Raw genomic sequence first — 115,343 nt, 5'->3', positions numbered from 1 at the left:
GGAAATGTCGCAGAACGCCATGCACCTCAGCTGGAGTGCAGCCGAAGTGGATGAAAAACTCCACGCCATCATGCACGGAATTCATGCTCAATGCGTAAAATATGGGACAGAACCTGATGGCTACATCAACTACGTGAAGGGAGCGAATATCGCCGGCTTCATGAAGGTGGCTCATGCCATGATGGGTCAGGGAATTATCTAAGAGAGAAACTTTGTTTAGTTGTATTTGTATTTGTGGTTTGTGCTGCCCTACGCCTGTGAAGGTATGGGGCAGTACTTTTTTATTCTCAATTAAAAAAGTTGTATCTTTGTATCCGAGAAACCATAAATGACAAAGAGATGTTACTACCTGAATTGAAACTGAGACGTGATAAAATACGCTCTCTCATGGCTCAACAAGAGATTGATGCCGCTCTTATCGCTTGCAATGTAAATTTAATCTATACGTACGGACGTGTCGTCAGCGGTTACTTGTATCTGCCGTTGAATGCTCCCGCTCGTTTATTCATCAAACGTCCCAACAATATTGAAGGGGAACATATTCATCCTATCCGTAAACCGGAACAACTGCCTGACTTACTAAAGGAATGTGGTTTGCCCATACCTGCGAGGTTGATGCTGGAGGGGGATGAGTTGTCTTTTACGGAATATAACCGTTTGGCTGCGTGTTTCCCTGAAACGGAGGTGCTTCCTTGTGGTACGGCACTTATCCGGAAGGCCCGAAGTGTCAAGACTGAAATAGAGATTGAGATGTTCCGCCGTTCCGGCATTGCACATGCTAAAGCTTACGAACAAATACCCTCGGTTTATAGACCAGGAATGACAGACCGCCAGTTATCCATCGAAATAGAGCGCCTGATGCGTTTGGAAGGTTGTCTGGGTATTTTCCGTACCTTCGGACAAAGTATGGAGATTTTTATGGGAAGTCTGCTGGCAGGAGATAATGCTACTGCGCCTGCCCCCTATGATTTTGCTCTGGGAGGCGAGGGACTTGATCCGTCACTGCCTATCAGTGTGAACGGTGCACTGTTGCAGCCCGGCCAGAGCTTTATGGTCGATATGGGGGGTAACTTCTATGGCTATATGGGAGACATGAGCCGTGTATTCTCTATCGGAAAGTTGCCGGAAAAGGCATATGTTGCCCATCAGGTTTGCCTGGACATACAAGAGGCTGTTGTAGAAAAAGCGAAACCGGGTGCTGTTTGTGAGGACCTTTACAATCTCGCTATCGATATTGTCACCAAAGCGGGCTTTGCCGACAACTTTATGGGAGCCACTCAAAAAGCCAAGTTTATCGGTCATGGCATCGGACTGGAAATCAATGAAATGCCGGTGCTGGCTCCACGCATGAAGCAGGAGCTGGAACCGGGCATGGTCTTTGCTTTGGAACCGAAGATTGTTTTGCCAGGCATTGGTCCCGTCGGTATCGAAAACTCTTGGGTTGTAACAGCGGAAGGAGTGGAGAAACTGACGTTGTGTAAGGAAGAGATTGTGGAACTTTGAAAATTGATAATGGATAATGGAAAATTGCCATGCGGTTTCAATAAATACGCTGCACTGTTTATTTTTCCATTATCCATTTTCAATTATTTTACCCTTCTGTTAAGCTGATTATTCGCTTTCGAAGGTTTGGATTTACCAATCCGTTTTCCGGTTGGCTTGGCCTTGTTGCTCCGTTTGGGCTTTATGCCGGAATGGTTACTCGCCTTCATAATATTCACATAAGTAGTAGCGGGCTATAAAGTCCCAATATTGATGCAGTGTTTCTTTTCCTTTCAAGAAGGGAAGTTCCACATCGGGTAGAATTCCTTTGGTCATTCCGTATTTCAGCAGGTCGAACGGACACTCTCCGGGTTGGCAGAACATCTTGTAACCCTCTGCAGCAGCGCGTTTGGCATCGTACATCGGGTTATGTTCTTCACAGAAATAGGCGGCCACGTTGTGGGCTACGAGCATACCTTTGGCGTTGGCATAAATCACGAACTCTTTTTGGTATTCCAGGTCGGGCAATAATGCGGACCGTTTGTTTTCCCATCCCAAGACATCGACAAAGAAAGTGCAAAGCTCCTTGTAATCGGTGAAGTATAGCAGCGGTTTCCCCTGGCTGTATTCCAGACAGCGGGCGGCATCTTTGCTCAGTTTGGTTTCCGGAGTGACTTCCGGCAGCGGAGTAATGGGCATATCCAGTAAATCAAGTCCCATTACCCAAAGGAAGGAAGATTCTCCCTCGCTGATGGGAGCTTCTTCGAAACGTGCATCCATCAGTTCATAGGCGCTTTGGCTTAATGCAAGCAGGTCTTTGTCATAAGGACTGAACAAGGTGTATTCCTTGTCAAAAATACTAAATTGTGATTTCAATGTCCACAGTACGAATGCAATGTCTTCCTGATTTATTTCATCGGGCGTATAATCGTCACCCAGTGGATAGAACGGCAGGTAAGTTCCGTATACTCCTTGAAAGGCTTCGGAGAAAAGTTTCCAGCCTCCGCTTTGGGCAATGGCATCTTGAAAGTACATGCCGAGGGAGATGGCTGCGTCAATTTGGGTACGCAGGTCTTCCTTGTTGAACAAGGGAGAGGTCTTGACGAGGGGCAGGATGCTTGTGGCAAAGTCGAGGTACCATTTGTCCGTTGGCAGTACGTGGGTGCGTTCATTGGCCCCCAACCAATATTGCATGTTGATTGTTGTCATGATTTGTTTGTTTTAGATAAATATTATAGTCTTTTTAATGCCAATTTGATGACTTGTTCCACCGGTGCGCTTGGTTCTTCCTTCAAAATGGCAAGCACTACTTTTTGTGAGGGGGCTTGTGCAAAGCCCAGCATGGTAAGGGCGGCTACGGCTTCTTCTTGTACTTGTGCGTTGGCTGCCGATACCAGTGTACCTATGGTCCCTGCGTTGCCGGCTACAACGCTGCCGGTCTTGATTTTGTCTTTTAAATCCACAATTATCCGTTGGGCTGTTTTCAGCCCGATACCCTTGACTGTTTTCAGTAGAGTGGCGTTTTCCGTGCTGATGACATTTATCAGTTCGGATGGCGAGAGTGCCGAGAGAATCATGCGAGCTGTATTTCCGCCGATGCCTGAAACGGAGATGAGCAACAGGAATAGTTCGCGTTCCTGCTTGTCAGCGAACCCGTAGAGGACATAGGCGTCTTCACGGATAGCTTCATATATATATAGTTTGCATTCTTTCTTGCCCTGGATGGCGGCATACGTATTCAATGAAATATTGACGCCGTATCCCAGTCCGTTGCAGTCTATTATTGCGGTTGCCGGACTTAGTTCGGCAATTCCGCCTCTGATGTATTCTATCATAATTCTTTTGCTTGTTGGCCCCAAATGTGCCTTGCGTACATATCATCTGCGAATGTATGAATTATTATTGGACTTTCACTCACTAAAAAAAGAAAAACTGTGTGAAACAGCAGGGAGTTCTGCCGATATAATAAATTAAAATGCTTACTTTTGCGCCGATAAAGTAGAAAACTGATAAATAAATTCATAAAAAGAATGAAAAAAGTAAGAGCGGCCATCGTTGGCTATGGTAATATCGGGCATTATGTGCTCGAAGCCCTGCAAGCAGCTCCCGATTTCGAAATTGCCGGTGTAGTACGCCGTGCCGGAGCTGAAAACTGTCCTGCGGAACTGAGTGCATATCCCGTTGTGAAGAATATCAAGGAACTGAAAGGCGTGGATGTTGCTATCCTTTGTACGCCTACCCGCAAAGTGGAAGAGTATGCAAAGGAGATCCTTGCTTTAGGCATTCATACTGTGGACAGTTTCGATATCCATACGGGTATCACTGCCTTGCGCCGCACACTGGATGCAGAGGCTAAAAAGCATAATACGGTATCCATCATTTCTGCCGGCTGGGATCCGGGTAGTGACTCCATTGTCCGCACTATGCTGGAAGCCATTGCTCCGAAAGGCATTACCTATACTAATTTTGGTCCGGGTATGAGCATGGGACACACCGTGGCTGTAAAGGCCATCGAAGGTGTGAAAGCCGCTCTTTCCATGACTATTCCTACAGGAACCGGCATTCACCGTCGTATGGTGTACATTGAGTTGAAGGATGGTTACGAATTTGATAAGGTGGCTGCAGCCATCAAAGCCGACCCGTACTTCGTGAATGACGAAACACATGTAAAATTGGTTCCGAGTGTGGATGCACTGCTCGATATGGGGCATGGGGTAAACTTGACCCGTAAGGGTGTGTCCGGCAAGACGCAGAACCAGCTATTTGAGTTCAACATGCGTATCAACAATCCTGCCCTCACGGCACAAGTGCTGGTATGTGTGGCGCGTGCCGCTATGCGTCAGCAGCCGGGTTGCTATACAATGGTTGAAGTTCCGGTAATAGACCTGCTTCCGGGCGATAGAGAAGAGTGGATCGGCCATTTGGTATAAGACACAGAAAAAACAGATGATGTGTTTGGCTCAAACGCATCGTCTGCTTGCCCCGAACACATCATCTGTTTGATGTAAATGCATCATCCGTTCTACTGCGAATGGATGATGCGTTTTTTTATGTCTTGTTCTTTAAAAGAAATACCTCAGTATATCATTGAAGTTTGCCCAAATCAGCAAACCGAACAAGAGGAACATGCCCACCATCTGCGCACGTTCCATAAACTTGTCGCTGGGCTTGCGGCGTGCAATGATTTCGTAAATGAGGAATAACACGTGTCCGCCGTCCAGTGCAGGGATGGGCAGAATATTCATAAAGGCAAGGATGATGGAGAGGAATGCCGTCATGTACCAGAACTGGTGCCAGTCCCACGTGGCGGGGAAAATACTGCCGATGGTTCCGAAACCTCCGAGTTGCTTGGCTCCTTCCTTGGAGAAGAGATATTTCATCTGGCCTACGTAGCCTTTCAGAGTCTTTACCCCCAAAGATACGCCGGCAGGGAAAGAGGAAAGGAAACTGTATTCCTTGCGGACAACGGGCAGCAGTTTGTCGGTTGCCGTACGTGCTGCTACGCCTATTTCATAGTCGGCATTGGTCATCATGCTCAAGGTGTCTGTCACACCGTTACGGACGTATGTCAAGGTTACCTCATGGGATGCGTTGGCTTTCTTGCGCTTCAGCATCTCTTCTTTGAAGTCGTAGTAGGCTATTGACTTTCCATCCAAGTGGGTGATGCTGTCACCTACTTGCAGACCGGCGGAAGCGGCAGGGTATCCTACAATCAGGCTGTCGACTACATAAGGGAAACGGAAACTGGCGAAACGCACGCTGTCTGCCAGCAAGCGGTTCATCATGTCTTCGGGGATGTAGACTGAAGCAGCTTCCCCATCACGCAATACGCTTACCTGGCGAGCATCGACAATACTGGTCAGCAGGTCGCCATCATAGCGTTCGAACGGTACCCCGTCGGCAGATATTAGGATATCGCCGTCGCGGAAGCCTATGGCTTTGGCTGTTTCGTTAAAATCCATACCCAATGGGGCTTTTTGTACTGGTATATATTCGTCGCCCCAAGTAAAAAGTATCATGGAATAGATGAACAATGCGAGCAGGAAGTTGAACAATACACCGCCTACCATAATTAGCAGGCGCTGCCATGCCGGCTTGGCACGGAACTCCCATGGCTGCATGGGTTGCTTCATCTGTTCGGTATCCATAGATTCGTCTATCATACCTGCTATTTTTACATAACCACCTAAGGGTAGCCACCCGATACCGTATTCCGTGTCACTGTGTTTGGGCTTGAACTTGAATAATGTGAACCAAGGGTCAAAGAATAAGCAGAACTTTTCTACCCGCGTCTTGAACAGACGCGCAAAAAGGAAGTGCCCCCCCTCATGAACAATAACGAGCAACGAGAGGCTCATAATGAGTTGCAGGGCACGAATCAAGAATGTTTCCATCTAATTATTTGCTGTTTTACGATTTTTATAATTTTCGCAAAGGTACGTTTTCTTATTTAACGTATCAAATGAGTAGATGTTTTTTATAATTCTTTTCATTCCGCTGTATCTATCAAATCAGCTCTTCTGCTATCCGTCGGGCTTCGGCATCCGTAGCCACATAGTCTTCATAGGTGGGCTTCTGTAAGTAGGATACGCGCGACATGGTCTTTTCTATTACTTCACTCATGCCAAGGAACGAAATTTTGTCCTGCAGGAAGGCAGCTACCACCACTTCATTGGCGGCATTGACAATGCAAGGCATATTGCCTGCACGATGTAGCGCTTCGTAGGCCAGGGCGAGGTTACGGAAACGGGTGGTGTCCGGTTGCTCGAACGTCAGTTCCGTGCACAGCTTGAAGTCCAGGCGCGGGAAAGAGGCTTTCAACCGGTCGGGATAGGAGAAGGCATATTGGATGGGCAGGCGCATGTCCGGCATTCCCAGTTGTGCTTTCACGGCACCGTCCTCAAACTGTACCATGGAGTGGATGACGGATTGCGGGTGTACCACGACTTCTATCTGGTCGGGACGTACACCGAACAGCCATTTGGCTTCGATTACCTCGAACCCTTTGTTCATCATGGAAGCAGAGTCTATCGTGATTTTGGCGCCCATGTCCCAGTTGGGGTGTTTCAGTGCTTGCGCTTTGGTGACGGTTGTTAGTTGCTCCATAGTGCAGGTGCGGAACGGACCTCCGGAGGCAGTCAGTATCACTTTTTCTATTTGGTTGCCTATCTCACCGGCCAGGCACTGGAAAACGGCGGAGTGCTCGGAGTCGACGGGTAGGATGGGGACACCGCTGAAGCGTGCCAGGTTATTGATGAGCTCTCCCGCCACCACCAGCGTCTCTTTGTTGGCAAGGGCTATCGGCTTACGGGCTCGGATGGCATTCATGGTGGGCTTCAGCCCTGCATATCCCACCATGGCGGTCAATACCATATCAATGGGATTTTCGGTCACAATCTGGCAGAGGGCATCTGCGCCGGCATATACCTTGATAGGTAGGTCGGCAAGCGCTTCTTTCAGTTGCGTGTATTTCGATTCGTTGGCTATTACCACTGCCTCAGGCTTGAATCTGCGTGCCTGGGCTATGAGTTCCTCTACGCGGTTATTGGCGGTCAATACGTATGCTTCGTACTGGTCGGGATGTTCTTCGATGACCTGCAACGCTTGTGTACCGATGGAACCGGTAGAACCGAGTATGGCAATCTGTTTCATTTACTATTATGCTATTTACAATTTACTATTTGGAGACTAAAATACGATGTAAAGCTCGGGATTTACGGCCCTGCCCTTATGCCACAGCTCGAAGTGAAGGTGGGGACCGGTGGACAGCTCGCCGGTGTTTCCTACCAGTGCGATGGCTTCACCCCCTTTCACCGCATCTCCTTCCCGTTTCAGCAGAGAGCCGCAATGCTTGTAGACTGACACGAAGTCCTGGTTGTGCTGTATTTCTATCAGATAACCCGTCTCGGCAGTGTAGGTACTCAGTATGACGGTACCGTCTAAGGTGGCCAATACGCTTTCGCCCGGATTGGCGGCAATGTCCGTGCCGAAGTGTTTTGTTTCGGCATTGAAGGGAGATGAAATCATGCCGCGTGTGGGGCGGTAGAAAATCAGTCCGTCTATTTCGGGGCGAGCGGTGATGCTCGTCAGGTTGTACTTTTCTGTCTCCTCGTACTGTTTGCGGAATTCGGCTTCCCGTTGTGTACGTTCCATGAGCGAATCTTCGCGCAGGTGGGTCAACGAGTCGATGGAATGTATGGTATCTGCCTTTATCTTGCCCTGGAAGATGTCCTGGATATTCATGATATAGAGGTTCTGTCTGTTCACCAGTTGCTGGAGGGAATCTACGCGCAAGGCATTCTCCACTACCTGGGCACGGATTTCACTGTTCATATATCCCGGCAGGTAGTTGCGCAGCGGGGTGAAGGCTACGATCAGGGAGGCGATGAGAAACAATACGAACAGCACGGAGAGCAATACGGACAGTCCGTTCAGCTTGGATACGCGCAACGTGATGATATCCTCAAGGGTATTCTCGTTCGTAATCGTCAGTCTGTACTTGAACTTGATGTTACTCCAAAATGCTTTTCTTCGTTTCTTTTTCATACCTCTTCTGTTTCGTCCAAAGCTATCAAACCTTCCGGCAGGTCTACGGTGATGACCTTGTGCTTCTGGTCAATGTCTATGATAAACTCTTCTTGTGCCGGCACTAGCAGTTCTTCTCCCTGATAATCTACCACAAACAGTGTGTTGATGGTCGATGTGTCCACGTCCGTCACTTCTCCCAGCGTGCCGTGATGTACTTCCTCCATACGAAAACCGACGAAGAAGTCCCAACTCAGTTCACCTGGTCCTGCCTCTTCTGCATGCTTTACGGGGAAGTAGACCTCAATATTAGTGAACATGCGGGCGCGTTCTGTCGTGTCCACGCCTTCCAGTTTGACAAGGGCGGTGGTGTCGGAGCGGAAACGGTATTCTTCCAAGAAGAAAGGCACCAGTATACCATCCAGCAGGCAGATTAGGTATTCGGCTTCCACCCGGTCGAAGATGTCATCCGTAAAAGTGAACGATAGTTCTCCGTGAATGCCGTGGGGCTTGTTGAATATACCTATCTTATATACTTCTTCTCTCTTTATCATCTTATTCTATTCTTGTTATTCTTGCTCCGAGCGCATTCAGTCGCCCTTCGATGTTCTGATACCCACGGTCTATCTGCTCTATGTTGTGGATGCGGCTGATGCCGTCCGCACTCATGGCAGCTATCAGCAGGGCGATGCCCGCACGGATATCGGGCGAGGTCATGTTGCCGCCACGTAGTTTAAAGCCGTGGTCGTGACCGATGACAACGGCGCGGTGCGGGTCGCAGAGGATAATTTGCGCTCCCATATCTATCAGCTTGTCCACAAAGAACAAACGGCTTTCGAACATTTTCTGATGAATGAGTACACTGCCTTTTGCCTGGGTGGCAACCACCAGCAGCACACTGAGCAAGTCTGGTGTCAGTCCGGGCCAGGGTGCGTCGGCAATGGTCATGATGGAGCCGTCGATAAAGTACTCTATCTGGTACGTCTCTTGTGCGGGCACGTAAATGTCGTCTCCCCACTGCTCCATCTTGATGCCGAGTCGACGGAAACTGTCGGGGATAATTCCCAAGTTCTCGTAGGAGACATTCTTGATGGTCAGTTCGCTACGGGTCATGGCTGCCATGCCAATGAAACTGCCCACTTCAATCATGTCGGGGAGGATGGTATGCTCGGTTCCGTGCAGCTCGTCTACTCCTTCGATAGTCAGGAGGTTGGAGGCGATGCCTTCTATCTTAGCTCCCATCCGGTTCAGCATTCTGCAAAGTTGCTGCACGTAGGGTTCGCAGGCGGCGTTGTAGATGGTGGTCTTGCCTTTGGCAAGGACGGCTGCCATTACGATATTGGCTGTTCCCGTTACAGATGCCTCGTCGAGTAGCATATAACTGCCATGCAGTTGTTTGGCTGAGATTTCGTAGATGCCACGCTCCTCATTATAGACAAAGTCGGCTCCTAAATTCTGGATACCGATAAAGTGTGTATCCAGACGGCGGCGTCCTATCTTGTCTCCGCCCGGCTTGGAAATCATGGCCTTGCCGAAACGTGCCACCATCGGCCCCACCAGCATGACGGAACCGCGCAGGCTGGAACATTTTTTCAGGAACGCGTCACTTTCCAGATAGGCGAAATCAATGTTGGCAGCTTGAAAGCTGTAAGTGTCAATGCCTTTTTTAGATACGCTGACTCCCATATCCCGCATCAATTGGATAAGGTTGTTGACGTCCAGTATGTCCGGGATATTGTGCACAGTCACCTCTTCGGCAGTGAGCAATGTGGCGCAGATAATTTGCAACACCTCGTTTTTTGCTCCTTGGGGGTAAATGTCACCGGAAAGTCTGTGTCCTCCTTCGATTACAAATGATGCCATGAAATTAGTGATTAGGGGTTGGTGATTAGTGATTAGTGATTAGTGGTCTGCATGGTGATGCCGCATGGCATTAATCACTAACCACTAATCATTCAATTTTAGTATTTCCGTTTATTGTTCCGGTTGTTGTTCCGGTTATTCTGGTTGTTCACTTTCGGACGGTAGTTCTGGTCAATACGTTCGGCCATGAGACGGACGATACTGTCTGTCATTTGCAGTTTTCCGTCAGAGAGTTCGGTGAGATCATCTGAAATCTTACGGTCATCGACGGTATCTTTGTTCCATGCCATGTAGTCTTTCTTCATGTGGTTACAAATGAGCGCTATCAAGTTCTGCTTCTCTTCTCCTTCCGGAAATTCGATGGCTTTCTTTATCAGTACTTCCAGTGTACGGCCATAGTGGCGGTAGCGGATTTTGGTACTGGGGTAGGGGATGCTCTCCGGCTTGGTATTCAGATTGTCCTTGCGGATAATTTCGTACGGATAATCTATATCCAATTGGAAGTTGGCCATGATGGCAAGGTGGTCCCATAGCTTATGTTTGAAGTCGGGCACATCGCGCAGATGGGGAAACATGTTTCCCATGATGTTGATGATTGTGTTTGCGCAACGCTGGCGTTCTGCACGGTCTTCGATTGTCAGCGCGTGGTCTACCATATTCTGGATGCTGCGACCATATTCGGGTAGGGGCATCCGTTTTTGTTGAGTGTTATATTGCATCTTTAATTAGTGATTAATGTTCAACGATTAGTGATTAGGGTTTAGCGATTAGTGGTTAGTGATTAATGGGCTACGTAGTGATACCGCATGGTATTCATCCCTAATCCCTAATCGCTAAACCCTAAATAAGTTTCTTTGGCGTGCCGGCTACGAATTCCTTCAAATAGAAGGGTTCGAAATAGGCCACATCCTTGAAATCTTGTTCGGCTATTGCCTTTTCTGCCAACGGGAACATCATGCCGGCAAGCGGGCGGATGCCGTCGATGAAGTGTGCATTGGGATGCGTGATTTTCTCTTTGCATTTGGCTGCACCGTCACCGAAGAAATAGACGGGATGTTGCTCTAAAAATTCTAGGTAGGAGTTTTCGTCCACAATATCGGCTGCAATGTCGCGCACCGATTTCAAGGCACGGTCGTAGATGGCAGCATAGACTTCCATGCGGCGGGCGTCAATCATCGGGCAGAGTAATGCGTCGTCGGGCAACTCATCGTGGTAGAGCAATACCGGTACACACTGAACTTTCAGGGTTTCCAGCCCGATAAGTGGCAGGTTACGTCCATAGCAGACACCTTTTGCCATCGACACGCCGATACGCAACCCGGTATACGAACCAGGGCCGCAGCTCACGGCGACTGCATCCAACGGCATGGCATGGCTATCGGCAAAGGATAGCGCCTCGTCCACAAAGATTCCCAATGAAACGGCGTGTGAAGGGCCATTCAGGTCCTCTTTCTTGAAAACGTTCTGTCCATCCTCGCTCACGGCTACGGAGCAGGCAGAAGTGGACGTTTCAATATGCAAGATACATGACATAACTTTTATTCTTGATTTTATTGTGGCAAATTTACGTGATTATTTTCACTAATTAAAATAATCGTGTAATTTTGCGCAAAACTATAACATTATGATACAATCTATGACAGGCTACGGCAAAGCAACCGTCGAACTGCCTGATAAGAAAATCAACGTTGAAATAAAGTCGCTCAATAGTAAGGCAATGGACCTATCTGCCCGCATTGCTCCGCTTTATCGTGAGAAGGAGATGGAAATCCGTAATGAAATATCACGGAAACTGGAGCGCGGAAAGGTGGATTTCAGCCTTTGGATAGAAAAGAAAGAGAGTGCGGAAAGCGCCACTCCCATCAACCAGACATTGGTTGAGGGATATTACAAGCAGATTTGTGCTATATCAGAAAATCTAGGAATACCTGTGCCGGATGCGATGGACTGGTTTGCCACGTTACTCCGTATGCCGGATGTGATGACGAAGAATGATACGCAGGAACTGAGTGAGGAGGAATGGGCTGTGGTCTATTCGGCTGTGGAAAAGGCTGTCGGTGCGCTGGTGGACTTCCGTAAGCAGGAAGGAGCTGCCCTTGAAAAGAAGTTCCGTGAGAAGATCGCCAATATCTCCCATTTGTTGGAGACTATCGCTCCCTACGAGAAAGAGCGTGTGGCCAAAGTGAAGGAGCGTATTACCGATGCACTGGAAAAGACCTTGAGCGTGGATTATGACAAGAACCGTCTGGAGCAGGAACTCATCTACTACATCGAAAAACTGGATGTGAACGAAGAGAAACAGCGTCTTGGCAATCATCTGAAATATTTTATCAATACGCTGGAAACCGGAACCGGACAAGGCAAGAAGTTAGGGTTCATCGCCCAGGAGATGGGACGCGAAATCAATACCTTGGGCAGTAAGTCCAATCATGCGGAGATGCAGAAGATTGTCGTTCAGATGAAAGATGAATTGGAGCAAATCAAGGAACAAGTATTGAACGTCATGTAGTATCAAATAGTAAATCGTCAAATCGTAAATAATTCGATGGCAAAACTTATCATATTTTCAGCCCCTTCGGGCTCTGGCAAGTCAACGATTATCAACTATCTGCTGACTCAAAATCTGAACTTGGCATTCTCCATCTCAGCGACCAGCCGCCCGCCCCGCGGAACGGAGAAAGATGGAGTGGAGTATTTCTTTCTGACTCCTGACGAGTTCCGTCGTCGCATAGCCAATGATGAATTCCTGGAGTATGAAGAGGTATATCAGGACCGTTTTTACGGAACACTGAAGGAGCAGGTGGAAAAGCAATTGGCTGCCGGACAGAATGTAGTGTTCGATGTGGATGTAGTGGGTGGTTGCAATATCAAGAAATTCTATGGTGAGCGTGCTTTGTCTGTTTTCATTCAGCCACCTTCAGTGGAGGAATTGCGCAAACGCTTGGTGGGGCGCGGAACAGATGCTCCCGAAGTGATAGAGAGCCGCGTGGCGAAAGCCGAATACGAACTGGGCTTTGCACCGAAGTTCGATACCGTGATTGTGAACGATGACCTGGAGACAGCCAAAGCGGAAGCATTGAAAGTAATCTCTCAATTCTTGAACGAATGAAACAACGTGGAGGAGTGTACAACCAGTTGGCACCGAGGAGGAAGAATAGCCCGAAGCTGAACAAGGCATTGCTAATTATTAATAGCGTTCTGTTCGTCTGCTCCCTTGTTGTGGGTGTATTGTATATACATCATGGCGAGCCTCGTTCCAGTATTTCAATGTTTCTTATCTCTGTAGTGACGATTTTCAATGCTTGGGCTGCCTGGCGTGCGTTGCAAAGACGTCCTTTGTAAGGTTGTATATGAATAAGAATAAATGAATATAGGAATCTTCAGCGGCTCGTTCAACCCGATACACATCGGACATTTGGCCCTCGCCAACTATCTTTGCGAATACGGGGACCTGGACGAAGTGTGGTTTATGGTCACCCCCCACAATCCGCTGAAGGAAGAAAACGATCTGATGGATGACAAGTTACGTTTGAAGCTGGTGCAGCTAGCCACTGAGGGTTATCCCAAGTTTCGCGCTTCCGATTTTGAATTCCATCTGCCTCGGCCTTCTTATACTGTTCATACGTTGGATGCGCTGAAACGGACTTATCCCCAACACACTTTCCATCTTGTCATTGGTTCGGACAACTGGAGGCTGTTCCACCGTTGGTACGAGTCGGAACGCATTATTGCCGAAAATCATCTTCTGGTTTATCCCCGTCCCGGCTATCCGGTAGAGGCCACCTTTTTACCGCAGAATGTGCGGACAGTTTCTTCTCCGGTATTCGAAATCAGCTCCACTTTTATCCGTCGGGCCATAGAGGAGGGAAAAGACGTACGCTACTTCCTGCATCCGGCTGTGTGCGATGAACTCAAACGGATGCAGAATAAATGAATCTTTAAACTGAAATAAATGTCTGTATTTGTACGTGTTTTCATATTTATTTCTTATTTTTGAACGTATCAACCTTGAATGCATGGAAGAGTTTTCTTAATACATAGATATTCCTTAATTTAATAATCCGCTTATGAGAAAAGAACTACTGTTACTGGGAGCATTCGGTATGCTGACGACAGCGACGCTTTGTGCGCAAGAGTTTCATTTGCAACCTACTCCCCAAGAATATATTACGCAAAAAGATTCTGTTGATATTCCCCGACAATACCAGATCCTTTCCGGCAATTCCGTGCAGGACGGACCTGCGTTGCCTTTACTCCGTTCATTGATGCCGGAAGAGGTGCTTGGCGCTTCTTTCCGTGTATATATAGGAGTGAAAGGAGATAAGATTATCAAGAAATACCAACATCGGATTCCACGCAAATCCGAAGGTTATTTCCTGAAAATAGAAAAAGACTGCATCGTCATAGCCGGTGCTGACGAACGGGGAGCGTACTATGGTGTACAGACTCTTGCGCAGTTGCTTGCTTTAGACAAGCTGCCTTTGGCTGAAGTGACGGACTATCCTGATGTTCCCTATCGGGGTGTGGTAGAAGGTTTTTACGGTGCTCCCTGGAGTCAGGAGGCGCGTATACGCCAGCTTGATTTTTATGGTCGGAACAAAATGAATGTCTATATCTATGGACCGAAAGACGATCCTTATCACCGGACTCCCAACTGGCGCAAGCCTTATCCTGCTCGAGAAGGAGAAGAGTTGAAAGTATTGGTGAATAGGGCGAAGGAGAACAATGTTATTTTCTATTGGGCCATTCATCCGGGTCAGGATATTCGCTGGAATGAAGAAGACCGCTCGTTATTGTTGCAGAAGTTCGAAAGCATGTACCAGTTGGGTGTGCGTGGTTTTGCCGTTTTCTTTGATGATATTTCGGGTGAGGGGACAAAGGCAGACAAGCAGGCTGAACTGTTGAACTATATTGACGACCATTTTGTAAAAGTCAAGCGGGATGTTGCACCATTGATATTGTGTCCCACAGAGTACAACAAGTCATGGACCGATGTGGAGGGAGGCTATCTCACTACGCTTGGTGATAAGTTGAACGAGGGTATCAAGGTGATGTGGACCGGTGATATGGTAGTTGCTACTATAGATAAGTCTACGCTGGACTTCGTCAATCCGCTGCTGAAACGTAAGGCGTACATTTGGTGGAATTTCCCCGTTTCGGATTATGTACAAGACCATTTGCTGCTAGGGCCGGTTTATGGAAACGGGCTTGATGTAAAAGATGATATGTCTGCTTTTGTTTCCAATCCGATGGAACATGCCGAGGCTTCCAAAATCTCTCTGTACAGTGTAGCTGATTATACTTGGAATATGGAGAATTATGATAGTGAAACTTCTTGGAAACATGCAGTCAGAGACCTTATGCCACTTCATGCCGAATATTTGGAAATCTTCGCTGCTCATAATTCCGACCCGGGACAGAATGGACATCGCTTCCGTCGTGAAGAGTCCGTTGCCATTCAGCCTGCTCTCTCTGCCTTGTTGAAAGCCTATCAAGAGAAAAACGAGATAGATGAAGATGCCTATCGGCAGGTAGCTGAGGAATGCCGGAAGATAATCGTTGCCGCTGATGGATTGCTTGCGTCGGGAAATGAGAATCGTCCGTTGATAACTGAAATAAGGCCTTGGCTCATTCAGTTCAAACAAGTGGGAGAGTATGGTGCGGAGGTGCTGAACATGATACGCCTGCGCCAGCAGAAGGATGCATTTATAGGTAGCTACGAACACGCCCGCGCCCTGCTGGTGCTGATGGGTGAGACGGATGCCCAATATAAAGCGGGCATAAAGAGCGGCAGCCTGCATCTGATGCCTACTTTCAATGCTTTGTTCGAAGCGGCGACAACGGGCTATAATGCAGCGTTCCATGCCGGGCTTGATACAAAGGCTGTTTATTCTCCCTACACGTTGAAGAGCGACGTGAATCAGTTGGCTTCGCTTCCTATTCAGCAGAAGGGAAAGGTGAATACAATTATTCCGTCCAATGAAGTCATCAACTGGCAGGCAGGCGGTGTGCTGACCATTTCGATGGATTATGCCCGCCAGTTGAGTTCGGTGCTTATTGATTTGGGAGATGCGGAGGTGGCTAATTCTAAGTTTAAACTGGAAGTAACTTCGGATGGTACAAACTGGCAGGCGGTGGATTTGAAACCGGGATACAGAACGCAGGTGAAGGCATCTCTCAAGGATTTGAGCGTTGCGAAGATGAGGCTGGTGAATGTATCCGACACAGAGCAGAAGGTGTATTTCAAAATGTTCCGTTTTACGGAGAATTGATATGGTTCTTGATTCTTAAAATAGAGTTACGCGTCTGGGACGATGCTCCCCGTTGTTCTTAAGATCGGAATGACGGGGAGCACTTTTTTAGGAAGTTATTCAAGGCATTTGTCCAAGTCGCGGATGATTTGCTCTTTATCCATATTTTGTCCGATGAATACTATCTTCAGCATGCGGTCGCCGTATTGCTCGTCCCAGTCTCTTAGCAATCCCGGTTCTTGGCGCATCAGTTCTATCATGTCTTCTTCGGGGGCGGTGGCATACCATTGTCCGGCTTCAGTTATTTTCTTCTGTATACCTGCTTGTTCAAAGAGGAAGGACATGTCGCGGTTGTGGCTGAAGTAGCAGACACCCTTGGCGCGGATAACGCTGCGGGGCCATTTGGTAGCGACATAGTGGTCGAACTTATGAATGTCGAATGCAGGACGGCGGTAGTAGACAAATGTGCCAATACCGTATTCTTCTACTTCACCTCCTTCGTGATGGTGGTGATGATGACCCTCTTCATGATGGTAATGCGCCTCTTTTTCCTCCTCTTCGCTTACTTGTTGCTCTATGCCACGAATCCATCCGGCGGAAGTTGCGGCACGTTCAAAGTTAAAGAGGTGGGTATGGATAATCTTATCCAGGTCTACATCTGCATAATTGCACTCTATAATTTGGGCACCGGGTTGCAAGGTGTGGATAATCTGCCTGATACGTTTTAATTCCTCGGGCTGTACTTCTGCTGCTTTGTTCAGCAGGATAATATTACAGAACTCAATTTGCTGAATGATGAGGTTTTCTATATCTTCCTCATCAATGCCTTTGCGTGTCAAATCATCTCCGCAAGAAAATTCACTTTGCAGACGTAAGGCGTCCACCACGGTGGTAATGCAGTCTAAGCGGCAAATACCGTATTTAGTATACGCTCCTCCCATATGAGGAATGGAGCAGAGTGTTTGGGCAATAGGCTCCGGTTCACAGATGCCACTCGCTTCAATCACGATGTAGTCGAAGCGTTGCATCTTCATGATTTCGAACATCTGCTCTATCAAGTCTGTCTTCAGCGTACAGCAGATACAGCCATTCTGTAGAGCTACCAGGCTGTCGTCTTTCTTTCCCACCACGCCACCTTTCTGTATAAGGTCTGCATCAATGTTCACTTCGCCTATGTCATTGACGATAACGGCAAACTTAATGCCACGTTTATTAGAAAGAATGTGATTTACCAACGTCGTTTTGCCACTGCCTAGATAACCGGTCAACAGCAGTACGGGGATTTCTATTGTATTCATAATCGTTTGGTTTGCTTCAATGATAATGGTCTTCTTTTATTAACTTCCGCAAAGTTATCTGATTTATGTGATAATGGATTGAAAAAAACAAAATTTTGTTTCTTCTATATTATTAAACAGAAAAAAGGTGAAAAGCTTTGAGCCCCTCACCTTTCTTCTGTTGTAGTTGTACTATGGCTTTAGTTCTTACAGAATCCCTTGCGCCATCATCGCCTTTGCCACCTTCATAAATCCGGCCACATTGGCACCCTTCACGTAATTTACATAACCGTCGGCTTCCGTACCATATTGCACGCAAGCTTCGTGAATGTTCTTCATGATGCTCTTCAATTTCTCGTCCACTTCCTCTGCACTCCAGCTCAACTTGATGGAGTTCTGAGTCATTTCGAGACCGGATACTGATACACCGCCGGCATTGGCTGCCTTACCCGGAGCATACAGAATCTTTGCATCTTGGAATACGCGGATTGCTTCAGGGGTAGAAGGCATGTTTGCACCTTCGGACACAGCCATGACACCATTAGCAATTAGTTTTTTGGCATCATCTCCATTTATTTCATTCTGAGTTGCAGAAGGCAGGGCGATGTCTGCCTTTTCACCCCAAGGACGTGCACCTTCTACGTACTTGACACCCGGATATTGTTCAGCATATTCGCGGATACGTCCACGATAGAGGTTTTTCAGCTCCATGATGTAATCCAACTTTTCGCGGTCAATGCCGTCCGGATCGTATACATAACCGTCAGAATCAGACATGGTCAATACCTTACCACCCAATTCCAATACTTTCTCGGCCGTATATTGAGCTACGTTACCGGAACCGGAAATCAGACAAGTTTTGCCTTTCAAGTCAGTACCCTTAGTCTTTAACATTTCCATCAGGAAGTAGATGTTACCGTAGCCGGTAGCTTCCGGACGAATCAGCGAACCGCCGAACTCACGGCCCTTACCGGTGAAAGTACCCGTAAATTCATGAGCCAGCTTCTTATACATACCGAACATGAAACCTACTTCGCGACCACCTACACCGATATCACCAGCAGGTACGTCTGTTTCAGGGCCGATATGACGCCATAACTCCAGCATGAAAGCCTGAACAAAACGCATGACCTCAGCATTTGACTTGCCGCGCGGAGAGAAGTCCGAACCGCCTTTACCGCCACCCATAGGCAGAGTTGTCAATGAGTTTTTAAATGTCTGCTCGAAAGCAAGGAATTTCAGGATGCTCAGGTTTACAGAAGCGTGGAAACGAACACCGCCTTTATAAGGGCCGATAGCGTTGTTGTGCTGCACACGATAGCCCATGTTGGTTTGTACGTTACCTTTATCGTCTACCCAAGTAACACGGAATTGGTAAACGCGATCGGGGATGCAAAGACGTTCAATCAGATTGGCTTTGTCAAACTCCGGATGCTTGTTATACTCTTCTTCAATCGTAGAAAGAACTTCTTCTACTGCTTGATGATACTCCGGTTCGTTGGGGAACCGTCTTTTCAGGTCTTCTAATACCTTAGCTGCATTCATAATCTATTTCTTTTATTGGTTGCTACTATATATTACCTAAAACAATTCGATTTTCGGTTTGTTTCCTTTTCCTCTCATTGCGGTTGCAAAAGTACACATAAAAATGAAACGAACAAACATTTTATAAAGAAAATGCGGTATAAAACAACAATTTTATTGTTTTATACCGCAAAATGGAATAAAAAGATATTATTTATCCTCTTTTTAGAGACTTTATGACGGGAATAAATACTAAAGCCGCCGAAATGGCAAGCGTTAGGATGATTGGACCGTCAATTCGTTCGACAGATATCAAAACAATGTAGCAAAGTGCTGCCCAAAGCAGCATAATGCAAACTATTTGGAATTTTGATAACGGTCGTTTCATTTGGCTGCTTTCTTTTTGTCTACGATAGCATCGATAACTGCCACTGCGGTGATATTCACGATATCTCGCACGGAGCTTTCAAAATCGGTGAAGTGGATAGGCTTGTTCAGCCCCATTTGGATAGGACCAATCAGTTCGGAGTCCGTATCCATCGCCTGCAGCAGCTTGTAAGCAGAGTTTGCAGAACTCAAGTTCGGGAAAATCAGTGTGTTTACGTCTTTTCCTTTCAAGCGCGTAAACGGATACTTGGCATCACGCATTTCGCGGTTCATGGCGAAATTCACCTGCATTTCTCCGTCAATGGCAAGGTCAGGATAGTTTTGTTGCATATAATCCACTGCTTCGTGTACACTTACCGGACTTCCTTCCTTATCCGCACCGAAGTTGGAGTAACTCAACATGGCCATTACCGGTGTATGATTGAAGAAGCGGACGGTATATTCCGACAGCTTGGCAATGTCAATCAGCGTTTCGGCATTGGGATGACGGTTAATCAGCGTATCTGCCAGGAAGTATGTGCCTTTCTTGGAGTTCAGAATATGCATGGTGCCGAAATGCTTGTATTCCGGACGGATGCCGATGACTTCCTTGGCAACCTTGATGGTATTGCTGTATTTGGTGTAAAGACCTGTGATGAAAGCGTCTGCTTCACCCGTCTCCACCATCATCATACCGAAGTAGTTACGTTCGAACATTTTGTCGTTGGCTTCTTCGTAAGTGGCTCCTTCGCGGGCACGTTTTTCAGATAGGATGCGGGCATAGCGTTCACGGCGCGGCGCTTCATCCGGATGACGCAGATTTACTATCTCGATACCTTCAAGGCTAAGGTCGAGTTCTTTTGCCAGCTTCTCGATGGCTTCGTCGTTGCCCAATATAATAGGATGGCAGATACCTTCAGCCTTGGCTTCCACAGCAGCTTTCAGCATATTGGGGTGGATGCCTTCGGCAAATACCACACGTTGTGGGTTGCGGCGGGCGGTGTCGTAGAGTTGGCGGGTCAGTTTGCTTTCGTAACCCATCAGCTCGCGCAGTTGCAGGCGGTAGGCATCCCAGTCTTCGATGTCTTTGCGAGCTACACCGCTTTCCATGGCAGCTTTGGCCACAGCGCAGGACACTTCGGTGATGAGGCGCGGGTCAACCGGTTTCGGGATGAAGTATTCGGGACCGAAGGTGAAGTTGTTTACATGGTATGCTTCATTCACAACATCGGGCACGGGCTGCTTGGCAAGGTTGGCAATGGCGTGCACGGCAGCAATTTTCATGGCTTCGTTGATGGCTTTTGCCTGCGTGTCGAGGGCGCCGCGGAAGATGTAGGGGAAACCGATTACATTATTAATCTGGTTAGGATAGTCGGAACGACCGGTGGACATCAGTACGTCCGGACGTGCTGCCATGGCGTCTTCGTAAGAGATTTCCGGAGTAGGGTTGGCAAGGGCAAACACGATGGGATGGTCTGCCATGCTGCGAACCATGTCCTGGGTCAACACATTACCTTTTGACAGTCCAAGGAATACATCGGCACCTTTGATGGCTTCTGCCAGTGTATGTACGTCGCGACGGTCGGTGGCAAAGTAACGTTTCTGCTCGGTCAGATTCTCGCGGTCGCTGGTGATGACTCCCTTACTGTCCAGCATCAGGATATTCTCACGGCGTGCACCGAGCGCTTCATACAGTTTGGTACATGAGGTGGCGGAAGCCCCGGCACCGTTTACGACGATTTTCACTTCCTCTATCTTCTTGCCTGCCACTTCCAGGGCGTTCAGCAATCCTGCGCTGGAGATGATGGCGGTGCCGTGCTGGTCGTCGTGCATCACGGGGATGTCCAATTCCTCTTTCAGGCGGCGTTCTATTTCGAAACATTCGGGTGCTTTGATGTCTTCCAAGTTGATACCTCCGAATGTTGGGGCAATAGCCTTGACAGCTTCGATGAACTTGTCGGGGTCTTTTTCATTTACTTCGATGTCGAATACGTCGATACCTGCATAAATTTTGAACAACAGACCTTTACCCTCCATGACGGGTTTGCCGCTGAGGGCGCCAATATCGCCCAGGCCGAGCACGGCGGTTCCGTTGGAGATGACAGCTACCAGATTGCCTTTTGCTGTATATTTATATGCATCTTGCGGGTTTTTCTCAATTTCGAGGCACGGTTCTGCAACGCCCGGAGAGTAGGCGAGAGAAAGATCGGTTTGTGTACTGTAAGGCTTGGTGGGTACTACTTCAATCTTACCCGGTTTGCCTTGCGAATGGTAGAGCAAGGCTGCTTCTTTGGTTATTTTAGCCATGGTAGAATAGTTAAATTGGTTATAATTTGGCTGCAAATGTAGGTATAAAAGTTCTAAATTGTAGCTCGCTGTCAATAAAATCTATTACTTTTATCAGTTAATTAGCTTAAAATGCTTATTTTTGGCATCAGATTTTAGAAATTACCCCCATTTATTAACTTAACACATGAGTTGCATGAGAATTTTGAAACTTCCTCTGGCAGGATTATTATTTTGTGTAATGGCACTATTTGCTGGATGTAAAACGAGTAATGAACCTAAGGCACCGGTTGCTCTGACCTGGGAAATGGGTGCAAGTGACATCGAACCCGGATATTATGAGAATACCTTTATTCTCAAGAATATCTCTCAAAAACCTCTAAAAAAGAACTGGACGATTTACTATTCACAGCTTCCCCGAGGGGTGAAGCAGGAAGGAGCCTCTGAAGTGAAGGTAGAGGTAGTGAACGGTAATTTTTTCAAAATGTATCCGACAGACGAATTTGCTCCGCTGGCTCCCGGTGATTCCATGCGGATCACTTTCCTTTGTACTTACAAGCTGGACCGGAACTCCCATGTACCGGAAGGAACTTATTGGGTGGAGACTGTGGATGGTAAAGAGGGCAGTCCGTTGCCCGTGGCTTTGAAGGCGCTGCCGCTTCCTTCTCCCGAGTCAATGAGCGGCTATCCGGATGCGACTAAGATTTATGAATCCAATCTTCGCTTGGCTGGTGCTCCTGCTTTGGTGCAGTCAGACATTCTTCCGTCTGTAAAGAAAGTGGTAGCCATTGAAGGCGATAATGTCGTATTGGAAGGTAAGGTAGCTTTGGCATTTCCGGAGAACTTTGCCGGTGAAGCCAAGTTGCTGAAAGAGAAACTGACTGGTTTGTATGGTTTGGAAGTTGTCGGAAATGCTTCCGTGAAGATTGTGCTGGAAGAACTGCTTGATAGGAAGGAGGCCGTAAATGATGAATATTATACTATCAATATAGGTGACAACCTGATAAAAATCAGTGCTGCCACTCCTCATGGCATTTTTAATGGTACACAGACACTTTTGTCAATGTTGAAGGGCAAGCAGACACCTTATTTGCTGGAGGCAGTCTCCATTCGGGATTATCCGGACTTGGCATATCGTGGACAAATGATAGATATTGCCCGTAATTTCACCGCTCCGGAGAACTTGAAGAAACTGGTGGATATTTTTGCATCTTATAAATTGAATGTCCTGCATTTCCATTTTTGTGATGATGAAGCCTGGCGTTTGGAGATTCCCGGTTTGGAGGAACTGACTGCTGTGGGTAGCCGTCGCGGGCATACCACTGACGAAAGCCAGTGCCTCTACCCATGTTATGACGGTGGCTATGACCCTGATGCAAAGACTGTAGGCAATGGATATTATAGCCGCGAGGAATTTATTGATTTGCTGAAGTATGCTGCCGAAAGACATGTCCGCATTGTTCCGGAAATAGAATCTCCGGGGCATGCCCGCGCTGCCATTGTCTCCATGAAGGCACGCTATAACAAATATTTTGAAACTGATCCGGGGAAAGCTACAGAATATATATTGAGTGAACCGGAAGATACTTCACGTTATGTTTCTGTACAATATTATACGGACAATGTGATGAATGTCGCCTTGCCTTCTACCTACCGTTTTATGGAGAAGGTGATTCAGGAACTTAATGCGATGTATCAGGAAGCTGGTCTTTCACTGTACACAGTGCATTTGGGTGGTGACGAAGTGCCTCGCGGTGTGTGGATGGGCTCCCCGAAATGCCAGGAACTGATGAAGGAAAAAGGCATGACGAAAGCTCATGATTTGTCGGAGTATTTCATTACGCAAATGGCGGATGTGATGCAGAAGAACGGACTGAAATTCAGTGGTTGGCAGGAAGTTGCTTTGGGGCATACTGAAGAGGCTCATCAACAGTTGAGGGGCCAGGCTGCCGGTGTGTATTGCTGGAATACTGTACCGGGCTCTGATGAAGTGGTTTATCAGACAGCCAATAACGGTTACCCGGTCATCCTTTGCAACGTGGGCAATTTCTATATGGATATGGCTTACAATGGTCATCCGGACGAGCGTGGACTCGATTGGGGAGGTTATGTGGATGAGTCTGTCTCTTTCTCTATGCTTCCTTTCAGCATTTATCGTTCGCTGCGTGTGGATATGGCAGGCAATCCCATTGATTTGAATAATGCGGAAAAGGGGAAGACTGCTTTGACAGAGATAGGCAAGAAGCATATTATGGGTGTACAAGGGCAATTGTTTGCCGAAACTATCCGTAGTTTTGATGGCGTGGAATATCTTCTTTTCCCAAAAATATTAGGGCTGGCAGAACGTGGCTGGAATGCCCATCCGGCATGGGAAAATTTATCCGGTATACGGGAGGAGCAGGCTTTCAATCAGGCTTTGGCACTTTATTATGAGAAAATCAGCAAGAGTGAAATGCCTTATTGGGCAAAGCATGGGATTAACTTCCGCTTGCCTCAGCCGGGTTTATGGATAGAAGAGGGAAATCTGTTTGCTAATGTGGCCATTGATGGGGCTGAGATACGTTATACGACTGATGGGTCGGAACCTACTGCCCAGTCTGCTTTGTGGCAGGAGCCGGTGAAATGCGATGCTTCGGTATTGAAGGTAAAGACATTCTATCAAGGAAAGGAAAGTTTGCCGATAACGTGGCAGGTAAAATAATTGTTGTAATATTTAGGCGCGAATTACGTGGATGTAATGGACTAAATCCGTGAAATCCGCGTAATTCGCACCTAAAAAAATATCAAGAAAGTTTTAAAATTTCTATCCTTATCAAGCGTTCAGCGCTTGTTCTATATCCGCAATAATATCCTCTGCATTCTCTATACCTACCGAGAAGCGAATCAGGTCGGGGCGTACACCTGCCTCCATCAGTTGCTCGTCTGTCAACTGGCGGTGTGTATGGCTGGCTGGGTGCAGCACGCAAGTACGTGCATCGGCCACATGAGTCACGATGGCTGCCAGTTTCAGTGAATCCATAAACTTGATAGACTCTTCCCGTCCGCCCTTCAAGCCGAAGGTGACAACGCCGCAAGAGCCGTTCGGCATGTACTTCTGTGCCTGCTCGTAGTATTTGTCGCCCGGCAGACCACAATAATTCACCCAAGCCACTTTGTCGTTCTGGGCAAGATACTCGGCTACCGCTTGTGCATTCTTGCAATGTTGGGGCATACGCAGGTGCAGTGTTTCCAGACCCAGGTTCAGTAGGAATGCGTTTTGTGGAGACTGGATGCTGCCCAGGTCGCGCATCAGTTGGGCTGTAGCCTTGGTGATGTAAGCCATTTTGCCGAAGGCTTTCGTATAAGTCAGTCCGTGGTAAGACTCGTCCGGTGTGCACAGTCCGGGGAATTTGTCGGCGTGTGCATCCCAATCGAAGTTACCGCTGTCTACAATGGCTCCACCTACGCTGGTGGCATGTCCGTCCATGTATTTGGTGGTAGAGTGTACTACGATGTCGGCACCCCACTCAAACGGGCGGCAGTTGATAGGGGTAGGGAAGGTGTTGTCCACAATCAAGGGCACGCCGTGGCTGTGGGCAATGCGGGCAAACTTCTCTATATCGAGCACTTCGAGCGTAGGGTTGGAGATGGTTTCGCCGAATAGGGCCTTGGTATTGGGGCGGAAAGCAGCGGAAATTTCTTCCTCGCTGGCATCCGGGTTGACGAAAGTGACGTCGATGCCCAATTTCTTCAAAGTTACTCCGAAGAGGTTGAATGTTCCGCCATAGATGGTAGAGGAGCAAACAAAATGGTCTCCTGCCTGGCAGATATTGAAAATGGCATAGAAGTTGGCTGCTTGTCCGCTGGATGTCAGCATAGCGGCCACACCACCTTCGAGGGCGGCAATCTTGGCGGCTACAGCATCGTTCGTAGGGTTCTGCAGGCGGGTATAGAAATAGCCGCTGTCTTCAAGGTCGAACAAGCGTGCCATCTGTTCGCTGGTATCATATTTGAAAGTTGTACTTTGATAGATGGGGAGTACACGGGGCTCGCCCTTTTTAGGAGTCCATCCGGCTTGTACGCACAGCGTCTCCGGCTTGAATTGCTTTGCCATAATGTTATCTGTTTTAAAAGTTTCTTATCTATTATCGCGTAAGTTGTCGCAAAAGTAGGGAAAAAATTATAATTTTGTGCTTAAGTATGGTAAAATGCTATAAATTAGCGGCTGGAAATTTGTAGCGAACCGAATAAATGATGAATAATTGGAATATGAAACGCATATTTTGTTTACTGACCATCCTCTTTTGTACTTTGTTTGCTTTTAATGCTTCGGCTCAGGAAGAGCGGGATAGTCCGAGACGTGGAGAAGGAATCTCTGTTTTCCTGGAACGTAACAAGCGCCCGGGGAGAGCCTATTATAAGGAGTTTTTGGAGCTGAACAAGAAACTTCTTAAAGGGAAGGAGGAATTGCGGCTGGGAGTGAAGTATGTACTGCCCCCATTATCAAAGCCGGTTGGCAATGGGAAGAAGACAATCAATGAACCTTTGTTCGGGAAAGCGCTTGCCAGTGTAAAAGTGACATCCAACCGTTTGCAGGGCGCTTGTTTTTATGTAGTGAGCGGGCATGGAGGCCCCGACCCCGGAGCTATCGGCAGAATCGGCAAAATAGAACTGCATGAAGATGAGTATGCGTATGATGTGGCTTTGCGCCTTGCCCGTAACTTGATGCAAGAGGGGGCGGAAGTCCGTATCATTATCCAGGATGCTAAAGACGGAATCCGTGATGACAAGTACCTTTCCAACAGCAAACGTGAGACGTGCATGGGAGCTCCCATACCCTTGAACCAAGTGGCACGTCTCCGGCAACGTTGCGCCAAAATCAATGAGTTTTACAAGAAGGACCGCAAGAACTATAAATATTGCCGTGCCATTTTTCTTCATGTGGACAGTCGCAGTAAGAGCCATCAGACCGATGTGTTCTTTTACCACTCTAAAAGCAAGCCCGACAGCAAGCGTCTGGCTAAGACCATGAAGAAAACTTTCGAATCGAAATATGACAAGCACCAGCCCAACCGTGGGTTTACCGGAACTGTCAGCGCACGCAATCTTTATGTGTTAGCCAATACTTCTCCCGCTTCCGTATTCGTGGAATTGGGAAATATCCAGAACACTTTTGACCAGCGCCGTTTTGTAATCAGTTCGAACCGCCAGGCCTTGGCCAAGTGGATGATGGAGGGTTTCATCACGGATTATAAAAAGGCGAAATAAGGACAATCAACTCTCACTCTCCTTTTTCTTTTCGTGTACCACCACGACTGTAACGGCCGTTATTATCAGCGCCATGCCGATGGCGCTGGCCGGTGTGAAGCTTTCATTGAATATCAGGCAACCGATAACTACGGCTGTCAGAGGTTCCAAGGCCCCGAAAATGGAAGTCAGTGTAGGCCCTATGTATTTAATGGCTTTTACCAGGGTGATGTTGGATATAGCTGTTGCCGGCAGCGCCAGTCCGAGAATATTCAGCCATGTGTGGGTATCATTGGCCAGCCGGATGCCTCCGGTCAGATATCCTCCTATAATAAAGAACAAGGCTCCCAGCCCCATTACGTAGCATGTCAATGCAGTGGAGGGAATCTGCACGGCACGGCTCTTCCTTACTCCTACGATATATCCTCCATAAAAGAATACGGACAGACCGGCAGCAATCAGCCCGATGGTCGTGTTTCCTCCTTCAAAGTCTATTTTGCCGGATGACAAAAGTCCAGCTCCGCTTAGTGACACCAACACGGCAAACAGAATGGCGAATGACCTCTTTTCTCCGAAAAAGCCCATCATGGCCAGTGCCACGGCCAGCGGATACATGAAATGAATGGTGGATGCCACTCCGCTGGCTATGTTCTGATAGGCGATGACCAGACTGAAGGAGGTAGCTGCCCGGAGCAGGCTGAGGATGAACACCGTTCCCCAGTCTTTCCTGCTGATGCGGAATGTCTCGCCCAGCATAATGCCGAAAACGACCAAGGCAAGTGAAGCTATTCCCCATCGGTAGGCCAATACTTCGAAAGAGGAGAAGCCCGCAAGGAGTAATGAAATGGTGAAAAAAGGAGCCAGCCCGAAGGTGGCAGAGGAGAGAGCCGCATATATAAACCCTTTTATGGAAACATTTTGCATCTTTTATCTTGATTTTAATGGAGATTTTAAAATTATTTGTTTGCGTCAATTGCTTGATTCGCATTGCGTCGTGCAAAATTAATGAATAAAAACAAGCATACAGACAAGGGAGTGTCCCTTTTTTACAATACAGTATAGATATGGGTATCTAATATAGTATCGACCGGCTTGCCTAATATTTATTCGTTCCATCATGAGGTAAAAATCATTCCACCGCGGAGTAAAAATCGTTCCACCATGGTGGAACGATTTTTACTCCATGGAGGAACGAATACTTGTTCGCTGCCCGGTTCCTAAACTCTTCCGGGGAGAAATCCTGATGGCTCCGGCAGAACAGTTTGCCTACTCTACCGGAATATAAATCTCTGTCAACAGTTCCTCCGGCGCCGTATCTGCGGGGTTGTTCAAGTAACGTTCCGCACTGGACTCATCCCGTAAGCTACATTCCATTTCGGGGATATACTTCCCGTAGATGGTATCGTATACGGCCTGCAGATGTTCGTATGGACCTTTGTATAGGAATATGGCATAGCGGCCTGCCGCGAGCTGTTTAAATCCTATGTCTCCTTTGGCCGTTGCAGATGAGGGTAGGACTATACATACATCGGTACGCAGCTTTTCAGCGGGCGTCACTTTGGGGTCATCGTGATAGATACAGTAGGGCATCACTTCTCCCATAGGCAGTTTTTCTTCCTGGATGAACTGGCAAAGGCGCATCCATGCGCTGCAATAGTCGTTCAGTTTATAGTCGCCAAAGAGGCGGATGTAAATCACATTTCTGGCAGGAACTTCTTTGATTTCGTGTTTCAGTTCCAGTTCCGGACGAATAATGGCTGGTTTCATAATTACAAAGTTTTTATTGTTACGGTATTCTAATGGTGAAATGCCGTAGAACTGCTTGAATACTTTCGACAGTGACGAAGGCGAAGAGTAGCCTATACGGTAGGCTATGTCCGCTATCGGCATGTCCGAGTAACGAAGCAACCGGGCAGCGGCTTCGGTACGCGTCCGGACAATGAACGTACCGACGGGTTCACCCAGGAAAGCTTTCATGATGCGGTGGAAGTAGAAGGGAGAGAAATGGGAAATCCTGGCCAAAGATTTCAGGTCAATTTCTTCTCCGAGGTGCAGATTTATATAATCCACTACTGCGTTCACACACTTTTGGTATTCCTCCTGGGTTGTCTTTTTCTGCTGCATGGCTCTATTGGGCTTTTTCATGTTGCAAAAATAGGAGGAAAAGAAATAGGTTACTTGTCCGATGTTGCTATAAATGCAATATCTTTAAATAAGATAAGCTATATCCCGGCACAACTTTTTCGTGCAAGCATGAAAGTTTTGCATTCGATTTGCAATATCTTTGCATTTCAGATGAAAAAACAAATGCTTGCAGATGACCGAGGAGATTAAAAGACAACTTTGGGAGTGGGCGGCGGCCTATCATTGCGCCGGCTTCATTCAGAACGACCCCGTACAGTTTCCACATCGCTATGAACGGAAGCAGGATATTGAAATCAGTGGGCTGCTGACTGCCATCATGAGTTTCGGCAACCGTAAACAGATATTGAAAAAGGCTGAAGAGTTGCATAGGTTGATGGGGGTATCACCTCATCAATACGTGTTGTCCTGCCGATGGAAGAATGACTTCCCTGCTACGGACAGAAGCTGTTTTTACCGAATGCTTTCTTATGCTGACTTTCATTCCTATTTCAGGCGTTTGCATGCTGCCTATTCTGCTTTTGACAGTCTGGAGGATGCCTTATGTACGTATGCCGGTAATCCGATGGAAAGGTTATGTGCATTTTTGGAAGTCTCGGCAAAGAGCCCCCAGAAGAAACTGAACATGTTTCTGCGCTGGATGATAAGGAAAGGTCCGGAAGTGGATTTTGGTATTTGGGAGAGATTTGATTGCAGGGACCTGATTGTGCCTTTGGACACGCATGTCTGCCGTGTGGCCTATGCTTTGGGACTCACCGAGACAGAAACATTTTCTTTGAAGAATGCCCGCCGGATTACTGAAGCTCTGGCAGAGGCCTTTCCGGACGACCCGTGCCTGGGGGACTTTGCTTTGTTTGGAAGCGGAGTTAGCGGAGTATTGTAGCGTGTTACCAGTCTATTTCTTGTATCCCTCTGCTCCGTAAGAAATCGTTGGCTTTACTGAAGTGCCTGCAACCGAAGAATCCGTATTCGGCAGAACGTGGGGACGGATGGACGGTAGTCAGAATCAAGTGTCTGCTGCTATTGATTAAAGCGGCTTTTTCTTTGGCGTACGCTCCCCAAAGCATGAATACAAGATTCTCCCGTTCTTCACTCAGTTTCTTGATAACAGCGTCTGTGAAGATTTCCCATCCCATGTTCCGGTGCGAGCCGGTTTCGTGGGCACGTACTGTGAGGACGGAATTCATAGGAAACACGCCTTGCGCTACCCAACGGTCCAGATTTCCGGAAGTCGGAATGGGCTTTCCCAAGTCCTGATGTATTTCCTTGAATATGTTTGCCAGAGAACCGGGAATGGCTATTCCTTTCGGTACGGAAAAGCAGACTCCATAATACTGACCGGGATTAGGATAAGGGTCTTGTCCGAGTATGACGACTTTCACTTTCTCGAACGGGCAAGAGTTGAAGACGTGGAAAATTTGATGGCCGGGAGGTAGCACGTTGGCATGTCCATACTCACTTTTTACAAATGCTACCAGCTTCTCAAAATAAGGTTTGTCAAACTCCTCTTGCAGGCGTTTTCTCCAGCTTTCTTCTATTTTTACGTTCATAAGAGTCTTGCAGTTACATATGAATAGGAAACGATGTTGCAAAAATACAAATAATCCGGATGAGGCAGATGCATTTACGAGTATAAAGAATGTTTTAATTATCGTATGAAACGATAGTTATTTTGAGTAAGTTTATTACTTTTGTGGTGCAATGCCGGACACTAAGCATAAAGCCGTCATTGTTGAGGTTGAACTGATTGGTAAAATAAAGGAATGGAAAATTTTCATCGTATGGATGCTTGTCCGGTACGGGATGTACTGAGCAGGTTGGGAGACAAATGGACAATGCTTGTGCTGGTCACACTGAAAGCGAATGGAACGATGCGCTTTTGCGATATACAGAAAACCATAGGGGATATTTCCCAGCGGATGCTGACGGTTACATTGCGCTCATTGGAGACGGACGGGCTGATTGTCAGGAAAGTCTATGCGGAAGTTCCTCCTCGTGTGGAGTATAACCTTACAGAAACCGGATGTAGCCTGATGCCGCATATCGAATCTTTGGTAGGATGGGCATTGGAGCATATGAATGATATTTTGAATCGGCGCAGTCTGCAGAACTGATGGGTCGATATGCAAAGAGGGTGTGTCGAAACTGGTATTCACCACAGATTACACAGATTTGCACAGATAAGCATCTTTGATTATCAGTAGATTAAGCTCATTCTGTGTTAATCCGTGTAATCTGTGGTGAATTTTGACACACCCCTTCAGAAGTTTCCAAGTGCTTGTTTTATTTCTTAGCATCGGCAAAATTGTGAACCTTGTTTTTCAGATTGTCAGCTTTCTCTGCGGCCTCATGGGCCTCATGGGCCATCTTGTCTGCTACTTTGGTGCCAACGTGCAATGCTTCTTCTTCAGCAGTGTTAATGAACTCCTTGGCTTCGCCATTTGCTTTGTGGATGGCACGGCATATGGCATCTTCCAGCTTTTTAGCTTTCTCCGTACGGGAGAAGTGGTAGGCCAATGCACCGGCAACCGAACCTATTCCCAGTCCGATCCAGAAATTAGAATCTTTACATTTCATAATCAAGTCAGTTTTTAATAGTTAAAGTTAGAATCAATTCTGATGAGACAACATACTTGCCAAAGATTGGTTCATCCGGCGGGAAAGGAATTAATAACAATTTACTTTTGTTGGTGGAGATATTTATTCTGCTTAAATTTGCGATGCACTTAAAATTTATACAAGTATGATTAGATTAAATGTTTTTATTCAGGTAAGTGCGGAGAACCGTGCCGCAGTATTGGAATCTGCCAAAGAACTGGTCGCATATTCCTTGAAGGACAATGGATGCATTGCTTATGATGTGTTTGAGAGCGCCACTCGCAGCGATGTTCTTATGATTTGTGAAACATGGAAAGATGCAGAGTCATTGTCTGCCCATGAAAAAGCAGACCATTTTGTGGCCCTGGTGCCCAAAATCCAGGGGCTGGCTGCCATGAAGTTGGAAAAATTCGAGTTCTGAATCAGTAATTTGAGGTAGTAAGGGGTTGTGTGATCATGCGTAAATAAGTATATTTGTGCATTCTTAATATACATATTTATGCTGATTACCCTTATTATCCTTGTTCTCTCCGCTGCCTTTTTTGTAGCAGGCAAAGTCCGTTCGGACATTGTGGCGCTTTGTGCGCTGATTGGTTTATTGATATTTCAGATTCTTACTCCTGAAGAGGCCCTTTCCGGCTTCTCCAACTCGGTGGTGATTATGATGGTGGGCTTGTTCGTTGTGGGCGGCGCCATTTTTCAGACCGGGCTGGCTAAAATGATAAGTTCGCGCATTTTAAAGCTGGCAGGCAAAAGCGAGCTGAAACTCTTCTTGCTGGTTATGCTGGTTACCTCTGCCATTGGTGCTTTTGTGAGCAATACGGGAACGGTGGCTTTGATGCTGCCTATCGTGGTGAGCTTGGCACTGAGTGCCGGAATGAATCCTAGCCGTCTATTGATGCCTTTGGCTTTTGCCAGCAGCATGGGCGGTATGATGACACTTATCGGTACGCCTCCTAACTTGGTCATTCAGAATACATTGACGGGAGCGGGCTTTGAACCGCTGTCTTTCTTCTCCTTCTTGCCGGTGGGCATTGTGTGCGTGATAGTGGGAACTTTGGTTTTAATGCCTCTGACCAAATGGTTTCTCTCCAAGAAAGGCAAAAAGAATGACGGAACATTGTCGGGTAAATCATTGGACCAACTGGTACAGGAGTACGGACTTTCCAGCAACCTGTTCCGTTTGAGGGCTGTCAATGACTCCCGTCTGATAGGAAAAACCATCATAGACCTGGATGTACGCCGCAAGTATGGTCTGAATATCATTGAAGTACGGCGTGTAGACTCTTCCCAACATAGATTCCTGAAAACTATTACCCAGAAATTGGCATCACCCGATACGACTATTTGGGTGGGCGACGTGCTTTACATTACGGGAGAGGTGTCGAACGTAAATCGTTTTGCTGAAGACTTTTTAATGGAAATGCTCGACGGGCATACCACTGAAGAAGCCTCTAAAGCCGACAAGTCCCTTGACTTTTATGACATCGGAATTGCCGAAATCGTGTTGATGCCTTCTTCCAATATCGTGAACCGGACGGTGAAGGAAGCGGGGTTCCGTGATAAATTTAATGTAAATGTATTGGGCATCCGTCGTAAGAAGGAATATATATTACGTGAATTGGGACGTGAGCGTATGCATAGTGGCGATGTTTTGCTGGTGCAGGGTGCGTGGCAGGACATCGCACGGATAAGCAGGGAAGATTCCGATTGGGTGGTATTGGGGCAGCCTTTGGCAGAAGCTGCCAAAGTGACGCTGGATTATAAAGCGCCCATAGCTGCCGCTATCATGGTGCTGATGGTTGCCATGATGGTCTTCGACTTTATTCCCGTGGCCCCGGTGACAGCGGTGATGATTGCCGGCTTGCTGATGGTGCTGACGGGATGTTTCAGGAATGTGGAAGCCGCCTATAAAACGATAAACTGGGAAACAATTGTACTCTTTGCAGCCATGCTCCCCATGTCTCTTGCACTCGAAAAAACCGGTGCCTCGGAATATATATCCAACAGTCTTGTAAGTGGATTGGGCAGTTATGGTCCTATTGTGTTGATGGCAGGTATCTATTTCACCACTTCATTGATGACCATGTTCATCAGCAATACGGTGACGGCAGTGCTGATGGCCCCTATTGCTCTTCAAAGTGCGGTTCAGATTGGAGTAAGTCCCGTTCCGTTCTTGTTTGCCGTGACGGTTGCGGCAAGCATGTGTTTCGCTTCTCCGTTCTCTACACCGCCCAATGCACTGGTGATGCCGGCAGGACAATATACATTCATGGATTATATAAAAGTGGGGCTCCCGTTGCAGATTATTATGGGAGTGGTGATGGTATTTGTGTTGCCGTTGCTGTTTCCTTTTTAGCAAAGTATATGACCACTTCATTATGCTGTAATATTGGGCGCGGATTACGCGGAATAACGCGGACTATGCAAATTGAATTCTTGAAATTTGCGTAATCCGCGCCTAAAAAATAGTAAGGTAGTTTTGACACGTTCCTCCTTTTTACTGTTACAGCTTTATACTCTTTTTCTTTCCTGCATAGCTTATTGTTTTTCCACCTTTCATCGGCCGGTCTCCCGTACCGGAGTCCTGACCGACCAGGACAACCTTGAACTTGCGGCTTTTCAGCATACCCGGAAAACTACCTTCTCGCTCTTCTATTGTCAGACGACGGGCCTTGTCGTCCCAATGGAAGCGGATGATGGAATAAGCTCCCTTTTCGTAGTTGTAGTTGTCATTTTCGTCCTCGTAGAGGGTGAATGTGCCGTCGGCACCCGGATAGATGCGTATCTCCAGATTGTCCCAATTCTTTTCGGTGGAATACTGTACTTTGGGACCGAACGGCAGGATACTGCCGGCTTTTACATAGACGGGCAGAATCTCTTTCGATACACTGCGGTTCAAGGTCTGTCCGCCCTGCTGTTTTTCGTTACTCCAGAAGTCCCACCAGTCTGCGCCTTGAGGGAGGTAAACCGGCCATTCCGTCACTTCCGGTCGGGTGACCGGTGCTACCAGTAGGGAGCGTCCGAAAAGAAATTCGCCGCCAACTTCATGTGTTTTAGAGTCCGCTGCAAAATCCATCACTAAAGGACGCATGAATGTACCGTCATTGTGGGACACATCCCAGGAAGTGCTGTAAATGTAGGGCAGAAGGTGATAGCGCAGATTAATCATCTTCTCCTGGGCATCGAAACACCACTCGCCACGCTTGCCGAAGTTCCAGATTTCACGGGGCAACTCCGTACCATGTGAACGCATCATCGGGCAGAAAGTGCCGAACTGCATCCAGCGTACATACAGTTCCTGGTATTTGGGGTTCTTGGCTCCTCCCTCCTTGTTCCAGCGTCCGGCAAAGAAGCCGCCTATGTCACTGTTCCAGTTCGGAATGCCCATTAAGGTGTAGTTCAGTGCGGCAGGAATCTGTTTCTCCAGCATGTCCCAAGTGGAGGTCACGTCACCACTCCAGGTGTTGCAGCCGTAACGTTGTTGTCCGATAAATCCGGAACGGGTCAGGATGACAACGCGTTTGTCTTTGCTCAAAGCCTTTTGATGCGAGGCTATTCCGTTGTTGTGCATCAGTGAGTAGGCATTTTTTACACTCCGGTAAGATCCCAAGTGAGTGGGGAGGTCATAGTCCGATTCTTGTCGGTTGATATGGTCGGGCTCTGTAGAATCGAGCCACCAGCCGTCGTTGCCGATGTAACTGAAAATGCCTTTATTCAGATATTTCCAATAAATGTCCCTTGCTTCGGGATTGTAGACGTCGTAGGGGCGTGCGCCACTTTGTGGAGGCCAGGTATTAAAATTGATAATCATGCCTTTGGCATTCAGCTCCTTGCGCTGCTCTGTGTGGGTACCAAAGCCGGGCCATGCCACAATCATCAGCTTGGTATTCAGTTTGTGTATTTCGTCGGCCCACTTCTTGGGATTGGGAAAGCGCTCAGGGTCAAAGCTGTGTGAGTTCCACGCACTGTCCGTCTTCTGATATTCGGGCCAGTAGCGCCAGTCTTGAATCATACAGTCAATGGGAATTTGCAGCTCGCGATACTTCTTCAAGACATTCAGGCTTTCTTCCTGCGTATGATAGCGCTCCTTGCTTTGGAAGAAACCATAGGCCCACAACGGAAGCATGGGGGAGTGTCCCGTCAAGTCGCGCACCTGGGCGATGATGCCGTCGGCGTTTCCGCCATACATGAAATAATAGTCCGCACAGTGTCCCAGGCTCTGGAAAGCGAGTTCCTGCGGAGTATCCATGAATTCTGAAATGGAGTAGTTGTCCCAATATACGGCATAGCCTTTCACAGGCGACATGAAATAAGGAGAATAGGTGAACATGTTCTCGTTCTGCATGTGGTGCATGGAGTTGCGGCGGTTGAATTTGCCGTCCATCACTTGTCCTACTCCGTAGATGGGTTCGTTTTTATCCAATAGGAAAGAGCCCCTTACTTGATAGGAGGGAGTGCCGGCATCATTCTTATCGGCAAAAGAGGTGCCGTAGTCCTTGTCTTTCAGCAGCTCATTGCCGGCGATGGTATGGAAACTGATGCCTCCGGTTGCCGGATTGATAAGAATTTTCAATGTGGAAGATTTCAGCACGGTTTGTCCTGCTTCCTCCGAAAAGTCCACTTTGACCGTTTCGGGTGATTTGACCACTACCAGACTTTCTTTGTTGTAGGGTTTGCCTTCGGGAGTTTTGTAAACCCGCACAATGGAAGGCGAATAGAATTCCACACGGATGTCCATTCCTTGTGTGGTGCATTTCATTCCTTGAGGTGTGCGCTCTGTGTTCTGGGCGGCACACAAGTTTGCAAGCATGGTTGCACAAGTCAGCACGAAGCCGGCTCTTTTCATAAAATTCATTTTCATGGTTCTTTTAAAATTATGCTGCAAAAGTAACCTTGAATCCCCTTTAGGTGGCAACAATCTTGTTGAAACGGAACAATACTCAGGTTGATTTCTGCATTTTCTCCGCATATTCCGAGGGACGGCAGCCGTATATTTCCTGGAAACATTTGCTGAGATAGCTGGAACTGCTGAAGCCGGTACGCTCTGCGATTTCCGTAATGCTGAGGCTGCCTTCCAGGATGAGTTGTGCCGCACGTTGCAAGCGGATGTTGCGGATGAAGAGGCTGGGGGACTGGTCGAGCATGGCTACCAGTTTCCGGTAAAGTCCGGTGCGTTCCATACACAAGTCGCGGCTTAGCTGCTCTACGGAGTAGCCGGGTACATGCAGGTTTTTTTCCACCAGTTCGATAGCTTTTGTCAGGAAAACAGATTCGGATGCGTCTTGCTTGTTTTCTGTTTGGGGAGGTTCGGTATGGCTATGTACACAAGTTATGTTTTGTCCTTCCGGTGATTTCTTTTGTTCCGCTTCATAACGGTTGCACTGCTCTATCAAGTTGCGGATGCGGAGCAAAAGGATTTCTTCTTTGTGTTTCCGTTCCATCTCCTTCCGGGTGCGGTGTATGTAGAGGCGGATGCTTGCCGCAATGATGGCGATTGACAAGACTATATGTTTGCTACGGCTGTATTTCTTTCAAGTGATAGGGGGAAATCCTTCTTGTCTATGTGGATGTGCTTATATAAGGCCGGATGGTAGTACAGCAATCCTCTGTTGAATGTTCCGAACCATAAAGCTCCTTGCCGGTCCTGGAAAATCGTACTGATTTCTGTAGCAAGGACGTTGCCCTTTCGGGTCCTCAAGGTGGGCATGTAGTGGCGTGTCCTCTTTTCGGGGTCAATAATCCAAAAGCCACGGATGCAGCTGATGTATGCTTTCTCATCTGCGGAGATCATCAGTGTATTGAGGGTATACTCTGTTTCCATCAGCTTCTCCCATGCTCGCTTATGGAGGTCGAAATGGAAAAATCCTCCTTTAGAGCCGTTGCGCAGTTGATAGAATCCGTTTTTTCCTCTGAGTATGAGGGAGGTGTTTTGGAATTTTTCTTGTTCTGTTTGGGGATATGCGGCAATGTCATACTGTTGTTTTCCGTTTTTTACATCATAGCACACGATTTCTCCCGTGTCATGGAACAGATACAGAGATTCTTCGTCTGCAGTCAGGTCTTGTATTGTTCCTCGGTCTTCAGACAGTTTCAATCGGAAGGAAAGTTCCGGCTGTAACAGCTCGCCATGGCTGATTACCCAGACGAGCCCCCGTTCGTCCGCAAACAAATCCTCTATGGGATGCTGCATACCTTTCTGTTGAAAGACGGAGTCCAGGTTGGCAATGTATCGCTCGTTATGGAGATTGATGCACATCAGCCGTTGGTAATCCTTTATCCACAAGAGGGAATCACCGCTCAGATAGACATGGTAGAAGCCCTTGTATTGTTTCAGCGGATATATATATTCGGGGGTAGGCTGCAGAGAGGTGAAGTTGGCTCCATCATACAGATTGACGTTCTGGGTGGTGGTAAATACCATTCTTCCGTCCGGAAGTTGGAGGATATAGCGTATCTGGTTATCACTCAGACCGTGCGAGGTGTCAATGGAAGTGAATAGAAAGTCATTGGCAGAGATGGGAAATGCCATGCTGAGACATAATACCAACACTACCATGAACTTTATATCTGTTGGATGGATTTTTCCCATCTTTATTTTCCCCCTTTCCAGATACTGATAATTTTTTTGCCTATTGCCAAAATATTCAGCAGTGATACAGCAAAAAATAATAGGCAACCGGTCAATATGCATGGAAGCAGTGAACCGCTCTCCAGTTGCGGGAAGAGGTTTTGGACTACTTCTATATAGTAACTGCGTACCCATGCCACGCAGCCGATGGCGAGGAGCAGTACCAGTACATTCAGCCCTACTGTCAGTATATAATAAGGCGTGGCTACCCGCGTCGGGCTATATCCTATCAGCAGCAGGTTTTCCAGTTTTACCGTATTCTTTTGGAGAAGCAGGAAGATGCTCAGCATCAGGATGTAGAATGACAGAATGCTGATGAACAGTCCTACTCCCATGACAATAGCTGTAATGAGGCGCAGGAAATAAGTTGTCTTTCCGGCATCCAGATTGTTGCCTTCGGTTTCGTAATTCTTTTGCTGGAAATAGTCGGTGATGGCTGTGTCGGTAGGATTCTTCACTTCCACAATAAGTCGGGACGGTTCAGCTTCTTTTTCCGGTGCAAAATTCTTGTTGGCCCAGTCCATGAAGGATTGGGGGACGAGAATGGTATTCAGCCGGTTGGAGAATCCTACAATGTTGCCTTTATATTGTTCCACACGTCCGTTGCCCCGCATCATGATATCCATCTGTACCAGACTCATCAAACCTTCGGAGAGTTTCGGCAGACTCCGGCTTTGTGCAAAGCCAAAGTTATAGAGGTTCAGATAATTGCGCGGAACGATGATGGGAATTATCCGGGTATCTTCATCAAAATGCCATTTGTCCAGACTGACATCCACATATTCGTCGGGTACAGACTCGAAAAACATCTCTGTCGACAAGCGGATACCGGCTTCCTGCATACCGAGTCCGGCAGAGACTTTGAACAAGGAAGGAGTGAACGCGCCTACCCCTTTGGTGAAAGGTTGGGCTTTCAGGTCTTTTATTTCATCTTTGGAGAAGGTATTGCTTTTCCCGGCAAAGCTGCCCAAAGTACTGATTTTCTTGGTAGCAATGATATAATCCTTCTTCATGAAACTGTCCCCTTCCGTAAAAACGGGAAGGACATCACGATAGAATTGTACGCTCAGCAATACAATCATCATGCCGAAGAGATTGGCGAGGAAAAAGCCTGCCAACTGTCCGACACTGATGTGCTGGCGGAGAAGTTTCCAAACAAGTCGGTTCATATTAGCCACATTTATAATTGATAAATTTCATCATAATCCAATTCCAGATGTTTGCCGATGGAAGTCACTATGATTCCCGCTCCTTGGCGGCTGGCTTCTTCTGTCAGCAGCCTGCCCATGATTGTTCCGTTCTCGTCATCCAGATGGCTGACGGGTTCGTCCAGAAAGATGAAGTCGAAAGGCTGGCAGAGGCTGCGGATAAAGGCGACTCTTTGTTGCTGGCCGAAAGATAGCTTCCCGGCTTTTTCGTTTACCTTGTCGGCAATGCCGATTGCCTCGAATAGGGTAAGGACTTCTTTCCTTTTTTTGAAGTTGGTAAGCCGGTTCTTCAGTTGTATGTTTTCGATGGCGGTAAGTTCGGGAAAGATACGCAACTCCTGAAAAAGAATGCTGAGGGAGTGTTTGCGTATATCTGTCCAGTCATTGACGGAGAGTGAACGGATATTGCGCTCATCAAAGTTGATGATTCCCTGATAATCGTTGCGGTAGCCGTAAACATAGCTGCAAAGCGATGATTTTCCGGTGCCCGAAGCGGCTTCTATGAGATAACGTTTCCCTTTGTGGAACGTAATGTCCCGATGCCATACGTCTGAGGTAATGGCATCACGGTCGGCAAACACTTGAGGTAGTGTTTGCCGTAGGTGAATCCTATTCATGAGTGGTATTAATCCTTAATCTCTAATCCTTAATCCTTAAATTACATTCCTGCAAACTGCTTGATAAAGTCCACAATCTGTTTCAGTGCATTAACATTCTTGTTCTTCAGCTGCAGGGTGACGGTTGCCTTGTCCTCGTTGCCGACAGCTTCCAGATACGAGATATTGCCGAGCAGCGAGTAATAGGTGCTATACTCTTGTCCGCCAAATCCAGCTAGCATTTTTACAACGGGCAGGTCAAGTACGGCTTCCGCATTGATGACAAAGGCTGTGCGCTTGCCTTTCAGACTGGAAGCGAAGTCCGTCTCTTTGGCAGACGGGTCAGCGGTCTTGCATGCATTCTTATACAGCAGTTCGTCATTGGTGGCGTACATCTGTTTGTCTCGTATGCCGAAGAATATGTTGATAGCGCGTGATTTATAGACATATTCATTCTCATTCAATTTCACGATGTCTTCGCCGCGTTTCAGTCCCAGTTCGGACTTTTTCTCATAAAGAGCTTTCAAGGGAGCGTCGTTCTTTACGCTGGCATAGGCCAGGAAAGAAGGATTGCTGTTCATGGTTACATTGATAAGGCCTATGGTCAGGTCGTTGTGGAAAGCACTGAACAAGTCTTTTACTTCAGCGGCTTTGGTAATGGAGAAATCGTTGCGGAACTGCTCATTCTCTTGCAGCACATTGTAGAACTCTTCTCCATTGATACCTATGCTGAATAGCGCCAGGGTAGATTTTGGGAAATACTTCAAGAACGTGTTTTCGATGGGACAAGTACTTTTGATTTGCTTTTCGAAAAGTGCTTTCAATTCTGTGTTCTCGGTATAGCTCTCTACTTTCAGTTCTATTTTCCCTTTTTCGAAGGAGAGACTTCCCAGCATCTTCAAGTCTTTCAGGTCGATATTGTGGGATATTCCGTAATTCAGCGGATTGGCGTATGCACTCAGCAGGCTGGAAGGAGAGATGAGCATATTGATGTCTCCATCCTGCTTTTGCATTTTCTTGAAAGCGGTGTTACTGTTGATGCTGTTTTCTCCGGTCTGTTTCAGCAAGGCGGGAATTCCTTCTTTGACTTTTTCCAGTTGCGATGTGCCGGTGTAGTTCACCATCATAAGCGTGGTAGGAGTGAAAGCGAGCAATGCCCGCTTGTTGATTTGTGCAAAACTGTAACCGTCCGCTTCTGCCACATGGCTGATTATCTGTTCTTTCTCCGTAACTTCCAGAAGCTTCAGCAAATCATCCTCACTTTGAACCTTGGCTACCATGGTGGTGTAGGGGAACGAGGGAGCGTTGAAGACATAAATCGGCGCATTGACGTCCACTCCCGATTTGGCAGGGTCTTTCAGTACAGCCTCCAATTGTTGGAAAGTAGCTGCATTCATATCGCTTTTCAAGGCATCTGTCAGCTTTTGCAGTGCTTCTTTAGTCTCTTTATCTTTGGTACCGGCCTTGTCTGCCAATGATTTTAAATTGACAGCGATGACTTGCGAGGCATCGGAAGGAATAACGTTGGTGTATTCTGGCTTTTTGGACGAACAAGCGCTTATCAGCACGATGAGCATTGCCAGTACTGAGAAGTGGAAGAATAGGTTCTTTTTCATATAGTTTTTGTTTTAGTGAGTATCATTGATTCTGTAAATTGAGGATGTGGCAGGCAACCAGTGCCGCCGTCTCTGTACGCAACCTTGATTTTCCCAAGCTGATGGGGATAAAATCGTTTTCCGTCGCCTTCCGGACTTCCTCTTCGCTGAAGTCTCCTTCAGGACCGATTAGTACGAGAGCGTCCTCTCCGGGATGTACCATATCCTTCAAAAGCGGTTTTTCGCCTTCATAACAGTGGGCGATGAATTTCTGACCCGGAAAAGGCTGTGTGATGAACTTGTTGAAGTCTGTCATTTCATTCAGTTGGGGCAGGCGTGCCTTGAGCGACTGCTTGATGGCAGAAACCAGAATTTTGGAGATGCGCTCCGTCTTGATGACTTTCCGTTCCGAGAAACGGCAGTTCAGGAATGTCAGTTCATCAAACCCTATTTCCGTCGCTTTCTCGGCAAACCACTCTGTACGGTCCATGTTCTTGGTAGGTGCCATGGCAATGTGCAGATGACCTTTCCACAAGGGGGCTTGCGGAAGGGTTTCCAGAATATTCACCAGGCAGCGTTTGTTGGTAGCCGTACTGATTTCGGCGCGATAGAAGCAGCCCTTTCCGTCTGTCAGCATAACCTCGTCGCCTGCTTGCAGGCGTAAGACCCGTACGGCATGTGCTGCTTCCTCTTCGGGCAGTTCTGCGTGGGTCTGTATGTCGGGAGTATAGAATACGTGCATGTTACAAATTGTTTTTGAGTTGGTTGATTTGGTCTCTTATCTGTGCGGCTCGTTCGTAATCCTCTTCTTCGATTGCTTTCTGCAGGGCTGTTTTCAATATGCCTATTGTGTCTTCCTGCAACAGTTCGTCTTTGTCCGGCTCGCTGCCTCCCATAGGGTCGGTGGTGCTTTCGCCGGTTTTCAGACATTCTGTTTCGAGAATCTCTTCGTAGACAAAGATAGGAGCATTCATGCGCAATGCCAGGGCGACGGCATCGCTGGTACGGGCATCAATCCGGAGAATAGTCTCTTCGGCTTTCATGTAAAGGTAGGAGTAGAATACTCCGTTGTCTACTTTATAGATAAGAATACGCATCAGTTTTACACCCAGCACCTCAAGAACGGAAGCAAATAGGTTATGGGTCAGCGGACGGGGCGGTACAATACCTTTCATCTCGATGACCATAGCTTGTGCTTCGGTGGCACCTATAATAATCGGAAGCTGGCGTTTGCCACCCACTTCACCCAGTACCAGGGCATAGGCACCCGCTTGCGCCTGGCTGTTGGAAATGTTTAGTACTTGTAGTTCTATCTTTTTCTTATTCATACCTATTAAATCAACCTGACTCTCAATCAGTTTTTCTCTATTTTTTCCGGATTATGTTTATAGCGGAACACCATTCCAAATAGCAGACCAATGACTAAAGCATATCCTGCAAAGATAAGCCATACCGGTGTCCAGTCGCGGCTTACCAGTCCTCCGCCTTCGGCATATACCGAGAAGGCATCCACCACGGCTCCGCTGGCATAACCTCCGATGATGGCTCCCACACCGTTCGTCATCATGAAGAACAAGCCTTGTGCGCTGGCACGGATACTGGGATGTGCCTCCATTTCTGTAAACAGCGAGCCCGATACATTGAAAAAGTCAAATGCCATGCCGTAGACAATCATCGAGAGAATGAGCATCCAGAGTCCGCTTCCCGGGTCTCCGAGGGCAAAGAGCCCGAAACGGAATACCCATGCAAACATACTTATTAACATAACACGCTTGATTCCGAAATGTTTCAGGAAGAAGGGGATGGCAAGGATAAACAGCGTCTCACTCATTTGCGAGATGGAGAGCAGGATGACGGAGTGTTTTACACCGAACGAATCTGCATATTCGGGTATGGAAGCAAACGAACCCAGGAAAAGGTCGCCGTATGTGTTTGTTATTTGAAGGGCGGCTCCCAGCAGCATGGAGAACAAGAAGAAGATAGCCATCTTCTTGCGCTTGAACAGCACCAGTGCGTCCAGTCCGAAAGCGGAGAGCATCGTTTTTCCTTCGCTGCGCATGGGGGGGCAGGCTGGCAAAGTGAAAGCATAAAGTCCCAGCATGGCTGCCGATATGGCTGCCACATAGAGCTGTGCCGAACTTGCCTTGAACCCGGTGAGGTCCACAGCCCACATGGCACAGATAAAGCCTACCGTTCCCCATACACGGATGGGGGGGAAGTCTTTCACCAAATCCATTTTATATCTTTCCAGCGCATTGTAGGACACGGTGTTGGCCAGGGATAGCGTGGGCATGTAAACAAGCATGTTGAGCAGCATGGCCCAGTACATGTGGGTGTACGTAGTGGCAGTGGAAGCATAAATCAGAGCACCGGCACCGATGAGGTGAAGTATGCCGTAAAGGCGTTCGGCGTTTATCCATTTGTCAGCGATGATACCGGTCAGTCCGGGCATTATCAGTGAGGCTATACCCATGGTTGCAAAGATTGCTCCGATTTGTCCGCCTTCAAAATGTAACGTACCGCCCATGTAACCACCTAATGAAATCAGCCATGCTCCCCAAACGAAGAATTGCAGGAATTGCATGGCAGTGAGTCGGAATTTGATGCTCATAATATTAGCTTTTTATGTTTTGAATTATGTAATAGATGCAAATGTACAATGAGACTAGGAGAAAAACAAGTTCTGTACGGCTTTTTCTTCAACGAAAGAGATTAATGAGGGATGGGTTTTGGGAAGGAATGTATTATAAAAAAAGAAGGGTATCTATCCCAGACACCCAATCTTTATTAACCTTAAATCTAATACCATGAAAAACACAGTGCAAATATACACGGTTTATGTTATATAACATGCTGTTTTGGCGTATTTCTGCTTTTTATTAACTCTATTTAAGAAAAGCAGGCTAACAAAGCCTGCTTTTTCCTTTATTCTACATATAGAACCAGTCCTTTCAGGTATTCCCCTTCCGGATGATAGATGCTGACCGGGTGGTCGGCAGGTTGCGTCAGTTGGTGCAGGATGCGTACGCTGCGGCCGGACATGGCAGCGGCTGTGAACACGGCGGTGCGGAAGTTTTCTTTGCTGACGGCTTGCGAGCACGAGAAAGTGAAAAGAATACCTCCGGGCTTGATTTTTTCGAAAGCCTTGACATTGAGTTTGCGGTAGCCTTGCAGGGCATTGCGCAGAGCATCGCGGTGCTTGGCAAAAGCAGGAGGGTCAAGAACTATCAGGTCGTATTGGTCGCCCATGCGGTCAAGGTATTTGAAGGCATCTTCTGCATAGGCGGCATGGCGGGTGTCACCCGGGAAGTTCAGTTCGATGTTCTTGTTGGTCAAGTCGATGGCTTTGGCGGAGCTGTCCACGGAATGCACCAGTTTGGCGTCTCCACGCATAGCATATACGGAGAAGCCGCCGGTATAGCAGAACATATTCAGTACGCTGCGGCCTTTGGCATAACGTTCCAGTAGCGAACGGTTCTCGCGTTGGTCTACGAAGAAACCGGTCTTTTGGCCTTTCAGCCAGTCGATGTGGAACTTCAGGCCGTACTCCATGGCTACATTGTCCGTGCTACCGCCTTTCAAGAAACCATTCTCCGGATAGAGGTCGGCCTTGAAGGGAAGGGTCGTCTCCGATTTGTAATAGATATTGTCAATCTGGTTGCCCATCACTTCGGTAAGGGCATCGGCAATGGCCATGCGGTCGAGGTGCATGCCGGCAGAATGTGCCTGCATCACTGCGGTGCGGGCATAAATGTCGATAACAAGCCCCGGCAGGTTGTCTCCCTCCCCGTGCACCAGGCGATAGGTGTTGTTTGTCGGGTTTCCGGCTATGCCGATACTGCGGCGCATGTCGTATGCTATGCTGAGTTTGCGTTTCCAGAAGTCCGCATTGATTTCTTCGTCTTGGCGGAAGGTCAGTACGCGTACGGCGATACTGCCAATCTGAAAATGCCCTTTGGCTATGAATTCCTTTTTGGATGTATAGATTTCAACTACTTCCCCTTCTTCGGGCTCTCCGTCGAAATGTGCGATGGCGCCGGAAAACACCCACGGGTGAAAACGCTTTAATGACTCCTCTTTATTGGGTTTAAGGTATACTTTGTACATATATATAATGTGATTAATGTGGTAATGTGATAATGTGCATTACATTACCACATTATTATTGGCTTCTATCTCAAAATCTCCTGTCCGTTTCAGTTCTTGCAGCTTGTTGTAGATGTTGAGGCATGCCCAGGCATCGGTGGCGGCATACAGTTTCTGCGGTTCGGTCAAGGTTTCGGCTTCCCAGTTGGAAAGGCGCTGGCTTTTCGAAATCTTTTCCCCGAAGAGGATGGCATATATCTTTTGCAGGCTTTTATCCTGGATGCCGAAAGCGCGGACGTATTCCTGCAATTCAATGCACGCATGTTGTTCGAAAGGAGCACGCTTGTGCAGCATCATGAAGTCATCCCGCAAGGAAAGGCCTACTTTCGTTACACTTGGGTTTTCCAGCAATGTGATAACCGGCAGAGTCAGTCCCGTCAGGTTGAGGCGGAACAGAAAGCAATGTTCCTCTGAGGAAATCTGCAGCAGGGCCACCTTGTGTATCTGTCCTTTTGTGAACGATGGACGGGTTTCGCTGTCTATGCCCAGCAACGGGCAGGACTTCAGATAGGCGACTGCCTTCTCCACTTCCCACGGTGTCTGTACGACATGTATCTGTCCCGGAAAGGCGGCTTTGGGCAGGTCTTTCACTGTTTCTTTATCTATTGTTCTTTTGATAACCATAATTTAATATTCAAAGTCTGCGGTTTCCTCCTCTTCATCCTCGCCTTGCGCATACTTCACCTCGTGCAGGGCACGCAGGGTGTTGACAAGCTTTTGTCCCCAATGGAGGCGGAAGTTTTCCTGGCAGATGGCAAGCGAATCGTTCATCGTCTCGTTGAAACCCAGCTGGAATACGAAGATAAAGTCCTTGATGTCCTGGTATATGTCGGCCAAGTCTTCGGAAATGTTCCTGGTGATGGGCTGGTCACTATACTTCATGTCGGATACGAATACGTCCAGGTAGTCGTCTTTCTCGGCCAGGATATTGGCGAGGTTCATGCGGAGTACCTCATAGGTCTCTTCGGTGACGAATGTTTCCGGCGCCTCGTCTCCTATGGTTTCGCACTCGGGCAGCATGGAGGCCTTCAGGTAGAGCAGCGGAAGTATTTTTAAGGAGGTATCGACGAACGCGGAACGTTTCACCCCTTCCGCTTGTTCCAGAAACTTGCAAAACTCGGCGGCTACGGTCACAAACTCTACGGCATTCCGGTCGAATATCACTTGACTTTCTTTTTTCATATCTTCTTGATTTGAAACGCAAAGATAGCGCAAACCGAAAGTAGAAGCAAATTAATTGGCAGGATTATTCTTTTTTCACTACATGATATTCTGTTCCTCTTGTCTTCCGGCGGCTGCTGATGCCCAGTTTGTGGAGTGCACGTCCGAACAGAGCCACTTTATTGATGGACAGCCGGTCTTTGGTCTTGGTTTGCAAGAAGGAGAGAATCTCCATAGGGGTCATCCAGTCTCCTTCCTCTTCATTTTCGGCGGGATGGAAGTGGCAGAGGAAGAGCTGTTCCAACGGTGTGGGCTGTTCAAACTCCCGGTTGGTCTGTTTCAAGATGGCTTCGTCGGAATCGTCCAGCCAGTAGCGTTCACCTTTGGCTATGGCATCCATGGCTTGTGCGTAGAGTTGCCGGTAGTTGATGGTGACATTGGTATGGATGGGGCCGGTGACTTCGATGCAGATGAAACGGCGGCTGCCGCTGGGGTCTGTCAGCAGGTCTTTCTGGTTGCTGGTGGCTATAAAGGAGGCGTAGCGTCTTATTTCCTGGATGGCGGTGCCGTAAGGCTTGCGCAGGTTTGCCACGGGTTTCTGCAGCAGATGCTTTAGAAAACCTTGCTGATTGACGCTGATTTGGTCGAATTCGTCGATGTTTATCAGGAAAAAGCGGCCGAGGCTCCGCTCTGCGTCCTGCTTGCTTTTGAAGTCGATACTGTCGGTATATCCGAAGCGCAGTTCGGGTGGCAGCAGGATGCGGCAGAAGGTACTTTTACGATAGCCTTGGGCTCCGACCAGTAGGGGAGACGTGTTGTTTCCATGCTGACGGTCGATGTTTTGCCAGTGCGCCGTCATGCTGAGAAACCAGCGGTAGAAGAGTTCCCGCCAGTACGGATTGTTGCAGGGGACGAGGTCGGCCAATGCGCGGATACGGTCCTTGCCGTCCCAATGTCCGGTGCTGTTCAGATATTCTTCGATGGGGTTGTACAAGGGAATGGCGTCCGAGTTGAGGTAGCGTGCCACATCTCTGTCCCATACGCTGATTCCTTCTTTCAGGGCATTCTGTCCGATACTGCTTCTTACCCGCTGGTCGGCAGGGCGGAAATGGAAGTGTATGGAGTCCCGTTGGCGGAATTCCAATTCTCCCAGCACGGTGTTCCAGCGGAACTCATAGCGTCTGTTCATGAATTCTTCCAGGCGGAAGGCGGTGATTTGGTCGCGGGTCATGCTGCTACGGGTGCCGAAGCCTTTGCATTCGCGGTAGAGGTTGTGCAGGGTCATGCGCACCAGTTGTTCATCCGCTTCGCGGTAGTAGTGCATCATGACTTGACGTACTGCCTCTTCTTCGGGAATGCCGGCTTTGTAGCAATGCCTGGCAAGCAGGTAGAGCAGGGGGCGAAGGTCATCGCCCCGTTTCCAGTTTTCCAGCTCTTCGAAGGTACGGTTCAGGGCGGCTTCGAAGAGGATGGAGAAGGTTTGGGAGGCCGGATAGCCGGGGGCAATGCGCATCAGCGGGTTTGCTTCGGTCTGTTTCCGTTGGCCGAAGGTGGGCTCGTCGGGCACGGACAAAGGCTGTTCCAGACAGAAAGGGACGGCAGACGGATTGTAATAGGGACGGTCATCGAGCGTCATGCGGCAGCTTTGCTCCACGGCAGGTTCTTTCAGTGTGACGGGGTAGGGGAGCAGGGGCTGATAACAGTTTACGGCGAGCCGGTAGGCAGCGGTATGAAACAGCCTGATTTTTTCTTCCTGCCTGGGGCGCGAACCGTCGGGGGTGGCAAACAGTACCCATATTTTTACGCTTCGTCCGCTGCTTCCGCAAAAGGCGGCAAAAGTTTGTGGCAGCAGGGCCGCCTGGCGCTTTACTTGCTCCACTTCCACGGCATTGGCCAGGTGGTTGACTTCAATCTGTACCAGTCCGTTGTAGGTTTTCAGGTATCTTTCCCCCTCTTTGCTGCGGGCATATTCTGCGGCAGGGCAGATGCGTGGCAGTTTGTCTATGCAGGGGTAGTGTCCGTTGCTTCCGGTGATGTGGGGAATGAGGCTGCGCAAGGCGGATATGTGTCCGGCTTTGTTCTCGGTTTTCATCTTCTCCATCAAGGTGTCGCTGGGCCATGTGCTGAATGTCTCTTTGCCGGTTTCACGAGCGGTGCGTATAAGGGTAAGTTTCATGGGGTGCTTGCTGTATTAAAGTCCGCAAAGCTACTGAAAAATGACGGGACAGCCGAGGAAAAGTGGAATTATGATGAAACTTCTCATATTTATTCCGGCTGTACGTCGTAATCCGACTGGTTTTTCACGCCGACAATGTCTTGCTTCCTCACCTCGGTTGTTAATATGTGCTGCAACTGCTGTGAGGTCAGCGTCTCGGTGGGAGAGAACTCAGCCGACTTCATATAGCTTAAAATGGCATTGCGCAGCTGACCTCCTTCCGGAGTGTGGCGAATTGCTTCGAGGTTGCTCATACAAACCAATACCTTACCGTTGTCTACGGCAAATTCGAACAGCAAGCCTAACTTGTGGTTCCGTTCCACATTGTCTACTACTTGGATAAGCGGCTTGTATTCGTGGCGTGTAGCGTTCAGAATAAAGGGGCGGGCATGGCGTACGATGCTCCACCATTGCCAGTTGCTATGGCACTCGGTGGGGAACTGCCGGAACAAGGGATGTTTCTCGTCCATCAGCAAGGAGAGGGTGCCCGGCGAAACTTCGCGGCCGGCGTTTTCCGAAATGCTTTTGAACATGGCATAGTTCCAGTAGTCAGGAGTAAAAAGTCCACCTACACTCTGTTCTTCAATGGCTTTGTGGTCGGGTATAAGCAGTATCTTCCCTCCTTGGCTCAGTCTCTTTCGCGCCTCGTCATCCAAGGACTGACAGATGAAGATGTCCGCTTCGCTTTCCGGTGTCCGGTCGGGGTATACCCATAAGTTATAATAGTTATGATAATTCCCGGTGGTCAGTGTCAGTCGCAATTGGGCAGGCTTGTCTATTTCGGTAAGGGTGCTTTTCAACTCGCCCACCTGCATTACTTTTCCTTGCTCTACATGGGCGGGGACTTTGCCTTCGCGAACAAAAGTTACGCTGTCACTCAGGCTTTCCAGACGCCAGCATAATGCATCAGACCATGGTTGCTCTTCGTAATTTGTCAGGGCGAGTCCTATGTTCAGCTCTTCTTTGTTGCTGTAACAGTAGGTGTCCATAAGCGCCAGCGGTACCACCGGAGCACAAAAGCCGCGGAATGTTTCGGGAGTGACAATGCCTTTGCTGTCCATGAAAGCATCCAGAATGCCTACCAGTGCCGAGCCTTGTCCGGGAAAGTCTTGAAGGTCGAGCATCTGGAATCCACCTAAACCGGCAGTGCGCAGGCCGTATTCAATATCAGCCTTGTAGCATTCGACGGCAAACCGGCCGGTGGCCTGATGGAATGCGTCAATCTGGTTCTGCAGTCCATTTTCATTGAGCCGGTCACGGAATATCTCCAAGTTATATGGATGCAATACGCCGGTGTATTTCTCCAACTCCTTGTAGTCGGGATAAATTTGGAACTGTCCGGTTTCGTGACTGATGACCGGTCGGGGAGATTTCGCTATGGCAGCAGTATAATCCGCACGGGTATTGGGACGGGTGTTGTTCAAGATACCTCCCTTTTCGGCATCGACAAAGGCAAACGAACTGCGTACGTGCGTTGTATAGCCTTCGCCTCCTCCTACCCGGCAGGTTGTCAGATAATCTTCACCGTCTATGGCACCTCCCCAACCCAGGAAGTTGTTGGAACCGAGCGAATAGAGATGGCGGTTGTCATGTTTTCTGAATCCGTCCAGCCAATTGCGCATCAGGTCAACGTCGCCACCCAACTCGTTGCCCAGTCCCAACATGGTGAATGAGGGGTGATTGCCCATGTAGTCGAGGGTCATATAGGCTTCGTTCAGCAAGAAGTCATTCAGGCGATGGTTGTCCGGTGAAATGCTTCCCCATAAAGGCAACTCGGCCTGGAAATAGATACCCTCGATGTCGGCAGCGGCAAAAGCGGCGCGGGGCGGGGTGTAGGAATGGCAACGGTAGTAGTTGATGCCATAACTCTTGGCTGTCTGAAAAACTTTTCGCCAGGACTTTACATCCATCGGCGCATATCCGGTAAGTGGGAATACGCAAGCGTCGTGTTTGCCGCGCAAGAAGGTCTTGAAGCCGTTTATGGTGAACTGAGTACCTTCGGTGGCAAAGTCGCGCATACCGAAATCTGTTATTATATTGTCTTTACCCTCGTTTGTGGCAAGGGTCACGTTCAGTGCATAAAGTGTGGGGTGGAATTCGCTCCATGTCTGCATCCGGTTGCCCATGTCGAGCGTCAGTTCTATCTTATTTTCACCTTTGCTTAAGCCGACTTGTTTTTCCATGTCCAGTAACAGGTGTTCTTGTTGGGTGTTCCACGTCTTGGCAGAAAGGGTCACTACGCCCGATTGCTCCGAATCGCTGTATATGTTTACATGGATGCGGGCCTTTTTCTCCTTTACAGACGGGTAGACTTGTACCTGCTCGAGATAGGTGTGTGGGGTCGCTTCGATGTAGAAATCGCCCAGAATGCCGTTCCAGTTGGTTTGTGTGCCGTCGGTCCAGGCATGCGAGCTTTGGATTTCGGCTGGTACGGAGCTGGGGGAATTGTCAATGCGTATCTTTATATGGTGGCTGCCGGGTGCCAAGGCCGGCAGGCTATAGCAGTGAGGTGCATAGATATGTCCCAACGTGCCGACGCTGTCCCCGTCTATCCAGAGAGTACTGGGCTTTGTACGTTCCATGAAGAGTATCAGGCGTTTCCCTTCCATCTGTACGGGAATTTCAACATCTTTTTCATATTCTACGATGCCGGAGTAGGGATAAGTCCGTGTCAACTGGGAGGTTACATTGGTGGGATGCCTGCCGTCTCCCAACTTGTTTTCATCCGTCGTACCGGGCAATGTGCAGTTCCCTAATGAACTGTTCCAATTTCCTGATAAATCGATTCGTTCTCTTATTGTCTGGAATTCTTTTTTGTCTGTACATGATGCCAGACATGCCAATAAGCATAATACAATGAAATTTCTCATAAACTACCTGTTTTTCATGGCCGGTGATTGATTGACCGGTTGCAAATATAGGGCATTGCTCCCGTCTCTCTGTATACAAAATGTTTCCAATTATGTGACGGGATGTTTTTTTATTGCTATCTTCATGCTTGATATTAGTGTTGTTGAGTGTTCGTCATTATAGATGAGGATTTTTATATCATGTAATTTGTTTCTGTCTTTATGAATAAAGAATTGAAAATCAGTGATAAATCACCTTTTGAGAAAATAAGGAAGTTTGATGGGCAAGGACGGTCATACTGGACTTCGAGGGAATTGTGCGCTGCTTTGGGGTATAGTACGTACCAGAAATTTTCCGTTCCATTGGCAAAAGCCATGAGGTCTGCCGAAGCGGATGGTATAAATGTGGATGAGCATTTTAACCTGATGGTTGAAATGGTTGGGGTAGGCTCTGGTGCGCGTAGGAGCGTGGAAAACTATCACCTTACGCGGGAGGCTTGCATCTTTATAGCGAGGCAGGTCTATGCTAAAAAGAAAGAAGTGCAGGCAGCCCTTGAATACTTTTCCAGTGTTAGCATTGATTTTGATGGGGCCGAATGTGATGTGAACTGTCAGGAGGTTGTCTCTGAGATGGAGAAAGATAAAATCAGAGAGAGGAACCGGGAGCATTGGAAAAGGTTAAATGACGAAGCTTCAGAGTTTTATAAAAAGAAGATGAGGCTGCTGGATGAAGTGGAGGATTTTAAAGCGGATGCTTCTTTTCATGGGAACAAGGCTCCACATCACATGATGTACAAGCTGGGGACATTGTACAGTAAGGATGGATGCAGAGGGTATGAATTTCTGATAGAATATGATGTGTATGAACCGGTTGTCGGCATTTATTATGGATGTAAGGGACTGATTCTTGATGAGAATGATAAAGATGGGATGGCCATGTTCAATGAAGAATGGGAAGATATTCGTTATTATGTTACTGCTGTTCTTGAAAATACATTTCCGGGGAAATTTTTCACTCACCGCTTTAAGCCTACAAATAATGCGAACAACCATACTTATTGGCCCTTTTGGATTACTCTTCATGAAGATGAGGATATTGTGGAGGTGGGTGCAAGGGCGGTTCGTCTTATAAGAAGTGTATATGAGGGGTATCTTGAAAATGAAGATGTTGAGGCTCTGAGAAAACGTTCTGACTCCCGGAAAGAGTCTCAAAAAGAGGATAAGATACGTTTCTCTGCTGATGTTAACTTTACAAAAGAGGCATATCAGGAACTGCTTGAAAAGATAGGCCGAATGTCGAAAAAGGGAAAGGGGAAGACAAATAAAAAATTGTTTGAGAAGCTGCTGGAAAAGGCCACTGAAAGTGGATACTTAACAAAAGAAAAACACTATGAGGCAGCGTGGCGGATAGTAGGAAACGGAGATGTGAAAGAGCGAGATTTCCAGAAGAAAACTAATAAACAATTTGTCTATGTGATTATACTTCTTCTGGGGTATATGCAATTTTATTTGAAAACATTAGATACTTCTAAGTGTGGTAAAGAAAATAATAGAATAGTGGCTGTTTCACCTCCTTACACGCATATCAACAAGATTCTGATGACAATGAACGGCAGATCTTTCGGGGCAACACTAAGAAAGGTGTGTACAAAGGGCGATGCTACATCTATAATAATAAATGCATGGAAAATATTGCAAACTCTATTAGACCTGCCAAAGGACGCGTGGAGAATCGTAAATGATACATTGAACTTTCCTGACTGGCAATGGGAAGAATTTAAAAAGAACATGAGGAATGGATAAAGAGGTTGATTGCCTTTTTCGTAGACGTCTATTTCGTGCTTGATTCTTCCCCCATATTTTTGCAATCGTTAATGCTAACGGTTGCTTTTTGTTTTTATAGGCAGAGGGCGCCATAATATAAACTTTAAAAAAAAAGATTATGGAAAATCAAGAATTTCCAAAAGGAGTCGGTTTCGCTCCGTTTTTGCGTTCATTCATGAGTAATTCTTCTATTTCTATTGATGAACTTGCAGTGGCTATGACAATGTCGAAGTACGCAATTACACGTTTGGCCGAGGGCAAGAGCTATCCTACTGACGTGTGCTATGCAGAATTCTGTATCATGTTCACCGTTGTATTAGGCAAAGATTTTGATGCTTACAAAAAGATGACTAGAAAAGACAAAGATGATTTGGTTGCCAAAATAATGGCAAGTGGAGGATCTGCTTGTACGGTGGCAGGAATGATAAGCTTGATTTCGGCTTCAGGTGTTGTTGCTGGGTTGTCGGCAGCAGGAATAACCTCCGGATTGGCTGCAATTGGCGGTATAATAGGAGGTGGTATGCTGGCAGGGATTGCAGTTGTTGCGGCTGCCCCATTGGTAGTAGGGGCCATATTGTATTCTCTTTGTAAACCCAAAGATAAAAAGGCCGATTTTTTGCTTGCGTACAGATATGATTTAGACCCCAAATATGAAATAAATCCTCAAGACAATGAAGATGAAGATATGGATTGAAGAAGCAATGAAGGAAATGGTAGAAGAGGTAGAAAAAAATGAACCGATGCCAAAACATTGGAAACGCAATGTGCTGCTGTTCTGCTTGTTGTCGGCCGTTTGTTTTCAGACGGGACTTTGGGTGTTGGCAAAAAACGGCATTGCTTCCGCTGATAGAAGTCCTCTTTTCATTGCAATTGGCATTGTCTGTTCTATGCTGGTGGGAGTTGTGCTGATTAAATGCTGCTTATATGCAAAAAGAATAATGAATAAAAGTAATAATTAAAAATAAGATAGTTATGGAATGTATTTTTTGTTTGAATGAGAATGCCTATTTCGATGGCGTGAATTATGTTTGTCCGGATTGTGGAAGAGAATGGCCATGTGATGAAATTGCGGATGACGATGATGATAACAACAAGTTGCGTTGCCCTGAGTGTGGCTCGCATTTGGTCTATCCTGATTCAAGTGGTATTAATGATTATGCTTGTGATGCTTGTGGGTGTAGATGGGATGGTGACGATGATGACTACGATGAAGATTATGACGATGATGATGAAGATTAATTATTGCAATTATGGAACTGGGCAAATAGCGCTATTATTACCGCATTATTACATGCTTCAATCTGAAAAAGATTAGCATTCCTTTGCCAAGCCCCCTGCTTTTCATTATCTTTGCCTCTGTAGTTTGTAGTTGCGCACAGTCGTGGAATGTCTTTCTCATAGTTGTGAAGAAGGTGTATCACAAATATGAAGAAGGTAAACCACAGCTGTGCGCATCTTTTTTTGATAAGCTTTCAGCAGAAGGAAGAACGCTTCTTTGCGTAAGGAAGACCCATGCTCTGCCTAATGAAAGCCGGTACTTTGCATGAGCGAAACCTGCAGACAGCAACAGAAATGAATCTAAAAATGGAGGAAAGAATATGGCAATTTTATTTGATTGGTACGAAAACCCGAAAACGAAGGATAAACAAGGGGAAGAACTGACCCTGCATCCCCGGATTAAACTGAACGGCTCCACGACGACCGATGAGCTGCGCAGGCATATACAAGAATACTGCTCGCTGACCGAGACGGATGTACTGGCGGTACTCGATGCTTTGTCGCATTTTGTGGGACGCGAGCTGGGGGAGGGCAGGCAGGTACATTTGGACGGCATCGGTTACTTTGTTCCCACGCTGACCTGCACGGAACCGGTGACACTGGAGACAAAGCGGAAAAGTACTAAGGTGAAGTTGAAAAACATCACTTTCAGACCGGACAAGGCGCTGCGCAGTGAGATAGGAGTATTGAAGGTAAAGCCGCTGAAATTGCGGAATCTCACGAAAAAGAGGCTGACGGATGATGAGGTGAAGCAAAAAGTGGTGAACTATCTACGTAAGAATGAGTTCATCACCCGCAGTGTTGTACAGTCGATTTGCGGCATGACCCGCACGACTGCGACGCGGCAGATTCGTCGTCTTTGTGAGGAGAATGTGTTGGTGAACAAAGGGTTGCAGAAACAGCCGATTTATTTTTTGAAGGAAAAAGAGTAGGTTGATGCGTATAGGGCTTGCATGGATTGCGTCATGTAGGCAAAATCTGCCTGCATGCTTGCATGAGGTCTGCTTGCATGGCGCAATCTGTTGTAAATTAGTGCGCTATGTCATTTCATGCAAGCATGTAAGTAAAACATGCGATAAAACTACAGTGGTAGATTAGGAATACCTATAATCGGCAGACGAGAAATTAAAGAATGAAAACAACGCGGCAGAAGGATAGTTTTTATTATTTTTGCAATCAATTCTCAATAGTTATTTAAAAAATATGGCAAAGAAAAATTCAACAGCTAAAGATACGGAGCTGTCACTCTCGTTTTTTGGGAAAGTGGCAGCGTTATTTAGAAGTGAAACTGTTCATTTCGTTATCGGCTTGGTACTGGTAATCTTTTCGGTTTATTTGTTGCTCGCCTTTTCGTCGTTCTTTTTCACGGGAGCGGCAGACCAGAGCATCATTGACGGAGGCAGTGCGCAGGAGCTGATTTCCACCAATAATGGGGTGAAGAACTACGCCGGTAGCCGCGGTGCGCAGTTGGCCAGCTATCTGATAAATGATTGTTTCGGCGTATCGTCTTTCCTGATTCTCGTGTTCCTGGCTGTGGCGGGATTGAAGCTGATGCGGGTGCGTGTGGTGCGCTTGTGGAAGTGGTTCATCGGCTGTTCGTTGATGCTGGTGTGGTTCTCGGTATTTTTCGGTTTTGTGTTTGTAGACCAGTACAAGGACTCTTTCCTCTATCTGGGCGGTATGCACGGATACAATGTCAGCAACTGGCTTGTGTCTCAAGTCGGTGTGCCGGGAGTATGGCTGCTATTGTTGGTAACTGCCATCTGCTTCCTCATCTATCTGAGTGCACGGACTGTCATCTGGTTGCGCAGATTGTTTAGTCTCAGCTTCTTGAAGCGTAAGGAGAAGGCGGAAAGCATGCAGGGTGAAACGCCGGAAGAGTTCAAGACCTCTTGGGGTGCAAAGGAAAAGACTACTGCTCCGACACCGGAAGCTGCGGAGCCGGAAAAGGTTCTTGAAAAGGAGGAGGAGATTGCCACAGAGGAAGAAGAGGACGAACCGCTGAATGAAATCACCCTTGACTTGGGTGGAAGTGATGGAAAGGTAAAGCCAGCCAAGTCTGCGGATGAGGATGTTACCATGACTTTTGAGACTCCTGCACCGGAGCCGGTGCCCCCTTTTCGGGAACAGCCGGTAGAGAAGGAACCGGCATTCCAGGTTGAGAAGGCTGAAGAGGAGGAGTATGTGGGAACGGAGAAGGAGCCGTATAATCCCCGTCTGGATTTGGAAAACTATCATTACCCCACAATAGACTTGATGAAGCATTACGATGACAATGGTCCGACCATTGACATGGTAGAGCAGAACGCGAACAAGGATAAGATTATCAATACTCTGCGTAGTTTCGGTATAGAAATCAGTACCATTAAGGCGACGGTAGGTCCTACGGTGACGCTGTATGAAATTACTCCCGAGCAGGGCGTCCGCATTTCGAAGATACGCGGTCTGGAAGATGATATTGCCCTCAGCCTTTCGGCGCTCGGCATCCGTATCATCGCTCCCATTCCGGGAAAGGGTACGATTGGTATCGAAGTGCCCAACTCCAATCCGAAGATTGTATCCGGTCAGAGCATTATCGGCAGCAAGAAGTTCCAGGAGTCTACTTACGACTTGCCCATCGCACTGGGTAAAACGATTACGAATGAAGTGTTTATGGTGGATTTGTGCAAGATGCCGCACGTGCTCGTTGCCGGTGCTACCGGTCAGGGTAAGTCCGTGGGGTTGAATGCCATCATCACCTCCTTATTATATAAGAAGCATCCGGCAGAGCTGAAGTTTGTGCTGGTAGACCCCAAAAAAGTAGAATTCAGCATCTACTCCGTAATTGAGCATCACTTCCTCGCGAAATTACCCGACGGGGAAGATGCCATCATTACGGACGTCACGAAGGTGGTGCAGACTTTGAACTCCATCTGTGTGGAGATGGATACTCGCTATGACTTGCTGAAAGCTGCCCATGTGCGCAATATCAAGGAGTATAACGAGAAGTTCATCAACCGTCGTCTGAATCCGGAAAAGGGGCATAAGTTCATGCCTTACATCGTAGTCGTTATCGACGAGTTCGGTGACTTGATTATGACAGCCGGTAAGGATGTGGAACTGCCCATCGCACGTATCGCCCAGTTGGCGCGTGCCGTGGGTATACATATGATTATCGCTACACAGCGACCGACAACAAACATCATTACGGGTACGATTAAGGCCAACTTCCCGGCGCGTATCGCCTTCCGTGTATCGGCCATGGTCGATTCGCGTACCATCCTCGACCGTCCGGGAGCCAACCAGCTGATAGGCCGCGGTGATATGTTATTCCTGCAGGGAGCTGACCCGGTGCGTGTGCAGTGTGCCTTTATCGATACGCCCGAAGTGGCGGAGATTACGAAGTTTATCGCCCGCCAGCAGAGTTACCCCACTGCTTTCTATCTGCCCGAATATGTGGATGAAAATGCAGGAGGTGATTTGGGGGATGTGGATATGGGACGTCTCGATCCTTTGTTCGAGGATGCAGCCCGTCTCGTTGTTATTCACCAGCAGGGTTCCACATCGCTCATTCAGCGTAAGTTTGCCATCGGTTATAATCGTGCCGGCCGCATCATGGACCAGTTGGAGAAAGCGGGGATTGTGGGACCGGCGCAAGGTAGTAAGGCGCGTGAGGTGTTCTGTATAGATGAGAGCGACCTGGAAATGCGGTTAAACAATTTGCAATAAGGAATGGTTATTTATAGAATGATGAAACTTGATAAGCTTTTACTTGGTGTGCTATTGCTGTTGTTTGCTGTGCCGATGTCGGCACAACAACCGGATGCCAAGAATATATTGGAGCGTACAGCCGAAGCCTTTCGGAAAGCGGGAGGGGTGAAGCTGGCGTTTACCGTGAACGAACAACAAGGCTCTTATGCGGGAGTTCTCTATCTGGAAGGTGAGAAATTTGTGGTTGAGACCGAGGGAATGAAGACTTGGTTTGACGGACATACGCAGTGGAGCTATGTGGCTTCGGCAGATGAGGTGAATGTATCGGAACCTACGCAGGAGGAATTGCAGACTCTTAATCCGTATGCTTGGTTGTCCCTCTACAAGCAGGGATACAGATTGAAGTTGAGCAGTGTCGGTGGTAAGCAAGACAAGTCTGTTTATTACATCACCATGACTGCTGCCGACAAGAGAAAAGACCCTGAAAGTGTCTATCTGTTTGTGACAAAGGATACGTATCGTCTGCATCAAGTGGACTTGGCACCACGGGGGAGTAAGTATATGACTACTATCCTTATTGATAGCTACCAGACAGGACAATCCTATCCGGATAGTTTCTTTGTCTTTGACAAAAAAGCCTATCCTACAGCTGAAGTCATCGACATGCGCTAAATAGTAAATTGTAAATAGTCAAATAGTAAATAATATAATGATGGAAACAGAAAAAGTAAAATGTCTGATTATCGGTTCGGGTCCTGCCGGCTATACTGCCGCTATTTATGCAGGCCGTGCCAATCTTTCACCGGTACTTTATGCAGGATTGCAGCCCGGTGGCCAGTTGACAACCACTACTGATGTGGAGAATTTCCCCGGTTATCCCCAAGGTATCGGAGGTCCGGAATTAATGGAAGACCTGCGGAAGCAAGCCGAACGTTTTGGCGCAGATTTGCGTTATGGAGTTGCTACCGCAGCCAATCTTGCTGAAGCACCTTACAAGATTACGATTGATGACGAAAAGATGATTGAGGCTGAAACGCTGATTATTGCTACAGGTGCCGCTGCGAAGTATCTGGGGCTGGAGGATGAAAAGAAATATGCGGGAATGGGTGTCAGCGCTTGTGCCACTTGTGACGGTTTCTTCTACCGCAAGAAAACGGTAGCTGTTGTAGGGGGTGGAGATACTGCCTGCGAGGAAGCTGTTTACCTTGCCGGACTGGCTGCCAAGGTTTATCTGATTGTCCGCAAACCTTATCTTCGCGCTTCCAAGATTATGCAGGAGCGTGTGATGAAGCATGACAAGATTGAAGTACTGTTCGAACATAATGCCGTAGGCTTGTTTGGAGAGAACGGTGTGGAAGGTGTACATTTGGTACAGCGTATGGGTGAACCGGATGAGAAGCGCTATGATGTAGCTATTGACGGTTTCTTCCTTGCCATCGGCCATAAACCCAACTCGGATATTTTCAAACCTTATGTAGATACGGACGAAGTAGGTTATATCGTCACCGAGCCGGGAACACCGCGTACGAAAGTGCCGGGCGTATTCGCCGCCGGAGACGTTGCTGATCCTCACTATCGTCAAGCCATCACCGCTGCCGGAACTGGTTGCCAGGCAGCCATTGAAGCGGAACGGTATCTTTCTGCAAAAGGAGTGATTTAATAAGGGATTAAGGATTAGGGATTAGTTTGTGACAGTATTATACATATAACAAGAGGTATAAGCTCATCCCTAATCCTTAATCCCTTATCCTCATCCTATCTTGCTGATTTTCTTCAGCTTTTCTTCGTCTATGATTTTGATTTTACGTCCGTCGATGGTGATTAACCGTTCTGTGGCAAACTGTGACAACGTACGTATGGCGTTGGAAGTGGTCATGTTTGACAAATTGGCCAGATCTTCACGCGAGAGATAGATACTCAAGGTGGAGCCGTCTTCCTCCAAACCATAACTTTCTTTGAGGAACAGCAGGGATTCTGCGAGTCTTCCGCGGATATGTTTCTGCGTCAGGTTTACAGTGCGTTCATCGGCAATGCCCAAGTCAACGGACAATTGCTTGATGAAGAACATGGCAAGGTCGTTGTTTTGTGTGAGCAGAGTCATCAAGGCAGTCATGGGGATTTGGCAAACAAGAGACGGCTCGAATGCAGATGCTGCCGTGACATAGTCTGTTTTTGCAAAGTAAGGGCGGTAACCAAAATATTCGACAGGTTTAATCATACGGATAATCTGGCTTCTACCACCGACTCCGTCTTTATAGATTTTGACCTTTCCACTCAGCAGACACATCAAATGCGTAGGTGTCTCGCCTTCGCAATGGATGACTTCGTTTTTTTTGTAGTTCTGGAGTGTGAAGTGGTTGGCGAGGAATTCCCGTTGTTCGTCATTCAAGGGAGACCATATATCTGCAATCAACTCCGGAACATTAATATCAGACAAGTTTACTTTTACCATAACTGCTGCAAAACTGTGTTATACAGCACAAATGTAAAAAGAAAAAATTAAATATTGCACAAATATGACAAAAAGATGTCGTAGGGGGGGAGATAAAGGAAAATCTATATATTTACGATTAGACGATTTACGATTGAAGTTTGTATTGTTAAACAACTGCTCATTAGCAGGTGGGTTTATGATTGTATGAGTAACTCCAACCGTAAACCGTCAAATCGTAAATCGTAGTAACTTAATTGTTTATCGTAGTATCTCTATCCCCCTCCCTACGGGGGAGGGGCTAGGGAGAGGCCTACTTTGTAAACAGCAGCTCCCTATATTTCGGAAGCGGCCAGATTTCATCATCAATTTCCATCTCAAGGTGGTCGATGTGGTCACGGATACTTTCCAGATAAGGGCGTACGGTTTCTTCGTAAGCGAAAGCCTTGTCTTTGTAGTTATCCATGTGGTTGGCTACTTTGCGGGCTTCGGTCATTTCGCGTACTTGTACCTTGATGGCGGTTACGCGCTTGGAAATTTCGCGTACAAGCTCTTTCCGGTCGGCACTGAGGACTTCGTATTCTTCGGGAGAGAAGGTCTCGCGCAGGCCACGGAGATTTTTCAGCAGACGGTTTTGGTAGATAACGGCAGTCGGTACGATGTGGTTGATGGCAAGGTCGCCCAGCACACGGCTTTCTATCTGTACCTTCATGGTGTATTTCTCCAGTTCTACTTCCAGGCGGCAGGCAAGCTCCGTTTCGTTGAAGATACGTTCGCCGATGAGTACGGAACGGGACTGGTTATCCATGTAGTGCATCAAGGCTTCGGGAACGTGGCAGATGTTGGTCAGCCCACGGCGGGCGGCTTCCTGCTTCCATTGTTCGGAGTAGCCGTCACCCTCAAAGCGGATAGGTTCGGAGGCGATGATGGTCTCTTTCATAATGCGGAAGATGGCTTCATCCTTGCCGACCCCTTCTTCCATCAGTTTGTCGATGGATACTTTGAACTCGTTCAGCTGATTGGCCATAGCCGCATTGATGGCAATCATGGCGGCGGCGCAGTTGGCAGATGAACCTGCGGCACGGAACTCAAAGCGGTTGCCGGTGAAGGCGAATGGAGAAGTACGGTTACGGTCGGTGGTATCCAGTAATATTTCGGGAATACGTCCGATGCCTAATTTCAGTGTTGTCTTTTCTTCCGATGTCATCTTGCTGCTGCTTATCTGGCGGGCTATCTCGTCGAGGATGGAAGACAGCTGTTTGCCCAGGAAGATGGACAGAATGGCGGGAGGCGCTTCATTGGCTCCCAGACGGTGGCTGTTTCCGGCACTCATGATGGAGGCGCGCAGCAAGTTCTGGTTTTTGTATACCATCATCAGTACGTTTACCAGGAAGGTAAGGAACAGCATGTTCCCTTTCGGATTCTTGCCCGGTGCAAACAAATTGATACCCGTATCGGTGCAAAGCGACCAGTTGTTGTGCTTGCCGGAGCCGTTCACGCCGTTGTAGGGTTTTTCGTGAAGCAGTACGGCGAAGTGATGCTTGCGTGCGATGCGTTTCATCAGATCCATCACAAGCTGGTTGTGGTCGTTGGCAAGGTTGGCATTCTCAAAGATAGGCGCCAGCTCAAACTGGTTGGGAGCTACTTCGTTATGGCGGGTCTTGACCGGGATACCCAGTTTGTGACATTCGATTTCCAGTTCTTTCATAAAAGCTGTGACACGTGGGGGGATGGAGCCGAAATAGTGGTCCTCCAGCTGCTGGTCTTTGGCCGAGGAGTGTCCCATCAGGGTACGTCCGGTCAGACAAAGGTCCGGGCGGGCATTGTACAGTGCCGAGTCGACGAGGAAATATTCTTGTTCCCAGCCTAAATTGGTATAAACGCGTGTGATATTCTTGTCGAACAACTGGCATACGTCTGTCGCTGCTTTGTCTACGGCTGCCAAGGCTTTGAGCAATGGAGTCTTGTAGTCGAGCGCTTCGCCGGTATAAGAGATGAAGATAGTGGGGATGCAAAGTGTGGTATCTACCACAAAGGCAGGTGAGGAAACATCCCAAGCAGTATATCCTCGTGCTTCGAATGTGTTTCTGATACCCCCGTTGGGGAAAGAGGATGCATCCGGTTCCTGCTGGATGAGCAGTTTGCCGGAAAAACGTTCAATCACTTCCGTTCCTTCTCCGAATTCGATGAAGCCGTCATGTTTCTCGGCTGTTCCGTCCGTCAGAGGCTGGAACCAGTGCGTGTAGTGGGTGACGTTGAGGGACTTTGCCCAACTTTTCATGCCGTTGGCAATCAGGTCTGCCATTTCGCGGTTGATGGGAGTGCCTTTTTCGATGGCGTCGGTCACGGCTTTGTAGGCTTCACGAGGCAGGTATTCCTGCATTTTCTTACGGTCGAAGACATGGCTGCCGTAGTAGTCGGACAGTTTGTTTGAAGGGGTGGTCACTTCAAGAGGTTGCCGATTGGCAAGTTCTTGCAAAGCAAAAAATCGCATTTTTGACATATAAGTCTCTCCTTTTATTGGTTGTTGGGCGCAAAAATACATGTTTTTTCTGAACTACCCCCTCTTTTTTAGGGGGTATTCTCGAAAATATTAGTGTTTTTTGAGAATAGACCCCCTGAAAAAGCCTGCTTGTTATGGAAAAACGACCCAAAGCTTGCGTTTGTTACATGCCATGATTAGTAATCTTTCCGCATCACGATTAGTAATCTTAGTGCGTCGTGATTAGTAATTTTCATGTGTCACAATTACGAATCATTCTGTACATGACACTTGTGGCATCCTTTTTATAACAATTAATATAGGTTCGTATTTATCTCGCACAAACTATGTGTGCTTGTGTATTATTGTCTCTCGCGCGTAACATATGTTTTATAATAAAGGGTGTCACAAGTGTCATTCCCGCTTCTTTATGGAACATGTTTTTGCATTACACAAATTCTTCCGTATATTTGTCCCGATTCTATAAGGAGAAATTGCGGTTGAAACGTTTGTTGTTTATATGGATTTGGATTTGCTTCTTGTTTTCTTTTGTACAGAAGGCAGGGGCGGAGCGTGTATCTTATCCGGTTGACAAACATGTGAGTTCGGCAGACTCCATCATGGAGAAAGTCATCTTCTTTGCCCCCCTTTATGAACGTATTATTGAAAGTTACAAGGCTGAGCTTTACATAAAGGGCTGGGTGAATATCCGTAAGAAGAATCATATTCTCCGCTACATCCCTTCCATGTTCCGGCCCAAGAAAGGGGTGCGGGAATATATGATGGAAACTTATAGCGATTTGCATTTTACTGCTCCCGACATCTATGACCAGAAGGTAAAGGCAAGTGTCGGTACTGCTTCCGAGTTTTGGGAAATGGACGGACGGCTGCCGGAATATTTTCACATCAACATCTATTCTTCTACCTTATTATATGACAAACTACTCTCTCCTTTAGCACCCAATGCCAAAAAATATTATACCTATCGGATTGATACGGTGATGGGGGAACGGCATGCCCTTCAGTATAAAATCCGTTTTATGCCAAAAAGCAAAAGCTTTCAGCTGGTGGGCGGTTATCTGATTGTGAGTGATAACGTGTGGAGTGTACGCGAGATGCGTTTTTCCGGACGTAATGAGATGGTGCGGTTCAATAATCTGGTGAAGATGGGTAATGTGGGCGATTCGGACGAATTTCTTCCGTTGCAGTATGATGTGGATGCAACGTTTCGTTTTTTGGGAAATGTGGTAGATGGCACTTATGAAGCTGTACTCGATTATAAGAACATCATTCAGAAAACTTCTGGCAGTGATATACGGAGGTCGGTGAAGAAAAGTAAATATGACTTGTCCGATTCATACACGTTGCGTACTGATACGAATGCTTATCTACGTGATACTGCTTACTTTAAAACTTTGCGTCCCATTCCTTTGACTCCGCATGAGGAGACACTGTATCAGGATTTCTTCTTGCGTCGGGATACGCTCGCCCGGAAAAAGAAACCGGTGAATAAGAACTTGGAGTTTTGGGGGCAGATTGGAGATGCATTGATCAGTCGCTATACGGTAGACCTTGATAAATTGGGGAGTGTGCGCTGTTCACCGCTAATCAATCCTTTTCTTTTGAGCTATAGCGGCAAGCATGGAATTTCGTATCGGCAGGAGTTCAAGTACAACCGTATTTTTACCGGTGATCGCCTGCTGCGCATTGTTCCCCGGATAGGTTATAATTTTAAGGAAAAAGAGTTTTACTGGAGGGTGAGGTCCGATTTTGATTATTGGCCCCGTAAGCGTGCAGCATTGCATCTGGAGTTTGGTAACGGTAACCGGATTTACAGCAGTGATGTGCTGGACGACCTGAAAGCCATCCCCGACAGTATTTTTGACTTCAACCAGATACACTTGGATTATTTCAAGGATTTGTATCTGAATCTGCGTCATAGCTGGGAAATAGTAAACGGTCTGTCGCTGGAAGTGGGTGTATCCATGCACAGACGTACGGAAGTGAACCGCTCCCGGTTTGAACTGAACTACCCGAGCATGCCGCCTACCAAGTCGGCCACCCGTGCCGGTTCCGGAGGTTCATCCTTCTTTCCGAATTTTGACCCGAATATCCTGAACAAGTTCCGCCATACCTATAATAGTTTTGCTCCCCGCGTCCGCCTCACCTGGACTCCGGGACAATACTATTATATGAATGGCGACCGTAAAGTAAATCTTCATTCCAAGTATCCTTCCATCTCAGTAGATTGGGAGCGGGGACTCAGTGGAGTGTTGCAGAGCAGTGGTTCGTACGAGCGTGTAGAGATTGATTTGCAGCATCAGGTTTCTTTGGGCTTGATGCGTGATATTTATTGGCGTTTTGGTTGGGGAGAGTTTACCAATCAGAAGGAACTGTACTTTGTGGACTTTGCCAATTTGCGGCGTTCCAATCTTCCTATGGGTTGGAGTGATGATATTGGCGGGGTGTTCCAGTTGCTGGACGGCCGCTGGTATAACTCTTCCCGTAAATATATCCGCGGACACCTTACCTATGAAGCGCCTTTCCTCCTGCTCCGCCATCTGATGAAATATACCCAATATGTATTGAATGAACGTCTGTATCTGAATGCATTGGTGGTTCCTCACTTGAAACCTTATCTGGAAGTAGGGTATGGCATTGGTACACATATATTTGACTTTGGCTTGTTTGCCAGCTTTGCAAACTGGAAGTATCAGGAAATAGGTTGCAAATTTACCTTCGAACTGTTTAACAGATAGCAATGTGGTAATGTGATTAATGTGCCAATGTGTCAATGACCAGGGCGTGATGGCGTAGCATAAACATAGCGCAGCCAATTAGCATATTGGCACATTATCACATTAATCAATTGTCAATTATTGATTCTTTTGTAACTTTGCTGCAAATTGCTTGGAGCTATGGGTATAGTAATAGGAATAGATGTGGGTGGAAGTACCACGAAAATCGTTGGAATCAATGGAGAACAGATACAGTCTCCAATGTTTATTACGGCTACCGACCCGGTGACTTCCTTATTCGGAGCATTCGGTAAGTATATTTATGACAATGGTATACAGCTGGCCGATGTGGAGCAGGTGATGCTGACGGGAGTGGGAAGCGCATTTGTCAACAGCCCTCTATATGGACTGCCTACTCGCAAAACGGATGAGTTTATTGCCAATGGTTTGGGAGCCAGACATGCAACGGATATAGACCAACTGATTGTAGTCAGCATGGGTACCGGCACTTCTTTTGTGAAAATAGACGGAGACAAGGTGCAGCATATTGGCGGCTTGGGGATTGGTGGAGGTACCTTGCAGGGATTATCGAGGTTGCTGTTGAAAACTCATGATATTCATCAGGTGTCCGAGTTGGCTGAGAAAGGGGATGTAACTCGTGTCAACTTGCAGATAGGTGATATTTGCAACACTGCTTTGCCTGACTTGCCAGTGAGTGCTACCGCCTCTCTTTTCGGAAAAGCGGATAGCAATGCTTCTCAAGAAGATATTGCCTGCGGTATAATTTATACGGTACTTCAAACCATTGGAGGAGCTGCTGTACTGTCAGCTTTGAACAGTCCTATCAAGGATTTCGTTCTGATAGGAAATCTCACCCAACTGCCCCAGTGCCGGGAGGTGTTTTCTAAAATGGAAGCCATCTATCATGTACATTTTCATATACCGCCCTATGCTGAATATAGAACAGCAATAGGAGCGGCATTGGCATATATAAAAGAAAGGCAAGGGTAGTGGTTACTTCTTGCCTGCCTTCTTCATGTAGCTGTTTATCAAGGTGCAGGCGGGAGCAGCCACCGTTCCGTGGTCAAATCCCTCCATCTGGTAGAGGACGGTATTTTGTCCCAATGCTTTGAGGAGGGCATATAGGTGGGCGTTTTCCTCGTAGCGTGCCAGCATCTCCAGCTCTTTGTCACCGGTAATAAGTATCATGGGCGAAGCGTCTTTTCTTACGTTATTGGAAGGGGCATATTTGTCTATAATCGGAGTGTCGGAAGGCAATCCCCGTTCCTTGCGGATGGTGTAGTGGGTGGTGGTCTGTCCGCTGATGGGGAAAGCGCCTGCCAGATTGTTGGCATCGATGTTCCACTTTGCCAGATAGCTTTTATCCAAGTTGAGCATCAGGCTGAGATAACCTCCTGCCGAATGACCGGCTATGTATATTTTGTCTTTATCTCCTCCGAATTCTTCTATATTCTCGAAAGTCCAAGCAACGGCCTCTGCGGCATCTTCCGTGTAGGCAGGATTTTGGGCACGCGGGCTGAGTCGGTAGTTTACGGCTATCACGGCGTAGCCTTGCTCCAGGAACTCCTTCGGAAAATGTTTTTCTCCGGCTTCCAGTCCTCCGCCGTGGAACCAGATAAGGGTGGCAAATCCTTTTTTATCAGTAGGATAATGGAGGTCGAGCTTACAACGCTCCAGCTTATAACTGTCCTTTTCGCCGGGATGAAGATAGGAAATGTTCTTTTGCGTACGGTAGTTGTTGTCCGTTGTCTGATTTTGGCTATAACATAATAATGTATAGCAAATGATGGAAATGCATGCGATTATCTTTTTCATGATAAATTATTGAGATTATGTATAAATGAAACGATGCAAAGGTAACATTTTTTTTATTCTTTAATTGATTATTCCACTGCTGTTTTGAATGCTTTTTGTTTTGTAGTTCAAGAAAATACTTCTATCTTTGCGCCCGATTTACAATGAGTCAACATAAAGTCTCACTTAATTAACGAGTTAAACAATTTATTTATTAATGGAAAATTTAAAGAATGTAGCTCCTATTGAAGACTTCAACTGGGATGCTTATGAGAACGGCGAATCAGTAGCCAGTGCAAGCCACGAAGAACTGGAAAAGGCGTATGACAATACGTTGAACAAGGTTAACGACCGCGAGGTAGTTGATGGAACCGTAATCGCAATGAACAAGCGTGAAGTAGTTGTGAACATCGGTTACAAATCAGACGGTATCATTCCGATGAGTGAATTCCGTTACAATCCTGAGCTGAAGGTTGGTGATACTGTTGAGGTATACATCGAAAATCAGGAAGACAAGAAAGGACAGCTCGTTCTGTCTCACCGTAAAGCTCGTGCTACCCGTTCTTGGGATCGCGTAAACGCAGCTTTGGAAAACGAAGAAATTATCAAGGGTTACATCAAGTGCCGCACAAAGGGTGGTATGATTGTAGACGTATTCGGCATCGAAGCTTTCTTGCCGGGTTCTCAAATCGACGTGAAGCCTATCCGCGACTACGATGTATTCGTTGGCAAAACTATGGAATTCAAGGTTGTTAAGATTAACCAGGAATTCAAGAATGTGGTTGTTTCCCACAAGGCTCTTATCGAAGCCGAACTGGAACAACAGAAGAAGGAAATCATCGGTAAACTCGAAAAAGGACAAGTCCTCGAAGGTACCGTTAAGAATATCACTTCCTATGGTGTATTTATCGACTTGGGTGGCGTAGATGGTTTGATTCACATTACAGACCTTTCTTGGGGCCGTGTTAGCGATCCGAAAGAAGTGGTTGAACTCGACCAGAAACTCAACGTCGTTATCCTTGACTTCGATGATGAGAAGAAGCGTATCGCTCTCGGCTTGAAGCAACTCACTCCGCATCCTTGGGATGCACTGGATGCTAACCTGAAGGTTGGCGACCACGTGAAGGGTAAAGTTGTTGTTATGGCTGATTACGGCGCATTCATCGAAATCGCTCCGGGTGTTGAAGGTTTGATTCATGTATCTGAAATGTCTTGGTCACAACACTTGCGTTCTGCACAAGACTTCATGAAGGTAGGTGACGAAGTAGAGGCAGTAGTCCTGACTTTGGACCGCGAAGAACGTAAGATGTCTTTGGGTATCAAGCAGCTGAAGTCTGACCCGTGGGAAACTATCGAAGAGAAGTATCCTATCGGCAGCAAGCACACTGCAAAGGTTCGTAACTTCACTAACTTCGGTGTATTCGTTGAAATCGAAGAAGGTGTTGACGGCTTGATTCACATCTCTGACCTGTCTTGGACGAAGAAGGTTAAACATCCGTCTGAATTCACTCAGATTGGTGCAGACATCGACGTACAAGTTCTGGAAATCGACAAGGAAAACCGTCGCTTGAGCCTTGGCCACAAGCAACTCGAAGAAAATCCCTGGGATGTATTCGAAACTGTATTTACAGTAGGTTCTGTACACGAAGGTACTATCATCGAAATGCTGGATAAGGGTGCTGTAGTTGCTCTGCCTTATGGTGTAGAAGGCTTCGCTACTCCGAAGCACCTCGTTAAGGAAGACGGATCACAAGCTCAGTTGGACGAGAAGCTTGAATTCAAGGTAATTGAGTTCAACAAGGACGCTAAGCGTATCATCCTTTCTCACAGCCGTATCTTCGAAGATGCTGCAAAGGCAGAAGAAAGAGCTGAAAAGAAGGCTGCTACTAAGAAGTCAACCGGTAAGAGAGAAGACGTTGCTCCTGCTATCCAAAACCAGGCTGCATCTACTACTCTGGGTGACATTGATGCTTTGGCTGCCTTGAAGGAACAGATGGAAGCTGGAAAGAAATAATTACTCCGTTCTATAAATGAAGGAAGGGTACTTGCGCAAACAAGTGCCCTTCTTTTTTATGATTTGTCAATAGAATTTTATGGAATTAAGGATGGTTTTTCCATAAATGTTTATCTTTGCAGGGTGGTTACTTTTGCAATCATAGAAATATTCAATAATTTAATTTTCATTTATTATGAAAAACATGTTCAAAAATGCAGGGAAGATGGTGTTGTTCACTTGCCTGTCGCTGATGTTACTAACCGCATGCGGCCAGAAGTCTAAACTCAAGCTGGCTATCGCAGCAGCCAACAAACAATGTCCCATGGATATGGGAGCTTCCGGCGAAATATCCAGTATTACTTTTGATGGGTCGGATGTGGTATATGTACTGCTTATGAATGAAAGTTTCCTCAATATAGACGCTTTGAAAGAGAATCCTGATGCAATGAAGTCTGCTGTGACTGTTATGTTCGGTAATCCACAAGGGTCTATTAAAGAGATGCTGGATTTGGTTGTCGGTACTGATTCCGGTATAAAGTTCATATATAAAGGAAAGACATCCGGTAACGAAGTGGAATGTTATCTGACTACTCAGGACTTGAAAGATATATTGAATGGTGGTGGTGCATCTGCCGACAGCAGTGACGAGAAGAAACTGGAAGAGCAAGTGAAGATGACCAACGTATCGTGCCCGATGCAGGTGGATGAAGCCACTATGCTCAATAAACTGACAATCGAGTCGGATAAGGTGCTTTATCATTATACGATTGACGAATCTGTAGTACAGATGTCTGCTTTGAAGGAAAATGCCGAACAGATGAAGGCAAATGTGAAGAACTCTTTGAACTCCTCCGATCCAGCCTTGCGCATGTTCTTGGAAGTATGTGTGAAGTGTGATAAAGGGGTGGGCTATCTGTATAAAGGGAATAAATCCGGAGAAACTTTTGAAATATCTTTTGGAGTTTCAGAGATAAAGGCTCTTCTATAAATCAAGGAGTAGAAATCAGTTCGGAAGGTTTGGAATGGAAAAATTTGAGTTACATATTCTTGGTTGTGGTTCCGCTTTACCCACAACGCGTCATTTCCCTACGTCTCAAATTGTGAACGTGCGCGACAAGTTGTTTATGATTGATTGTGGGGAAGGGGCGCAGTTGCAGTTCCGTAAATCACATCTGAAGTTTTCACGTTTGAATCATATTTTTATCTCTCACTTGCATGGAGACCATTGTTTTGGCTTATTAGGACTGATTTCTACACTTAACCTTTTAGGACGTACAGCAGAGTTGCATATCCATTCTCCCAAAGGGCTGGAAACATTACTGACACCTATGCTGGATTTTTTTAATAGGCAGATGACGTACAAGGTCCTTTTCCATGAGTTTGATACGAAAGAACCGATGCTGATTTATGAAGACCGTTCGTTGACGGTTACTACCATTCCTTTGCGTCATCGTATGCCGTGTTGTGGTTTTTTGTTTGCAGAAAAGCGGTGTCCTAACCATATTATCCGTGAAATGGTCGATTTCTACCAAGTGCCGGTATACGAATTGAATCGTATAAAGAATGGGGCCGATTACGTGACATCGGAGGGAAAAACTGTTTCCAACAACTTGTTGACCCGCCCTTCTGCTCCGTCCCGCAGTTATGCCTATTGCTCGGATACCATCTATCTTCCTTCTATCGTGGAGCAGATAAAAGGGGTTGATTTACTTTTTCATGAGGCGACATTTGCGAATGAGGATGCGCCACGTGCCAAAGAAACATTTCATACAACTGCTGCACAAGCGGCCGAAATAGCCAGGAGGGCTGAGGTGAAGAAGTTGTTGATAGGACATTTTTCGGCACGATACGAAGATGAAAATGTCTTGCTTCAAGAAGCATCCGCTATTTTTCCGGATACTCAGCTTGCCAAAGAAACACTTTGTGTATCGGTATGAATTAAACTTTTCGTATCTTTGGCAGTCTAAAACAACAAATGCGAATAGAAATTTATGACTCCTTCCTATAATGAACGCGAAGTGTTGGCTCTTCTACAAGAAGAAAGCACACAAAAGCGGGGATTTGAGATGATTGTTACCCAATATAGCGAGCAGTTGTATTGGCAGATTCGTCGTATGGTCCTCTCTCATGAAGATGCCAATGATTTACTTCAGAATACTTTCATTAAAGCATGGATTAATATAGATTATTTCAGGGCAGAGGCTAAACTCTCTACCTGGCTCTATCGCATAGCCTTGAATGAATGCCTCACTTTTCTGAACAAACAACGGGCTGCTTCCACAGTCTCTTTGGATGACCCCGAGGCAGAGGCACTTCAAAAGCTTGAAAGTGATCCTTACTTCTCCGGTGATAAAGCAGAGATGGCTTTGCAAAAAGCCTTGCTTGCCTTGCCGGAAAAACAACGTATGGTGTTTAATCTGAAGTATTACCAGGAAATGAAATACGAAGAGATGTCCGATATATTTGGTACTTCCGTAGGTGCCTTGAAGGCTTCCTATCACCATGCCGTGAAGAAAATAGAAAAGTTTTTGGGTGAGGAGTATTAAACCTTTGCCACAAAACAATGTCTAATTAAACAGAAAGGAGAAAGCTTATGAAAGAAGAAGATAAAATACAGAAAAAGATAGGGACGGAAAATCCTTTCCGCGTTCCTGAAGGCTACTTTGAGAATCTTACTTCAGAGGTAATGAACCGGCTTCCCGAAAAAGAGAAACTCATTGCTGTGCAGACAGAGCCTACAATGTGGCAGAAGGTAAGGCCTTGGTTGTATATGACCGCCATGTTTATAGGTGCGGCATTGATTATCCGTGTAGCTTCTTCGGAGCATACTCCATCTGTAGAGCGTATGGCTGCTGATGATACGGAAACAGAAATGGAATATATTAATATGGCTGTAGAGAATTCCATGCTGGATGATTATTCATTGTATGTTTATTTGGCAGACTCTGATGCAGAATAAGGTAACAACACTCAACTATTTAAAAATGAAGAAACTAATTGTTTTATTGGTTATGATATGTGGCATTATGCCTCTGCTTTGGGCTAGCGATGGATGTGACCAGCATCTGTCACCTGAAGAGTTTCGTGCCAAACAAAAAGCGTTTATAACGGAGAAAGCCGGACTGACGAGTGAGGAGGCAGCCAAGTTCTTCCCATTGTATTTTGAATTGCAGGACCGGAAAAAGCAGCTAAATGACGAGGCTTGGAAGTTGCTTCGACAAGGGAAAGATGAAAAAACAACCGAAGCCCAGTATGAGGAAATTATGGAAGGTGTATATGATGCCCGTATCGCTTCTGACCGGTTGGACAAGACCTACTTTGATAAGTTCAAGAAAATATTGCCTTGTAAAAAGATTTATCTGGTGCAAAGGGCTGAAATGCGTTTCCACCGTGAATTACTGAAAGGCATGCATAAAAAGGGGGATGCTTCTCCACGAAAAACACAAGGAAAAAGATGAATAGTGAATGAATACAAATAAGGAAGGTTGCCACAATGATGTGAGCAACCTTCTTTTGTTAATGATAGATACCTCGCTTTAGCCTGGCTAAACCTCTACTTTAGTTCCCTAAACCTTTGCTTTAGCCAGCTAAACCTGACCTTTAGAGGAATCATCTTGTTTGCTTTCTTTTTCCAATGCTTTCGCTTCGTTCCATAGCTTATCCATCTCCTCCAGCGTCATGTCATGGAGGTTTTTGCCCTCCTTGATGCTGTGCGCTTCTACATAGTTGAAGCGGTTGATGAACTTCTGGTTGGTCTGTTCCAGCGCATTGTCCGGATTGATTTTGTAGAGGCGGGCAGCGTTGATGAGGCTGAACATGACATCGCCGAATTCAGCTTCAGCCTTTTCTTTATCCATGTGGGCGACTTCAGCCTGGAATTCTTGGATTTCTTCTTTTACCTTATCCCACACTTGCTCGCGTTCCTCCCAGTCGAATCCTACATTGCGTGCCTTGTCCTGGATGCGGTAGGCCTTGATGAGCGAGGGTAGGGCAGCGGGTACACCGCTCAGCACTGTTTTGTTCCCATCTTTTTCCTTCAATTTTAGCTGTTCCCAGTTTTCAGAAACCTGGCCTGCGGTTTCGGCCTTTACATCGCCGAAGACATGGGGATGGCGGAAAATAAGTTTCTCACAAAGACGGTCGCATACGTCTTTCATATCGAAATCACCGGTTTCGGAGCCTATCTTTGCATAAAAAGCCACATGCAGCAGCACATCGCCCAGCTCTTTGCAGATGTCATTCTTGTCATCGCGTATCAGGGCGTCACAAAGTTCATAAGTCTCTTCGATGGTATTGGGGCGCAGGCTTTCGTTGGTCTGCTTGCGGTCCCAGGGACATTTCTCGCGCAGCTCGTCGAGTATGTCGAGGAAGCGGCCGAAGGCTTCCATCTGTTCTTTTCTTGTATGCATGATTTTGAAATTTAGTTTTTCCATTCTTCGTATGAGATAAGCAAGCCTATTACTTCCGAATAGTTCTTGCGTCCGCTTTGAATCTTGTTTCCTTTAAGGTACAAGTCGTAGATAAAGTTCTGGATGTCTCCGATGAGCGGACTGTATTTCTCCATCCAGTATTGCTGGTTCTTTTGGGCCAGTTCTATGATTTCAGGACGTATCCGGTTGAAAAGTTCTGCGTATTCTTCTTCGCTCATCAGTCGGCGGGCATTGCCCAGCACATGTGGGAGTACGGAGAAATACCCACTGAAACGAATCTCTTTCACCTGCGAACGGGTGCAGACCTGGTAAGCGTAGAAGTTGGCTTCTGCCTCGCTGGTGATGCCTAAAAAGTGTGCCAGCTCGTGGGCATAAGTAGCAGGATATTGTGGTGGAAGCAAATCGCCGTTCAGCGTGAATTCGCAGAAGAAAGGTCCCATGCTTCCCGTAACACCGACCATGGAAATGAACGGAGTGAAAAGCATGGTCTTCACGCGCGGAGAGGAGTGGGGAGGGCGATGTATCCCCAGCGTATCGCTGATTTGGTTGTATCCGTGTACGCTTTCCCGGCAGACCAATGGTTCGTCAATGGAGGTGACATCTGTATAGGAAGCATTCAGCTTGTCTATATAGTTGTCTACAAATGACTGAAAGATTTCGGGAGTATAGGCAGTATAAGGAATGTTTGTCCTGCCATAGAAATCTTTCTGTGAGTAGTTCAGTCCCCATGCCAGATAGAACCATGCATATATCCACAGCAAGTATTCCATTTCGTTCAGCAGAATCTGTTTCCACTTCTTCTTCTGGATATAGCGTGCCCTGATGGGATTGAAGAGGAGCCCGATGATGCTGAGGAAAATGAACAAGTCGCCTACGGCAAAAGGTATGAGTTTTGAAAAGGAGGACAGGATATGGGAAATTACCGGATATACGGACTGTGCATACACTTCTCCCAAGCTTGGAATGAGCTGCGTTGCCCATACGACAGACAGTAATACAATTAATATGATATATCGGATTTTTAGCTTCCCCCTCATTTTATATACTGTTTTGTAGGGACAAAAATATATATTTAAATTTTAATTCATTAATTTTGCGCCCGTTATTCGCAATAAATTAATTATAGAGATTTAAAAACATGGAATTAGCAAGTAAGTACAATCCCGCTGACGTGGAGGGAAAGTGGTACCAGTATTGGTTGGACCACAAATTATTCAGTTCGAAACCCGATGGTCGTGAGCCTTACACCGTCGTCATTCCGCCTCCAAACGTCACCGGTGTGTTGCACATGGGACACATGCTTAATAATACCATACAAGATATTCTGGTACGCCGTGCCCGCATGGAAGGCAAGAATGCCTGCTGGGTGCCGGGAACCGACCATGCTTCCATTGCTACCGAGGCCAAGGTGGTGAACAAGCTTGCCGCACAAGGCATCAAGAAGACAGACCTTACCCGCGACGAGTTTTTGAAGCACGCCTGGGAATGGACCGATGAACACGGTGGCATCATCTTGAAGCAGCTCCGCAAGCTGGGCGCTTCCTGCGATTGGGACCGTACGGCTTTCACTATGGACGAGAAACGCAGTGAAAGCGTGCTCAAGGTCTTTGTCGACTTGTATAACAAAGGTCTGATTTACCGCGGTGTCCGTATGGTGAACTGGGACTCGAAAGCACTGACCGCCCTTAGTGATGAGGAAGTAATCTATAAGGAAGAGCACAGCAAGCTGTACTATCTGAAGTATATGGTAGAAGGTGACCCCGAAGGACGTTATGCAGTGGTTGCTACCACCCGCCCTGAAACCATCATGGGAGATACAGCCATGTGCATCAATCCGAATGACCCCAAGAATACCTGGTTGAAGGGTAAGAAGGTGATTGTTCCGTTGGTAGGACGTGTTATTCCGGTTATCGAGGACGATTACGTAGATATAGAGTTCGGTACCGGTTGTCTGAAGGTAACTCCTGCCCACGATGTGAACGACTACATGCTGGGTGAGAAGTACAATCTGCCGAGCATCGACATCTTCAATGATAACGGAACGCTTAGTGAAGCTGCCGGCTTGTATATCGGTATGGACCGTTTCGATGTGCGCGAGCAGATTGAGAAGGACCTGGCTGCTGCCGGTCTGTTGGAGAAAGTGGAAGCCTATACCAACAAGGTAGGTTTCTCCGAACGTACCAACGTGTCCATCGAACCGAAGCTTTCCATGCAATGGTTCCTGAAGATGCAGCACTTTGCCGACATGGCTTTGCCGCCGGTGATGAATGATGAGTTGAAGTTCTATCCTGCCAAATATAAGAATACGTACAAGAACTGGTTGGAAAATATCAAGGACTGGTGTATCAGCCGCCAGTTGTGGTGGGGGCATCGCATTCCTGCTTATTTTTTGCCGGAAGGTGGTTATGTAGTGGCTGCCACTCCCGAAGAAGCCTTGGCATTGGCAAAAGAGAAAACGGGTAATGCAGACCTTAAACTGGAAGACCTTCGTCAGGATGAGGACTGCCTGGATACTTGGTTCTCCTCCTGGTTGTGGCCCATCTCTTTGTTTGACGGTATCAACAATCCGGGTAACGAGGAGATAAACTACTATTATCCTACCAGCGACTTGGTGACCGGTCCGGACATTATCTTCTTCTGGGTAGCCCGTATGATTATGGCAGGCTATGAATATGAAGGTAAGATGCCGTTCCAGAATGTTTATTTTACGGGTATTGTCCGTGACAAGCTGGGACGTAAGATGTCCAAGTCGTTGGGTAATTCTCCCGACCCGCTGGATTTGATTGAGAAATACGGTGCCGATGGTGTACGTATGGGCATGATGCTTTCAGCTCCTGCTGGCAATGACATCCTCTTTGACGATGCACTGTGTGAGCAAGGACGTAACTTCAATAATAAGATATGGAACGCTTTCCGTCTGATTAAAGGTTGGGAAGTCAGTGCGGAAGTTCCGGTACCGGAAGCTTCAGAACTGGCAATACGCTGGTTTGAGGCCAAGCAGAATGAAGTGGCTGCCGAAGTGGCTGATTTGTTCAGCAAGTACCGTTTGAGTGAAGCGCTGATGGCTGTTTACAAACTGTTCTGGGACGAATTCTCTTCCTGGTATCTGGAAATGATTAAACCGGCATACGGCCAGCCCATCAACCGGAAAGTGTATGAAGCAACTATCGGTTTCTTTGATAACTTGTTGCATCTGCTCCATCCGTTCATGCCATTTATTACAGAGGAGTTGTGGCAGCATCTTTGCGACCGTACAGACGGTGAGAGCTTGATGGTAAGCCCGTTGTCAATGTCGGCATTGGTAGATGAGGATATCATCCGGGAGTTTGAAGTGGTGAAAGAGGTTATCAGCAATATCCGTTCCATCCGTTTGCAGAAGAACATCGCCCAAAAAGAGGCACTTGAGTTGCAGGTTATCGGTGAGAATCCGGTTGTGGCATTCAACGCGGTTATCATGAAAATGTGTAACCTTTCCTCCATCAATATAGTGGAGAACAAGGCCGACGGTGCTGCTTCCTTCATGGTAGGTACTACGGAATATGCCGTACCTTTGGGTAATATGATTGACGTGGAAGCCGAGATAGCCCGTATGGAGGCCGAACTGAAGCATAAGGAAGGATTCTTGCAGGGTGTGCTGAAGAAGCTGGGTAACGAGAAGTTTGTGAATAATGCTCCTGCCGCCGTTCTTGAGATGGAACGCAAGAAGCAGGCAGATGCTGAAAGTATCATCAAATCTCTCAAGGAAAGTATTGCAGCATTGAAAAAGGCATAACTGTCCGTCACATAAAAACAGAGAAAAAGCTCCGGAACCTTCAACTCCGGAGCTTTTTTTAGCGGTATAATGAACTGTTTATTTGAACAGTTCTACTACACACCACATTAGGCGTGCGGTGGTGTGTGTCCAGATTTCCTTGTAAGTGCAGTTATTTTGCATCGGGAAGTAGGGTTCGTCCTCATTTTCGAATGTTTCGATTCCTACGGGTACAGCTCCCACCACATCTCCGGCATAGGCTCCGTAAAGTGGCGGGTAGTCATATCCGTCTCCATAAACGGTACTCATGGCAAACGGGTTGTAGCCCAATATATACTCTACCTGGCGGGTTGCAATATCCCTTAACGCTTTGTCGTTGAATAGGCGTGCAAGAATAAAGGCAGCTTTGGCTTTGCCCATGACAACAGCGTGGAATCCCCTGAACTGATAGGCGACGGGGAAACGGCGCAGATAGAAATCCTTCGAGAGAGGGATGCCGTTGCGCACTTGTGCATTGTATTCTTCCAGGCTGGGAAGCCCTACCTGCTCTCCTTCGTGGTACAGATTCTTATAATCGGTATTATCCACCTCGTATACGGCGCTTGGCAGTATGCCGTACGGCTCAATCAGTTGTGAAATCCCGCGTAGATAGTCTGCATAGGCTTCACAGGATGCCTTCCACAACGGGACGTCCGGATGGGTAGGGGCATCTGTCAGTAGCATCGAGAGTCCTTCGGCCATCAAGTGCTCTTGGCTTTGGTGATAATAGGCCAGAATACGTTTTTTCCGGGAAGATTCATAGAAGAAACCTCGTAGGGGGATTTTCCAGTCGGTACGCTTTTCCAACTGTTGGCCCGCCATGACGGTACGTGCCAGCCGGGTTGCCCAGTCCAGATAGTAAACATCTTGTGTAAGGCGGTACAAACGCATGGCTGTGACGGTGGCAAGGGCATAAAGTTCGGTTTCGTTCTGTTCCGTCCTTTGCGTATCCAGCAGGTCGATGGCGAATTGGAAGTCCTCAATGGCACTGTTCCGGCACCACCGTGCAAACACTGGGTCTTTCTTTTCAAAATGAGGGGCGGCGAGTGCGCAACTGGAAGCGGCTTTCAGATTGTCCGTAGGCGTATTTCGTGCTTCTGTCTGCATGTCGTCTTTGTCACCACGGATATTCTTTGTCCAAATGCCGATAATCAGTCCACCCAGTCGGTAGCCGTCACCGAAGCGGGTACGCAGAATCCAGTTCACTCCCCAGCGTGCCTCTTCCAGCAGGCGTTCGTAGAAGATACTGTCTTTGCCTTGTACGGCACCGGCCATTTCGAGGAGGGCGATGCACGATTCGGCTGTATTTCCCGTTCCTTGAGTCAGGTCGGCTGCATCGTGCCATCCTCCGGCAATGCTCATGCTCCGTCCGTCGGGATGATAGGCGAATACATCCTGATGGCATTCCTGATGAATGCCGGGCTGGTCGAAACCGCAACGTTCGGAAAAGAAGAAGTTCAGCGTGTGCCAGGCGGTAGACAGGTAGGCATCATTTCCGATGGGGAAAGGCTTTGATTGTACATCACCGATGGAGAGGAAGTATTGTCCGGGCGTATTGAAACTGCTGAAGTCCAGTACAAGAAATCCTTTGTCCAGCTTCTTGTCCTGATTCAGAGGACTGGCCGTACCTTGATAAACGGTTTGTCCCGTGGCGGCATCGTGCAGGCTGAAAGCCCTTTCCGGCATGTGCTGCACCAAAGCCTGCTTGCGTGCTCCCGGCTTGTATCCGCTGTGGCAGTAGGCCATTGCATCTTTTCGCAGGTCGAATCCCCGGCTGTTTTCCGCTTCTACCTTTTCGATGCGCATGTCGTCTATGTATAGGCTCATGTGTTCGCTGGCTCCTGCAGGAGCACCTGCCAGCATGATGTTTACCGAAAAGCCTGTGACACAATCACGGTATAGGTCCGGTATTTCCCATATGATGTGCTGCCATTTGTTGGGATAGACAGTCTCGAAGTGTTGTCCTTCAAAGCGTCCGGGAGTCGGCATGATTTTCTCCCCTTCATTGTATAGGGTGAATCCGGCAAAGGTCAGATAAACGCCCGGTGCATCCACATATACCCAAACGGAAAAGCGGTTGTATTCCCGCAAGTCTTCCCGGTCGAGGGGACGGATAATCTCCGGGGTGGCGTAATTCCGGTTTGTTGGATTCTTCTTGCCCAAGGAGGCAGGAGTGTCCAGACGGACACTTCCTTTGCCTGAGACAGTGACTTTACGGTCTACATGTATGGTTCCGGGTCCGGTGTGGCGCAGAGCGCCGAAATCTTCGGCCAGGGGGAGTCCCCTGCTTTTCAATACCTCTTTCTTTTCCCACCGCGTCAGTCCGGCGTGTGCGGGATTAGCTTTCATTATGCGGTGCACATGATTGCTTTGCTGTAATTGTTTCTCCAGTTCCGTATCGGGTTTCCACGGAGCTTGTGCTTGTGCCTGCATGCAGCAGCATGCCAGCAGCAGTGTTCGGATGATGTATTTCATGGTATTCAGTGTTTGGTTTCAGGGTAAGCATGAAAAGGAGCCTTGAACTCCGGACGTAATGTATAAGTATCCTTCAGTGGGAAATCTGCGGGAACTTCTTGGGTGACGGCGCCGGTGGCAGCCCATTCGCATCCCCGGAGTAAAGTCACCTGGAAACCGGTGCAGCGCATGGAGTAAGTCATGTTCGGGTCGTTGCCGCAGTGCCCCAGGAGGTCGACGAATATGCGCCCTTTTCCGTAGCTTACTGTCCACATCAACGGTTCATGCCGTCCGCGTTCGTAGGCGGTTGCCAATATTTCCATGTTTCTTACCGGACCGCGTAGGCGGGTATATATCTCGTCCTTGAAGTGTTTCCATTGAGGAGGCAATCCTTGCAGGATAGGATGATGGGGGGCGCGGTGTTCTATGACGGTTTCGTGCTGCAAGCCGTGGTAGCCGGCATACCCCGGAGAGTAGTCGTAGACGTATTGTCCGTCTTTCCAGTACAGATACGGACCGTCCTTTTCGTTTCGTCCGTCCCATGCCCCCATGCCTATTATCTCGTTGTATTCTTTCCAGTCGGCCATCGGGACGACGGAAGAATGTATCACTACCACACCGCCTCCATCGGCAACGTATTTCTCGAAATTCTTGCGTACGGGCTCTGTCCATGTAGCTCCGCCGTAGTTGATGACGATTAAATCATATTGGTGGAAATCGGGTTTGAAGGTGGCGATGTCTCCACCAAAGTCGGGTGTAAAGGCAAAATCCACTTTGAACATTCCGCTGTTTTCCAATATCTGCTTCATGGCTTCGCAGGCGCCTTGCCAATAATGGCTGCCGTCCTGCCCGGCTATCATCATGGTTTTGATTACTTTCTTTTGCTGTGCGTGTGTGTGCGAGGCAGCTCCTATATAAATAAGGAGTACCAGGATAAGTGTCAGTCTTGTTTTCATTTTCCGGAAGATTTAAAGTTTTTGCCAGTAGGGTTCCATTCTATACGGTCGTAGCAGCGTGTGGTGCGCAGATTGTAACCTTGTTCGTCTACGCTGAACTTTCCGTCTTTGAAGTAGGATATGTAGAGCTCGGAGATGCCGTCCTTGTTGCGGTCTTCTACAAGGAGATTGTACTTGTCGGTGACATAAATCTCGTCGGAAATGTATTGTATTTCTTTGGTATAGTTGTCTACGATTGCATAGTAGGCCTTGAAAAGGTCGAAAGTGGGGTAGTGCCCGTTGTCACGTCCGAAAAGCATTACTTCTTCAAGGGTATCGTCCCCGTCCATATTGGCAAGTACGGATTGCTGAAAGGAAAATCCCGGTTTTTGTACTTGTGGAGGGATATTGTCCCATCCTTCCTGATGGGCTGTCACTGAAAATTGCGCTTGTGCATGGATGACGTACACCAGCGCCGACAATAGGATAATCAGTTTTCTCATTGCGTGCATTTTGAGGTTATGATAATAATAGGGTTACTTCTTGCTTATATGACCGGTGGCCCGGAGTTTTCCCTAACTTTTTTTAGAATAATTAATGAATACGGGATGTATAGGGACTTAGTGCCTCTCCCATCAGGACTGAACCGGTCTGACCCGTATACTGAGAGGTCATAACATCCGCATCCTTTCCATTAAAACACCCGGATGTTTTTGGGTAATACACCCGGATGTTTTTGGGTAATACATCCGGGTGTTTTGGGTGAAAACATCCACATGTATTGGGGTAAAACATTCGGATGTTTTGACCTCTCAGTCCTATACTCTTTAGGGCTAAGTCCCGGTGTGTAGCCGGCACGGTATAGGGGACGTTCTGCTTGTGTATGGTCTTAATGCGAGGTGAGCAGGTGCATCAATATCAGTGGCAGATAATCTTTCAGCTTGACCCTTAATATCTTCAAAGCCTGCTGAATGCGGTAGTCTACCGTTTTGGGGGAAACGTTGAGTAGTTCGGCAGCTTCCTTGTAACTCAGATTCTGGAAACGATGCATGATGAAAGCTTCCCTATAAGTAGGCGGCAGTTCGTTGATGGCCCTTTGTATATGCTTGCTTAATTCGTTGATTTGATAGATATCCACCTCCTGCAGCATGGCGAACATTCGTTCATAGTAAGCGGTGTCTGCCCGTTGCTTCACTTCATTTTGGGCAATCCGGGTCATGCAACGATGGTAGACAGCCTTGAACAGATATTGCTTGAGCGAATATTCGATAACGGGTCTTTCGCGGTTTTCCCAAAGCCATAGCATGACGTCCTGAACAATCTCTTCTGCATCTTCCAACCGGACAAAACGATAGCAGTAGGTGCAGAGCACTGAATAGTACTTTTGAAATAACACATCAAAAGCACTTCTATCTCCTTTTTGTATGGCGGATAATAAAGATGTATCTTCTAATGGTATGTTTCTCATAGGGTGGGGGTTCATTATTGTTGGGCAAAAATAGCTTTTTTTCCTATTATAATCTAAGTATATAAAATATTTTTAGTTTTTTGTTTAGGAGTTCTTTTCACCCGTTTGTCTTTAGATTAAAGCTAGCAATAAAAATTATGGTAAAAAGAGAGGGAATGGAGAACCTGCTTCTCAGCTATTATGAAGGAGAGACAACGGAGGATGAAACTGCTCTGGTAGAGGAGTGGCTGGAAGCATCGGAAGAGAACCGTAGGACAGCCCGCCAGGTTCAGACACTCGGTCTGGCGGCGGACATGGCGCAGATTTCATCCAGGCTGGATGTAAAGAAGGCCTTGGAGGATGTACATCGTAAGATGAAACAGAAAAAGGTCAATAGGTATCAGGTATTATTTAGAGGGATGCAACGGGCGGCCGCCATTTTATTCATCCCTTTGATGGTATCGTGGTCTATCCTTTATTGGGACAAGGATAAAGAAGAGATACATATGATGGAAGTCAGGACAAATCCGGGAATGACTACTTCTGTCGAATTGCCGGATGGAACGGAAGTCGTTCTGAACTCGTCGTCGTCGTTGCGCTATCCTTCCCGATTTGCCGATGATAAAAGGGAAGTGAAGTTGGTGGGTGAAGCATTCTTTTCTGTCGCAAAAGATGAAAAGAAGTTCATTGTCGGCACGCTGAACAATTCCAAGATAGTGGTACATGGAACGGAGTTCAACGTAGAGGCTTACAAAGGGAGCAGGACGGTACAGACCACTTTGGTTTCGGGTAAAGTCAGTTTCTCCTATGTGAATAACGGCAGGAGAAATAATGTAATGATGATACCGGGGCAAAAGGTTATTTATGATATAGTGCGGGAAAAGGTCGTTGTGAAAGAAGTCAATGTAGACGTGGAAACATGTTGGAAGGACGGACGTTTGATTTTCAGGAACACTCCGTTTGAAGATATATTGAAGAGTTTGAGCAAAAGATATAATGTGGAATTCATTCTGAAAAAGGCTTCATTGAAGCAGAATTCCTTTACGGCTACATTTACCAAACAACGTTTGGAGCGAATATTGGAGCACTTCCGAATATCCTCGAATATTCATTTCAAGTTTGTTGAAGATGGTGATGTGGATGCCGAGAGACAGGTAATAGAAGTTTATTAACCCTTTAAAAAGTAGTATGATGAAACACAAGTCCGTTTAGAAAAACATGCAGGAAAATGTTGGCGCATTTTCCTGCATGAAACACAGTAACTTTTAAATATCTGTTTGGCGACAGATAAAGTAACTTTATTTTTTCACTAGAAATCAATACAAAATTATGAAAAAACACTATTGTATCCAATCATTTAGGGCAAAAAGTGTCCTGATGAGATGCATGAAAAAAATTCCTCTTGCTATGAGATGCACATTATTTATGTTGTTTTGTTTGGTTGGTATGACTTTTGCCAATGAAGGTTATGCTCAAAAGACAATGGTAAACATTGCTCTTGAGAACAAGACTGTTGATGAAGTACTGACGGAGCTGGAACAAGGTACCGAATTTGTTTTCTTCTACAACAACAAGCAGATTGACGTTAAGCGCCGTGTATCGGTCCGGGCAAATAACAAAACCATATTCAAGGTTCTGAATGATGTATTCAAAGGAACCAATATAGGCTATAAGATATTGGACCGTAATATAATCCTTTATGATAAAGCTGTAGGAGCTGATGGGGTACAGATGGCTTTGCAGGCTGCGACGGTGAAAGGTTCTGTGGTCGATGCAACCGGTGAACCGGTGATTGGTGCCAGTATCTTGGTGCAGGGAACTACCAACGGTGTCATAACGGACATTGACGGTAATTTCATTCTGACCAATGTGGGCTCTGATGCTACTCTTATAATAAGCTATGTAGGTTATAAGACACAAAACATAAAGGTTGCAGGCCGAAATTCGTTCAAGATAGTTTTGGTAGAAGATGCTGAGATATTGGATGAAGTGGTTGTTGTAGGATATGGTGTACAGAAGAAAGAATCACTGACCGGTGCCATTGCAGCCATTGGTGCTGATGAAATAGCTACGACCAAGACCGAGAATCTGATTAGCAATATTCAAGGTAAGATGCCGGGACTATTGATTCGCCAGAAAACCGGAGAGCCGGGAACTTTCGACAATATGGTGAGCATTCGCGGTTATGGTGACCCGTTGGTGGTAATTGATGGTATCACGCGTGAAGGTACTGAAGAACTTGCACAGCTGAATTCTGAGGATATAGAAAGTATCTCTATTTTGAAAGATGCTTCTGCCGCTATTTATGGTATGAATGCGGCTAATGGCGTAATCATTGTTACTACCAAAAAAGGTGTGGCCGAAAAGACCAGAGTATCTTACTCGGCATTGTTCGGTATGAAGAATGCCACGGGTATGGAAGAAACGGTAGATGCTTATACTTATCGCATGTTGGCCAATGAAAGGGCACGTAATGACCAGGCTGCCCCTGAATACACTGACGATATTCTGGAACTGTATAGAACCGGGGCTAAGGGTTATACAGACAATAACTGGATTGACATGTTTATGAATAAACTGGCGTTCCAGCAATCGCATACTGTTTCTGTGAGAGGTGGAACGGATAAGGTGAAATATTATGTGAGCTTCGGCTATAATGGCGATAATGGTTTGCTGAAGAGTGGTATCCAATACTATCATAGATATAATCTGAGAAGTAACCTGACTGCAGAGCTTACGAAAGGGCTGAAACTGAATGTGAATCTGTCCGGGCGTTGGGATGAAACCCAAAGGCCGAGAGAGGATTTTATGTGGACTTTTAAGACTTTGATGGTTAATGACCGTGGTATCGGTACTCATACGATTAATAATCCCAATCATTTGTCTGCAATCGGTCCTGAAAACAAGAATCCTTTTGCGTTGGTTGATCCGGATATAGACGGTTATCGCAAGAACAGAGGCCTGACGTATTCTGCCGATGTGGAATTGAATTGGCAAGTTCCTTTTGTAAAAGGGTTGGCATTGAGTCTTTTGGGGTCATTTGACGGTAACAATCGTAACAACTCTTCTTTAAATCGTTCTTATCCGTTGTATGATTATTATACAGATGCGCCTGCCGGTACGGGAGGTAGTACTGATGCTTATTCCAATACGATGAGAATATATCAGAAGATTTATGGCAGGTTGCAGGCTAATTATATGCGTTCTTTCAATCAGCACAATTTGAATGTGACAGCTGTGGCAGAGTTGAACAGTACACGACGCGATGAATTATCCGGTTCCCGGCAATATTCAGAGTTGTTTACTAATGATATTTTGAATCAGGCAAGTCCGGGTACAGCTACCAATTCAGGGTATCGTAGTTTCGGCCGTTTGGCAGCCTATCTGATGCGTGCGAACTATGATTATGCCGGTAAATACTTGTTGGAAGTAGTAGGGCGTTATGATGGTTCTTATCGTTATGCTCCTTCTAAGCGTTGGACGTTCTTCCCGTCGGTAAGTGCCGGATGGCGACTTTCGGAAGAAAGTTTCATCAAGGACAATTTGCCGTTTATTACTAATTTGAAAATCAGGGGTTCTTTTGGACAAAGTGGATATGATGCCGGTGATCCTTTCCAATATGTATCTGCTTATAATTCGGCTTCTAATGGTTATGTTTTTGATGGTGCCAGCCAGATTATGGGTATGGTAGCTCCTGGTGTAGTGACTGACCGGCTTTCTTGGGTTACATCTTCTATTTCCAATGTAGGTCTGGATTTTGACTTATGGAACGGTAAGTTGAGTGGTACTATCGAGTGGTTCAATCGTAAGAATGAAGGCATTTTGGCCGACCGTGCACAATCTGCTCCTGATACATTTGGTGCAAGTTTCCCGAAGGAAAATCTGAATTCTAACCGGAACCGGGGTTTTGAGATTGAATTGGGACACAGAGGACAAATCGGTAAGGACTTCTCATATTCAGTAAGTGCTAATTTTACGTATGCCCGTGAAAGAAGTCTGCATGTGGAACATGCAGAATATACCAGTTCTATGGATAGATGGCTGAATGGAAAGGAAAACCGTAACAGTAATGTGATGTGGTTGTATAAATACGATGGCCAATATACTTCTTTGGAACAGTATGAAACGGCTCCTTTGATTGGTGGAAACTTGGGTAACTCTAAGATGCTTCCGGGTAGTTACAGATTGCTTGACTTGAATGGTGATGGCAGGATTAACAGCAGTGACCGTGTTCCGGAGTTTTGGGCAACCGGTGCAAATCCTCCTATCCAGTATGGGTTGACTTTGGCGGCTTCTTATAAGAATTTTGATCTCAATATGCTGTTTCAAGGAGCTTCCGGTTACTCCATCGGATATGCTAATGATGATGTTTGGGGATATGGTGGCAAGACAAATAAATCTTATTTAATTGCGAAGTATGTAGATCGTTGGCATCCTGCAAATATAACAGATGATCCGTATAATCCTGCCACACAATGGGTAGCCGGTTATTATCCGGCATTACGCCACAATTTCTCCAATACTTCGGATAATGGTAGTAGATGGAATTATGGTATTTCCGTTTGGCTTCCGCAAGCTACTTATCTCCGTTTGAAGAGTATGGAGATCGGTTACAATCTGCCAAAATCATTTATGAAAAGAATCGGGTTGAACAGTGCCCGTATCTTTGTCAATGGTTCAAATCTGCTTACGTTCTGTAACAAGGCTTTGAAGGATGCTGATCCCGAACGTGAGGAAAGGGATTGGGGAGCCAACTTGGCATATCCGTTGATGAGAACTTATAACTTTGGGTTAAACATAAACTTTTAATTCTGAAATACCATGAAAAAAAATATTTTATCGATATTCTCATTATGTGCATTGATGGGATTGTCCGGTTGTAATGCCTTCTTGGAACTTGAACCGCTGGATAAAGTGTCTCCCGATCAGTTATTGGAGACAGAAGGTGGTGTAAAGGCACTATTGGCAAACATATATACCATGATTCCTATGGAAGATTTTAATTATCGTCCGAATGCTGGTTTTAATCAACGCGGTTATGATGGTGTGAATGAAACTACTAATTTAGCATTTCTTACCGACGAAGCTACCCGTAGTGACGGAGGAGTGGATATAGGTTATGAAGGATTCAATTATTGGCCCTATGGAGATATTCGTCAGGTGAATATTTTTATGCAGAATGTAGAAAAAGCCAAAGAAGCAGGAACAATTTCTGTTGCAGATGCGGATCGTATGACTGGTGAAGCCCATTTTGCACGTGCTTATATGTATTATGGGCTTGTAAAAAGATATGGCGGCGTTCCTCTGATTGACAAAGTGCAGGACGATGATTATGCCGATGGTGGACCGGGTGCTGTGGCAGTTCCCCGCAGTACAGAGTTGGATACTTGGAAATTTGTATTGAATGAGTGTACCCTTGCTGCTGCTACCTTGCCCGATGCGACTTCTGGTTCGGATTTGTATCGCGTAACCAAGTGGGCAGCTTATGCGTTGAAGTCAAGAGTTGCACTTCATGCAGCTTCTGTAGCCAAGTATTGGAATCTGGCACCTTTGGCTGGTGAGGCTGTCACTCAGAAACTGGTGGGTGGAATGACTTCTGCCGATGCCGATGCATTCTATAAAGAATGTATTGAAGCATCTAAGTTCCTTATAGAGAATTCCGGTAAATCTCTTTATAAGCCTGCTCCGGCTACTGTTAAGGAGGCTGCATCAAACTTCCAGGCCTTGTTCCTGAATGACCAGAATGAAGAGATCATTTTCAGTAAAGCGTATCTTAATGGAACAACCAATACTAATCAGGGACATAGCTATGCTCAGTTTAATATCCTTCCTCAAGTCAATCCGGGCGCTCTGAAATATGGACGTTTCAATCCGATGTTGGAAATCGTTGATTTGTTTGAAGATTATACGGATGACGGCACGGGAAAAAGTGCAAAGATTGTAACTCGTACGGATGGGAATGAAGATGCTTATATCGCTAATTTCCATAATATGAATAATGCTTCTGTAGTGAACACCTTGATGTCGGTACCTTTTGTTAAATATAACGATTTGTATGAACCGTTTGCCAACAAGGATGCACGTCTGTTGGCAAGTGTGGTTGTGCCGGGTTCATCTTATGCCGGCACTGAGATTATTATCCAGGGCGGATTTATTAAGGACAATAATAGCTATGTGGCTTATTCAAACGAGTCTACTCAGAAAAATGGAACAACATATTATGCTTTAGGAGCCGAAGGTGAAACCATGTTCTCTGGATTTAATAATGTGAACAGTGGTGAGGATGCTAATTGGACTGCTACAGGTTTTGGAGTTCGTAAGTATATGCCCGAGGGCGAGAGCATGTCTCCCGACCGTCTTTCGTCCACTACCTCTTATATTGATATGCGTTTGGCAGAAGTCTACCTGAATTATGCTGAGGCTGTTGTGGAAAATGGTAGTGGATTTGGCGATAAGGAATTGGCTGAGAACTATTTGAATGCTTTGCGACGTAGAGCCGGACATACCGACCGGATATCTTTGACATTAGAGAGTGTTTTGAAGGAACGTCGTGTGGAGATGGCGTTTGAAGGAAAGCGTTTTTGGGATATGAATCGTCGTAGGGAATTCCATACTGAGTTCAGCAATAATAGAATTCGTAAAGCTTTGGTGCCGATGCTTGACTTGCGTGGTGCAGAGCCTAAATATGTCTTTGCAAGGGTGAACTACTTTGGTGACGAAACAAGAGGAGGGCGTACTTTCCAGAACATCAACTACTATAGGGGCATACCTAATATTGCCACGAATGGTTTAGTTCAGAATCCAGGTCATTAATTTGAATAATATTAAGTAGAAAGTTATGAAAAAGATATTGTTATTTGTGTCATGCTTCTTATTTGCATTGACATCTTGTGAAATTGATAATTATGAGGGACCGGATGCTTCCATACATGGTTCTATCCTTGACGAACAGACAGGTGAACTTGTAGGTTCTGATATGGAAAACGGTAATGCAATTAAAGTGAGGGAGCATGGATTTACTAATGCTACGGATCAAACCTGGTATATCACAAATACCGGAGAATATCGTAACAATATGGTTTTTGCTGCCACTTATGATGTTCGTTTTGAAAATGGGAATTTTTATCCATTTGAAGTGAAGGATTTTGTTGTTAAGTCAGGGGATAATGTGTATGATTTCAAGGTTATTCCTTATATTCGCGTCAAAAGTCCAAAAGTAGAAAAGAATGGCAATGTAATTACTGCTACATTCTCGTTGGAAGCTGGTAAACAAGAAGTGAAATTGAAAGAGATTCAGTTGTTTGCTTTTTCAGATATGTGGGTAGGTAACAATGTGAAATTGACGTTGAATGGAGGGACTGATAAGCAAGTGTTTAGTCCGAGTACTGCTATAAATAGCGCTGATATTTATACATTGTCCATCGATCTGGGACAAAATGCTGATGTCTTGAAATACAGCAAGAATTATTATTTCCGTATTGGCGCTCTGGCTGATGTTTCGGGTGTGGGCACTGTACGGCATAATTATGCGCCGGTAGTAGTTATAAAATTGTAATTTATAGCAGAGGGAGACGTTCTGCTTGACGGCAGAACGTCTTTTTTTATCCATACATTAAAAATAAGACCATGAAGAAATTGAACACGATTATTTTAATTTTGCTGGGGATGATATGTACTCAGTTGTATGCTGTACAATTGAATTCGATTTATCCTCTAAAACCCAATGACTCCGAAGCTTTTTATTTCACTCCCGAGAACTATCCTATAAAGGCGGATGGAAAGATGGATGTATCGGATGCTTTGCAGGCAGCGATTAATCAAGTGAAGAAAGAAAAGAATTTCGGAATCCTTTTTATCCCTGAAGGTAAATATAAAATCAGCAAGACCATTTATATTCCTACGGCTATTCGTTTGATTGGCTATGGAAAGAATCGCCCGGAATTTATTCTGGCTAAGAATTCTCCGGGTTTTCAGGAGGAAGTAGCTGATGATAAAGGAAAAGCTAAATACATGTTCTGGTTTACGGGAGCCGTTGTCAAGGAAGGTGAGAAACCCCGTGATGCCGGTGCCAGTACGTTCTACAGTGCCATGTCGAATATCAACTTGCGCATAGAAGATGGTAATCCGCATGCAGTGGCGCTACGCACACACTTTGCCCAACACAGTTTTATCAGTTATGTGGCCGTATACATAGGTAAAGGCAAGGCTGGTCTGTTCGATGTGGGCAATGAGTTGGAAAACGTTGCTTTTTACGGGGGAGATTATGGCATTTATACGACAAAAGCCTCTCCCGGATGGCCGGTAATGATGGTCGACTCTTATTTTGAGGGACAACGTGTAGCTGCTCTTCGTTGTCAGGAGTCCGGTTTGGCAATGGTGAATCTGTATGCCAAGAATGTTCCGGCTGTATTTGATATTGACCCTAATTATTGCGACAAGTTATTTTTGGAAAACAGCTATTTTGAAAATGTAAGTGGTCCGGCAGTGGTGATTACCAACGAGAACAACAGCAACAATCAGATAACCTTTCGCAATGTATATTGTAAGAATGTACCGACCTTGGCGAAATATACCCGTAGCAATACGGCCACCCATGTTGCTCATAAAATCTATAAGGTAAAGTCATACGACCACGGCTTGCAGATGGATAACATGGTGGATATGCCGGAATATGAAACGTTGGTTGATATTGAACCGATACAGAAGATGCCGGTTGCCCAACTGATGGACATCCCTGCACTGCCTGCAATGGCAACATGGGTGAATCTGCGCGAATTCGGTGCAAAGGGAGATGGGGAAACGGATGATACGAAGGCCATCCAGGAGGCTATTGACAAGTACGATAATATCTATGTGCCCCAGGGCTGGTATCGCATTACCGAAACTTTGAAGATGAAGCCCGATACCAAGTTGATAGGCCTGCATCCTTTTGGCACTCAGTTCCGGCTGGACGAAAGTACTGCTGCATTCAGTGGTTTTGGCGGTCCGAAAGCGATGGTAGAATCTTCGGAAGGCGGTGCAAATATGCTGGTGGGCATTGGTATCAATACCGGCGGTTATAACTATCGTGCTGTAGGTGTGAAGTGGATGGCAAATGCAGATTCTTATATGAATGACGTGAAGTTTGTAGGCGGGCATGGCGGTTTATGGAAACCTAAACCGGGTGTTGAGGAACCACGTGGCCGGTGGAACAGACCGGCTCGTATCAGTTCTCCCGATAATCCGGTAGCGGCTTCGGGCATGGATCTTGCTTGGGACAACCAGTATTGGAGTCTGTGGGTGACCAACAACGGTGGTGGCACCTTTAAAGATATCTGGACAGCAAGCACATATGCCACCAATGGTTTCTATGCCAACAATACTTCTACTCCGGGGCGTATCTATGCCATGTCCATCGAGCATCATGTAAGAAATGAAGTACGTTTCAGCAAGGTGTCCAACTGGAAGGTGTATTGCATGCAAACCGAGGAAGAGAGCCGCGAAAGTACCGATTGCCAACCGATAGAGATGGACGACTGCAAAGATGTGACCTTTGCAAACTTGTATATGTTCCGCGTTATCCGTGTCAATGAACCGTATCACAGTTCTGTACGTATCCGCAATTGCGAGAACATCGCATTTCTGAACCTGCATAACTATTCTCAGATTAAATATACGAATAACATTGCAGTGTTCGATGTCAACAAAGACATTGACATCCGCCCGTGGGAACTTTCTCGCTTGATTGTAACCGGAAAAGAACCTCATCAGCAATCGTTAGGCAATGAAATAGGTAAGGTGAACCAATTGGCTTCCGATTTGGAATTTGCCGAAGGCATTGCGCGCGACAGTAAAGGTAACATTTACTTCTGCGACCATCGGATGCGTCGTATCTTTAAGTGGTCGGTAGAGACAAACAGCTTGTCGCTGCTGGCAGATTTCCCGTGGAAACCCTCCAACCTGGCTTTTGATTCAGAAGATAATCTATTGGTATTGTTCAGATATGATGCGCAGCCGGGATATCTGATTAATGGTAAGCCGGAGGAAATGCCGGTAATGCCTGATACAAAAGGTACTTCTTTCAGCGGATATGGTAATTCCGCATATACAATGAGAGTCTACTCCATTGACCCGGAAAATCCGGAAGAGACCATCAAACTGTTGCCGCGTGTTCCGATGGGTCAAGTGAAGAACGTGTATAAGGCTCTTTATCCTTCTAACCGTTGGAGAGACTTCCACGATTTCAATGCGGTGTCGGTCTATGTTCCTGAAATGTGCTTCCTGGCACCGGATGGAAAAACCATCATTCCTCATTATTTCGACTTGTCACGTAGTTCTTCCCTGCTGGAAGCCTATCCGGGAAAGCCTTTCTATACCTCTGATGAATATGACCGCAGAATGGTGAAGATGGATGTGGCCAATGACGGCACGCTCTCCAACTTGAGCTATTTTGTGGAGCAGGGCGAATTTGGTTCAGCGGTAGATAAGGAAGGAAACCTCTATATAGCGGATGGGGAAATTTATATTTTTGATAAGGATGGCAAGAAGAAAGGGATGATTCGTGTTCCCGAACGTCCGTCCACATTACAGTTTGGCGGTAAGGATGGCAATACATTGTTTGTCACAGGCCGTTCCAAGTTCTTTGGTGTACGTATTAAATAAGGAAAATCCATATTAAAACAAACTGTGTAATGAGAAATTATCAAATAATGAGATACCTGCTGATAGTCTGTTGGATTATCGGTAATATGCCGTCCGGGTGGGCGGCAGAGGGTGGTTCCACCTATACGCAAAGACCGGACGATCCGGAAGCATTCTACTTTACCCCGGAGAATTACGGCTTCAAGGCTGATGGAAAGTCCGACGTGACCGATGCACTTCAAGAGGCAATCAATCAGGTGAAGCGCGAAAAGAACTTTGGGATACTGTTTCTGCCGGAAGGAAATTATCGCATTAGCAAGACGATTCAAATTCCCTCATCCATTCGGCTGATTGGTTATGGGAAGAAACGGCCGGTGATTTATTTGGGAGCCGATACACCCGGTTTCCAGACTACTCAAAATTATATGATATGGTTTACGGGAGGGCTGGCACAAGAGGGCAGGAAGCCTTCGGATGCCGGTGCAGGTACTTTCTATAGTGCGGTGTCCAATGTAGATTTCCGTATAGACAAAGGTAATCCTCAAGCCGTCGCCATTCGTGCGCATTTTGCCCAGCATGGATTTATCAATCATTGCGACATTCGGATTGGTTCGGGGAAAGCCGGCATGTATGATGTTGGCAATGAACTGGAAGACGTCAGGTTCTATGGCGGTGAATATGGGATAATTTCCTCCAGGACTTCTCCGGGATGGCCTATGATGATGGTCGATACTTACTTTGAGGGGCAGAGAAAGGCGGCTGTCTATTCAAAAGAGGTGGGGTTTGCCATCGTCAATATGCATGTGAAGAATACGCCCGTTGCCTTTGAAATGGCAGAGAATCTGGCAGACCGCCTTCATGTGGAGAATTCGTTGTGGGAGAATATTTCGGAAGCCGGTGTCAGGGTAAGCGTAGAGGGAAATACTTTTTCGCAATTGAATCTGGTGAATGTGGATTGCAGGAATGTTCCCGTACTGGTGGGCTATGCTCAAAGTGGAAAGAAAGTTGCCGGAAAAGCAAAAATGTACAGAGTCAAGGAGTTTACTTACGGTCTGGTGTATCAGGATTTGAATGATGCTTCTTCTTTCAGGGAAATATGTGAAATAGAGCCGGTGGCAAAACTGCCGGTTACACTTGGCAAGGACCTTCCGGTTCTTCCGGCAATGGAGACATGGGTCAATATCCGAGACTTAGGGGCAAAAGGTGATGGCGAGACTGATGATACGGAAGTTTTTGAGAAAGCTGTCTCTTTGCATAAAAACATCTATGTGCCCCAGGGTTGGTATCGCCTGACGAGAACGTTGAAGCTGTCTCCCGGTACTAAGCTGATTGGGCTGCATCCTTTTGGGACTCAATTTCTGTTGAAGGAAAGCGAGCCTGCATTCAGTGGTTTCGGCGTGCCTGTGCCTTTGGTTGAATCTTCCGAAGGCGGCGACGACATGCTGAATGGTATAGGTATTAATACCGGTGCGTATAATTACCGTGCTGTCGGCTGTAAATGGATGGCGGGTGAGCGTTCGTACTTGAATGATGTGAAGTTTGTAGGCGGGCACGGCACCTTGCGCAAACCGGCTCCGAATGTTTCCGGACAGTCGTCTTACCGCAGGGGCGAGCGTCGAATTAGTTCCCCGTCTTCTCCGGTCATGGAGACCGGTAAGGATATGGCTTGGGACAACCAGTATTGGAGTTTGTGGATTACAAACAATGGCGGTGGGACAATTAAGGATGTTTGGACAGCCAGTACGTATGCTGCCAGTGGGCTTTATATTAGCGAAACGAAGACTCCGGGACGTATTTATGCCATGTCTTTGGAGCATCATGTCCGTACTGAAGCCCGTTTCCATAATGTGGCCAACTGGAAAATTTATGCTTTCCAGTTTGAGGAAGAAGGTCGTGAAGGGCCTGATTGTTATATGGCAGAAATGTCCAATTGTCAAAATATCGAAATGGTAAATGTGTGGATGTATCGCGTTATCCGTGCCTTTATGCCGAAGAGGATAGGTTTCCGCATATGGGATTGCAAGAATATCACTTTCCGTAATATGCACAATTATACGCAGATATTGCCAGTCATAGAGTTTCCTATATATGATATGAATAAGAAGTTGCCCGTTTATTCGTGGGACTTTGCCCGTCTCACTGTTTCGGGTAGCGAGAAGAGCCTTCGCCCTTCCTGCACGGTCATGGACAAGCCAGTGAAGCTGGCTACCGGTTTTGAACTAGCCTCCGGAGCTACTACCGACAGTAAAGGAAATATCTACTTCTGTGAAAACCGTCTGAAGAAAATCTATAAATGGTCGGCAGACACGGAGCAGATTACTTTGATAGCCGATTATCCCTGGAAGCCTTTTACATTGGCTACTGATACGCAAGACAATCTACTGGTTATTTTCCGCTATGACCCTCAGCCGGGTTATCTGGTGAACGGCAAGCAGGAAACGGTAGTGCGCTTGCCGGATGATAATCCGATGTACAGTGGTTGGGGTAACAGTGGCTGGAGTGCTTGGGGGTATTCTTTTAATCCGGATAACGTGGATGCTACGATGAAGCCTATGCCACGTGTCGTTACAGCCAGTATGAAGAATATACAGAAAGTCATTCACCCTTCCAGTCGTTGGAGAGGTGACTTTGACAAGGTGGTTGCCAGTATGCCTGAGTATAGTTTTGTCGCTCCGGATGGCGTGACAATTATTCCGGATACCTATGATTTGGGGCGTTCTTGTGCTTTGACTGTTACAGTGCCCGGTCAGTCAGAACCGGTTTATATTGTAAATGAGATGAATAAAACGACAGTACAACTTTCTGTTGGTGTGGATGGCCGTTTGACAGAACAAGGAATAATATGTCCTTATGGCCAATACAGTAATGTGACTGATGCTGACGGGAATGTTTATGTTGCTGATGGTGAAATATTTGTCTATGACAAATCTGGTAAAGAGCAGAGACGTATTCAGATAGAAGAACGCCCGATTTCCTTGGCAATTGGTGGAAGGCAGAAGGATATGCTTTTTGTTACCACCTCAAGTTCTTTCTATGGAATTAAGATACGTTAGGTATTGTATAGGTAAAAAAGAATTAGCCCCTGCGGTCGTTTTATATCGCAGGGGCTAATTTATTATAAGAAGGTCTCTTTTCCTTATAGGCTGATTGTTTGGAATATTATTTTTCCAGCAGCTCTTTCAGAAAAGAATCCAGTTCCTCATCCAATCCTTTCAGTAGCTCTTCATTGACCAATAGAGTATCATCATCCATCAGCAACAGTTCTGCTATTGTTTCTCTATCATCATCCACCAGTACAAAAGAGAATGGTTTCAGAATAGTCAGCTTGTCGAACTTTCCTTCATTTTTCATGTTGCAGAGCAGTGAGGACAAGATACGCTCTACATTTTCGTAGAAATCATCCCCCTCGTATGTCATCCATTCTTCAATGGAAGTATTGGCAAGCTCTTCATCTTCATCATCAAAGATAGACAGTTCGCCCGAATTCTGATTCGGTTGCAGATGAATGTCTGTAACGATAGTCTGTTCGCAACCGCAGGTGTATTTGCCGATTGCTTTTTTAAGAGTGTCCTCCAAGAGTGCTAATGACGATTGACTGAGCTTCATAATAACTTTCTTTTCTTAATGGTTGTTCAAAGGTATAAAAAAAACGGTTATCTCTGCATCATTTGACTAAAAATCATCATCAAATCTGTTCATTTGCATGTTCAGGCGTGCCATTCCCTCTTTTCGTTTCTCCAATTCGTCTACATACATGCTGATAAAGATATAATAGGAGATGGTTCCATCATGTATTTCGCCTGTCTCTTTTTTGTCTGTCTTGCTTTTCTCACGGGCAAGGGTTTGCGCTTTTAATGCCCATTCCAAGGCAGTATCTATGCTGTCTTGCATTTCGTAGCCCAAAGCGGTGTTATAGGCTGCATACATTTTCTGTTTTCCTTTTTTTGTTTCGTAGGTCTGCTTCCAGAGCTCTACTGCTTTACTCCAATTTTCTTCTTTGGCATATACGGCTGCGTCACGCATATTTACAGAACCACCACTGAAGAGATAGCGGTTACTGGTTTTCCAATAGGGGAGTAGATGTCTTACCGGAACCGTTCCTGCAAATTCAGATGCTTGCTTCACCATGTCTTCTTCGCTGATGAGGCGGGAACGTACTGACGCTTCACCATTTCCTGCCTCTTCCCAGAAAATACTGTCATTGCTGTTGACGGTCACCATAGGACCTTTGCGGTTAGGTAAATATATTCTGACGGTAGTATATACCTTTACATCCACTGTGCCGAGGAACACACCCCAGTCGGGCATATAACTTATCTTGCGATTGGAACGCATTTGTATGTTTTCCAGGGCTATCAGGAAATCTACGTCCAAATTCTGTGTAAGTTCCAGTACTTCATCTCTCGATAATGTGCTTTCGCGGGGATTGATGTCTTTACTCCGGAGGGCAGAGTCGCATATCACAACCTCTTCAAAGTAGTTTTCGTTGGCAAGGGCCTCTGCAAGGGATTCGGTTGTTATTGCGGCGTCTCCATTGTAGTAGTTGGTGAGGCGTGCCACCTCATTCTCGCTTTTTTTCTGTTCTTCCTCAGTGATGATGAGTTTGTTGTCCGGTACGTTTGGCATGTTGTTGACAACAGCCACACGTTTCAGTGTTGCCGGGAAACTGACTTCTGCCGGAAGCATATAATCAATGGACAGTTGTTCTACACTCTGGCAGCTGCCTAACAGCAGAGACCCCATCAATAACAGACAATAGTGATATTTGGTCATAGTCTTTGGTTTTGTTCTTTGGAGCAAAAGTACTCTTTTAGCTGAATATTCAAAAGCTGGAACGAATAAAAAATGTGATAATGTGGTAGGAGAAAAAGTGATAGGGTGATAAAAGATACCTGACGGTATCATCTTATCACCCTATCGCCTTATCATTTTATAGCTTTGCTTTATGCATTCCGTCCGTGGCAGTTTTTGTATTTCTTACCGCTTCCGCAAGGACAAGGATCATTGCGTCCTACGGTCTTCTCGGCACGGATAGGTTCGCGTCTTGGTTGTTCACGTGTATCTTGTGCCGCAGCGGCCTGCTGGTTCGGGTCATTCAAATCAACCTTCTGTTCGCGATACTTGCTCATATCCTGGCGTTGTTCCGGAGCAGCCTGGCGCACCTCTACTTGGCGGGGAGCCTGGGGAGCCTCAGGGGCTTCAGCCGGAGCCTCTTGTACCGGGATTTGTCCACGCATTAAGATAGAGATAGTCTGATTATTAATCTTATTCACCATGGCATCAAACAAGTTCACAGATTCCAGCTTGTAAATCAGCAGCGGGTCTTTCTGCTCGTAACTTGCATTCTGCACGGAGTGTTTCAGCTCGTCCAGCTCGCGCAGGTTTTCTTTCCATGCTTCGTCGATGACGTGCAGCAAGATGGATTTCTCGAATGACTTCACCACCTCCTTACATTCTGTCTCATAAGCTCTCTTCAGGTTGCAGGAGATGTTATACATACGTTTTCCGTCTGTGATGGGGATAAGTATGTTTTCGTACATGTGTCCCTGCGTTTCGTATACTTGTTTGATGACCGGATAGGCTATCTGTGCCATACGTTCTGTCTTGCGTTTGAAGAGTTCCATGGCAGCGTCAAAAGTTCTGTCTGCCAGTTTTTCTTTCTTCTCATTACGGAATTCCTCTTCGGTGAAAGGTACTTCCATGGCAAGTGTCTGGAGCACATCCATCTTGCAGTTTTCGTAGTCGGGCGCTTCAATGGCATTGGCACAACGGTCCCAAATCATGTTCACGATATCCATGCCGATACGTTCGCCCATCAAAGCGTGGCGGCGTTTGGTGTAGACTACTGTACGTTGCTTGTTCATCACGTCGTCATATTCCAACAGACGCTTACGGATGCCGAAGTTGTTTTCCTCAACTTTCTTTTGTGCACGTTCAATGGACTTGGAAATCATGCCGTGTTCAATCATTTCACCTTCTTTGAAACCCAGTTTGTCCATTACACTGGCAATGCGGTCACTGGAGAACAAACGCATCAGGTCATCTTCCAAAGATACGAAGAATACAGAAGAACCCGGGTCGCCTTGACGTCCTGCACGACCACGTAACTGACGGTCCACACGGCGTGATTCGTGGCGTTCTGTACCGATGATGGCAAGACCGCCTGCAGCTTTCACTTCCGGACTCAGCTTGATGTCGGTACCACGGCCGGCCATATTGGTAGCGATGGTTACAGCACATTTCAAACCGGCAGTAGCCACAATATCCGCTTCCTTCTGATGCAGTTTGGCATTCAATACACTATGTTCAATCTTACGCATGGTAAGCATTTTGCTCAACATTTCAGAGATTTCAACAGAAGTGGTACCCACCAGTACGGGGCGTCCTGCTGCCACCATTTTTTCTATCTCTTCGATGACTGCTTTATATTTTTCACGTTTTGTCTTGTAAACGCGGTCATTCATGTCATTACGGGCAATGGGGCGGTTAGTCGGAATAACCACTACATCCAGTTTGTAGATGTCCCACAACTCGCCGGCTTCTGTTTCTGCCGTACCGGTCATACCGGATAGTTTGTGGTACATACGGAAATAGTTCTGTAATGTAATGGTGGCAAAAGTCTGGGTGGCAGCTTCTACTTTCACGCCTTCTTTGGCTTCGATGGCTTGGTGCAAACCGTCAGAATAACGACGTCCTTCCATGATACGTCCCGTCTGCTCATCCACAATTTTCACTTGGCCGTCAATTACCACATATTCGTCATCTTTCTCGAACATGGTGTATGCCTTCAACAGTTGGTTGATGGTATGCACACGTTCGCTTTTGATGGCATAGTTGGTCATCAGGGCATCCTTCTTTTCAAGGCGCTGTTCGTCTGTCAGCTCTGTTTCGTTTTCCAAGGCAGAGAGTTGCGCTGTGATATCGGGGAGTACGAAGAAAGTGGGGTCCTCTACATTGCTACTAATCAAGTCTACGCCCTTGTCAGTCAAATCCACGCTGTTCATTTTCTCTTCGATAACGAAGTACAGCGGGTCAGTCACCTCGTGCATGCGCTTGTTGTTCTGCTCCATGTAGATTTCTTCGGTCTTCAGCATACCGGCCTTGATGCCTTGTTCGCTGAGGAACTTGATGAGTGCCTTGTTCTTGGGCAGGCACTTGTGACTGCGGTACAAAGCGAGGAAGCCTTCTTCCTGGTCTTTCTTATCGTTCGATGCAATCAGGCGCTTGGCATCGGCCAGGTATTGGGTAGCCAGTTTTTTCTGAGCTTCTACCAGACGTTCCACTTGCGGGCGGAGCTGTTCGAAGAGTTGGTCATCGCCTTTGGGAACCGGTCCGGAGATAATCAGCGGAGTACGGGCATCATCAATCAATACTGAGTCCACCTCATCGACAATGGCATAATTATGTTGGCGTTGTACCAGGTCTTTGGGGCTGATAGCCATGTTGTCACGCAGGTAGTCGAAACCGAATTCATTGTTTGTACCGAACGTGATATCTGCCAGATAAGCTTTGCGACGGGCATCAGAGTTGGGCTGGTGCTTGTCGATGCAATCTACACTCAAACCGTGGAACATGTAAAGAGGACCCATCCATTCGGAGTCACGTTTTGCCAGATAGTCGTTCACTGTTACCACGTGCACGCCGTTACCAGTCAGGGCATTGAGGAATACCGGTAGGGTAGCTACCAATGTCTTACCTTCACCGGTTGCCATTTCGGCAATCTTACCTTTATGTAGAACCACACCACCGAATAGCTGTACATCATAATGTACCATGTTCCATACAGTATCGTTACCACCTGCTATCCAATGGTTCTGGTAGATGGCTTTATCGCCTTCGATGCGTACAAAGTCTTTAGTGGCAGCCAGTTGGCGGTCAAAATCGGTAGCTGTAACCACTATTTCTTCATTTTCAGAGAATCGTTTGGCTGTTTCCTTTACAATAGAGAAAGCGGTGGGTAATACTTCGTCCAGCGCTTTTTCATAAATCTCCAATATCTCTTTCTCGATTTTGTCGATTTGGTTGAAGAGGTCTTCGCGTTTTTCCAGTTCGGTATCTTCAACGCTGGCTTTCAGTTCTTCCACTTTGGCGCGTTGTTCGGCTGCCGAATCGTGGATGTAGGCTTTCAGTTCTTCTGTCTTGGCGCGTAGGGCGTCGTTGTCGAGTTTGGCTACTTCCGGGTAAGCGGCTTTGATTTTCTCCACCCACGGTTGTATTTCTTTCATGTCGCGTGTGGATTTGTTGCCGAAAATCGAGCTTAAAAATTCATTAAATCCCATTATATATTTGTTTTTATTATTATTGCTGAGTTAGTTGAGCGTGCAAAGTTACTGATTTCTATACAGATTATCCAGATTTGCACAGATTATTTTAGAATCAAAAGTCAAGGGGAGATGCTGTACTTGCATTAGGGGCGCGGATGCGCATTACACTTGCCAAGGTAGGGGCAATGCGGTCAATACTGATGGGGGTACGGATGGTTTCAGCCTTCATTCCTCCTCCCAATAAAATGAGGGGAGCAGGAATATCGGCCGTACGTACTACACGGTTATCAGTACTATTTTCCTGCATGATAGTCCAGCCCGGGAGTATTTCAATGAGCAAATCGCCAGAGCGCTTGCGATGAAAACTATTGCGTATACGTTCTATTTGCGGTGACCAGGGGCCCAAAAGCAGGCGATGAGCTGAATATACTTCGCTCACGCCACTAAACTGAACCAGAAATTCGGTAGATTTTTCTTGAATTTCAGTCAGGCTCAACTGCTTGTTCTCAATAAGTTTATGGTTGAGATAGATTTGTTGGTCATAATAAGCTTCCACATATTGTCCCTCGCCATAGGATGCCATGAGGTACATGTTTAGCAGGGCGGCACAGCGGTTCAGGTAGAATTCACCACCCGGTATCCGGTATACGCCCGGGTCGGCTGCTTCCGGGTCGGCATAGCCGGTGGAGGTGATGCAGAAAAGTACGTTGTGGAGCCCAACTTTACGTTCTATGAGCTCTAATAAGGAAGCTATACTACGGTCCAGTCGCACGTAGGTGTCTTGCATTTCCATGGCACATTCCTGCGTACTTCGGTGGTTATAATTTCCTGCGTAGTAAGTCAGCGATAATAGGTCGGGCACGTCATCTTGTCCGATAGTGCTCTTATTCAGCAGCTCTTCGGTCAGCAGGTTGACTTCCTCATTGATGAAAGGGCTGGTTATCAAGCGGCGGAACTTGTTTGTCCGTTCACCATCCAGCTTGTATTTGAATGGCTCGTTGCGCCATTCGGGCAGAAATGTATAGTTGGTAAAAGGAAGTGCAGGTGTCCATACCATATCCTTGATACGGTAGTCAGGAGATTTCCGGTCGTTGTATTGGCTCAGCCACCACGGAAATTCATTATAATAAGTCGTACTGCACCATTTTCCGGTATTGTTATTAAGCCAGAAAGCACCGTTCCCCGCGTGCCCGGCACCCAATATGGCGGCATCGCGGAAAGGCGCGATGGCATAGACCAGACCTTTGTTGCGGGTAGCTATTTTCAGCTCGTCGGCAATAGTAGAGGTCAGTAATTGGGAGGGGGAAGTGCTTTCGTCGGTATAGTTGCCCATGAAGTTGGGGTCTTCTACACAGTTTATGGGGCGTAGTGTACCTGCATCCAGCCACTGCTCTGCAATGATGCCGTTCATGGACGGTGTTGTCCCGGTATAGATGGCGGCAATGGCCGAGGCTCGGTCCGTTCCGCAAAAAGGAAATTCTGCTTGACGGAATACTTTACCTTCACGCAGTAAGCGCTTAAACCCCTTTTCTCCGTATAAGGACGAAAATGCTTCCATATAGTCTGTACGCAACTGGTCAATGGTCAATGTTACCACCAGCTTTGGGGAGGCAGGCAGCGGTTGGGCTTGCAGACCACTGAATGTAAGTGCGAGTATGGAAGTTATCAGTCCTTTTTTCATTACTTTCGTTTGTATGTTAGAATGAGGTTGCTTGCAGAACGTATCAGCAAACACAGTGCCAAAGGTAATACTGCTGGCGGAATTCTCTGCGGAATTATTGTCCAAAGCCCTATAAAAAGTGTTAAAACTACAAAATCAACCAGCATATAGCGGCTTATTCCCCTTTTTCGTACCCTGGATAGCATGAATGGAAGGCAGAAAAGGTGAAATGGATGGAATACAAATAATATATAATTGGGACTTACTGCCGGATGCTGTGAGAATAGTGCTAAAAATGCCAGTATACATCCAGCCATTCCGGCAACCAAGAAGAGTATGAGGTCTATGCCCCAAAGAGTTTTCCCTCTTCGTATGCCGTAAATGCTGATGCCTGCTACAAGTATCAGTAATAGCGAAGCCGACTGCATCGGTGTGATGCCTCTGCTGACGAAGTCGGCTGGTGTTTTACCCGTTACTACGATTTTTTCTTCTTTGGCAACCAGTGGCCGTGCTTGTCCTTCTTTGTCCACAATCTGCGCTTTATTGAAATACTCCTGCATGTAGAAGGGGACGAACATTGCCAGCCGCCGGTTGATGGGTTCGTCTGCTTTGCTGCCCATGCATAGGTCCATGCCGAAACGTGACCACAAATGGCCTTCACTGTATTTATGCAGCAAATCCCTGAAAGAGATTCCCGTACTGTTAGCAGTCATATTGTCAGCGTATTGCAGAGTGCCGTTGATGGCACGCTCTATCTGGTCCCGCGGGCGGGTGGCACAATTGTCGTAGAAAAAATTGTAGCGGTATACTCGGTTTTCAGGGCGGTAGTTCTCTGTCAATAGTGCTATCAGGCGTTCTTTTTCCTCTTCTGTTAGATTTAACGTTTGTTGCCAGACATCGCGTCCCAGATAGTTGTATTCGGCGGCGAAATGCTCATAATCGGTTACTCCAAGTTGATAATCCGTTTCTCCCAAGGCAAAACGGAAGATGAAGTTAGGGGCGTTGAAGTTGAACATGCCGTAATTGAAGACGGCGTCAATGCCACGTGTATAGTTCTCGTACCGTATGGCAGTGTGTCCGAATAGGGAATAAATCTCTCCTCCTGCAGCGCAAGTCAGTAGGCTGACGCGTACGGAGTCTGTTGCAGCAGTCTTTTGCTGTTGTGTCACCTGGGCATTTGCTGAAGGCAAACAGAAGAAAAAGATTACTATATATATATGTATAAGTAGGCTTCGTTTCATGCTGCAAACTTACGGAAAAAACTAATATTATCCCAATTTGTGATTAGGAACTAAAGCGGTTATTCGCGTTATTCCGGTCATCTGTGTCCGAAGAATCTTTTTTAATTATGAACTTGATACAATTCTTAATTCGCATTATTGGTTGTTTTGAATCAACTGTCGAGTACGAGTGGTAGATATTTTCTATTTACAAACGATACGGGTGCAAGAAATAGTGGTATATTGAACCTGATTCAGTCGTATACTGAATGCCATTCAATCGTATACTGAATAGGGCTCAGTCGTATACTGAATGTAGCGCATTTAGTTGTATTGATAATCAGGTGGTTGTGGTATGATGTTGCGGCTTTAATAAATCTCAACAGAATGTAAAAGTGGCATTGTGGTTGTTTGGTGTGGATGTGAATAAGAATTCTTGTGCAGTTGTTCTTCTAATAAAGAGATGGTTTCTGCTGAATTTCAATATTAATGTTATATCTTTGCGCCGCTAAATTTATGCAATACGGTGAATCTCATTATTGATATAGGAAATACAATCGCCAAGATGGCGGTGTTTGATGGTGAACGTATCGTGGAGGTGGTGTATGACTCCAATCTGACGTTGGAACGGTTGCCTGAAGTATGCCGTACATATACGATTGAAAAAGCGATAGTGGCTACTGTCATTGATTTGAGTAGAGAGGTGTTGTCGCAACTGGAAGATATGGCTGTCCCCATTCTGTGGCTCAATGAAAAGACTTCTCTTCCGGTAGAAAACCTCTATGAAACTCCCCGGACGCTGGGGTATGATCGTATGGCGGCGGTGGTAGGAGCCAATGAGCAATTTCCTGGCAGGGATATACTGGTGATTGATGCCGGTACCTGTATCACTTATGAGTTTGTTGATGCTGCTGCCCGCTATCATGGCGGGAATATCTCTCCCGGCCTGCAGATGCGTTTCAAGGCGCTTCATCAGTTTACCGGACGGCTTCCAATGGTGGCTCTTGAGGGGCGGATGGTGCCCATGGGGAAGGATACCGATACAGCTATCCGTGCCGGAGTACTGAAGGGTATTGAATATGAAATTTCAGGTTACGTTACGGCTATGAAGCATAAATATCCTGAACTTTTGGTTTTTTTAACGGGCGGGGATGATTTTTCTTTTGATACAAACTTAAAAAGTATCATCTTTGCAGACAGATTTTTAGTGTTGAAAGGATTAAATAGAATTTTAAACTATAATAATGACAGGCTATAGACAAACACTGTTAGTGCTCTTGCTCACGATATTATCAGGAGCGGCAGTCGCTCAAAATAATACAAATTCTCCCTATACACGATATGGATATGGACAGTTATCTGAACAAGGCTCAAGTAACAGCAGGGCGATGGGTGGTATTGCCTATGGTTTACGGGACAAGTATCAGACTAACTTTGCTAATCCTGCATCCTATACGGCGGTAGATTCGCTGACTTTTATCTTCGATGGAGCAGTCTCTCTACAGAATACAAATCTCAGTAACGGTACTCTGAAACGAAATGCCAAGAATTCCAGTTTTGACTATATCACGATGCAGTTTCGTGCAAGTAAATGGGCTGCCATAAGCTTGGGGTTGCTGCCTTATTCAAACGTTGGATACAGTATGGGAGAATATCGGGAAGATACGGAATTTCCAGACAAATCTACTACGGTAAGCTATTCGGGAGAAGGAGGCTTGCACCAGCTTTATTTAGGTGCCGGTTTTAAAATAATTAAAAATCTTTCTGTCGGTGCGAATTTTTCGTATCTTTGGGGAGATATAACAAGAACCGCTGCGGAGACCTTTCCGTCCAGTTCAAGTGTATTTCCTATTACAATACAGTCTAATGTGGCTGTAAAGAGTTATAAGTTGGATTTTGGAGCGCAGTACACTCACCAGTTTGGGAAAAAACATGTTGCAACGTTGGGAGTTGTCTTTTCTCCGGGGCATGATCTGAGTAACGATGCGTACGAAGTTACGCAGACTGGTAATAGCAATACGGGAGCTACTTCGGTAACAAGGGATACTGTCGTTACTTGTGGCATTCCGACAACATTTGGCGCAGGTGTGACCTACGTGTACGACAACCGACTGACTGTAGGCGCGGATGTAATGTTCCAGAATTGGAGTAAAGTGAGTTATATGAACAATGACGAGGCGTTTTGCGACCGTGGAAGAATATCCGTTGGTGCAGAGTATCTGCCGAATCCTATGGGACGAAGTTATTTGTCTCATGTGAAGTATCGTTTGGGAGCTTATTATTCCAAACCTTATTATAAGATAGACGGTGTACGTGCCGCTGATGAATATGGCGTTACTGCCGGTTTTGGATTGCCCATACCGAGAACCCGTTCCGTATTGAGTCTTTCTGCACAATACGTGCGGACTAAAGGAACCCAAGCAGCGTTCTTGAACGAAAATACATTGCGTATTTGTATCGGAGTAACCTTTAACGAACGCTGGTTCTTCAAGCGTAAAGTGGATTAATGGAAATTGAATAGACAAAAAATATAACAACTAAAATTTAAATACAATGAAAATTAAGACGCTTGTGGCTGTCTTGCTCCTTTCGGGTGGAGTGACCAGCACTTTCGCACAGACTGAAAATTGTAATTCGAACAGTAGTATCTCTCATGAAGCAGTGAGAGCTGGTAACTTTAAGGATGCATACGCTCCTTGTATGGCTGTATTGAAGGATTGTCCTACACTGCGGTATTACACATTTACAGATGCTCAGAAGATTTTAGTGGGTTTCTTGAGTCAGATTAAGGATAGAAATTCTGCTGATTACAAGAAGTATTTTGATGAGTTGATGGATGTATATGATTTGAGAATGAAGTACATTCCTGAATTCATTGGTAAGGGAATGAAGGGCGTGCCGAGTGTGGCTGATGCCTTGGGTGCCAAAGCTGTGGATTATCTTCAGTTCGCTCCTGCTCCGGACCTTAATACGGCTTATAATTGGCTGAAAGAATCTGTTCATGCTGAAAAGGGTGGTTCCAAAGGTGCGGTGTTGCACTATTTCCTGGATACTTCCATGCAGAAGGTAAAGGCTGATGATAATCATACCGACCAGTTCTTCCAGGATTATATTGATGCTTCCAAGTATGCAGATGACGCACTTGCTGCTGAAACCAAGGAAGCTAAGAAGGCTAACTTGCAAGCTATCAAGGATAACCTCGTGGCCATGTTCATTCAGAGTGGTGTAGCTGATTGTGAATCTTTGCAGAATATCTATGGTCCTAAGGTGGAAGCAAGCAAGACTGACTCCGCTTTCTTGAAGAAGGCATTGAACATCCTGAAATTGATGAAGTGCAACGAAAGCGAAGTTTACTTCAAGGCATCTGAGTACATGTATCAGATTGACCCGACTGCCGATGCAGCTGTAGGTGTAGCATACATGTACTATAAGAAAGGTGACTATGACAATGCCGTGAAGTATTTTGATGAAGCATTGGCTAAAGAAACAGATAATGACAAGAAGGCTGAAATGGCATACGCTACTGCCGCAGCCTTGATGCAGGCCAAGAAACTCTCTCAGGCAAGAAGCTACTGCCAAAAGGCTATGAGCTTTAAGGAGAACTATGGAGAGCCTTATATTTTACTGGCACAGCTTTACGGCTCCAATCCTAACTGGACCGATGAGCCTGCTCTGAATAAGTGTACTTACTTTGTAGTAATTGACAAGCTGCAGAGAGCTAAAGCTGTAGATCCTTCAGTTACAGAACGTGCTAACGAATTGATTAGTACTTATTCCCGCCACACTCCCCAGGCTAAAGACCTCTTTATGTTGGGTTACAAAGCTGGTGACCGTATCACTATCGGTGGATGGATAGGTGAATCTACAACTATCAGATAAAATCATGTTGCTACAACCCATCAACATTGTTTATCATAAAAATGCGAGCATAACCATTGTCCTTGGGGCAATGGTTATGCTTCTTTTATTTTCTTCGTGTTCCGGGAAGAAGAAGGAGCTGGGAGATGCCATTACCGAGCGTGACTCTATGGCAGTGATGGATACCCGCGGGGTGACTACACTGGTTTCTGATTCCGGTGTAACGCGTTACCGCATCAATACGGAAGAGTGGCTGGTCTTTGACCGGAAGAATCCTCCTTACTGGGCTTTTGAAAAGGGGGTCTATTTGGAGAAGTTCGACTCTATCTTCCAAGTGGAGGCGAGTATCAAGGCTGATACAGCCTACTTCTTTAATAAGGAAGAGTTATGGAAACTGATGGGGAATGTGCATATACAGAATTTGAAAGGTGAGCAGTTTGATACAGAGCTGCTGTATTGGGACCAGCGGACACAAAGAATTTATTCGGATGAGTTTATCCGTATCGAACAGCCTGACCGTATCATTACGGGACATGGCTTTGAATCCAACCAGCAGATGACCGTTTACACGATTCGCAAGCCGGAGGGCATCTTCTATGTTGACGAGGAAGCTGCCGCAGCAGACAGCTTGCAGACTGATACCATAAATTGATAAAATGGATACCGTTATTTTTTTATTGATAACCATGGCTTTCTCCGCTTTCTTTTCAGGAATGGAGATTGCCTTTGTTTCCGTAGATAAACTGCGTTTTGAGATGGAAAGGAAGTCAGGCGTCACTTCCAGTATCATTTCCTATTTCCTTCGCAACCCGAATAACTTCATCTCGACCATGCTGGTGGGTAATAACATCGCGCTTGTCATTTATGGTATCTTGATGGCACAAATCATAGAGGTGAATCTTCTTGCCGGAATTATTTCCAATCATTTTGTAATGGTGTTGGTGCAAACTGTAATTTCCACTCTTATTATTTTGGTAACCGGTGAGTTCTTGCCGAAGACTTTGTTTAAAATCAATCCCAATCTGATGCTGAGGGTATGTGCCATTCCTTTATTCATATGTTATGTCATTCTGTTTCCTGTTTCAAAGTTTGCATCGGGATTGTCGTATCTGTTCCTTCGGATATTTGGGATGAAAGTAAACAAGGAGGCGTCGGCCAAGGCTTTTGGCAAAGTGGATTTGGATTACTTCATCCAGTCGAGCATAGAGAATGCGGAAAGTGAAGAAGAACTGGATGCAGAGGTAAAGATATTCCAAAATGCGCTTGACTTTTCGAATATAAAGATACGCGACTGTATTGTACCGCGTACAGAGGTGGTAGCTGTAGATCTGACCACTACATTGGAAGAATTGAAATGTCTTTTTGTGGAGTCGGGTATTTCCAAAATCATAGTATATGATGGAAATATAGATAATGTGGTGGGATATATTCACTCGTCGGAGATGTTCAGGAATCCGGTGGACTGGAGGAATAACGTGAAGGAAGTGCCTATTGTACCCGAAACGATGTCGGCCCACAAACTGATGAAACTGTTCATGCAGCAGAAAAAAACGATTGCTGTAGTGGTGGACGAATTCGGTGGTACGGCAGGTATCGTCTCTTTGGAGGATTTGGTGGAAGAAATTTTCGGCGATATTGAGGATGAGCATGATAATACGTCCTATGTATGTAAGCAGCTGGGTGAACGTGAATATGTGCTTTCGGCCCGTCTGGAAATAGAAAAGGTAAATGAGACTTTCGGGCTCGACCTGCCGGAATCGGATGATTATCTGACAGTGGGCGGTCTGATTCTGAACCGTTATCAAAGTTTCCCGAAGCTGCATGAAGTGATTGAAGTGGATAATTATCAGTTTAAAATAATCAAGGTAACAGCCACTAAAATTGAGTTGGTAAGACTGAAAGTCATTGAATAATTTCATTTAGGCGTAATTTTTTAAAGAATAAATGGATGCGTATTAGCATTTTTTGTATCTTCGTGCGCTAAAATGAACATGTTAGGAAAATAATAATAAACAAATAAATCATATTAACTAAAATGGCAACATTACAAAACATTCGGTCTAAAGGACCTTTATTGGTGATTGTTATTGGTTTGGCGCTGTTTGCTTTCATCGCAGGTGACGCGTGGAAAGTGCTTCAGCCACACCAGTCACAAGACGTAGGTGAAGTGAACGGGGAATCAATTTCCGCTCAGGATTTTCAAGCATTGGTAGAAGAATATACAGAAGTCATCAAGTTCTCCAGTGGCAACAGTGCATTGAGCGATGAGCAGACAAACCAAATCAAAGATGAAGTATGGAGAACATACGTCAATAATAAGCTGATTGAAAAGGAAGCAAAGAAACTCGGTCTGGTTGTATCGAAGGCTGAGATTCAGGCTATCATTAATGCCGGTGTGCATCCGATGCTGCAACAGACTCCGTTCCGTAATCCTCAGACCGGTGCGTTTGATAAGGATATGTTGAAGAAGTTCTTGGTGGACTATTCAAAAATGAATAAGGCACAGATGCCTTCACAATATGCAGAATACTATGAATCCATGTACAAGTTCTGGTCTTTCCTCGAAAAGTCCCTTATCCAGGCACGTCTTCAGGAGAAGTATCAGGCTTTGATTACAAAATCTCTTTTCTCCAACCCGGTAGAAGCTCAGGACGCTTTTGATGCAAGAGTAGAGCAGTCAGACCTGCTGCTTGCTGCAGTTCCCTATTCTTCTATCGTTGACTCTACCATCGTTATCAAGGATTCCGATTTGAAAGCTGCATACGACAAGAAGAAAGAACAGTTCAAGCAATATGTGGAAACTCGCAATATCAAGTTCATTGATGTGCAAGTTACTGCAAGTGCAGAAGACAGAGCTGCTCTCCAGAAGGAAATGGAAGAATACACCGAACAACTTACTGCCAATCCTTCTGACTATACTACCTTCATCCGTTCTACCGGTTCCGAAGCTCCTTATACAGACTTGTTCTACACTACTAAGTCTCTGCCTGCTGATGTGACAGCCCGTTTGGACTCTGTTGCGGTGGGTGGTGTGTTCGGGCCTTATTATAACGTATCTGACAATACCCTCAACTCTTTCAAGAAATTGGCTACTGCTGCCATGCCGGACTCTATCGAGTTCCGTCAGATTCAGGTAGTTGCCGAAGATGCTGAAAAGACGAAGACTTTGGCCGACAGCATCTACAATGCTATTAAGGGTGGTGCCAGCTTTGCTGAAGTTGCGAAGAAGTACGGTCAGACCGGTGAACCTACCTGGATTTCTTCTGCTAACTACGAAGGCGCACAGATTGACGGTGACAACTTGAAATACATTACCGCTGTCACAACTTTGGGACAGAACGAACTGACCAATCTGGCGTTGGGACAAGCAAATGTCATTTTGCAAGTAACCAACAAGAAGGCTGTCAAGGATAAATATAAGGTAGCCGTAATCAAGCGTCCGGTAGAATTCAGCAAGGAAACTTACAGCAAGGCATACAATGAGTTTAGCCAGTTCATCGCTGCAAACAATACTTTAGAGAAAATGATTGCCAATGCGGAAGATGCCGGTTACAAGTTGCTGGATAGAGCCGACTTGTACAGCTCTGAACATGGTATCGGTGGTATCAGAGGAACCAAAGATGCTTTGAAATGGGCGTTTGAGGCAAAAGCCGGTGAAGTTTCCGGTTTGTACGAATGTGGCGAGAGCGACCGTATGCTGGTAGTAGGTGTTGCAAGTATTGTTCCTGAAGGTTATCGCCCACTGGCTTTGGTAAAGGACCAGTTGAGAGCTGAAATTCTCCGTGACAAGAAAGCAGAGAAGATTATGGCTGATATGAAGGCTGCCAATGCAACTTCGTTCGAGCAGTACAAGAATATGGCAAATGCTGTTAGTGATTCTGTAAAGCACGTTACTTTCTCTGCTCCTGCCTATATCCCGGCATTGCGTAGCAGCGAACCTCTGGTAGGCGCATACGCTTCTATTGCCGAAGTGAACAAGCTGAGTGCTCCTATCAAGGGTAACGGTGGTGTATTCGTTCTGCAACCTTATGCAAAAGAGAAGCTGAACGAAACATTCAACAAGGAAACTGAAGAGGCTAACTTGGCTAACATGCACGCACGCATGGCAAGCCAGTTCATCAGTGACTTGTATCTGAAAGCCAACGTAAAAGACCAACGTTATTTATTCTTCTAAGAATAGAAAACCCATATTGAAAAGCCGTTCGGTACTCCCGGGCGGCTTTTTCATTCTCTGTACATTTCATTTTCTATACTCTCCGTTGTCTTTGTGCAACTTTATTCCTACCTTTGCATTCTTGAAAGAGTTTTGTTTTTAATGAAAAACGATATGCAGAAACGACCTCTATTGGGCTTGACGCTCTCTGAATTGCAGAATGTGGTGAAGAATCTGGGAATGCCCGGTTTCTCTGCCAAGCAGATAGCTTCCTGGCTGTATGACAAGAAGGTGACTTCTATAGACGAAATGAGCAATCTTTCGTTGAAGCATCGGGAATTGCTGAAAGAAATCTATGAGGTAGGTGCCGAAGCGCCGGTAGATGCCATGCGCTCTGTAGACGGTACGGTGAAATACTTGTACCGGGCAGGCGAGGGGCATTTCGTGGAAGCTGTCTATATACCCGACGAAGACAGGACTACGCTTTGTGTCTCCTCGCAGGTGGGCTGTAAGATGAATTGCAAGTTCTGTATGACCGGCAAACAAGGTTTTACTGCCAATCTGACATCCAACCAGATTATTAATCAAATCAATTCGTTGCCCGAAAGGGACAAGCTTACCAATGTGGTAATGATGGGCATGGGTGAACCACTTGATAATCTGGACGAGGTATTGAAAGCGCTGGAAATAATGACCGCCTCTTATGGGTATGCGTGGAGTCCCAAGCGTGTTACACTTTCTTCTGTGGGATTGAAGAAGGGCTTGCAGCGTTTTATTGAGGAATCGGACTGCCATCTGGCTATCAGCCTTCATTCGCCGATACTTTTGCAACGCCGCGAACTGATGCCGGCAGAGAAGGCGTTCTCCATCACGGAGATTGTGGAATTGTTAAGAAACTATGATTTTAGCAAACAGCGCAGACTATCTTTTGAATATATTGTTTTCAAAGGAGTGAATGACTCGTTACCGTATGCAAAGGAACTTCTGAAGCTGCTACGCGGGCTGGACTGCCGGATTAACCTGATTCGTTTTCATGCCATACCTGGAGTGAATCTTGAAGGGGCTGATATGGAAACCATGACTGCGTTCCGTGATTATCTGACTTCGCACGGTCTGTTTACCACTATACGGTCATCGCGTGGAGAGGATATATTTGCCGCTTGTGGCATGTTGTCCACTGCCAAGCAGGAGGAGAATAAAGAAGAATTAATATAAATTATTAACTTAGGTAGGGAGGATATTACGCATTCTTCGTAGCTTTGTGAAAAACTAAAATGATAGAGATATGAGAAAGCACTTGTTTTATTTAAGTATGGTTCTCGTACTGACACTTTTTTCCGCTTGCGGTGGTGGTAAAAAGGGTGTGTTTACTCCGACCTCCAGTGGTCGTGCGTATGAAGTTCTGGTAGTGGTGGAGCCCGGCTTGTGGGAACGTCCTGCCGGTAGGGCGCTTTTCGATGTGCTTGATTCTGATGTTCCGGGGCTTCCCCAGTCAGAACGTTCATTCCGAATCATGTATACTGCCCCTTCCAATTATGATGCCACTTTAAAACTGATTCGTAATATCATTATTGTCGATGTGAACAAGGACCTCTATACCCAGCCTAAATTCAAGTATGCAAGGAATGTATATGCTGCTCCTCAGTCTATTCTCACTATTCAGGCACCGGACGAGGCTTCGTTCGAGAAATTTGTGGAGGAGAATAGGCAGGTAATCATCGATTTCTTTACCCATGCGGAAATGAATCGTCAGATTTCAGTATTGAAGGACAAGCATAGCGACTATATAGCAACGAAGGTGAAAAGCCAGTTCGATTGCGATGTATGGGTGCCGGGCGAACTGACATCTACCAAGGAGGGTGAGAACTTCTTCTGGGCAGGTACGAATGCAGCTACCGGCGACCAGAACTTTGTAATCTACTCTTATCCTTATACGGATAAGGATACGTTTACTAAAGAATATTTTGTTCATAAACGCGATTCCGTGATGAAGGTTAATATCCCTGGTGCCCGTGAAGGCATGTATATGTCGACGGATTCTCTGATGACCGATGTACGCCCCATCAGTGTGCAGGGAGACTATGCACTGGAGGCCCGCGGCTTGTGGCGCATAAAGGGTGACTTCATGGGCGGTCCGTTCGTATCGCATGTACGTTTGGACAAGGCCAATCAGCGTATTATCGTATCTGAAATATTTATTTATTCACCTGATAAAATGAAACGTAATCTGGTACGTCAGATGGAGGCTTCGCTCTATACCTTGAAACTGCCCGGCAGCAAGCAGGAAGGTGCGGAAATTCCGGTAGGCGTAACCTCA

88 protein-coding genes and 1 pseudogene (2 of these 89 only partly in view) are annotated in these 115,343 nt (G+C 46.4%); 45 read left to right on the top strand and 44 right to left on the bottom strand.

Features of this window, described 5'->3' with window-relative positions:
* Both gdhA and DWX62_RS03460 read left to right on the top strand, forming a co-directional pair.
* On the top strand, nt 1-202 hold the end of the coding sequence (gene gdhA, locus DWX62_RS03465) for an NADP-specific glutamate dehydrogenase (RefSeq protein ID WP_008665157.1). 1,136 nt of this gene lie to the left of the window's left edge; 202 of the gene's 1,338 nt are visible here — the last part of the coding sequence; the start codon falls outside the window, past its left edge; its stop codon occupies nt 200-202.
* A gap of 137 nt (nt 203-339) precedes the next feature.
* Complete coding sequence (locus DWX62_RS03460) at nt 340-1,503, top strand: Xaa-Pro peptidase family protein (protein WP_005827001.1); 1,164 nt, start codon at nt 340-342, stop codon at nt 1,501-1,503.
* A 195-nt stretch (nt 1,504-1,698) separates the two neighbouring features.
* On the opposite strand, the gene DWX62_RS03455 is transcribed toward DWX62_RS03460, so the two are convergent.
* Together DWX62_RS03455 and ruvA are read right to left on the bottom strand one after the other, a co-directional pair.
* Nucleotides 1,699-2,691, bottom strand: coding sequence for a DUF3843 family protein (locus tag DWX62_RS03455; protein WP_005826997.1), 993 nt, complete (start codon nt 2,689-2,691; stop codon nt 1,699-1,701).
* Between the two features lie 23 nt (nt 2,692-2,714).
* Complete coding sequence (gene ruvA, locus DWX62_RS03450; RefSeq protein ID WP_005833022.1) at nt 2,715-3,317, bottom strand: Holliday junction branch migration protein RuvA; 603 nt, start codon at nt 3,315-3,317, stop codon at nt 2,715-2,717.
* A gap of 195 nt (nt 3,318-3,512) precedes the next feature.
* Here ruvA and DWX62_RS03440 point away from each other — a divergent pair, with 195 nt between their 5' ends.
* Complete coding sequence (locus tag DWX62_RS03440) at nt 3,513-4,412, top strand: diaminopimelate dehydrogenase (protein WP_022401162.1); 900 nt, start codon at nt 3,513-3,515, stop codon at nt 4,410-4,412.
* A gap of 132 nt (nt 4,413-4,544) precedes the next feature.
* Here DWX62_RS03440 and rseP read toward each other — a convergent pair whose 3' ends face one another.
* From rseP to tsaB, 7 genes are all read right to left on the bottom strand, one after another.
* Nucleotides 4,545-5,876, bottom strand: coding sequence for an RIP metalloprotease RseP (rseP, locus tag DWX62_RS03435; RefSeq protein WP_005826988.1), 1,332 nt, complete (start codon nt 5,874-5,876; stop codon nt 4,545-4,547).
* Nucleotides 5,877-5,988: 112 nt separating this feature from the next.
* Nucleotides 5,989-7,134, bottom strand: a complete 1,146-nt coding sequence (locus tag DWX62_RS03430; RefSeq protein ID WP_035449079.1) for a 1-deoxy-D-xylulose-5-phosphate reductoisomerase — start codon at nt 7,132-7,134, stop codon at nt 5,989-5,991.
* Between the two features lie 36 nt (nt 7,135-7,170).
* A complete protein-coding gene (locus DWX62_RS03425; protein WP_005826982.1) occupies nt 7,171-8,028 on the bottom strand; it encodes a M23 family metallopeptidase in 858 nt (285 codons plus the stop codon).
* The gene (gene rimM / locus DWX62_RS03420; protein ID WP_035449078.1) at nt 8,025-8,561 is read right to left on the bottom strand and encodes a ribosome maturation factor RimM; all 537 of its coding nucleotides are present in this window, start codon (nt 8,559-8,561) and stop codon (nt 8,025-8,027) included. Before rimM ends, DWX62_RS03425 begins: the two co-directional genes overlap by 4 nt.
* Nucleotide 8,562: 1 nt before the next feature.
* Nucleotides 8,563-9,870, bottom strand: a complete 1,308-nt coding sequence (gene murA, locus DWX62_RS03415; RefSeq protein ID WP_035449077.1) for a UDP-N-acetylglucosamine 1-carboxyvinyltransferase — start codon at nt 9,868-9,870, stop codon at nt 8,563-8,565.
* A 98-nt stretch (nt 9,871-9,968) separates the two neighbouring features.
* Nucleotides 9,969-10,589: a DUF4290 domain-containing protein gene (locus DWX62_RS03410; protein WP_005826977.1), complete on the bottom strand. Its 621-nt coding sequence runs from the start codon at nt 10,587-10,589 to the stop codon at nt 9,969-9,971.
* A 121-nt stretch (nt 10,590-10,710) separates the two neighbouring features.
* Nucleotides 10,711-11,403 carry a tRNA (adenosine(37)-N6)-threonylcarbamoyltransferase complex dimerization subunit type 1 TsaB gene (tsaB, locus tag DWX62_RS03405; protein WP_005833019.1) on the bottom strand — a complete coding sequence of 231 codons (693 nt, stop codon included), beginning with the start codon at nt 11,401-11,403 and terminating at the stop codon, nt 10,711-10,713.
* Nucleotides 11,404-11,494: 91 nt separating this feature from the next.
* On the opposite strand from tsaB, the gene DWX62_RS03400 reads away from it, so the two are divergent.
* The 5 genes from DWX62_RS03400 (at nt 11,495) to DWX62_RS03380 (ending at nt 16,142) form a co-directional block, all read left to right on the top strand.
* Complete coding sequence (locus DWX62_RS03400; RefSeq protein WP_035449074.1) at nt 11,495-12,379, top strand: YicC/YloC family endoribonuclease; 885 nt, start codon at nt 11,495-11,497, stop codon at nt 12,377-12,379.
* A gap of 36 nt (nt 12,380-12,415) precedes the next feature.
* Nucleotides 12,416-12,979: a guanylate kinase gene (gmk, locus tag DWX62_RS03395; protein ID WP_005826973.1), complete on the top strand. Its 564-nt coding sequence runs from the start codon at nt 12,416-12,418 to the stop codon at nt 12,977-12,979.
* Nucleotides 12,976-13,212, top strand: coding sequence for a hypothetical protein (locus DWX62_RS03390; RefSeq protein WP_005826972.1), 237 nt, complete (start codon nt 12,976-12,978; stop codon nt 13,210-13,212). The genes gmk and DWX62_RS03390 overlap by 4 nt, the downstream gene beginning before the upstream one ends.
* Before the next feature lie 22 nt (nt 13,213-13,234).
* Complete coding sequence (gene nadD, locus DWX62_RS03385; RefSeq protein ID WP_008665167.1) at nt 13,235-13,804, top strand: nicotinate (nicotinamide) nucleotide adenylyltransferase; 570 nt, start codon at nt 13,235-13,237, stop codon at nt 13,802-13,804.
* Between the two features lie 133 nt (nt 13,805-13,937).
* Nucleotides 13,938-16,142 (top strand): beta-N-acetylglucosaminidase, encoded by a 2,205-nt coding sequence (locus tag DWX62_RS03380; protein WP_008665168.1) that lies wholly within the window; start codon nt 13,938-13,940, stop codon nt 16,140-16,142.
* Nucleotides 16,143-16,237: 95 nt separating this feature from the next.
* On the opposite strand, the gene DWX62_RS03375 is transcribed toward DWX62_RS03380, so the two are convergent.
* The 3 genes from DWX62_RS03375 to DWX62_RS03355 all read right to left on the bottom strand — a co-directional run bounded on the left by DWX62_RS03375 (nt 16,238) and on the right by DWX62_RS03355 (nt 21,595).
* Nucleotides 16,238-17,419, bottom strand: a complete 1,182-nt coding sequence (locus tag DWX62_RS03375) for a GTP-binding protein (protein ID WP_005826968.1) — start codon at nt 17,417-17,419, stop codon at nt 16,238-16,240.
* 186 nt (nt 17,420-17,605) lie between these two features.
* Nucleotides 17,606-18,943, bottom strand: a complete 1,338-nt coding sequence (locus DWX62_RS03370; protein WP_005826963.1) for an NADP-specific glutamate dehydrogenase — start codon at nt 18,941-18,943, stop codon at nt 17,606-17,608.
* A 363-nt stretch (nt 18,944-19,306) separates the two neighbouring features.
* Nucleotides 19,307-21,595, bottom strand: a complete 2,289-nt coding sequence (locus DWX62_RS03355; protein WP_005826960.1) for an NADP-dependent malic enzyme — start codon at nt 21,593-21,595, stop codon at nt 19,307-19,309.
* Nucleotides 21,596-21,770: 175 nt separating this feature from the next.
* On the opposite strand from DWX62_RS03355, the gene DWX62_RS03350 reads away from it, so the two are divergent.
* Nucleotides 21,771-24,275: a family 20 glycosylhydrolase gene (locus tag DWX62_RS03350; RefSeq protein WP_005826959.1), complete on the top strand. Its 2,505-nt coding sequence runs from the start codon at nt 21,771-21,773 to the stop codon at nt 24,273-24,275.
* Nucleotides 24,276-24,386: 111 nt separating this feature from the next.
* On the opposite strand, the gene DWX62_RS03345 is transcribed toward DWX62_RS03350, so the two are convergent.
* Entirely contained in the window at nt 24,387-25,667 is a 1,281-nt protein-coding gene (locus DWX62_RS03345; RefSeq protein WP_005826957.1) for an O-acetylhomoserine aminocarboxypropyltransferase/cysteine synthase family protein, read from the bottom strand.
* 137 nt (nt 25,668-25,804) lie between these two features.
* On the opposite strand from DWX62_RS03345, the gene DWX62_RS03340 reads away from it, so the two are divergent.
* Nucleotides 25,805-26,821 (top strand): N-acetylmuramoyl-L-alanine amidase, encoded by a 1,017-nt coding sequence (locus DWX62_RS03340; protein ID WP_008665171.1) that lies wholly within the window; start codon nt 25,805-25,807, stop codon nt 26,819-26,821.
* 6 nt (nt 26,822-26,827) lie between these two features.
* On the opposite strand, the gene DWX62_RS03335 is transcribed toward DWX62_RS03340, so the two are convergent.
* Both DWX62_RS03335 and DWX62_RS03330 read right to left on the bottom strand, forming a co-directional pair.
* Nucleotides 26,828-27,724, bottom strand: coding sequence for a DMT family transporter (locus DWX62_RS03335; RefSeq protein WP_005826953.1), 897 nt, complete (start codon nt 27,722-27,724; stop codon nt 26,828-26,830).
* 342 nt (nt 27,725-28,066) lie between these two features.
* The gene (locus DWX62_RS03330) at nt 28,067-28,924 is read right to left on the bottom strand and encodes an AraC family transcriptional regulator (protein ID WP_008665173.1); all 858 of its coding nucleotides are present in this window, start codon (nt 28,922-28,924) and stop codon (nt 28,067-28,069) included.
* Between the two features lie 193 nt (nt 28,925-29,117).
* Between DWX62_RS03330 and DWX62_RS03320 the strand changes: the two genes are divergently transcribed.
* Nucleotides 29,118-29,825 carry a TIGR02757 family protein gene (locus tag DWX62_RS03320; protein ID WP_005826947.1) on the top strand — a complete coding sequence of 236 codons (708 nt, stop codon included), beginning with the start codon at nt 29,118-29,120 and terminating at the stop codon, nt 29,823-29,825.
* Between the two features lie 4 nt (nt 29,826-29,829).
* On the opposite strand, the gene ung is transcribed toward DWX62_RS03320, so the two are convergent.
* Nucleotides 29,830-30,492, bottom strand: a complete 663-nt coding sequence (gene ung / locus DWX62_RS03315; RefSeq protein WP_009038043.1) for a uracil-DNA glycosylase — start codon at nt 30,490-30,492, stop codon at nt 29,830-29,832.
* Between the two features lie 213 nt (nt 30,493-30,705).
* On the opposite strand from ung, the gene DWX62_RS03310 reads away from it, so the two are divergent.
* Nucleotides 30,706-31,056, top strand: a complete 351-nt coding sequence (locus DWX62_RS03310; protein ID WP_009038044.1) for a helix-turn-helix domain-containing protein — start codon at nt 30,706-30,708, stop codon at nt 31,054-31,056.
* Nucleotides 31,057-31,225: 169 nt separating this feature from the next.
* On the opposite strand, the gene DWX62_RS03305 is transcribed toward DWX62_RS03310, so the two are convergent.
* On the bottom strand, nt 31,226-31,519 hold the full coding sequence (locus DWX62_RS03305; RefSeq protein WP_005826938.1) for a YtxH domain-containing protein: 294 nt from the start codon (nt 31,517-31,519) through the stop codon (nt 31,226-31,228).
* Between the two features lie 166 nt (nt 31,520-31,685).
* Between DWX62_RS03305 and DWX62_RS03300 the strand changes: the two genes are divergently transcribed.
* Together DWX62_RS03300 and DWX62_RS03295 are read left to right on the top strand one after the other, a co-directional pair.
* The gene (locus DWX62_RS03300) at nt 31,686-31,961 is read left to right on the top strand and encodes a putative quinol monooxygenase (protein WP_005826936.1); all 276 of its coding nucleotides are present in this window, start codon (nt 31,686-31,688) and stop codon (nt 31,959-31,961) included.
* 78 nt (nt 31,962-32,039) lie between these two features.
* Nucleotides 32,040-33,899, top strand: coding sequence for an SLC13 family permease (locus DWX62_RS03295; RefSeq protein ID WP_005826934.1), 1,860 nt, complete (start codon nt 32,040-32,042; stop codon nt 33,897-33,899).
* Nucleotides 33,900-34,046: 147 nt separating this feature from the next.
* Here the strand turns inward: DWX62_RS03295 and DWX62_RS03290 are convergent, their stop codons facing one another.
* The 13 genes and pseudogenes from DWX62_RS03290 to DWX62_RS03230 form a co-directional block, all read right to left on the bottom strand.
* Entirely contained in the window at nt 34,047-36,398 is a 2,352-nt protein-coding gene (locus tag DWX62_RS03290) for a TIM-barrel domain-containing protein (RefSeq protein ID WP_207806016.1), read from the bottom strand.
* Nucleotides 36,399-36,483: 85 nt separating this feature from the next.
* Nucleotides 36,484-38,099 (bottom strand): annotated as a pseudogene (locus DWX62_RS03285) (helix-turn-helix transcriptional regulator).
* A 35-nt stretch (nt 38,100-38,134) separates the two neighbouring features.
* A complete protein-coding gene (locus DWX62_RS03280) occupies nt 38,135-39,340 on the bottom strand; it encodes a hypothetical protein (RefSeq protein ID WP_061411322.1) in 1,206 nt (401 codons plus the stop codon).
* Nucleotides 39,341-39,351: 11 nt separating this feature from the next.
* Complete coding sequence (locus tag DWX62_RS03275; protein ID WP_005826927.1) at nt 39,352-39,996, bottom strand: ATP-binding cassette domain-containing protein; 645 nt, start codon at nt 39,994-39,996, stop codon at nt 39,352-39,354.
* A gap of 41 nt (nt 39,997-40,037) precedes the next feature.
* On the bottom strand, nt 40,038-41,591 hold the full coding sequence (locus DWX62_RS03270; RefSeq protein WP_005832938.1) for a DUF4836 family protein: 1,554 nt from the start codon (nt 41,589-41,591) through the stop codon (nt 40,038-40,040).
* Between the two features lie 22 nt (nt 41,592-41,613).
* Nucleotides 41,614-42,312, bottom strand: coding sequence for a 16S rRNA (uracil(1498)-N(3))-methyltransferase (locus DWX62_RS03265; RefSeq protein WP_009038062.1), 699 nt, complete (start codon nt 42,310-42,312; stop codon nt 41,614-41,616).
* 1 nt (nt 42,313) lies between these two features.
* Entirely contained in the window at nt 42,314-42,898 is a 585-nt protein-coding gene (locus DWX62_RS03260; RefSeq protein ID WP_005832936.1) for a bifunctional nuclease family protein, read from the bottom strand.
* A 26-nt stretch (nt 42,899-42,924) separates the two neighbouring features.
* Entirely contained in the window at nt 42,925-44,181 is a 1,257-nt protein-coding gene (locus tag DWX62_RS03255) for a nucleoside permease (protein WP_057087262.1), read from the bottom strand.
* Between the two features lie 314 nt (nt 44,182-44,495).
* A complete protein-coding gene (locus tag DWX62_RS03250; protein ID WP_057097518.1) occupies nt 44,496-45,677 on the bottom strand; it encodes a class I SAM-dependent rRNA methyltransferase in 1,182 nt (393 codons plus the stop codon).
* A 39-nt stretch (nt 45,678-45,716) separates the two neighbouring features.
* The gene (locus tag DWX62_RS03245; protein ID WP_120172579.1) at nt 45,717-46,340 is read right to left on the bottom strand and encodes a 3'-5' exonuclease; all 624 of its coding nucleotides are present in this window, start codon (nt 46,338-46,340) and stop codon (nt 45,717-45,719) included.
* A gap of 3 nt (nt 46,341-46,343) precedes the next feature.
* Nucleotides 46,344-46,898 carry a DUF5063 domain-containing protein gene (locus tag DWX62_RS03240; protein WP_008665189.1) on the bottom strand — a complete coding sequence of 185 codons (555 nt, stop codon included), beginning with the start codon at nt 46,896-46,898 and terminating at the stop codon, nt 46,344-46,346.
* Nucleotides 46,899-46,962: 64 nt separating this feature from the next.
* Complete coding sequence (locus tag DWX62_RS03235) at nt 46,963-49,053, bottom strand: BT4734/BF3469 family protein (protein WP_008665191.1); 2,091 nt, start codon at nt 49,051-49,053, stop codon at nt 46,963-46,965.
* A gap of 89 nt (nt 49,054-49,142) precedes the next feature.
* Nucleotides 49,143-51,962 carry a glycoside hydrolase gene (locus tag DWX62_RS03230; RefSeq protein WP_008665193.1) on the bottom strand — a complete coding sequence of 940 codons (2,820 nt, stop codon included), beginning with the start codon at nt 51,960-51,962 and terminating at the stop codon, nt 49,143-49,145.
* Nucleotides 51,963-52,163: 201 nt separating this feature from the next.
* Here DWX62_RS03230 and DWX62_RS03225 point away from each other — a divergent pair, with 201 nt between their 5' ends.
* The 8 genes from DWX62_RS03225 to trxB all read left to right on the top strand — a co-directional run bounded on the left by DWX62_RS03225 (nt 52,164) and on the right by trxB (nt 60,393).
* On the top strand, nt 52,164-53,744 hold the full coding sequence (locus DWX62_RS03225; protein WP_133303662.1) for a hypothetical protein: 1,581 nt from the start codon (nt 52,164-52,166) through the stop codon (nt 53,742-53,744).
* 139 nt (nt 53,745-53,883) lie between these two features.
* Nucleotides 53,884-54,459, top strand: a complete 576-nt coding sequence (locus DWX62_RS22120) for a hypothetical protein (protein ID WP_070101133.1) — start codon at nt 53,884-53,886, stop codon at nt 54,457-54,459.
* On the top strand, nt 54,437-54,724 hold the full coding sequence (locus DWX62_RS03215) for a hypothetical protein (protein ID WP_035449033.1): 288 nt from the start codon (nt 54,437-54,439) through the stop codon (nt 54,722-54,724). The genes DWX62_RS22120 and DWX62_RS03215 overlap by 23 nt, the downstream gene beginning before the upstream one ends.
* Before the next feature lie 13 nt (nt 54,725-54,737).
* The gene (locus DWX62_RS03210; protein WP_005832022.1) at nt 54,738-55,004 is read left to right on the top strand and encodes a hypothetical protein; all 267 of its coding nucleotides are present in this window, start codon (nt 54,738-54,740) and stop codon (nt 55,002-55,004) included.
* Nucleotides 55,005-55,363: 359 nt separating this feature from the next.
* Entirely contained in the window at nt 55,364-55,975 is a 612-nt protein-coding gene (locus DWX62_RS03200; RefSeq protein ID WP_005832923.1) for a winged helix-turn-helix transcriptional regulator, read from the top strand.
* Nucleotides 55,976-56,246: 271 nt separating this feature from the next.
* Complete coding sequence (locus tag DWX62_RS03195; protein ID WP_120172577.1) at nt 56,247-58,751, top strand: DNA translocase FtsK; 2,505 nt, start codon at nt 56,247-56,249, stop codon at nt 58,749-58,751.
* Between the two features lie 3 nt (nt 58,752-58,754).
* Entirely contained in the window at nt 58,755-59,405 is a 651-nt protein-coding gene (locus tag DWX62_RS03190; protein ID WP_080707064.1) for a LolA-like putative outer membrane lipoprotein chaperone, read from the top strand.
* A 37-nt stretch (nt 59,406-59,442) separates the two neighbouring features.
* Nucleotides 59,443-60,393 (top strand): thioredoxin-disulfide reductase, encoded by a 951-nt coding sequence (gene trxB / locus DWX62_RS03185; RefSeq protein WP_034522730.1) that lies wholly within the window; start codon nt 59,443-59,445, stop codon nt 60,391-60,393.
* Between the two features lie 90 nt (nt 60,394-60,483).
* Here trxB and DWX62_RS03180 read toward each other — a convergent pair whose 3' ends face one another.
* Entirely contained in the window at nt 60,484-61,185 is a 702-nt protein-coding gene (locus tag DWX62_RS03180; protein ID WP_005832010.1) for a Crp/Fnr family transcriptional regulator, read from the bottom strand.
* 292 nt (nt 61,186-61,477) lie between these two features.
* Nucleotides 61,478-63,667 (bottom strand): glutamine synthetase III, encoded by a 2,190-nt coding sequence (locus DWX62_RS03175; RefSeq protein WP_118936851.1) that lies wholly within the window; start codon nt 63,665-63,667, stop codon nt 61,478-61,480.
* A 416-nt stretch (nt 63,668-64,083) separates the two neighbouring features.
* On the opposite strand from DWX62_RS03175, the gene DWX62_RS03170 reads away from it, so the two are divergent.
* Both DWX62_RS03170 and coaW read left to right on the top strand, forming a co-directional pair.
* A complete protein-coding gene (locus DWX62_RS03170) occupies nt 64,084-66,405 on the top strand; it encodes a DUF5686 family protein (protein ID WP_034522728.1) in 2,322 nt (773 codons plus the stop codon).
* A gap of 159 nt (nt 66,406-66,564) precedes the next feature.
* On the top strand, nt 66,565-67,395 hold the full coding sequence (gene coaW, locus DWX62_RS03165) for a type II pantothenate kinase (RefSeq protein WP_005832001.1): 831 nt from the start codon (nt 66,565-66,567) through the stop codon (nt 67,393-67,395).
* Nucleotides 67,396-67,398: 3 nt separating this feature from the next.
* On the opposite strand, the gene DWX62_RS03160 is transcribed toward coaW, so the two are convergent.
* Nucleotides 67,399-68,220, bottom strand: coding sequence for an alpha/beta hydrolase (locus tag DWX62_RS03160; RefSeq protein WP_117680554.1), 822 nt, complete (start codon nt 68,218-68,220; stop codon nt 67,399-67,401).
* Nucleotides 68,221-68,416: 196 nt separating this feature from the next.
* Here DWX62_RS03160 and rpsA point away from each other — a divergent pair, with 196 nt between their 5' ends.
* The 6 genes from rpsA (at nt 68,417) to DWX62_RS03130 (ending at nt 73,653) form a co-directional block, all read left to right on the top strand.
* Nucleotides 68,417-70,213, top strand: coding sequence for a 30S ribosomal protein S1 (gene rpsA, locus DWX62_RS03155; protein ID WP_005831997.1), 1,797 nt, complete (start codon nt 68,417-68,419; stop codon nt 70,211-70,213).
* Between the two features lie 175 nt (nt 70,214-70,388).
* Nucleotides 70,389-71,183 (top strand): hypothetical protein, encoded by a 795-nt coding sequence (locus tag DWX62_RS03150; RefSeq protein ID WP_057097779.1) that lies wholly within the window; start codon nt 70,389-70,391, stop codon nt 71,181-71,183.
* Between the two features lie 34 nt (nt 71,184-71,217).
* Nucleotides 71,218-72,132 (top strand): ribonuclease Z, encoded by a 915-nt coding sequence (locus tag DWX62_RS03145; RefSeq protein WP_117680910.1) that lies wholly within the window; start codon nt 71,218-71,220, stop codon nt 72,130-72,132.
* A 54-nt stretch (nt 72,133-72,186) separates the two neighbouring features.
* Entirely contained in the window at nt 72,187-72,741 is a 555-nt protein-coding gene (locus DWX62_RS03140; protein WP_120172576.1) for a sigma-70 family RNA polymerase sigma factor, read from the top strand.
* A 47-nt stretch (nt 72,742-72,788) separates the two neighbouring features.
* Nucleotides 72,789-73,154, top strand: coding sequence for a hypothetical protein (locus tag DWX62_RS03135; protein ID WP_005831990.1), 366 nt, complete (start codon nt 72,789-72,791; stop codon nt 73,152-73,154).
* A gap of 25 nt (nt 73,155-73,179) precedes the next feature.
* Complete coding sequence (locus tag DWX62_RS03130; protein ID WP_035449335.1) at nt 73,180-73,653, top strand: hypothetical protein; 474 nt, start codon at nt 73,180-73,182, stop codon at nt 73,651-73,653.
* Nucleotides 73,654-73,782: 129 nt separating this feature from the next.
* On the opposite strand, the gene mazG is transcribed toward DWX62_RS03130, so the two are convergent.
* Nucleotides 73,783-74,607, bottom strand: coding sequence for a nucleoside triphosphate pyrophosphohydrolase (mazG, locus tag DWX62_RS03125; protein ID WP_035449333.1), 825 nt, complete (start codon nt 74,605-74,607; stop codon nt 73,783-73,785).
* A gap of 8 nt (nt 74,608-74,615) precedes the next feature.
* Complete coding sequence (locus DWX62_RS03120; protein WP_117588457.1) at nt 74,616-75,662, bottom strand: DUF3810 domain-containing protein; 1,047 nt, start codon at nt 75,660-75,662, stop codon at nt 74,616-74,618.
* 101 nt (nt 75,663-75,763) lie between these two features.
* Here DWX62_RS03120 and DWX62_RS03115 point away from each other — a divergent pair, with 101 nt between their 5' ends.
* The gene (locus tag DWX62_RS03115) at nt 75,764-78,397 is read left to right on the top strand and encodes a valine--tRNA ligase (RefSeq protein ID WP_120172575.1); all 2,634 of its coding nucleotides are present in this window, start codon (nt 75,764-75,766) and stop codon (nt 78,395-78,397) included.
* Between the two features lie 78 nt (nt 78,398-78,475).
* On the opposite strand, the gene DWX62_RS03110 is transcribed toward DWX62_RS03115, so the two are convergent.
* The 4 genes from DWX62_RS03110 to DWX62_RS03090 all read right to left on the bottom strand — a co-directional run bounded on the left by DWX62_RS03110 (nt 78,476) and on the right by DWX62_RS03090 (nt 83,272).
* Complete coding sequence (locus tag DWX62_RS03110) at nt 78,476-80,890, bottom strand: glycoside hydrolase family 9 protein (RefSeq protein WP_057258639.1); 2,415 nt, start codon at nt 80,888-80,890, stop codon at nt 78,476-78,478.
* Nucleotides 80,891-80,895: 5 nt separating this feature from the next.
* Nucleotides 80,896-81,825, bottom strand: a complete 930-nt coding sequence (locus DWX62_RS03105) for a ThuA domain-containing protein (RefSeq protein ID WP_009038079.1) — start codon at nt 81,823-81,825, stop codon at nt 80,896-80,898.
* Entirely contained in the window at nt 81,822-82,316 is a 495-nt protein-coding gene (locus DWX62_RS03100) for a hypothetical protein (protein WP_117991170.1), read from the bottom strand. The genes DWX62_RS03105 and DWX62_RS03100 overlap by 4 nt, the downstream gene beginning before the upstream one ends.
* 377 nt (nt 82,317-82,693) lie before the next feature.
* Nucleotides 82,694-83,272 carry an RNA polymerase sigma-70 factor gene (locus tag DWX62_RS03090; RefSeq protein ID WP_022401932.1) on the bottom strand — a complete coding sequence of 193 codons (579 nt, stop codon included), beginning with the start codon at nt 83,270-83,272 and terminating at the stop codon, nt 82,694-82,696.
* Nucleotides 83,273-83,409: 137 nt separating this feature from the next.
* Between DWX62_RS03090 and DWX62_RS03085 the strand changes: the two genes are divergently transcribed.
* The 6 genes from DWX62_RS03085 (at nt 83,410) to DWX62_RS03060 (ending at nt 96,924) form a co-directional block, all read left to right on the top strand.
* Nucleotides 83,410-84,423, top strand: a complete 1,014-nt coding sequence (locus tag DWX62_RS03085; protein ID WP_035457734.1) for a FecR domain-containing protein — start codon at nt 83,410-83,412, stop codon at nt 84,421-84,423.
* Between the two features lie 235 nt (nt 84,424-84,658).
* Nucleotides 84,659-88,060, top strand: coding sequence for a TonB-dependent receptor (locus DWX62_RS03080; RefSeq protein WP_022401934.1), 3,402 nt, complete (start codon nt 84,659-84,661; stop codon nt 88,058-88,060).
* 12 nt (nt 88,061-88,072) lie between these two features.
* Complete coding sequence (locus DWX62_RS03075) at nt 88,073-90,064, top strand: RagB/SusD family nutrient uptake outer membrane protein (RefSeq protein WP_117887623.1); 1,992 nt, start codon at nt 88,073-88,075, stop codon at nt 90,062-90,064.
* Between the two features lie 25 nt (nt 90,065-90,089).
* On the top strand, nt 90,090-90,806 hold the full coding sequence (locus DWX62_RS03070; protein WP_005831972.1) for a DUF3823 domain-containing protein: 717 nt from the start codon (nt 90,090-90,092) through the stop codon (nt 90,804-90,806).
* A gap of 71 nt (nt 90,807-90,877) precedes the next feature.
* Nucleotides 90,878-93,892 (top strand): glycosyl hydrolase family 28-related protein, encoded by a 3,015-nt coding sequence (locus DWX62_RS03065; protein ID WP_035449013.1) that lies wholly within the window; start codon nt 90,878-90,880, stop codon nt 93,890-93,892.
* Between the two features lie 29 nt (nt 93,893-93,921).
* Nucleotides 93,922-96,924 carry a glycoside hydrolase family 55 protein gene (locus tag DWX62_RS03060; RefSeq protein ID WP_118936835.1) on the top strand — a complete coding sequence of 1,001 codons (3,003 nt, stop codon included), beginning with the start codon at nt 93,922-93,924 and terminating at the stop codon, nt 96,922-96,924.
* Nucleotides 96,925-97,030: 106 nt separating this feature from the next.
* Here DWX62_RS03060 and DWX62_RS03055 read toward each other — a convergent pair whose 3' ends face one another.
* From DWX62_RS03055 to DWX62_RS03035, 5 genes are all read right to left on the bottom strand, one after another.
* Complete coding sequence (locus tag DWX62_RS03055) at nt 97,031-97,477, bottom strand: hypothetical protein (protein WP_005831967.1); 447 nt, start codon at nt 97,475-97,477, stop codon at nt 97,031-97,033.
* A gap of 66 nt (nt 97,478-97,543) precedes the next feature.
* Nucleotides 97,544-98,644, bottom strand: coding sequence for a DUF6340 family protein (locus DWX62_RS03050; protein ID WP_008665247.1), 1,101 nt, complete (start codon nt 98,642-98,644; stop codon nt 97,544-97,546).
* A 170-nt stretch (nt 98,645-98,814) separates the two neighbouring features.
* The gene (gene secA, locus DWX62_RS03045) at nt 98,815-102,150 is read right to left on the bottom strand and encodes a preprotein translocase subunit SecA (protein WP_005831963.1); all 3,336 of its coding nucleotides are present in this window, start codon (nt 102,148-102,150) and stop codon (nt 98,815-98,817) included.
* A 97-nt stretch (nt 102,151-102,247) separates the two neighbouring features.
* Complete coding sequence (locus DWX62_RS03040) at nt 102,248-103,816, bottom strand: alkaline phosphatase family protein (RefSeq protein ID WP_009038086.1); 1,569 nt, start codon at nt 103,814-103,816, stop codon at nt 102,248-102,250.
* Nucleotides 103,816-105,036 (bottom strand): DUF4105 domain-containing protein, encoded by a 1,221-nt coding sequence (locus DWX62_RS03035; protein ID WP_057281666.1) that lies wholly within the window; start codon nt 105,034-105,036, stop codon nt 103,816-103,818. Before DWX62_RS03035 ends, DWX62_RS03040 begins: the two co-directional genes overlap by 1 nt.
* 505 nt (nt 105,037-105,541) lie before the next feature.
* Here DWX62_RS03035 and DWX62_RS03030 point away from each other — a divergent pair.
* The 8 genes from DWX62_RS03030 to DWX62_RS02995 form a co-directional block, all read left to right on the top strand.
* Complete coding sequence (locus tag DWX62_RS03030; protein ID WP_057097786.1) at nt 105,542-106,273, top strand: type III pantothenate kinase; 732 nt, start codon at nt 105,542-105,544, stop codon at nt 106,271-106,273.
* Entirely contained in the window at nt 106,260-107,522 is a 1,263-nt protein-coding gene (locus DWX62_RS03025) for a hypothetical protein (protein WP_005831954.1), read from the top strand. Before DWX62_RS03030 ends, DWX62_RS03025 begins: the two co-directional genes overlap by 14 nt.
* Nucleotides 107,523-107,568: 46 nt before the next feature.
* Complete coding sequence (locus DWX62_RS03020) at nt 107,569-108,894, top strand: hypothetical protein (RefSeq protein ID WP_005831953.1); 1,326 nt, start codon at nt 107,569-107,571, stop codon at nt 108,892-108,894.
* 4 nt (nt 108,895-108,898) lie between these two features.
* A complete protein-coding gene (gene lptC / locus DWX62_RS03015; protein ID WP_035449005.1) occupies nt 108,899-109,525 on the top strand; it encodes an LPS export ABC transporter periplasmic protein LptC in 627 nt (208 codons plus the stop codon).
* A 4-nt stretch (nt 109,526-109,529) separates the two neighbouring features.
* Nucleotides 109,530-110,786, top strand: a complete 1,257-nt coding sequence (locus tag DWX62_RS03010; protein WP_005832856.1) for a hemolysin family protein — start codon at nt 109,530-109,532, stop codon at nt 110,784-110,786.
* Nucleotides 110,787-110,908: 122 nt separating this feature from the next.
* Nucleotides 110,909-113,047: a SurA N-terminal domain-containing protein gene (locus DWX62_RS03005; RefSeq protein ID WP_022401940.1), complete on the top strand. Its 2,139-nt coding sequence runs from the start codon at nt 110,909-110,911 to the stop codon at nt 113,045-113,047.
* 153 nt (nt 113,048-113,200) lie between these two features.
* On the top strand, nt 113,201-114,241 hold the full coding sequence (rlmN, locus tag DWX62_RS03000; protein ID WP_120172585.1) for a 23S rRNA (adenine(2503)-C(2))-methyltransferase RlmN: 1,041 nt from the start codon (nt 113,201-113,203) through the stop codon (nt 114,239-114,241).
* Between the two features lie 70 nt (nt 114,242-114,311).
* Nucleotides 114,312-115,343, top strand: partial view of a DUF4837 family protein gene (locus tag DWX62_RS02995; RefSeq protein ID WP_008665256.1) — the 5' portion only. It continues 24 nt past the right edge of the window; the window shows 1,032 of its 1,056 coding nt (coding positions 1-1,032); its start codon is at nt 114,312-114,314; its stop codon lies off the right edge, out of view.

Origin of the sequence: Bacteroides sp. AF20-13LB (genome assembly GCF_003603065.1) — a bacterium.
In the GTDB taxonomy this organism is placed as follows: domain Bacteria; phylum Bacteroidota; class Bacteroidia; order Bacteroidales; family Bacteroidaceae; genus Bacteroides; species Bacteroides uniformis.
The sequence above is the reverse complement of the archived record's forward strand: the minus strand, read 5'-3'. Positions and strand labels throughout refer to the sequence as shown.

Excerpts from the sequence above, each read along its gene's own strand:
- DWX62_RS03460 (WP_005827001.1), top strand. The coding sequence starts at position 340 with ATGTTACTACCTGAATTGAAACTGAGACGTGATAAAATACGCTCTCTC.
- DWX62_RS03455 (WP_005826997.1), bottom strand. The coding sequence starts at position 2,691 with ATGACAACAATCAACATGCAATATTGGTTGGGGGCCAATGAACGCACC.
- ruvA (WP_005833022.1), bottom strand. The coding sequence starts at position 3,317 with ATGATAGAATACATCAGAGGCGGAATTGCCGAACTAAGTCCGGCAACC.
- DWX62_RS03440 (WP_022401162.1), top strand. The coding sequence starts at position 3,513 with ATGAAAAAAGTAAGAGCGGCCATCGTTGGCTATGGTAATATCGGGCAT.
- rseP (WP_005826988.1), bottom strand. The coding sequence starts at position 5,876 with ATGGAAACATTCTTGATTCGTGCCCTGCAACTCATTATGAGCCTCTCG.
- DWX62_RS03430 (WP_035449079.1), bottom strand. The coding sequence starts at position 7,134 with ATGAAACAGATTGCCATACTCGGTTCTACCGGTTCCATCGGTACACAA.
- DWX62_RS03425 (WP_005826982.1), bottom strand. The coding sequence starts at position 8,028 with ATGAAAAAGAAACGAAGAAAAGCATTTTGGAGTAACATCAAGTTCAAG.
- rimM (WP_035449078.1), bottom strand. The coding sequence starts at position 8,561 with ATGATAAAGAGAGAAGAAGTATATAAGATAGGTATATTCAACAAGCCC.
- murA (WP_035449077.1), bottom strand. The coding sequence starts at position 9,870 with ATGGCATCATTTGTAATCGAAGGAGGACACAGACTTTCCGGTGACATT.
- DWX62_RS03410 (WP_005826977.1), bottom strand. The coding sequence starts at position 10,589 with ATGCAATATAACACTCAACAAAAACGGATGCCCCTACCCGAATATGGT.
- tsaB (WP_005833019.1), bottom strand. The coding sequence starts at position 11,403 with ATGTCATGTATCTTGCATATTGAAACGTCCACTTCTGCCTGCTCCGTA.
- DWX62_RS03400 (WP_035449074.1), top strand. The coding sequence starts at position 11,495 with ATGATACAATCTATGACAGGCTACGGCAAAGCAACCGTCGAACTGCCT.
- gmk (WP_005826973.1), top strand. The coding sequence starts at position 12,416 with ATGGCAAAACTTATCATATTTTCAGCCCCTTCGGGCTCTGGCAAGTCA.
- DWX62_RS03390 (WP_005826972.1), top strand. The coding sequence starts at position 12,976 with ATGAAACAACGTGGAGGAGTGTACAACCAGTTGGCACCGAGGAGGAAG.
- nadD (WP_008665167.1), top strand. The coding sequence starts at position 13,235 with ATGAATATAGGAATCTTCAGCGGCTCGTTCAACCCGATACACATCGGA.
- DWX62_RS03380 (WP_008665168.1), top strand. The coding sequence starts at position 13,938 with ATGAGAAAAGAACTACTGTTACTGGGAGCATTCGGTATGCTGACGACA.
- DWX62_RS03375 (WP_005826968.1), bottom strand. The coding sequence starts at position 17,419 with ATGAATACAATAGAAATCCCCGTACTGCTGTTGACCGGTTATCTAGGC.
- DWX62_RS03370 (WP_005826963.1), bottom strand. The coding sequence starts at position 18,943 with ATGAATGCAGCTAAGGTATTAGAAGACCTGAAAAGACGGTTCCCCAAC.
- DWX62_RS03355 (WP_005826960.1), bottom strand. The coding sequence starts at position 21,595 with ATGGCTAAAATAACCAAAGAAGCAGCCTTGCTCTACCATTCGCAAGGC.
- DWX62_RS03350 (WP_005826959.1), top strand. The coding sequence starts at position 21,771 with ATGAGAATTTTGAAACTTCCTCTGGCAGGATTATTATTTTGTGTAATG.
- DWX62_RS03345 (WP_005826957.1), bottom strand. The coding sequence starts at position 25,667 with ATGGCAAAGCAATTCAAGCCGGAGACGCTGTGCGTACAAGCCGGATGG.
- DWX62_RS03340 (WP_008665171.1), top strand. The coding sequence starts at position 25,805 with ATGATGAATAATTGGAATATGAAACGCATATTTTGTTTACTGACCATC.
- DWX62_RS03335 (WP_005826953.1), bottom strand. The coding sequence starts at position 27,724 with ATGCAAAATGTTTCCATAAAAGGGTTTATATATGCGGCTCTCTCCTCT.
- DWX62_RS03330 (WP_008665173.1), bottom strand. The coding sequence starts at position 28,924 with ATGCAGCAGAAAAAGACAACCCAGGAGGAATACCAAAAGTGTGTGAAC.
- DWX62_RS03320 (WP_005826947.1), top strand. The coding sequence starts at position 29,118 with ATGACCGAGGAGATTAAAAGACAACTTTGGGAGTGGGCGGCGGCCTAT.
- ung (WP_009038043.1), bottom strand. The coding sequence starts at position 30,492 with ATGAACGTAAAAATAGAAGAAAGCTGGAGAAAACGCCTGCAAGAGGAG.
- DWX62_RS03310 (WP_009038044.1), top strand. The coding sequence starts at position 30,706 with ATGGAAAATTTTCATCGTATGGATGCTTGTCCGGTACGGGATGTACTG.
- DWX62_RS03305 (WP_005826938.1), bottom strand. The coding sequence starts at position 31,519 with ATGAAATGTAAAGATTCTAATTTCTGGATCGGACTGGGAATAGGTTCG.
- DWX62_RS03300 (WP_005826936.1), top strand. The coding sequence starts at position 31,686 with ATGATTAGATTAAATGTTTTTATTCAGGTAAGTGCGGAGAACCGTGCC.
- DWX62_RS03295 (WP_005826934.1), top strand. The coding sequence starts at position 32,040 with ATGCTGATTACCCTTATTATCCTTGTTCTCTCCGCTGCCTTTTTTGTA.
- DWX62_RS03290 (WP_207806016.1), bottom strand. The coding sequence starts at position 36,398 with ATGAATTTTATGAAAAGAGCCGGCTTCGTGCTGACTTGTGCAACCATG.
- DWX62_RS03280 (WP_061411322.1), bottom strand. The coding sequence starts at position 39,340 with ATGAACCGACTTGTTTGGAAACTTCTCCGCCAGCACATCAGTGTCGGA.
- DWX62_RS03275 (WP_005826927.1), bottom strand. The coding sequence starts at position 39,996 with ATGAATAGGATTCACCTACGGCAAACACTACCTCAAGTGTTTGCCGAC.
- DWX62_RS03270 (WP_005832938.1), bottom strand. The coding sequence starts at position 41,591 with ATGAAAAAGAACCTATTCTTCCACTTCTCAGTACTGGCAATGCTCATC.
- DWX62_RS03265 (WP_009038062.1), bottom strand. The coding sequence starts at position 42,312 with ATGCACGTATTCTATACTCCCGACATACAGACCCACGCAGAACTGCCC.
- DWX62_RS03260 (WP_005832936.1), bottom strand. The coding sequence starts at position 42,898 with ATGAATAAGAAAAAGATAGAACTACAAGTACTAAACATTTCCAACAGC.
- DWX62_RS03255 (WP_057087262.1), bottom strand. The coding sequence starts at position 44,181 with ATGAGCATCAAATTCCGACTCACTGCCATGCAATTCCTGCAATTCTTC.
- DWX62_RS03250 (WP_057097518.1), bottom strand. The coding sequence starts at position 45,677 with ATGTACAAAGTATACCTTAAACCCAATAAAGAGGAGTCATTAAAGCGT.
- DWX62_RS03245 (WP_120172579.1), bottom strand. The coding sequence starts at position 46,340 with ATGGTTATCAAAAGAACAATAGATAAAGAAACAGTGAAAGACCTGCCC.
- DWX62_RS03240 (WP_008665189.1), bottom strand. The coding sequence starts at position 46,898 with ATGAAAAAAGAAAGTCAAGTGATATTCGACCGGAATGCCGTAGAGTTT.
- DWX62_RS03235 (WP_008665191.1), bottom strand. The coding sequence starts at position 49,053 with ATGAAACTTACCCTTATACGCACCGCTCGTGAAACCGGCAAAGAGACA.
- DWX62_RS03230 (WP_008665193.1), bottom strand. The coding sequence starts at position 51,962 with ATGAGAAATTTCATTGTATTATGCTTATTGGCATGTCTGGCATCATGT.
- DWX62_RS03225 (WP_133303662.1), top strand. The coding sequence starts at position 52,164 with ATGAATAAAGAATTGAAAATCAGTGATAAATCACCTTTTGAGAAAATA.
- DWX62_RS22120 (WP_070101133.1), top strand. The coding sequence starts at position 53,884 with ATGGAAAATCAAGAATTTCCAAAAGGAGTCGGTTTCGCTCCGTTTTTG.
- DWX62_RS03215 (WP_035449033.1), top strand. The coding sequence starts at position 54,437 with ATGAAGATGAAGATATGGATTGAAGAAGCAATGAAGGAAATGGTAGAA.
- DWX62_RS03210 (WP_005832022.1), top strand. The coding sequence starts at position 54,738 with ATGGAATGTATTTTTTGTTTGAATGAGAATGCCTATTTCGATGGCGTG.
- DWX62_RS03200 (WP_005832923.1), top strand. The coding sequence starts at position 55,364 with ATGGCAATTTTATTTGATTGGTACGAAAACCCGAAAACGAAGGATAAA.
- DWX62_RS03195 (WP_120172577.1), top strand. The coding sequence starts at position 56,247 with ATGGCAAAGAAAAATTCAACAGCTAAAGATACGGAGCTGTCACTCTCG.
- DWX62_RS03190 (WP_080707064.1), top strand. The coding sequence starts at position 58,755 with ATGGTTATTTATAGAATGATGAAACTTGATAAGCTTTTACTTGGTGTG.
- trxB (WP_034522730.1), top strand. The coding sequence starts at position 59,443 with ATGATGGAAACAGAAAAAGTAAAATGTCTGATTATCGGTTCGGGTCCT.
- DWX62_RS03180 (WP_005832010.1), bottom strand. The coding sequence starts at position 61,185 with ATGGTAAAAGTAAACTTGTCTGATATTAATGTTCCGGAGTTGATTGCA.
- DWX62_RS03175 (WP_118936851.1), bottom strand. The coding sequence starts at position 63,667 with ATGTCAAAAATGCGATTTTTTGCTTTGCAAGAACTTGCCAATCGGCAA.
- DWX62_RS03170 (WP_034522728.1), top strand. The coding sequence starts at position 64,084 with ATGTTTTTGCATTACACAAATTCTTCCGTATATTTGTCCCGATTCTAT.
- coaW (WP_005832001.1), top strand. The coding sequence starts at position 66,565 with ATGGGTATAGTAATAGGAATAGATGTGGGTGGAAGTACCACGAAAATC.
- DWX62_RS03160 (WP_117680554.1), bottom strand. The coding sequence starts at position 68,220 with ATGAAAAAGATAATCGCATGCATTTCCATCATTTGCTATACATTATTA.
- rpsA (WP_005831997.1), top strand. The coding sequence starts at position 68,417 with ATGGAAAATTTAAAGAATGTAGCTCCTATTGAAGACTTCAACTGGGAT.
- DWX62_RS03150 (WP_057097779.1), top strand. The coding sequence starts at position 70,389 with ATGAAAAACATGTTCAAAAATGCAGGGAAGATGGTGTTGTTCACTTGC.
- DWX62_RS03145 (WP_117680910.1), top strand. The coding sequence starts at position 71,218 with ATGGAAAAATTTGAGTTACATATTCTTGGTTGTGGTTCCGCTTTACCC.
- DWX62_RS03140 (WP_120172576.1), top strand. The coding sequence starts at position 72,187 with ATGACTCCTTCCTATAATGAACGCGAAGTGTTGGCTCTTCTACAAGAA.
- DWX62_RS03135 (WP_005831990.1), top strand. The coding sequence starts at position 72,789 with ATGAAAGAAGAAGATAAAATACAGAAAAAGATAGGGACGGAAAATCCT.
- DWX62_RS03130 (WP_035449335.1), top strand. The coding sequence starts at position 73,180 with ATGAAGAAACTAATTGTTTTATTGGTTATGATATGTGGCATTATGCCT.
- DWX62_RS03120 (WP_117588457.1), bottom strand. The coding sequence starts at position 75,662 with ATGAGGGGGAAGCTAAAAATCCGATATATCATATTAATTGTATTACTG.
- DWX62_RS03115 (WP_120172575.1), top strand. The coding sequence starts at position 75,764 with ATGGAATTAGCAAGTAAGTACAATCCCGCTGACGTGGAGGGAAAGTGG.
- DWX62_RS03110 (WP_057258639.1), bottom strand. The coding sequence starts at position 80,890 with ATGAAATACATCATCCGAACACTGCTGCTGGCATGCTGCTGCATGCAG.
- DWX62_RS03105 (WP_009038079.1), bottom strand. The coding sequence starts at position 81,825 with ATGAAAACAAGACTGACACTTATCCTGGTACTCCTTATTTATATAGGA.
- DWX62_RS03100 (WP_117991170.1), bottom strand. The coding sequence starts at position 82,316 with ATGCACGCAATGAGAAAACTGATTATCCTATTGTCGGCGCTGGTGTAC.
- DWX62_RS03090 (WP_022401932.1), bottom strand. The coding sequence starts at position 83,272 with ATGAGAAACATACCATTAGAAGATACATCTTTATTATCCGCCATACAA.
- DWX62_RS03085 (WP_035457734.1), top strand. The coding sequence starts at position 83,410 with ATGGTAAAAAGAGAGGGAATGGAGAACCTGCTTCTCAGCTATTATGAA.
- DWX62_RS03080 (WP_022401934.1), top strand. The coding sequence starts at position 84,659 with ATGAGATGCACATTATTTATGTTGTTTTGTTTGGTTGGTATGACTTTT.
- DWX62_RS03075 (WP_117887623.1), top strand. The coding sequence starts at position 88,073 with ATGAAAAAAAATATTTTATCGATATTCTCATTATGTGCATTGATGGGA.
- DWX62_RS03070 (WP_005831972.1), top strand. The coding sequence starts at position 90,090 with ATGAAAAAGATATTGTTATTTGTGTCATGCTTCTTATTTGCATTGACA.
- DWX62_RS03065 (WP_035449013.1), top strand. The coding sequence starts at position 90,878 with ATGAAGAAATTGAACACGATTATTTTAATTTTGCTGGGGATGATATGT.
- DWX62_RS03060 (WP_118936835.1), top strand. The coding sequence starts at position 93,922 with ATGAGAAATTATCAAATAATGAGATACCTGCTGATAGTCTGTTGGATT.
- DWX62_RS03055 (WP_005831967.1), bottom strand. The coding sequence starts at position 97,477 with ATGAAGCTCAGTCAATCGTCATTAGCACTCTTGGAGGACACTCTTAAA.
- DWX62_RS03050 (WP_008665247.1), bottom strand. The coding sequence starts at position 98,644 with ATGACCAAATATCACTATTGTCTGTTATTGATGGGGTCTCTGCTGTTA.
- secA (WP_005831963.1), bottom strand. The coding sequence starts at position 102,150 with ATGGGATTTAATGAATTTTTAAGCTCGATTTTCGGCAACAAATCCACA.
- DWX62_RS03040 (WP_009038086.1), bottom strand. The coding sequence starts at position 103,816 with ATGAAAAAAGGACTGATAACTTCCATACTCGCACTTACATTCAGTGGT.
- DWX62_RS03035 (WP_057281666.1), bottom strand. The coding sequence starts at position 105,036 with ATGAAACGAAGCCTACTTATACATATATATATAGTAATCTTTTTCTTC.
- DWX62_RS03025 (WP_005831954.1), top strand. The coding sequence starts at position 106,260 with ATGACAGGCTATAGACAAACACTGTTAGTGCTCTTGCTCACGATATTA.
- DWX62_RS03020 (WP_005831953.1), top strand. The coding sequence starts at position 107,569 with ATGAAAATTAAGACGCTTGTGGCTGTCTTGCTCCTTTCGGGTGGAGTG.
- lptC (WP_035449005.1), top strand. The coding sequence starts at position 108,899 with ATGTTGCTACAACCCATCAACATTGTTTATCATAAAAATGCGAGCATA.
- DWX62_RS03010 (WP_005832856.1), top strand. The coding sequence starts at position 109,530 with ATGGATACCGTTATTTTTTTATTGATAACCATGGCTTTCTCCGCTTTC.
- DWX62_RS03005 (WP_022401940.1), top strand. The coding sequence starts at position 110,909 with ATGGCAACATTACAAAACATTCGGTCTAAAGGACCTTTATTGGTGATT.
- rlmN (WP_120172585.1), top strand. The coding sequence starts at position 113,201 with ATGCAGAAACGACCTCTATTGGGCTTGACGCTCTCTGAATTGCAGAAT.